The 115343-nt window shown below is 34.7% G+C and carries 95 protein-coding genes and 1 pseudogene (2 of these 96 running past the window's edge); 22 read left to right on the top strand and 74 right to left on the bottom strand.

Annotation, left to right across the window (positions count from 1 at the left end; translation table 11 throughout):
- A protein-coding gene (locus MHI00_RS02610) for a PTS sugar transporter subunit IIC (protein ID WP_201730721.1) crosses the window boundary here: on the bottom strand, window positions 1-375 show its beginning. The gene continues 921 nt to the left of window position 1, outside the view; the window shows 375 of its 1296 coding nt (coding positions 1-375); its start codon is at window positions 373-375; its stop codon lies beyond the left edge, outside the window.
- Between the two features lie 170 nt (window positions 376-545).
- On the opposite strand from MHI00_RS02610, the gene MHI00_RS02605 reads away from it, so the two are divergent.
- Window positions 546-1670: an NAD(P)/FAD-dependent oxidoreductase gene (locus MHI00_RS02605; protein WP_015077458.1), complete on the top strand. Its 1125-nt coding sequence runs from the start codon at window positions 546-548 to the stop codon at window positions 1668-1670.
- Between the two features lie 42 nt (window positions 1671-1712).
- Here the strand turns inward: MHI00_RS02605 and MHI00_RS02600 are convergent, their stop codons facing one another.
- The 9 genes from MHI00_RS02600 to isdC all read right to left on the bottom strand — a co-directional run bounded on the left by MHI00_RS02600 (window position 1713) and on the right by isdC (window position 11167).
- A complete protein-coding gene (locus MHI00_RS02600; RefSeq protein WP_057000029.1) occupies window positions 1713-2483 on the bottom strand; it encodes a sulfite exporter TauE/SafE family protein in 771 nt (256 codons plus the stop codon).
- A gap of 125 nt (window positions 2484-2608) precedes the next feature.
- The gene (locus MHI00_RS02595; protein ID WP_057000030.1) at window positions 2609-3670 is read right to left on the bottom strand and encodes an ABC transporter permease; all 1062 of its coding nucleotides are present in this window, start codon (window positions 3668-3670) and stop codon (window positions 2609-2611) included.
- Window positions 3667-4593 (bottom strand): ABC transporter ATP-binding protein, encoded by a 927-nt coding sequence (locus tag MHI00_RS02590; RefSeq protein ID WP_087115560.1) that lies wholly within the window; start codon window positions 4591-4593, stop codon window positions 3667-3669. Before MHI00_RS02590 ends, MHI00_RS02595 begins: the two co-directional genes overlap by 4 nt.
- A 613-nt stretch (window positions 4594-5206) precedes the next feature.
- Window positions 5207-5335 carry a type I toxin-antitoxin system Fst family toxin gene (locus tag MHI00_RS02585; protein ID WP_409196934.1) on the bottom strand — a complete coding sequence of 43 codons (129 nt, stop codon included), beginning with the start codon at window positions 5333-5335 and terminating at the stop codon, window positions 5207-5209.
- Between the two features lie 99 nt (window positions 5336-5434).
- The gene (gene srtB, locus MHI00_RS02580; RefSeq protein WP_341110839.1) at window positions 5435-6163 is read right to left on the bottom strand and encodes a class B sortase; all 729 of its coding nucleotides are present in this window, start codon (window positions 6161-6163) and stop codon (window positions 5435-5437) included.
- Entirely contained in the window at window positions 6153-7160 is a 1008-nt protein-coding gene (locus tag MHI00_RS02575; RefSeq protein ID WP_341110837.1) for a FecCD family ABC transporter permease, read from the bottom strand. The genes srtB and MHI00_RS02575 overlap by 11 nt, the downstream gene beginning before the upstream one ends.
- The gene (gene isdE, locus MHI00_RS02570; RefSeq protein ID WP_187958044.1) at window positions 7150-8052 is read right to left on the bottom strand and encodes a heme ABC transporter substrate-binding protein IsdE; all 903 of its coding nucleotides are present in this window, start codon (window positions 8050-8052) and stop codon (window positions 7150-7152) included. Before isdE ends, MHI00_RS02575 begins: the two co-directional genes overlap by 11 nt.
- Window positions 8053-8120: 68 nt before the next feature.
- Window positions 8121-10262, bottom strand: coding sequence for an NEAT domain-containing protein (locus MHI00_RS02565; protein WP_341110834.1), 2142 nt, complete (start codon window positions 10260-10262; stop codon window positions 8121-8123).
- A gap of 254 nt (window positions 10263-10516) precedes the next feature.
- Window positions 10517-11167, bottom strand: a complete 651-nt coding sequence (isdC, locus tag MHI00_RS02560) for a heme uptake protein IsdC (protein WP_010054622.1) — start codon at window positions 11165-11167, stop codon at window positions 10517-10519.
- A 363-nt stretch (window positions 11168-11530) separates the two neighbouring features.
- On the opposite strand from isdC, the gene MHI00_RS02555 reads away from it, so the two are divergent.
- Together MHI00_RS02555 and MHI00_RS02550 are read left to right on the top strand one after the other, a co-directional pair.
- Window positions 11531-11758 carry a helix-turn-helix transcriptional regulator gene (locus MHI00_RS02555; RefSeq protein ID WP_010054621.1) on the top strand — a complete coding sequence of 76 codons (228 nt, stop codon included), beginning with the start codon at window positions 11531-11533 and terminating at the stop codon, window positions 11756-11758.
- Window positions 11758-12078, top strand: coding sequence for a hypothetical protein (locus MHI00_RS02550; protein ID WP_010054620.1), 321 nt, complete (start codon window positions 11758-11760; stop codon window positions 12076-12078). The genes MHI00_RS02555 and MHI00_RS02550 overlap by 1 nt, the downstream gene beginning before the upstream one ends.
- A gap of 438 nt (window positions 12079-12516) precedes the next feature.
- Here MHI00_RS02550 and MHI00_RS02545 read toward each other — a convergent pair whose 3' ends face one another.
- From MHI00_RS02545 to MHI00_RS02475, 15 genes are all read right to left on the bottom strand, one after another.
- Window positions 12517-16434, bottom strand: coding sequence for an Ig-like domain-containing protein (locus MHI00_RS02545; protein ID WP_341110826.1), 3918 nt, complete (start codon window positions 16432-16434; stop codon window positions 12517-12519).
- Window positions 16435-16585: 151 nt separating this feature from the next.
- Window positions 16586-17539: an NAD-dependent epimerase/dehydratase family protein gene (locus tag MHI00_RS02540; RefSeq protein ID WP_187957909.1), complete on the bottom strand. Its 954-nt coding sequence runs from the start codon at window positions 17537-17539 to the stop codon at window positions 16586-16588.
- 19 nt (window positions 17540-17558) lie between these two features.
- Window positions 17559-18878, bottom strand: coding sequence for a nucleotide sugar dehydrogenase (locus MHI00_RS02535; RefSeq protein WP_341110822.1), 1320 nt, complete (start codon window positions 18876-18878; stop codon window positions 17559-17561).
- The gene (locus MHI00_RS02530) at window positions 18878-20305 is read right to left on the bottom strand and encodes a lipopolysaccharide biosynthesis protein (RefSeq protein ID WP_187957911.1); all 1428 of its coding nucleotides are present in this window, start codon (window positions 20303-20305) and stop codon (window positions 18878-18880) included. Before MHI00_RS02530 ends, MHI00_RS02535 begins: the two co-directional genes overlap by 1 nt.
- A complete protein-coding gene (locus MHI00_RS02525; RefSeq protein WP_187957912.1) occupies window positions 20295-21458 on the bottom strand; it encodes a glycosyltransferase family 4 protein in 1164 nt (387 codons plus the stop codon). Before MHI00_RS02525 ends, MHI00_RS02530 begins: the two co-directional genes overlap by 11 nt.
- Before the next feature lies 1 nt (window position 21459).
- Entirely contained in the window at window positions 21460-22095 is a 636-nt protein-coding gene (locus tag MHI00_RS02520; protein ID WP_010052794.1) for a sugar transferase, read from the bottom strand.
- Window positions 22096-22115: 20 nt separating this feature from the next.
- Entirely contained in the window at window positions 22116-22862 is a 747-nt protein-coding gene (locus tag MHI00_RS02515; RefSeq protein WP_010052793.1) for a glycosyltransferase family 2 protein, read from the bottom strand.
- Complete coding sequence (locus tag MHI00_RS02510; protein WP_317914411.1) at window positions 22849-23739, bottom strand: hypothetical protein; 891 nt, start codon at window positions 23737-23739, stop codon at window positions 22849-22851. Before MHI00_RS02510 ends, MHI00_RS02515 begins: the two co-directional genes overlap by 14 nt.
- Entirely contained in the window at window positions 23699-24826 is a 1128-nt protein-coding gene (locus MHI00_RS02505; protein WP_341110810.1) for an O-antigen ligase family protein, read from the bottom strand. Before MHI00_RS02505 ends, MHI00_RS02510 begins: the two co-directional genes overlap by 41 nt.
- A gap of 295 nt (window positions 24827-25121) precedes the next feature.
- On the bottom strand, window positions 25122-25859 hold the full coding sequence (locus MHI00_RS02500; protein ID WP_187957915.1) for a CpsD/CapB family tyrosine-protein kinase: 738 nt from the start codon (window positions 25857-25859) through the stop codon (window positions 25122-25124).
- Window positions 25860-25898: 39 nt separating this feature from the next.
- A complete protein-coding gene (locus tag MHI00_RS02495; RefSeq protein WP_187957916.1) occupies window positions 25899-26549 on the bottom strand; it encodes a YveK family protein in 651 nt (216 codons plus the stop codon).
- Window positions 26542-27708 carry a glycosyltransferase family 4 protein gene (locus MHI00_RS02490; RefSeq protein WP_229251656.1) on the bottom strand — a complete coding sequence of 389 codons (1167 nt, stop codon included), beginning with the start codon at window positions 27706-27708 and terminating at the stop codon, window positions 26542-26544. The genes MHI00_RS02495 and MHI00_RS02490 overlap by 8 nt, the downstream gene beginning before the upstream one ends.
- A complete protein-coding gene (locus MHI00_RS02485) occupies window positions 27705-28208 on the bottom strand; it encodes a hypothetical protein (protein WP_010052784.1) in 504 nt (167 codons plus the stop codon). The genes MHI00_RS02490 and MHI00_RS02485 overlap by 4 nt, the downstream gene beginning before the upstream one ends.
- A gap of 1048 nt (window positions 28209-29256) precedes the next feature.
- Complete coding sequence (locus tag MHI00_RS02480; protein WP_016356634.1) at window positions 29257-29673, bottom strand: hypothetical protein; 417 nt, start codon at window positions 29671-29673, stop codon at window positions 29257-29259.
- 80 nt (window positions 29674-29753) lie between these two features.
- A complete protein-coding gene (locus MHI00_RS02475; RefSeq protein WP_341110804.1) occupies window positions 29754-30821 on the bottom strand; it encodes a hypothetical protein in 1068 nt (355 codons plus the stop codon).
- A gap of 321 nt (window positions 30822-31142) precedes the next feature.
- Here MHI00_RS02475 and mscL point away from each other — a divergent pair, with 321 nt between their 5' ends.
- From mscL to MHI00_RS02455, 4 genes are all read left to right on the top strand, one after another.
- Window positions 31143-31538, top strand: a complete 396-nt coding sequence (mscL, locus tag MHI00_RS02470) for a large conductance mechanosensitive channel protein MscL (RefSeq protein WP_179206388.1) — start codon at window positions 31143-31145, stop codon at window positions 31536-31538.
- Window positions 31539-31673: 135 nt separating this feature from the next.
- Window positions 31674-34376 carry a YhgE/Pip domain-containing protein gene (locus tag MHI00_RS02465; RefSeq protein ID WP_341110802.1) on the top strand — a complete coding sequence of 901 codons (2703 nt, stop codon included), beginning with the start codon at window positions 31674-31676 and terminating at the stop codon, window positions 34374-34376.
- Between the two features lie 187 nt (window positions 34377-34563).
- Window positions 34564-35319, top strand: a complete 756-nt coding sequence (locus MHI00_RS02460) for an isocitrate lyase/PEP mutase family protein (protein WP_010052776.1) — start codon at window positions 34564-34566, stop codon at window positions 35317-35319.
- 27 nt (window positions 35320-35346) lie between these two features.
- Window positions 35347-36393: a bifunctional transcriptional activator/DNA repair enzyme AdaA gene (locus MHI00_RS02455; RefSeq protein ID WP_341110798.1), complete on the top strand. Its 1047-nt coding sequence runs from the start codon at window positions 35347-35349 to the stop codon at window positions 36391-36393.
- A gap of 111 nt (window positions 36394-36504) precedes the next feature.
- Here the strand turns inward: MHI00_RS02455 and MHI00_RS02450 are convergent, their stop codons facing one another.
- The 4 genes and pseudogenes from MHI00_RS02450 to nifJ all read right to left on the bottom strand — a co-directional run.
- The gene (locus MHI00_RS02450) at window positions 36505-41691 is read right to left on the bottom strand and encodes a S8 family serine peptidase (RefSeq protein WP_341110796.1); all 5187 of its coding nucleotides are present in this window, start codon (window positions 41689-41691) and stop codon (window positions 36505-36507) included.
- A 186-nt stretch (window positions 41692-41877) separates the two neighbouring features.
- Window positions 41878-43125: an MFS transporter gene (locus tag MHI00_RS02445; protein WP_010052773.1), complete on the bottom strand. Its 1248-nt coding sequence runs from the start codon at window positions 43123-43125 to the stop codon at window positions 41878-41880.
- 104 nt (window positions 43126-43229) lie between these two features.
- Window positions 43230-44198, bottom strand: coding sequence for a competence protein ComK (locus MHI00_RS02440; protein WP_341110793.1), 969 nt, complete (start codon window positions 44196-44198; stop codon window positions 43230-43232).
- 182 nt (window positions 44199-44380) lie between these two features.
- Window positions 44381-47935: pseudogene (nifJ, locus tag MHI00_RS02435) on the bottom strand (pyruvate:ferredoxin (flavodoxin) oxidoreductase); the annotation flags it as partial.
- Window positions 47936-48240: 305 nt separating this feature from the next.
- On the opposite strand from nifJ, the gene MHI00_RS02430 reads away from it, so the two are divergent.
- The 5 genes from MHI00_RS02430 (at window position 48241) to MHI00_RS02410 (ending at window position 54177) form a co-directional block, all read left to right on the top strand.
- Complete coding sequence (locus MHI00_RS02430) at window positions 48241-48810, top strand: YdcF family protein (protein WP_010052768.1); 570 nt, start codon at window positions 48241-48243, stop codon at window positions 48808-48810.
- A 416-nt stretch (window positions 48811-49226) separates the two neighbouring features.
- Complete coding sequence (locus tag MHI00_RS02425) at window positions 49227-51803, top strand: Ig-like domain-containing protein (RefSeq protein ID WP_341110788.1); 2577 nt, start codon at window positions 49227-49229, stop codon at window positions 51801-51803.
- A 10-nt stretch (window positions 51804-51813) separates the two neighbouring features.
- Complete coding sequence (locus MHI00_RS02420) at window positions 51814-52590, top strand: WxL domain-containing protein (protein ID WP_341110785.1); 777 nt, start codon at window positions 51814-51816, stop codon at window positions 52588-52590.
- A gap of 17 nt (window positions 52591-52607) precedes the next feature.
- A complete protein-coding gene (locus MHI00_RS02415; RefSeq protein ID WP_341110783.1) occupies window positions 52608-53384 on the top strand; it encodes a WxL domain-containing protein in 777 nt (258 codons plus the stop codon).
- 16 nt (window positions 53385-53400) lie between these two features.
- On the top strand, window positions 53401-54177 hold the full coding sequence (locus MHI00_RS02410; protein WP_341110780.1) for a WxL domain-containing protein: 777 nt from the start codon (window positions 53401-53403) through the stop codon (window positions 54175-54177).
- 293 nt (window positions 54178-54470) lie between these two features.
- On the opposite strand, the gene MHI00_RS02405 is transcribed toward MHI00_RS02410, so the two are convergent.
- Genes MHI00_RS02405 through MHI00_RS02395 form a run of 3 tightly spaced genes read right to left on the bottom strand, consistent with a single transcriptional unit; the run spans window position 54471 to window position 58849 of the window.
- On the bottom strand, window positions 54471-56567 hold the full coding sequence (locus MHI00_RS02405) for an MSCRAMM family protein (RefSeq protein ID WP_341110778.1): 2097 nt from the start codon (window positions 56565-56567) through the stop codon (window positions 54471-54473).
- 45 nt (window positions 56568-56612) lie between these two features.
- Complete coding sequence (locus tag MHI00_RS02400; RefSeq protein ID WP_341110775.1) at window positions 56613-58544, bottom strand: MucBP domain-containing protein; 1932 nt, start codon at window positions 58542-58544, stop codon at window positions 56613-56615.
- Window positions 58545-58585: 41 nt separating this feature from the next.
- A complete protein-coding gene (locus MHI00_RS02395) occupies window positions 58586-58849 on the bottom strand; it encodes a hypothetical protein (protein WP_015077518.1) in 264 nt (87 codons plus the stop codon).
- A gap of 447 nt (window positions 58850-59296) precedes the next feature.
- On the opposite strand from MHI00_RS02395, the gene MHI00_RS02390 reads away from it, so the two are divergent.
- A complete protein-coding gene (locus MHI00_RS02390) occupies window positions 59297-60814 on the top strand; it encodes a helix-turn-helix domain-containing protein (RefSeq protein ID WP_057000059.1) in 1518 nt (505 codons plus the stop codon).
- Window positions 60815-60914: 100 nt separating this feature from the next.
- On the opposite strand, the gene MHI00_RS02385 is transcribed toward MHI00_RS02390, so the two are convergent.
- The 4 genes from MHI00_RS02385 to MHI00_RS02370 all read right to left on the bottom strand — a co-directional run bounded on the left by MHI00_RS02385 (window position 60915) and on the right by MHI00_RS02370 (window position 64801).
- The gene (locus tag MHI00_RS02385; RefSeq protein WP_010052759.1) at window positions 60915-61871 is read right to left on the bottom strand and encodes an ABC transporter substrate-binding protein; all 957 of its coding nucleotides are present in this window, start codon (window positions 61869-61871) and stop codon (window positions 60915-60917) included.
- A gap of 27 nt (window positions 61872-61898) precedes the next feature.
- Window positions 61899-62903 carry a FecCD family ABC transporter permease gene (locus tag MHI00_RS02380; RefSeq protein ID WP_341110767.1) on the bottom strand — a complete coding sequence of 335 codons (1005 nt, stop codon included), beginning with the start codon at window positions 62901-62903 and terminating at the stop codon, window positions 61899-61901.
- 2 nt (window positions 62904-62905) lie between these two features.
- Entirely contained in the window at window positions 62906-63934 is a 1029-nt protein-coding gene (locus MHI00_RS02375) for a FecCD family ABC transporter permease (protein ID WP_057000061.1), read from the bottom strand.
- Between the two features lie 84 nt (window positions 63935-64018).
- Window positions 64019-64801, bottom strand: coding sequence for an ABC transporter ATP-binding protein (locus MHI00_RS02370; RefSeq protein WP_010052756.1), 783 nt, complete (start codon window positions 64799-64801; stop codon window positions 64019-64021).
- A gap of 219 nt (window positions 64802-65020) precedes the next feature.
- Between MHI00_RS02370 and MHI00_RS02365 the strand changes: the two genes are divergently transcribed.
- Entirely contained in the window at window positions 65021-65398 is a 378-nt protein-coding gene (locus MHI00_RS02365; protein WP_010052755.1) for a PH domain-containing protein, read from the top strand.
- Between the two features lie 347 nt (window positions 65399-65745).
- On the top strand, window positions 65746-66036 hold the full coding sequence (locus tag MHI00_RS02360; protein ID WP_010052753.1) for a hypothetical protein: 291 nt from the start codon (window positions 65746-65748) through the stop codon (window positions 66034-66036).
- A gap of 83 nt (window positions 66037-66119) precedes the next feature.
- Here the strand turns inward: MHI00_RS02360 and MHI00_RS02355 are convergent, their stop codons facing one another.
- The 7 genes from MHI00_RS02355 to MHI00_RS02325 all read right to left on the bottom strand — a co-directional run bounded on the left by MHI00_RS02355 (window position 66120) and on the right by MHI00_RS02325 (window position 74492).
- Window positions 66120-66452, bottom strand: coding sequence for a winged helix-turn-helix transcriptional regulator (locus MHI00_RS02355; protein ID WP_015077524.1), 333 nt, complete (start codon window positions 66450-66452; stop codon window positions 66120-66122).
- Between the two features lie 120 nt (window positions 66453-66572).
- Window positions 66573-67667 carry a DNA alkylation repair protein gene (locus tag MHI00_RS02350; RefSeq protein WP_229251645.1) on the bottom strand — a complete coding sequence of 365 codons (1095 nt, stop codon included), beginning with the start codon at window positions 67665-67667 and terminating at the stop codon, window positions 66573-66575.
- Window positions 67668-67797: 130 nt separating this feature from the next.
- Entirely contained in the window at window positions 67798-69129 is a 1332-nt protein-coding gene (nox, locus tag MHI00_RS02345; protein WP_057000063.1) for a H2O-forming NADH oxidase, read from the bottom strand.
- Window positions 69130-69419: 290 nt separating this feature from the next.
- Window positions 69420-70535, bottom strand: coding sequence for an o-succinylbenzoate synthase (gene menC, locus MHI00_RS02340; protein ID WP_341110751.1), 1116 nt, complete (start codon window positions 70533-70535; stop codon window positions 69420-69422).
- 18 nt (window positions 70536-70553) lie between these two features.
- Window positions 70554-71375, bottom strand: a complete 822-nt coding sequence (gene menH / locus MHI00_RS02335) for a 2-succinyl-6-hydroxy-2,4-cyclohexadiene-1-carboxylate synthase (protein WP_341110748.1) — start codon at window positions 71373-71375, stop codon at window positions 70554-70556.
- The gene (gene menD / locus MHI00_RS02330) at window positions 71372-73111 is read right to left on the bottom strand and encodes a 2-succinyl-5-enolpyruvyl-6-hydroxy-3-cyclohexene-1-carboxylic-acid synthase (RefSeq protein ID WP_010052744.1); all 1740 of its coding nucleotides are present in this window, start codon (window positions 73109-73111) and stop codon (window positions 71372-71374) included. The genes menH and menD overlap by 4 nt, the downstream gene beginning before the upstream one ends.
- On the bottom strand, window positions 73104-74492 hold the full coding sequence (locus MHI00_RS02325) for an isochorismate synthase (RefSeq protein ID WP_341110744.1): 1389 nt from the start codon (window positions 74490-74492) through the stop codon (window positions 73104-73106). The genes menD and MHI00_RS02325 overlap by 8 nt, the downstream gene beginning before the upstream one ends.
- Before the next feature lie 380 nt (window positions 74493-74872).
- Between MHI00_RS02325 and MHI00_RS02320 the strand changes: the two genes are divergently transcribed.
- On the top strand, window positions 74873-75439 hold the full coding sequence (locus MHI00_RS02320; RefSeq protein ID WP_445662558.1) for a YitT family protein: 567 nt from the start codon (window positions 74873-74875) through the stop codon (window positions 75437-75439).
- A gap of 170 nt (window positions 75440-75609) precedes the next feature.
- Here the strand turns inward: MHI00_RS02320 and mngB are convergent, their stop codons facing one another.
- The 4 genes from mngB to MHI00_RS02300 form a co-directional block, all read right to left on the bottom strand.
- A complete protein-coding gene (mngB, locus tag MHI00_RS02315) occupies window positions 75610-78285 on the bottom strand; it encodes a mannosylglycerate hydrolase (protein WP_341110742.1) in 2676 nt (891 codons plus the stop codon).
- Window positions 78286-78370: 85 nt separating this feature from the next.
- Entirely contained in the window at window positions 78371-79474 is a 1104-nt protein-coding gene (locus MHI00_RS02310) for a PTS fructose transporter subunit IIC (RefSeq protein WP_015077533.1), read from the bottom strand.
- 20 nt (window positions 79475-79494) lie between these two features.
- On the bottom strand, window positions 79495-79821 hold the full coding sequence (locus MHI00_RS02305) for a PTS fructose transporter subunit IIB (RefSeq protein WP_015077534.1): 327 nt from the start codon (window positions 79819-79821) through the stop codon (window positions 79495-79497).
- Window positions 79818-80279 (bottom strand): PTS sugar transporter subunit IIA, encoded by a 462-nt coding sequence (locus tag MHI00_RS02300; RefSeq protein WP_010052735.1) that lies wholly within the window; start codon window positions 80277-80279, stop codon window positions 79818-79820. Before MHI00_RS02300 ends, MHI00_RS02305 begins: the two co-directional genes overlap by 4 nt.
- 224 nt (window positions 80280-80503) lie before the next feature.
- On the opposite strand from MHI00_RS02300, the gene MHI00_RS02295 reads away from it, so the two are divergent.
- The gene (locus MHI00_RS02295; RefSeq protein ID WP_341110734.1) at window positions 80504-82441 is read left to right on the top strand and encodes a BglG family transcription antiterminator; all 1938 of its coding nucleotides are present in this window, start codon (window positions 80504-80506) and stop codon (window positions 82439-82441) included.
- A 228-nt stretch (window positions 82442-82669) separates the two neighbouring features.
- Here the strand turns inward: MHI00_RS02295 and celB (MHI00_RS02290) are convergent, their stop codons facing one another.
- Window positions 82670-83941, bottom strand: coding sequence for a PTS cellobiose transporter subunit IIC (celB, locus tag MHI00_RS02290; RefSeq protein ID WP_010052733.1), 1272 nt, complete (start codon window positions 83939-83941; stop codon window positions 82670-82672).
- Window positions 83942-84332: 391 nt separating this feature from the next.
- Between celB (MHI00_RS02290) and MHI00_RS02285 the strand changes: the two genes are divergently transcribed.
- Both MHI00_RS02285 and MHI00_RS02280 read left to right on the top strand, forming a co-directional pair.
- Window positions 84333-85067 carry a YveK family protein gene (locus tag MHI00_RS02285; RefSeq protein WP_016356642.1) on the top strand — a complete coding sequence of 245 codons (735 nt, stop codon included), beginning with the start codon at window positions 84333-84335 and terminating at the stop codon, window positions 85065-85067.
- A gap of 11 nt (window positions 85068-85078) precedes the next feature.
- The gene (locus MHI00_RS02280; protein ID WP_015077538.1) at window positions 85079-85786 is read left to right on the top strand and encodes a CpsD/CapB family tyrosine-protein kinase; all 708 of its coding nucleotides are present in this window, start codon (window positions 85079-85081) and stop codon (window positions 85784-85786) included.
- A gap of 51 nt (window positions 85787-85837) precedes the next feature.
- Here the strand turns inward: MHI00_RS02280 and celB (MHI00_RS02275) are convergent, their stop codons facing one another.
- Genes celB (MHI00_RS02275) through MHI00_RS02265 form a run of 3 tightly spaced genes read right to left on the bottom strand, consistent with a single transcriptional unit; the run spans window position 85838 to window position 87817 of the window.
- The gene (celB, locus tag MHI00_RS02275; protein WP_057000073.1) at window positions 85838-87151 is read right to left on the bottom strand and encodes a PTS cellobiose transporter subunit IIC; all 1314 of its coding nucleotides are present in this window, start codon (window positions 87149-87151) and stop codon (window positions 85838-85840) included.
- Window positions 87152-87179: 28 nt separating this feature from the next.
- Window positions 87180-87479 (bottom strand): PTS sugar transporter subunit IIB, encoded by a 300-nt coding sequence (locus MHI00_RS02270; RefSeq protein ID WP_010052726.1) that lies wholly within the window; start codon window positions 87477-87479, stop codon window positions 87180-87182.
- Entirely contained in the window at window positions 87476-87817 is a 342-nt protein-coding gene (locus tag MHI00_RS02265) for a PTS lactose/cellobiose transporter subunit IIA (RefSeq protein WP_010052725.1), read from the bottom strand. The genes MHI00_RS02270 and MHI00_RS02265 overlap by 4 nt, the downstream gene beginning before the upstream one ends.
- Window positions 87818-88217: 400 nt before the next feature.
- On the opposite strand from MHI00_RS02265, the gene MHI00_RS02260 reads away from it, so the two are divergent.
- The gene (locus MHI00_RS02260; protein ID WP_010052724.1) at window positions 88218-90881 is read left to right on the top strand and encodes a sigma 54-interacting transcriptional regulator; all 2664 of its coding nucleotides are present in this window, start codon (window positions 88218-88220) and stop codon (window positions 90879-90881) included.
- Window positions 90882-90926: 45 nt separating this feature from the next.
- On the opposite strand, the gene MHI00_RS02255 is transcribed toward MHI00_RS02260, so the two are convergent.
- From MHI00_RS02255 to MHI00_RS02185, 15 genes are all read right to left on the bottom strand, one after another.
- Window positions 90927-91709 carry a glycerophosphodiester phosphodiesterase gene (locus MHI00_RS02255; protein WP_341110719.1) on the bottom strand — a complete coding sequence of 261 codons (783 nt, stop codon included), beginning with the start codon at window positions 91707-91709 and terminating at the stop codon, window positions 90927-90929.
- 43 nt (window positions 91710-91752) lie between these two features.
- Window positions 91753-92511 carry a glycerophosphodiester phosphodiesterase gene (locus MHI00_RS02250; RefSeq protein ID WP_229251636.1) on the bottom strand — a complete coding sequence of 253 codons (759 nt, stop codon included), beginning with the start codon at window positions 92509-92511 and terminating at the stop codon, window positions 91753-91755.
- Window positions 92512-92947: 436 nt separating this feature from the next.
- Window positions 92948-94312, bottom strand: a complete 1365-nt coding sequence (locus tag MHI00_RS02245; RefSeq protein WP_341110716.1) for an ABC transporter substrate-binding protein — start codon at window positions 94310-94312, stop codon at window positions 92948-92950.
- 17 nt (window positions 94313-94329) lie between these two features.
- Window positions 94330-95148 carry a carbohydrate ABC transporter permease gene (locus tag MHI00_RS02240; protein ID WP_341110711.1) on the bottom strand — a complete coding sequence of 273 codons (819 nt, stop codon included), beginning with the start codon at window positions 95146-95148 and terminating at the stop codon, window positions 94330-94332.
- Entirely contained in the window at window positions 95145-96086 is a 942-nt protein-coding gene (locus MHI00_RS02235; RefSeq protein WP_015077546.1) for a carbohydrate ABC transporter permease, read from the bottom strand. The genes MHI00_RS02240 and MHI00_RS02235 overlap by 4 nt, the downstream gene beginning before the upstream one ends.
- A 2-nt stretch (window positions 96087-96088) precedes the next feature.
- Window positions 96089-97204 (bottom strand): ABC transporter ATP-binding protein, encoded by a 1116-nt coding sequence (locus tag MHI00_RS02230; RefSeq protein WP_341110708.1) that lies wholly within the window; start codon window positions 97202-97204, stop codon window positions 96089-96091.
- Window positions 97205-97494: 290 nt separating this feature from the next.
- On the bottom strand, window positions 97495-98736 hold the full coding sequence (locus MHI00_RS02225) for an RbtT/DalT/CsbX family MFS transporter (protein ID WP_015077547.1): 1242 nt from the start codon (window positions 98734-98736) through the stop codon (window positions 97495-97497).
- A 64-nt stretch (window positions 98737-98800) separates the two neighbouring features.
- Window positions 98801-101401: an alpha-mannosidase gene (locus MHI00_RS02220; protein ID WP_341110703.1), complete on the bottom strand. Its 2601-nt coding sequence runs from the start codon at window positions 101399-101401 to the stop codon at window positions 98801-98803.
- Window positions 101401-102516 carry a PTS fructose transporter subunit IIC gene (locus tag MHI00_RS02215; protein ID WP_010052711.1) on the bottom strand — a complete coding sequence of 372 codons (1116 nt, stop codon included), beginning with the start codon at window positions 102514-102516 and terminating at the stop codon, window positions 101401-101403. The genes MHI00_RS02220 and MHI00_RS02215 overlap by 1 nt, the downstream gene beginning before the upstream one ends.
- Before the next feature lie 15 nt (window positions 102517-102531).
- Window positions 102532-102855 (bottom strand): PTS fructose transporter subunit IIB, encoded by a 324-nt coding sequence (locus MHI00_RS02210; protein ID WP_010052709.1) that lies wholly within the window; start codon window positions 102853-102855, stop codon window positions 102532-102534.
- Window positions 102856-102870: 15 nt separating this feature from the next.
- Window positions 102871-103317, bottom strand: coding sequence for a PTS sugar transporter subunit IIA (locus tag MHI00_RS02205; RefSeq protein ID WP_201734073.1), 447 nt, complete (start codon window positions 103315-103317; stop codon window positions 102871-102873).
- Complete coding sequence (locus tag MHI00_RS02200; protein ID WP_332630279.1) at window positions 103318-105225, bottom strand: BglG family transcription antiterminator; 1908 nt, start codon at window positions 105223-105225, stop codon at window positions 103318-103320. It lies immediately after the preceding gene.
- A gap of 219 nt (window positions 105226-105444) precedes the next feature.
- Window positions 105445-106839, bottom strand: a complete 1395-nt coding sequence (locus MHI00_RS02195; RefSeq protein ID WP_010052705.1) for a 6-phospho-beta-glucosidase — start codon at window positions 106837-106839, stop codon at window positions 105445-105447.
- Window positions 106840-107031: 192 nt separating this feature from the next.
- Window positions 107032-107703: an NAD(P)H-dependent oxidoreductase gene (locus tag MHI00_RS02190; protein ID WP_010052703.1), complete on the bottom strand. Its 672-nt coding sequence runs from the start codon at window positions 107701-107703 to the stop codon at window positions 107032-107034.
- A gap of 117 nt (window positions 107704-107820) precedes the next feature.
- Complete coding sequence (locus tag MHI00_RS02185; protein WP_010052702.1) at window positions 107821-108165, bottom strand: winged helix-turn-helix transcriptional regulator; 345 nt, start codon at window positions 108163-108165, stop codon at window positions 107821-107823.
- Window positions 108166-108325: 160 nt separating this feature from the next.
- Between MHI00_RS02185 and MHI00_RS02180 the strand changes: the two genes are divergently transcribed.
- Together MHI00_RS02180 and MHI00_RS02175 are read left to right on the top strand one after the other, a co-directional pair.
- A complete protein-coding gene (locus tag MHI00_RS02180) occupies window positions 108326-108859 on the top strand; it encodes a 3'-5' exonuclease (RefSeq protein WP_157456032.1) in 534 nt (177 codons plus the stop codon).
- A gap of 86 nt (window positions 108860-108945) precedes the next feature.
- Window positions 108946-110307 (top strand): TrkH family potassium uptake protein, encoded by a 1362-nt coding sequence (locus MHI00_RS02175; protein ID WP_029451573.1) that lies wholly within the window; start codon window positions 108946-108948, stop codon window positions 110305-110307.
- 46 nt (window positions 110308-110353) lie between these two features.
- On the opposite strand, the gene MHI00_RS02170 is transcribed toward MHI00_RS02175, so the two are convergent.
- The 8 genes from MHI00_RS02170 to MHI00_RS02135 all read right to left on the bottom strand — a co-directional run.
- Window positions 110354-110887, bottom strand: a complete 534-nt coding sequence (locus tag MHI00_RS02170) for a GNAT family N-acetyltransferase (protein ID WP_057001232.1) — start codon at window positions 110885-110887, stop codon at window positions 110354-110356.
- 15 nt (window positions 110888-110902) lie between these two features.
- The gene (gene tsaE, locus MHI00_RS02165; RefSeq protein WP_010052696.1) at window positions 110903-111367 is read right to left on the bottom strand and encodes a tRNA (adenosine(37)-N6)-threonylcarbamoyltransferase complex ATPase subunit type 1 TsaE; all 465 of its coding nucleotides are present in this window, start codon (window positions 111365-111367) and stop codon (window positions 110903-110905) included.
- Between the two features lie 22 nt (window positions 111368-111389).
- On the bottom strand, window positions 111390-111884 hold the full coding sequence (locus MHI00_RS02160) for an NUDIX hydrolase (protein WP_341110674.1): 495 nt from the start codon (window positions 111882-111884) through the stop codon (window positions 111390-111392).
- Between the two features lie 16 nt (window positions 111885-111900).
- The gene (locus MHI00_RS02155; RefSeq protein ID WP_010052693.1) at window positions 111901-112584 is read right to left on the bottom strand and encodes a Dph6-related ATP pyrophosphatase; all 684 of its coding nucleotides are present in this window, start codon (window positions 112582-112584) and stop codon (window positions 111901-111903) included.
- A complete protein-coding gene (rsmI, locus tag MHI00_RS02150; RefSeq protein WP_057000086.1) occupies window positions 112574-113452 on the bottom strand; it encodes a 16S rRNA (cytidine(1402)-2'-O)-methyltransferase in 879 nt (292 codons plus the stop codon). Before rsmI ends, MHI00_RS02155 begins: the two co-directional genes overlap by 11 nt.
- Window positions 113424-113783 carry a GIY-YIG nuclease family protein gene (locus MHI00_RS02145; protein WP_010052691.1) on the bottom strand — a complete coding sequence of 120 codons (360 nt, stop codon included), beginning with the start codon at window positions 113781-113783 and terminating at the stop codon, window positions 113424-113426. Before MHI00_RS02145 ends, rsmI begins: the two co-directional genes overlap by 29 nt.
- The gene (locus tag MHI00_RS02140) at window positions 113767-114522 is read right to left on the bottom strand and encodes a tRNA1(Val) (adenine(37)-N6)-methyltransferase (RefSeq protein WP_135057045.1); all 756 of its coding nucleotides are present in this window, start codon (window positions 114520-114522) and stop codon (window positions 113767-113769) included. Before MHI00_RS02140 ends, MHI00_RS02145 begins: the two co-directional genes overlap by 17 nt.
- A gap of 133 nt (window positions 114523-114655) precedes the next feature.
- Window positions 114656-115343, bottom strand: the 3' portion of a protein-coding gene (locus MHI00_RS02135; protein WP_057000087.1) for an NAD(P)H-quinone oxidoreductase. Its footprint extends 293 nt past the window's final position; 688 of the gene's 981 nt are visible here — the last part of the coding sequence; its start codon lies off the right edge, out of view; the stop codon is at window positions 114656-114658.

The following is a 115343-nucleotide window of genomic DNA, read 5'->3' as shown; positions in this document are numbered from 1 at the left end:
AATTTCATTAGACTCAGTAATAGTCGAAGAAGCCGAAACAATTAAAAAGGAAACAAAAGAAAGAATCCCACATGAAATCCCATCAACTTTTTCGTTAGTAGCATAAGCATAACCGATACCAATAGCAATAACCATCGCTAAAATATCAAAAGTATTCGCTGAAACTTGGTTTAACCCAATATTCCAATTTTCTCCAAAAGTTTTTGCCATAAACGCACCATAATTTTGAAACGGTAAATTAGCAATCAGTAAAAATAGTGAGCCAACTAATGTAATCGGCATCGTTAAAACAAACCCATCTTTCAATGCTGTTATGGTTTTTGTATTAGCAAATTTTAAAAATTTATTTAATAGATTATCTAGCATTCCACTCATAAAACTCCTCCTAAAATATACGCATAAATATAATTCATTCGAATGACTATACAAAATAGAATACTACATTTTTTTTAACTTGTAAACCGTTTTCAGATTTTATCCCCATTTTTCTACTCCTATGAGTATGATACAATAAAAAGAGAATCGTTATTAGAAAGGACACTATAATGAAAAATAAACGAATTGGAATTGTTGGAGCCGGTATTGTTGGAGCAACAACAGCCTTTTACTTAGCAAAAGCAGGCTATTCAGTGACACTGTATGATGATGGAAATGGGCAAGCTACAGCGGCAGCCGCCGGAATTATTTGTCCCTGGCTTTCACAACGACGCAATAAAGAATGGTATCAACTGGCAGCATCTGGAGCAGCTTTTTATCCACAATTGATGCATGATTTAGGGGAAGATTACTCTGACTCTGAGATCTATCAACAAGTTGGCGCGTTAATTTTCAAAAAAAATCCAGCAACGCTACTTAAATTAGAAAAATTAGCACTAAAAAGACGTGAAACCGCACCTGAAATAGGCGAGTTACAAATTCTATCACCAAGTGAAATTGAAGCTAAAATACCGCTTTTAAAAACAACTGAATCAGCTCTGTTTGCTAGTGGTGGTGCTCGTGTGGATGGTCATTTATTAACAAAAAAATTAATTGAGATGCTACTAGATAATGGTGGGACATTTATAGCTGGTAAAATAATGCTACAACAAGCAGAAGACCACTCATTTAAGATTCATGCTCCGACTGGCGTCGAAAATTATCAACAAATTATCCTAGCTGTAGGCGCTTGGTTGCCCGAATTACTCACACCCTTGGGTTATTCTGTGGATATTCGTCCACAAAAGGGTCAATTGGCTCATTTACACTTATCCACAGTGGATAACTCACAGCAATGGCCAGTGGTAATTCCACATGGCGAAAAAGATATCATTCCGTTCAGTCATGGACATATTTTAGTTGGAGCCACTCATGAGAACGATTTAGGCTATGATTTATCTCCAACTTCACCAGAAATTAAAGCCATGATCACGGAAGCTAGCGACTTGGCTCCAGAATTATCCACAGCTGATTTAATTGAAACAAAAGTCGGAACACGAGCTTATACATCTGACTTCGCACCTTTCTTTGGTCCAATACCCGATAATCCCCAGCTCTATGTTGCTAGTGGATTAGGATCTTCTGGTTTAACAACCGGACCTTTAATTGGAAAAATGCTAGCTCAACTTGTGCTGGAACAAGAAACAGCTCTTGCTGTAGAAGATTACCCTGTAAAAAATTATGTAAAAAGATAAAAAGCCTGAGAACAAGGTAATTCCTATCCCTTGTTCTTAGGCTTAAAATAAATTCCAAAGGTTCAATCCAATCACAGCTACCACTACGAATTGATAGACTTGTAAGACTCTTTTATCTGATAGGATGCCACTTAATTGTGCTCCTAAAAATCCGCCAAAAATCGCAGCTGGAATAATAAAAGAAAGTAAGCTTAAATCAAAAATTTGATAGCCTGTGGATAAACCTGTTGCAATCAATTTGGAAAATTGAGAAAACAAGATTGTGACAATAGAATAAACGGTTGCTTCTTTGATTGGAAACCCAAAACAGAGCATTAGTAATGCCACATTAATCGGTCCACCACCAATTCCCAATAACGTTGCTAAAAAACCTAAAAATAGTCCCGCACTAAAATACCAATGAACTTTTATAAGTTGCCATGAAGACCATTTATAGTGGGTATATAAGATGGCAAACAGCAAAGAAACAATTGTTAAACTAATTTGAATTTTTTGAACGACCTGTTCATCAGAATAGAGCCTTAATAAGCCCTCAAAAGTCACATTCCCAATAATACCACCTAATACAGAACCTAGCGAAAGGAATAGGACCGTTTTTGGTTTGACTGTCACGCCGTTCTTCACCTGCTTAATAGTGGAGACAATGGCCATTGTGAACACAGCTATACTAGAATAAAAAGAAATTGTCCCGACAGAGTGGGCTCCAATTGCATCTAATACTGGTTTAATTATCACTCCACCACCCATACCAGATAATGAACCCACAGTATTTGCTAAAATAATCACGATAAAATAAAGCCAGCCAATCGACATTCTTCAATCACTTCACTTTCATCTTTGCCTATTACTTAACTGTCTCTAAAGTATAGCACAATCTATTGAATTTAAAAAAAGTAGAAATACCCAAGATAGGATATTTCTACTTTTTGCACAACTATTTAAGTTAAAGCAACGTCGCGTTTTTTAAATAGATAAACAGTTAACATATAAATCAAGATGCTGTATAGAAGTAATCCAATCCCTGCAGCTACTAAACTAATATCTCCAGGGATAGAATTGCCACGTCCCAATTCATTAATATTTAACAAATTAAAAACAATCCATTTTAGTGGTTCCCATTTTGGTATTAGTAGGGATAAGAATGTATTGATAATCGAACTTGAAAAGACCATTAACATCGCAATTCCCACGGCAAGAGCTTGTGAACGAAAAACTGCCGAAATCATTAACGCAACACTGATGTAAAGAACCATTAATAGATAGTTGGTTCCGGCTAAAACAAATCCAGCCTTTAAGGCGGACATTGTCCCCAACATTGTCGAGGCAGGGAGCATAAAGGACTGAACAGGAAACAGGATTGCCCCAACAATTCCAGCAGCTACCATCGTAAATAGCGTCACAAAAGCAGCAAATAATAAACAAACGATTAGTTTAGACAAAAGAATTTGACTACGTTTATGAGGTCTAGTCAGCAATAATTTAATGGTTCCATCGCTAAACTCAGAAGCAACCATCATACTTGCAACAACTACAACTAACATATTTACAATACTTAAGATCCCACCTAAACTAGAAAAGAAACTTCCAGCTGATTCACCACCATTATTGGTCGTAATTGGAGTCACACCTTTTTTCAAATAGGCTTCATAATAATCCAATTCCTTTTGTGCATAAGCAATTTCATTTGGATAATCTTCTTTCTCTTTGGCTTGTGCTGCCAGTAGATTACTTCGACTAATTTTAACGGCTTCTTCAAGATTTGTGACAGGTTTCCCATCCTCAGAATAAGTAAAAACAGGAATCCCTTTTTTAATAGTTTTCTTAACAGGCTCGCTTTCATCTCCTGCTTTTTGCTCGAAATATTCATTAGAGTTCAGGCTGTAGGCGTATTTATTTATTCCCCCGACTAATGCAACTAAACCAAAAATAATAATCAAATACACAATAAATGAGCGTCTAAAAATTAATTTGCGACTTTCATTAATAACCAAATTTATCATCGTAAACTTCCTCCTTTAGTCAATTCCAGGAAGCGTTCTTCCAACGTTGAAACATGTGGTGTAATTCCATAAAAAGGAATCCCTTTTTGAACGCCATGCTCAATAAATGCTGGAATTTGATTTTTCTCAATTTCAATCGTTAATGAATTCGCACTATGAGCAATGACTGTTAACCCCATTAAAGCAACTTCCTTTTGTAGTAGACTTTGTTCAGGAGTTTCAATCGTGATGTGTAACAGACTATTTTCTGGTTTTTCATCTGCCTTTGTTAAATCTTCAATGTGAGTTAATTTACCTTCTTCAATAATAATGATTTTATCTGCTAATAACTCCATTTCTGAAAGTAAATGGCTAGAAATTAAAATACTGGTTCCATCTTGCACAATTTCACGCATTAATTGTCTAAAATCGTGCATTCCTTTAGGATCAACCCCATTTAAGGGTTCATCTAAAATCAGTAAAGAAGGATGGTGAATAATGGCTTGAGCAATTCCTAATCGTTGGCGCATACCTAATGAGTAGGTTTTAACTTTGTTTTGAATGCTTTCAGTTAAACGAACACGTTCCACCACTTTTTTTATTTCTTCATCTGTAATTGTTTTGCGACTCATACGAGCAAACTGTTTTAAATTCTCCCAGCCGCTAAGATACTTGTAAAATTCAGGGTTTTCAATAATCGCCCCGACATCTTCCATACATCCTTCAAAATTTCCATCTAAATCATTGGAATTAATTTTAACAGTCCCAGCATTTCTAGAAATCAGACCAGTTAGCATGCGAATAATTGTCGTTTTACCGGCACCATTAGGACCTAATAAACCGACAATTTCCCCTTTACCAATCGATATATCGACTTCTTTTACCAGTATTTTACGACCAACTTGTTTCGTTAGTCCCTTTGCGAGTAACACTTCTTCCTCCATTTAGTACATTCCTCCTTTTGTAATAAAAAGCTTGTTGAGTTCGTTCAGGCTCGAATGAAGAATTGTGAAATTTGATGTGGCGTTTTTTTGCCACCTCGAAATTTCACCTTTCTTCCGAGAGCCTAACTCATAAGAGCTGGCCTTAATAAAAAGCTCGTTGAGTTGAGTAGCTCTCTCACTACTCTTATTTTAATTTTTTAAATTACTTACTTTAGCTTACTACAAAAACGTTAAGAAATCGTGTTAATACTACTATTTTTTTGTTAACAGTTAAATTGCACATGCTTTAGCTTAACTAGTTCAAACCATTTTGTATATTACTCTATGCAGTATATTTGTTACAGATAAGAGTATAAGTCATTTAAAATTCATTGTCATCTTAACTACTAAATATGATTAAAAACGACTATTTAACCTAGTTAACTCTCTGCCCGTCTAGTGTATTTTAGCATTCGTTACATTGACAACTACCTTAATTTCATGTTACTATGAACTTGCGAAACAATACTAATTTCTTATACATTTCAACACGAAAGCCCAACCTATGTCCGTAGGTTGGGCTTTTTTTATATGCATATAAGTTAGGCACACGTGGGTTAGTAGAGCAACTGCTTCAATCATCGTCTCGCTTATCTAACCAATGAGCAAATAGCTGAATCACTATCCCTGCAATTACAGGGGCGACAACTAACAATACTAAATCTTTTAACATTTCAACACCCCCATTCGGGGCAGTTGCCATACCGTTAGTATAACACAGTATATAATAGTAAATTAGCTATTTCTGCTCTAATAAAATAGTTAATTTCTATAGTTTTTAAAGATGATACAAAAACCTACTTCACAGTATTTTTTCTACTAATTTACCTTGTACAACAAAGCGCCCTTTCCCGTAATCCAATCCGGAATCACAAGTAGATAAAGTCAGAATTTGATCGTTTTCAGAAACTTCTATATTTGTTGTAATAGTCGACTTTAACTTAACTGAATCTAAATAAGTAGTAAATGAACCGGGTTCTTGAAAATTAGTCTCAATATAATAGAAATCTGTAGTTGTTTCATAGGCTGCAAAAACTTCTACCGTATAACTTTTCGTTTCAGTTTCATACTCAAAAGTTGGATGCTCTTTATAAAAATCAGGATTCAGATAATTATTTATACTCGCAAACATCGAGCCGTCCTTCATATTATGTCCATAGATAATTGTATTCTTTTCATCTTCTGATTGATTTCGATAATCTTTAAAGATGCTCCCAGCACGTGCAACTTCCCTTTGATAATTGTGTTTCAAATAGTACTCATTATCTAAACTTTGTAAAATTGGGTAATCAACTTCCGTACCTTCAATCGAAATCCAACCAATCATGTCTGGATTTTTTTTTTGCAATTCAACAAATGCAGGGCGAAGTTGGTTAGCATCATGTGGCTCATTCTTTCTCTGCTGATAAACTGTTTGAACGTCTGATAGAATCGTTTTATTATGATTATTTTCTACCCAATAATTGACGATTTGATAGCCCGAGAAAAGCAAAATAGCAAGCATTACTAAGTTAAATACTTTACGCATCATACTTTTCCCCTCCATTTTTACCAGCGATACTTGTACTCCGCCACATTAAAAATAATAAGAAGGGGCCACCTATAATCAACATAATAATCGCAGCAGGGATTTCCATTTGTGCCATTAAATTTCGTCCTAAAGTATCTGCAAATAAGACTAATAAACCACCTAGTAAGCTAGAATAAGGAATTAAAATTCGGTAATCATTCGTTTTTAGTAAACGTCTAGCTAAATGAGGAACTAGTAATCCCACAAAAGAAATCACACCGACAATCGCCGTTGTAACTGAAGCCAAAAGTACCGCTAGTAAGGCAATAAAAAAGCGCATTTTGAGCACTGGAACACCTAAACTATATAGTGTTGTATCTTCAAGAGCTAGTAAATTGCACCACTTTGCAATAAAAAAAGTAACAAGTAAACCAATAGCAACATAACTAACTAATAATTGAACATCTCCCCAAGTTTTCATGCCAAAATTAATCGCATTACCAGCTGTTTGGCTTGATATTTGCACCATCGAACTGGTTAGAATATCATTTAATCCAGTAAAAATAGCATTAACAGCAACCCCTACAACAATTAAGTGCAACGGTTTTAGTCCAACTTTAAAACTAAAACCAAATACTAAACAACAAGCTACCACGCCTCCTAAAAAGGCAAAAAATGGCGTCCAAAAATAGAATTGTGGAGCAATCGCTAAAATAAGTAATGTGAAAAATTTAGCCCCTGCTGAAATTCCAATAATACCTGCATCGGCTAATGGGTTTCGTAAAATAGCTTGCAACAATAAACCTGAAACGGATAAAGCTGCTCCCGCAAAAAAAGCTAAAATAATTCTTGGAAAACGTAAATCTTTAATAATCAGCACTTTTTCATTTTCACCAGTAATCAGCCCTTGAATTAATTCGCTTATTGGTACGTGCAAACTTCCTGATAATAATGCCCAAATAAGCGTTCCAACTAAAGCTATGACTACAAATAAAAAACCATAAACTTTATTGTTCATAAAATAGCTCCACTAATTTTGTTAATGCTGTAGGAGCATTTAACGAACCAGTCATGCCAAATAAGTTTTCATCTAAATCATAGACTCGATTATTCTTAACTGCATTAAAGTGTTTCCAATTATCGTTGGTTTTAAATTCTTCATCAAACATTTCTACTACTTCTTTAGGCATACCGTGAGCCGCCCGCAAAATAATATCCGGGTTCGCTTGCTGCAAAAATTCAGTATTAGAAGCTAAGTATTCTTGTTCTTGCCCAGTAATAACGTTTTCGCCTCCTGCTAAGCGTACTAAATCGCCAATATAAGCCTTTTCCGTCACTACTAAGTAACTACCAGGAATACCCATTAAAATTAACACCTTTGGTTTCTTATCTTGCTTAACTTTTGTTTGAGCTTTAGCAACTTTTTGATCAATAGATTGCGTTAATTGTTCTGCTTCTGATTGACGATTCAATTGCTCACCTAATGTTTTAATTTCTTTTTCCATAGAAGCGATACTACGGAAATCTAAAAAGTTCGTTTTTAATTTTGCAGCTGTTAATCCATCTTCCAAATCGGTTTGGAGTGTGCTTGTTGACAAGACTAAATCTGGTTTTAGTGTGCGCATAATTTCTAAATCTGGTCCCATTGGTGAACCAACTTCCACAACATCTTTGTATTGTTTGGGCAATTCTTTTGATGTTGTAGGAATACCAACTAAAGGATAATCCAATTTAGCCATAATTTCTGCACTTGCTACTGTTGTTGCAATCAATCGTTGTTCTTTTTTTTCTTGAGTTACTGTATCATCTACTCTTGCTGAATTTTCTTTTTCATTAGGATTTTTTTCATTCCCACATGCTGCTAATAAAAGAACTAGCAAAGTTAAGACTAGCATTAGTTGTTTTTTCATTGCCTACTCCTTTGATGACAGATTAGCAAAAGTGAGTCTTAGCAAATGCTAAGACTCATTTTTATTTATTATTTTTTTAGTTGATAGCGTCGCATAAAATAACCACTTGCTAGGATAAAAATAAAACTATAGATGGCTATATTAGCCGAGTCACTCGTTTGAACATTTTTAGTCTTAGTAACGGGTTTACTTTCTTGAGCGGATGCTACATTGGCACTTAAAAAGTTAGGTTTCGCTAATTTTTCTGGCGTACCTTCATTTGCTGGTTCAAATTTTCCATTTGTCGTAGGTGACGTTGGCAACTGGACAGGTGGTGTTTGACCCGTAATGTCTTTTAGTGATGTAGCATCTAAATTAATTGAGACAGTATATTCTTCATCATAATTAAGCCCTGGCATGTCTGTAATTGTCACTCTTGTTTGAGCTTTTGTTTTTGCAAAACCATTAGCAATTGGGTATTTGACAACGCGATAGTCTTTTTCAGTATCGTTGCTAACTACAGCGGCATCTGACCAAAGTCCATTTTGTTCAGTTTTAAATGTCTTAATCCAATGACTACTCTTTAAAGTCAGATAAAGATAAGGTTGTCCTTTTTCAACTTTGATAATACCTGGTTTTAATGTGTATTGATCCATCATTGACTTTTCAGATTCATCAGCCTTCATAACACTAAAGTTTACACTATATTGGTGATTATTTTCTAGATTCGTTGGATCAGCTGGTTTTACTGGGTTAATTGGTTTTTCTGGATCTGTTGGTTTCTCTGGGTCTACAGGAGTTACAGGTTTTTCTGGTTCTGGAGCACTTGGAAACTCATTACTCGGAATAGCTACTGCTTGAGTTGGGTCAAATAATAAACGGAAATTGGCTTGGCCATTATACAGTTTCCCACCACCCATATCCACTTGATATGCGACATGTGCATTTAAATCTGTTGTTAAATCTGGAACATCAAATGTGACAATACGACTATTTTGCGCTTCATCTTTTGATACTATCCCTGTTTCAACTAAGCTTCCTCCAACTTCCGTTTGGAAACTAGTTACTGTTTTAGAATCATTTAAATTCATTGCGATGGTTTTTTTACCATTTTCAACTTTCAACCAAACTGGATTATCAAAGTATTTTTGCATACTGCTAGCTTTTTCTTCCGTTGCATGTTTTGCAGTAAATGGTACTTTGTAAGTTCCATCTGCTAATTCAGTTGGTTCCGTTGGTTTTTCTGGTTCTGGAGCACTTGGAAACTCATTACTCGGAATAGCTACTGCTTGAGTTGGGTTAAATAATAAACGGAAATTGGCTTGGCCATTATACAGTTTTCCACCACCCATATCCACTTGATATGCAACATGTGCATTTAAATCTGTTGTTAAATTTGGAACATCAAATGTAACAATACGACTATTCTGCGCTTCATCTTTTGATACTATCCCTGTTTCAACTAAGCTTCCTCCAACTTCTGTTTGGAAACTAGTTACTGTTTTAGAATCATTTAAATTCATTGCGATCGTTTTTTTGCCATTTTCAACTTTCAACCAAACTGGATTATCAAAGTATTTTTGCATACTGCTAGCTTTTTCTTCCGTTGCATGTTTCGCAGTAAATGGTACTTTGTACGTTCCATCTGCTAATTCAGTTGGTACAACTGGTATAGAAGGTTCTTCAATAACTGGTTCAGAAACAACAACTAGAGAAGAAGGATCAATTGTTAAGTCAACTTGATACCAGTTATCATAATTAAAACCTGGTACTGTATCTACATTAATATGCATATATGAAAAAATAATTTTATCCAATGATTCCATTTTAATTCTGACTTTACGGGTATTGTCAGCTGGATTTTCAGAAATAACTTCAACATCTTGGTACGTTCCTTGATAATTTTCTGCCGGTACTGGAGTTGCCGGGCGTTCGCCTGACTTGCTAGTAGCAAAATTTTTCCACCAACCACTATTTTTTACAGTTACATATAAATACGGTTGATTATTTTCTACTTTAATCGTTCCAGTATGATCAAGATAAGCATTAGCAGCAGAACTTTCCTTTGTTGATCCACCCGTCTGATCTTTATAAAAATTCAACTGAACTTGATATTCACCACCATCTTTTAATAGTGATTCCTCAGCGATAGCTGTGTATGAAGGTACTAAACTAAAAAATAATAACGTGATAACCAAACAACTATTTAATTTTTTAAACATTTTTTTCATTTATAGACCTCCTATATAAAAATTTTGTTGAGCCGAGTAGCTCTGGCAGAAAAATAGGAAAATTGGATGTGACGGTTTTTGTCACCTCAAAATTTTATCTTTTTTCCTAAGAGTTGGCTCATAAAAACTAGCCTGATAGACTAGTTAATTCTCCGTATCCCTATCGATTTTAAAATAGGAAATACAAAAAAAGTTTTTTACTTTTGGTTGTATTTATCTGTTTTATCAAGAGAATTGCCAATAAAATTTGATTTTTATTTTACTTTAGCCGTTTTTCTAAACACGAATAAACTACCTAATGCACCTATAAATAAAAGGCTATATAAATAAATGGGCGTTTGATCACCAGATTTTGGGTTAGGTACTTTTTCAGTCGTACTTGCTCCTGCCACCTCCGGAGCTTTAACGTCACCTTGTGTTTCTGTTGTTTTTTCAACTGCAGATCCAGCAATTAAAGACGCTGATTGTAAATCAAAGCTTAAATTTATTTTATATTCATGATGATAGCTTAAATCTGAATTTTCAATATCTACTTTAATTTTTGCTGCAATCGGAGCACTCAAATCACCTGTTTGAAAACTAACTTTTCGGGTATCAAGTGAGTCGTCTGTGCTAATTATTTGTTCAGATTGTAGCCCATTGCCTGCATCAACCCATAAACCTGTAATCCATTTACTATGATTAAGCTGTAACTGAATGCTTGATTGCCCATTCGCCACAACTAACGTAGCAGGTTTATCAAAATAGTCGTTGGCCATAGAAGCTGAACCTCCATCTCCTTGAACAACTGTATAATTTATTGAATAAGTTCCATCGTCTAATGCCGCAAAAGCAACTTTTGGACTTATAAAAAATGAACCTAGTAATGCAAAAACAGCTAACCAAGCTAAATTTACTTTATTCATTGTACTCCTCCTTTAATAGAATGCTCATAAGAGCTGATTCATCTATATTGAGAATCATTCTCAATAGATATCAAAAAAAATTCTCTACCTTTTTTCACTGCTTCAAAGCAGCAATTTCATTATATTGAGAATGATTCTCATTGTCAATTGTTTTCGAAATATTTACTGTTTCTTATTTTGCTAAAAGAGCCTGTGCTAGATTCCAAGTGGTTCTTATGTATTTGATAGTTATTCTTAAATACGAATATATTATCAACTGTACTATTTATTAAATAAGCACGAACAAAGAAAACTCCTTTTTCGTATAAGTTTACTTTACTTTTTACCTAGTTTAGTTTACAATTCACTTAGGAGGTAATTTACATGAAAAAAGATTATGGTGATTTTATAGCTAATAAAGTTTATGAGTTTCGCGTTTTAAAAAAAATGTCTCAAAAAGATCTAGCTGATAAAATCGGGGTTTCAAAACAAACTATTTTTGTCATGGAAAAGGGGAACTATGTCCCATCCCTACTTTTAGCATTCAGAATTGCAGAATATTTTAATGTAGAAATTACAGATATCTTTATTTATAAGAAGGAGGAAAAATAATGTATTTTATCGAAATAATCGACAACCAGTTAGGAGAAATTAACAATTTCAATATTTTTATAGGGATCACATTACTTCTTATCATCACAAGCGTTGGGGTTGTCTATTTTATTGGTAAGAAAATGGGAAGTGACGAGCGAAGTGAATCTATTTTAACAAAAATGGGGTCAATAGGTTTTATTGTCTACATATTATTGAATTCACTCATTATCAATACGAACGTTCTGCATTATAAACAATTTCTAACTATGAACTTGTCGCTTTCATTAATTGTTGCGACTGCTTATTTAATTATTCGATATCGAAAAGACTTAAAATAGGTCATAACAAAAAAGGTTTCCCTAACAAACATTTTTAATCCAGCATTTTTTATAAATATCAATCTAAAATTGTGTCTTATTTTATAGTTAGGATTGGAGAAATATACTTTAAATTATCAAGCTATCTTTATCACCAAAAATTTAAAAGATAGTAATCAAATCATAAGTTATTGTCTACCTTTTAAATTCAATTTTTGTTCTTTTTAAGTCTACATTTACTCCCAATTTTTACTATTTCCACTAACATATTAAATAAATATTGTTATAAATTAACATCTTTTAAAAAAATTCTGATTTTCCGATTAATCATTCAGTCTATTAAAGACTTTTTTGTTAGTGATATTTCGAATAAAAAACAGGCTATCAAAAAGTTACAATACTTCAACTTTTTGATAGCCTGATATTTTCAAAAATAAATAAAATTTATTTTAACTAGTATTAAAGTTTTTCTAGAACTGTCATTTTTGCCTTCATACCAACTATAGAATCTTTTATTCCAGCTATTTCGAATGTTTTACCCACAGTTGTTAAACCTAAGTCACCGCTATAAATTGTATACTTGCCACCCAATACTGTAGTTGTACGCTTCTGAATACCGTCAACAAAAATCGCTACTCTTTCTGCTTCACCAGTAACTGTTCCACTAACAAATGTGTCTGTTGTATAATATGAATTAATTTGAGGTGGTGCTAATTGTGATTTTTGTTGTACCACCATCTTTGTTTTAGGACCAATTGTTAATCCTAATACCCCTGCTATTTCGAAAACTTTACCCGTAGTCGTTAAACCTAAGTCACCGCTATAAATTGTATACTTACCATCCACTACTGTAGTTTTACGTTTTTCAACTCCATCTACAAAAATCGCTACTTTTTCTACATCGCCACTGATTGTTCCACTCGCAGTTGTGTCTGTTGTATAGTATGGGTTAATTTGTGGAGCAGCTAATTGGACTTTTTGTTTCACTGTCATTTCTGCTTTAGGTCCCACTGTTAAACCGCTAATTCCGGCTATTTGAAACTTTTTACCTGCCGTTGTTAATCCTAAATCACCTGTATAAATCACATACTTACCACCATTAACTGCGGCTGTTCGTTTTTGAACTCCATCTACAAAAATCGCTACTTTTTCTACCGAACCAGTAATCGTTCCACTCGCATTCACATCAGTTGTGTAGTAGTCATTAATTTTAGGAACTACTAATTGGACTTTTTGTTTCACAATCATTTTAGTTTTAGGTCCAATTGCTGAACCAGCAATCCCAGCTATTTCAAATGTTTTACCTGCGGTTGTTAATCCTAAATCACCTGTATAAATTACATACTTACCACCATTAACTGCGGCTGTTCGTTTTTGAACTCCATCTACAAAAATCGCTACTTTTTTTACCGAGCCAGTGATCGTTCCACTCGCATTCACATCAGTTGTGTAGTAGTCATTAATTTTAGGAACTACTAATTGTTCTTTTTGTTTCACAATCATTTTAGTTTTAGGCCCAATTGCTGAACCGTCAATCCCAGCTATTTCAAATGTTTTGCCTGCTGTTGTTAAACCTAAATCACCTGTATAAATTATATATTTACCGTTTTTAACTGCAGCTGTTCGTTTTTGAACCCCATCAATAAAAATAGCTACTTGTTTTGCTGCTCCTCCAATAGTACCTGATGCATTTACATTTGTTGTATAATACTCATTAATTGTTGGTGCAACAAGCTGCTGTTTACTTTTTACTGTCGCTTCTGTTTTTGGTCCGACCATGATTCCATCAATTCCAGCTACTTGAAATTTTTTCCCAAGAGTAGTCAATCCTAGATCGCCTGTATAAATTACATACTTGCCATTATTAACAGCTGCTGTACGTTTTTGTACCCCATCGATAAAAATCGCAACTTGTTTCGCTGAACCAGTAATTGTTCCTGATACATTTGCATCTGTTGTATAGTAATCATTAATTGTTGGTGCAATCAATTGATTCCTTGCTTCAACAATTTTTGTTGTTTTGGGCCCTTCAACACCATCAAATAAGCCAGCTATTTGAAAACTTTGACCTGCAACAGTTAAACCTAAATCACCTGTATAGATAGTAAAGCTTCCATTAGTAACTGCAGCTGTTCTTTTCTTTACCCCATTTACATAAATAGCTACTTGTTTTGCTGAACCTCCAATAGTTCCTTTTGCATTTATATCTGTTATATAGTAGTCATGAATAACTGGAGCCACTACTTTTTCTGATGCTTTCGTAACAATAGTTGAAGCTTCTGATTCTTTACCATTTAAAGTGACTTTTGCTAGAACTGTTACACCTACCGCTTGTTTAGCAATTGTAAAACTATATTTCCCAGCACTATCAACTTTACCTGATGCTAGTATAGTTCCATTTGCAGACAATGTAATTGCTCCATTTGGCTCACCTGTTCCCGAAACAAAAGTTGTAGCATTATCAATATTAGAAATAGTTGTTTTGGCTATCTCACCATTTTTTACGATTGTCGATGCTTCAGATGTTTGGTTATTTGCTTTCACGATTGTTGTTACCTTTACACCGGTACTTTGTTTAGGCATTTGGATTGTATATTTCCCATCACTTCCAACAGTTCCTGTCGCAATTACTTGTTGATTTGCTTTAACTTCAATCAAACCATTTGGTTCACCTAATCCACTTACAGTCGTTGAGGTTGTGTCTAGATCAGAAATAGTTGTTTGAACTATCTTCTTTTCCTCTACAATCAATTCTGTAACAGCTTGAGCTTCATTACCATTTGAATTTTTCACTGTATACTGAATCGTGTAATTACCAGGTTTCGATGTATCAATATTCTTTCCATCTTCAACTGTAAACACAATCTTATCAGTTAAGTCCCCATCAATTTTGTCAGTTGCTGTAATACCATTTAATGGATTAAATTCTGTCCCTACTTGAACAACTATTTTATTTTGTATGCCGGCAAAAGTTGGTTTGCCCGTTACTGCACCATTGGAAATCCGTTTATAGTCTCTTAATTGGCTAAACTCTTTTTCAACAACTGGATTGTTGCAATAGATTAACCTGTAACCATCTCTAAAGTTAGATATTTCAAAACGATCTTTAATATCCCAAGTGCTATTTGGCTTTCCATTTGTGGCAGAATCTTTGATTGACCATACATTTAATTCAGAATCCTTGATAGTAATATTTCCAATACTTCCTGCTCCAAAGATAGGTTGAGCGACACTCCCCCCCATATTTAGATGCTGTAAATGATCAAAAGTAAAATTATAATTACCTTTTGAAAAGACAGCAGCTTTGGCATCTTTAGAATTGCTATTCACATTAAATATAGAACCCTTTTTTGCATTAATATTTAAAGGGATAATTGCACCATTTGGGGGAACTGCTGAATTGAATATTATATACTTTCCACTCGCTGTAAAACTTGCATTCTCTCCGATATCAATATTTCTTGCCCATGAAACAGGAATATAAGCTGGATTAGTACTAGGAATTTCAGTACTTATATCAACAATAGCATTATCTTCTAGTATCAAATCACCGGATTCAGTAGTATTAGGGAACTTAATACCTCCACCAACAACAGTTAAAGTCGCATTTTTTTTGACTAAAACATTCTTCATTACATTAACCTGCGAACGAATTTCATTTTTACCTTCAAATATATAGTCATAACTATTAGTTACATAATTTGTTATATTAGTACCAGAAAATAAGATATTATTAAATATTATTTCCTGATTTTTTTTAGTAACGCCACTAGAAATCGTACCCGCGCCAGCTTTAGTTCCGTTTATACGCCCATTCTCAAAGCGGACACTTTCTGCTCTCACATAAAGATATTGCGATCCTACATTTAAGAGGTTATCATTCAAATCAATAGTAATATTTTTATCAATATATATAACTTTAGTCACCGATATAGATTTCAATAATTTTATTTTTGATACATTGCCAAGCAAGGCATCTGTTAATTCTGTCTCTGTTGAAACTTCTTCAATCCTTTCATTCGCTAACACACTAGGAGTATTCGCTCGTGTATTTGAAGTTTCCTCACTGGTTGCCTTACTTTCCGTTTCTGGAGCCACTTGACTTTCTTCTTTTGTTGCAGTTTCTGCTTCCTTTTCAGGTATTTCAGACTCTACTTCTTCTGTAGAAATAACTGGTATTCCCTCTGTCAAAGTAGGTGCCTGTTCTCCTTCAAGTTCAGCAGAAACAGAACTATCAACTGTTTCTTCTGTTTCAACTGCATAAGCAATACTAGGTATACTTGAACTTGCTAACATCAAAGTTAACGTACTAACCACCATCACTTTTTTTAAGCTTTTGGCATTCATTTTTAACTGTGCCAGTTCTTTATTTTTCATTATTTAATTTCCTCCGAATTTATTAATCTTTTTTATAGTTTGTTGTTTTTCTGATTCCTTATACTAATTTCCACACTACTTATCATGCCTTTAGATGTTCTAAGTGTTCCCTCCTATGCCTCCCTTTTTTCCATATCTACTTTCCCTCTCCTCACCTCCTCTCAATCGTTCTCTTCCAATAAGAAACAATTCCCTTATCAATTGAATAGAGCGGTTGATACCCTAGTTCTTTTATTTTAGTAATATTAGCTAGGGAATTCATGATATCTCCTTTTCGAGCTAATTTAGTCTGGATACACAATTTTTTTTGACTTAGTGATTGAGAAAGAACTAGTAGTTGATTTAAAGAGGTCTTTGCTCCAGTTCCAATGTTATACACCTCACCAATCGCTTTTTCTTTTTCTGACACAAGTAATAGCGCCTGAATTACATCCTGCACATAGACAAAATCTCGGGTTTGCTCTCCATCTCCATATTTAGTAAATTCAAAATATTCTGAATTTTTATTTGTTTTCAATCCTTGATTAAGAAGTGATAATACCCCTGAATAAGGAGAATTAGGATTTTGGTTCTCGCCATATACATTAAAGAAACGCACTGCTGTTGTTTTCACACCATAAAGTCGGTGATACATTAAGGTAAATTGTTCCGATGCATACTTGTCCAAGGCATAAGGACTTAGTGGTTGAACAGTATCTCCTTCTGTTTGAACAGCATGCGGGCTATCTCCATAAACTGACGCAGAAGAGGCAAAAACAAAACGCTTAAGTAATTGTTTTTGTTTTTTGACTTGTTCCAATAAAAGCAAGGTTGCATCTTGATTAATAAGATGAGTGGACCACGGAAATTCAATCGACTCTGCGACATTAGCCACCGCTGCTAAATGAAAGACATAATCAAATGTAAATTCCTTAAATAGTTGATTTAATAGCTTTTTATTTCCAATATCTTCTTTGATAAAGACGACATTTTCTGAAGGAAGTATATTTTCTCTGTGTCCCATTGAAAGATTGTCGACTACGACAACTTTTGCATAGGTACCATAATGATTCACCAAGTGTGAACCGATAAATCCGGCCCCTCCGGTAATTAAAATTGTCTCCATTTTCTTTGCTCCTATTCTTTTATTTCGCTTTATCCCCAAGTCGAATAGTTTTTTCCGGGTACTGATTGTTCAAACTATTTTTAGTATCTAATATAAGCTGGCTTTTATTTGCAATTTTATTTCTATCAAAGCAATCATGATTGACTAAGAGAATAACCAAGTCATAGGTTTCCATTAATGTGTAGTCTAACTCGATTGATTCTTGTTTATAACCATGTTTATCTATAAAATATGTTGTTAATGGATCACAAAATTCTACCATGCTTCCCGCTTTTTGAAGATCATCAAAAATTTGTAAGCTAGGTGATTCACGTAAATCATTACTATTTTCTTTATAGGCCATTCCCATAAGCAGGATCTTTGAACCTTTTAAGACTTTGTTATGCTGCAGTAGAGCTTCTTTTGCTTTTGATGCCACATGTTTAGGCATTTCTCGATTAATTTCTTGAGCCAATTCAATCAAACGACTGGAATGATTGGATTTCTTCGCTTTCCAATTCAAATACATTGGATCTAATGGAATACAATGTCCACCAATCCCTGGACCTGGTAAAAACTTCATATAGCCAAAAGGCTTAGTCTCAGATGCTTGAATCGTTTCCCAAATATCAATTCCCATTTGTTCACACAAAATCGCCATTTCATTGATAAAAGCAATATTGATACTTCTAAAGGTATTTTCTAGTAATTTACTCATTTCAGCTACTTCTGTGGAAGTTACTGGAACAACTTGTTCTACAATGCTTTGATACAATAAAGTACTGATTTCTAAAGAATTTTCAGTTGTCCCTCCGACAACTTTAGGAGTATTTTTAATTTTAAATTTTTTATTTCCTGGGTCCACTCTTTCAGGAGAATAGGCAACCATAAAATCTTGATCTGCTAAGTAGCCCTGTTGAATCAACGGTTCATGAATTAATTCTTTGGAGGTTCCAGGATAAGTAGTACTCTCTAGAATAACTAACATTTGACTTTCCCATTCTGAATGAATCGTATCGAGTGCCTCTTGAATGTAAGAAATATCAGGTTCATAAGAATCTGTCAATGGGGTTGGTACACAAATAATGAAGCAATCAAGCCCTTTTAAAGACTCTTTTTGATTAGATACTTGAAAATGTCCAGTAGAGAAAGCCATTTGTACCGTCTCTGAAGAAATATCCAGAATATCTGATTTTCCTTGTTTTAAAAGTGCTATTTTCACTTCACTTTTATCAAATCCTGTCACATAAAAACCTGCTTCTGCGAATGATAGGGCTAAGGGCAACCCAACATAACCTAATCCGATTACACCAATCGTGGCGGTTCTATTATTTATTTTCGTTATAAATTGATCTCTCACTAGATTTCACGCTTCTTTCTTTTGATTAACTGAATTAGAGGGTCTTTACTGAGAATGAAACAAATACTGTAACTAATTACCCCAACACCTACTTGAGTCACTAGGTAAAGGCTAGTACGCTCTATTTCTATAGATCTGGATGCTCCCCACATACAGCCTCCCATTATTAAACTAAATACTGCATATTTGATTAAATACTTGCCTACAAACATAAATGAAACAACTTTTCTTACTTGATATAGTTCAATTAATAACGTTACCGCAGTTCCCAAGAACAAAGCTAGTGCTGGTGCTTGCGCTTTAAAATTCAACTGTAAAAAGAGAAAACAACAACTACTTGTCACGACTGCTCCAACAATTACAGCCAATGCATACTCTTTATTTTTATTGCTTACTACTAAATATTGGATTCCGATAACGTCTGAAAGCCCTTTGAACACAAAAGAAAATGAAATAATCACCAAAGGATTCATTACTTCTGAAAATTCTTCTCCCAAAAACCAAGAAACAAATTGAGGTGCCATCACTAAAACCCCAATAGTCATAGGCAATGCTAGACCACTGATAAAACGAAGTGAAAAATTTAAATATTTTTTTAAACGTTCTGTATCTCCCGTTGTATAATATTTAGACATCTTCGGCATTAAAACAGAAGTTAAGGCCGAGATAAAACTAATCGCAATTGCATACAATTTATAGGCTTGATTAAAGACACCAACTTCAACAGCACCGTTAAAATTTTCCAATAAAAGTTTATTTATGGATAAAGTCAGAGTCAACATACTCGGAACAACAAATAATAATACAATTGGGGAGATGTGTTGACCTATGGTTCTTACAACAAAAGTAAATCCACCCACCTCACTTAAAGCAATACTCCCTGTTAAAAATTGTCCTAAAAAAAGAGTAAGTCCGTTAATCAAAATGTATTTCCATAAATCATTACTTGTTTGTATAAAAAGAAAAATAGCTCCTATATTGCAGACTCTCACTGCGATATTTCGCCACATAATCGCAGAAATTTTTTCTTTCCCGACAAAATACCAGGAAGTGTCCAATCCCGTACTGATTAATGTAAAAAGATAAAGAACAAGTAGAAATTGATGCTGATTAAAATAAAAAATAAAGAGTCCGTATAAAGATGTTGTTGCTCCAGTCATTATAATCTGAAAACTAAAAAGTTCAGAAAACAGCTGGTTCATATTTCGTTCGTCTGTTTCAGCTATTTTTTTGCTAGCATACATCGGTAGTCCCAGTAAAATCAACAATGAAAAAAGTTGAATAAAAGAATAGAGATATGCTTCTAATCCAATGCCTTTCGGACCAAAAATTCTTGAAATATAGGGGGTCGTTACAAGTGGTGTTAGAATGGTCACGAATTGATAGACTAAAATCGAGCCATAATTCCGAAGCAATTTATGACTCATTCGCACTTACTTCCAAGGCAGCATCATAAATTTGCTCCACTTTTTTTGCTAGATGTCCCCAATTCAATTCATGTTCTATCTTAGATTTCGCCCTTATCCCCATCTCTCTTGCCTCAGCTGGATGACAGACTAAATAATTAACAGCTTCGTAAATAGCACTACTAGATTGATCTGGTATTAGCAAACCGGTTTTTTTATGCTCCAAAATATCAGTATTTCCTCCAACAGCACACGCAACAACTGGATTTCCACATGCCATTGCTTCTAGTATTCCAATACTACACCCTTCCATTAGTGAAGGTTGAACATAAATATCCGCTAAATCCAAATACTGTTTAATTTGATGATGCGCTTGTCTCCCAATAAATTTCACTTTTTCTAAGTTTATTTTTTGTTCTTCTAGCCAGTTCTTCAATTGTTGTTCCTGACTCCCATCTCCAACTAAACAAATAAACAGATTCGGATGTTCTTCTAACAATCTTGGAATCACCTGGATAAAATAAGTCATGCCTTTCACCGGCTCCATACGATTGGTGGTGACTATCACTTTATCCCCTTCTTCAATTCCTAATTCTTTTCTCAATAAGCTGAGATGTGATATCGCTTTTTGATATTCTTCAAAATTAACTCCATTAGGAATGAAAACACAGCGTTCTGAACCAAACAATTCTGCAGACATTTTTTCTACTTCGAAACTAGGACAAATAATTTTATCTGGTTGACCAATCATTTTAGTGATTTTTTTGAATTTTTTTTGCTTATACAACGTTCTAAACAATGAAAGATGGTTGGTATAGACTTCAACGCCTGTTGTTTTTACATACTGCATCATTTTTGCGTCTTTATTTAGCGTTTGCCAATGAATAATATCAATCTTTTTTTCTGCTTGTAAATCATTTATAAAGGTACTCATTCGTCTTCGATAAGTGAAATCACCAATTTTTTTTATTTTAGGAATCGGAATCCGAAAAATTTTCACTTGCTCATCCCATTCAATTTCCACTTTGTTGCTCGTTGAAAAATAGCATGTAAGTATTGTAATCTGATGGCCTCTTTTAGCCAGAGCTTGACTCAATTCATGAGTATAAACGGCTACTCCACCAATATTAGGAAAATAATCATAGGAAACGAATAGAATTTCTTTCTTCTTCATTTTAGATTGCTCCTTTAGTCGTCAAAATAGTCCTAATTGTTTTCCACAGTATTTCCAATTCAAGTTTGATGGATTGATTTTTAACATAATACAGGTCATATTTCATTTTATCGCCATTTTTCAAATCGCTGCGACCATTTACTTGAGCCAAACCTGTAATACCAGCTTTTTTTTCTAAACGCATTTTCTGCTCTTTATTATATCCACAAGTAATCTCAGGTATTTCTGGTCTAGGGCCAACAATACTCATGTCCCCTTTTAATACATTGAAGAATTGCGGAAGTTCATCAATGCTTGTTTTTCGAATAAAGGCACCAATTTTTGTAATATGTTCTTTTTCATCGTTCTCTGACTTAAATATGAAATCAGAGGGTACTCCGTAAATGGGGTTAAACATGTACGTTTTTTCTGGAATTTCTTCTTTCATTGAACGAAACTTAAAAATTTTAAATCTAACTCCATTTAGTCCCGTTCGTTCTTGAATAAATAAAATAGAGCCACGATCCTCTTTCCAAATCAAAAGAGACACAACAAGCATTATAGGAAACAAGATTAAAATACAGATACAACTAAACACAATATCAAATCCTCTTTTTAGGCAATTAAATATAATTTGTTGCCGCTTATTTTTATCCATCACACTACTTCCCCCTTCCGTTATATCCTTTTTTTTATGGCATTAACTACATAATGACAAAAATAATAACTTGTTTGAACAAGTGATAATTGTTGCGTTTTCCGATACATACGCCATGTTCTGATAAGCATTTTCCATTTATTTTTTGAAAATGAATTCTCTTTTATTCGGTAGTAAACTAGTGCTTGCTGAGTACCTTCCGCTTCATATCCTTTTCTTAACAAGTTTAGCCACGTAGCAGTGTCTTCTCCACCTTGAATCAGGGGCATGAGAAAAGGGCCTGTTTTTTTTCGATCCACTACCACCGTTGAACAACCTATGATAGTGTTTTTAAGTAGTTTTTTATAAGTCAGACTTACAGGAACTTGAACATGTTTTTTCACACCCGTTGATTTAACCATATAATATTCACTGAAAGATAATGCCGTTTGCTTTTTTTCAAAACAACTTAGTTGAATCGCTAGTTTTTCTTGTTTCCAAATATCATCGCAATCAATAAAGGCCACATATCGACCTGTGCTTTTTTCCAACCCTAAATTTCGCGCATATGCAGGTCCTGCATTTTTATTAAGTCGGGTAAAATATACATTGTCTAATTTTAAAAAATTTTCAATATAATGAATATACTCTATAGTAGATCCATCATCGATTAAATGAAGTTCAATATTTGAAACTGACTGTTCTAACACACTTTTAATTGAATCTACAATCGTACAGTCTGGATTAAATATTGGCATAATGACACTGACTCTTTCACTCAGAAACATACAATTTCTCCTTTTCACGTAAATAATTGATTAATCTACTTGTTCGGAAATTTTGCCCTACTTCATTGATATGATAAACTGAATTAAAGATGTGATTCAATGGAACAAAATAGTCCTCTGGTTTACCTATAACTTGATAGTTTTCAGTTAAGTAACTAGTTAATCGCTCTAGATAATGTGAGTTTCGATAAGATTCAAAACCTAATGTAGATGGATAAGTAATATACAACTCAATCCCATGAGACAAACAATAAGATTTGAACTCCTCAAGCTGACGAATGGAATTTGTGACATTAAAATTTTCTGGAAAATAAAGAGCCTTCTCTTTTTCTTTAGCCAATTGTGAACCCGTCACATCCAAATAACAGCCACTTTCACCAATAACAAATTCACGTTGCACATAACTAAAGTTATACCTTAGATTTGCGATAGCATAATATATGAACGCAGGTACAGAAAAACGAGTCAACTTCTTTTTATCAAACATCCGATAATACTCAAAAGAAAAGATATGATAAGGTGGATTATAGTACAAAGAATAGGCTAAACATGCAATAATTTTATCCCCAGGCTTGGCTAATTTCTTACCATAATCTACTAAATAACCCAAACCTAAACCAACATTCGTACCCAAATTAACTGTTGGAATCGTTAATTCTTGATTCATTTTTTCTGTATTAAAACTATACAAAACATCACTACCACCTATAATGAATCTTTTTGCGCCTTTTTGATTATCACTAAATGTTTGTTTTATCTGTTCTAATTCTTTAATTCTAAGAATTCCTTTCGACGGATAGAAAAAGAAATACAGACAAGCAATCACTATGAAAACACTACCTAAGCTCACGATTGCCCCTATTAAAATTTTGATCATCTTCTTTACTCTCCTCTTCTACGAATGATATTGCCAATGCCATTCCTAAGCCTAGCCATAAAAAACGCTGTTCTACTATTGTACTTAAAGCTACAGAACTGATTAAAAAGATACCCCACATTAGAAACGGACTATATTCAAGAATAGTTTTATTTGTTTTTTTGATTAGTAACATAAAGAACTTGTAGCCTAACATACCTACGGCTAGTACTAAAAAAATTGTAAATAAACCTATTTCTCCCAATGACTCTAAGAAAAAATTATGAGCTGAATTAAAGTTTAAGCTCGAACTTTCATAACCTTGACGAAATGTTGCAATTTCAATTGGTATTCCTCCTGTACCTACTCCTAAAAAATGACGTTTTTTTACAATAGCCCAAATCGTATTATACAAATTTAAACGGTCCGTATTAGACGCACCTTTTTGCGTAAAGCTGACTTGAATCGTATGAAATGTAGTAGTTAAAAATGTCAAAGAGAAAAGTTCTTTTATTAATAAACTAAGAACTCCGAAAAAAAGAATAAGAAAGGTAATTCGTTTGAAATAAACCCAATAAATAACAAGGCTAACGATTATTATTGACACAATACCTAGTCGAGAGTATGTCATAATTACTAGATAGATGCTTGAAAACCAAATCAAAATCCCACTAAAGCGCATAAATTTATGAGTCGCTATAGAATAAAACCGATAAAAGACAAGCGGTAAAAACATTGCCAAAAATAGAGCGTAATCATTAGTATTGAATAAAAATCCAGTTGGTTGAAAATGACTAGTAGTTGTTTCATAAACAAGAGAACCTGATAACTTCAGATGCCAGCCCATCAATACCTCAAAAAAACCAATAGCTAGTGAAACAATATAAATTGTCGAAATAATATCTAAAATTGCATCTACAGCTTTTCTTGTTTGAATGAAATAAGAAGGCACATAAAGTAAACAACTCGCTTCAAATATATAATAGATATGTCGCAATGCAGGAATTTTATGTTGTGCCCAAAATAACGTGATAAAGCAGCCTATATTCCAAATTAATAAGAGTAACCCTATGTAGCCTTGAAATTTCAGTCCTTTATTTAACGGCATTAGGGAATCTTTATACAAAACCAATATAAATAATTGTGCAAGCAATAAAATTCTAAAAAGAAAAATACTTTCATATCCTGGAAAGCTTAAGTAGGCTCCTAAAAAGGCAGAAACCGTAAAAAAAACAAAACTAATCTTTAATACAAATTGTTCTGAACCATACGTCATCGAAAGAAGCAAAAGGCTTCCAATTATTAGAATCCCGACATATAAGGGATATAATACAAATAAACTAGCGCTGATAATCATCATGAAAAAAGCAATAACAATAAAACACCTCGTTTGAAAAAAATAATTAATAGTACGTATAGTCTCTCAACTCTTTTCTGCTGTACTTCTTTTTATTCAAGATAACTCCAAGAATTGTGTTATTTGCTAACTCAAGTATATTCACAACTTCTTTTAATTTCGTAACTTTAGTTTTACCAACAGACGTCACAATGATCATGCCATCGCATATACGTCCAATCAACCTCGGATAATTCAATATTAAAGCTGGAGGCGTATCAACAATCACAATATCAAAAATCTTATTAGCTTTTTTAATTAGTTTCTCCATTTTATTTGTTTGATAGAGCTCGTTAATATTAGGATGCATTGGACCAGATGGTAGGACAAATAAATTTGTATATATTGTCGATTTAATATATTTTTCAAATTGTTCATCTGAAGCTAGATAGTTAGATAGTCCACGTTTTTTAGCAACTAAGAGCTGTCTAGACAATCTTGGATTATACATATCAGAATCAATCAATAAGACACTTTTTCCTCCTTCCGCAAATGTTCGAGCAAGACGAAGAGCGCAAAAACTTTTCCCATCGCCTTTTTCTGCGGAAGTAAGCCCAATCACATTAATATTTTCTTTATGAATAGAGTTTGTGAAGGTGAGTGTTGTTTGAATCGTTCTAAATTGTTCATTCAAAAACTCTTTATTTCTTATTTTTGCATTTTCTTTATTTTTTTTTGATTTTTTTTTTCGTTTTTTAAGGTTGTTTTCTTTCACATGTTTATTTTTTTTTATTTTACTACTCATACAGAACTGGCTCCTTGCATATGCGTGAACTCAACGACTTTATTTTTTTATCAATGTAACATCACCCAAATAGATTAATCCTAACTCTTTTATTTGTTCCTCATTGGATATAACTAAGTTAGATATACTTAAAAAGAATAAAAATGCCAAAGCACTAAATACTCCTGTAATCATTGCTAAAATTAACTGGAATAGAATAGATGGTTGGTTGGCAGTATTCGCTTTTTCTAAGATAGTGACATCGGCTCCTTTAAAAAGGTTGGAAAAATCTTTTGCAACTAAATCAGCTATAGTGTTCACAACCAGAACCGCCGATTTTTTATTTTCCCCTCTTGCTTTTAACGTGACAATTAAAGAGTTTTCATCAATTGAAACAGATAATTTTTCATGAATTACTTGTTGATTCAATTGCATAGCGGCTTGATTCATAATTCTTTGACTTTGAGTAATAGATGAAAAAGTACCTAGTAATTGGATACTTGAGCGTAGCTCATCTAATCTTTGCTCATTATTTTCATTTTGGATGGAAACCAATAATTGAGTCTTAGCTTCATAATTTTCTGGTATCACATATACTGTCAATAAATAGACGATACTTGTCACTAAACAAGGGACAAGTAAGACAATAAAGTAATATTTTTTGCATACCCTAAAAAAATCATGGAAAATTCTTGTTTTTATTTTACTCACCTATCCTAACCTTCTCAAGAAATCTGTAAAATACAGCTAATTTTTCCTCTTCACTTTTCCAGCTGAATTGAGTTTCAAATGCTTCACGACCGTTAGTACCTAACTTCTGAGCTAATACTTTGTCATGTTCTAAATGCTCAATTAATTGGGCTATCTCGTTACTATCTAGCGGATTAGCAAATAAACCGCAATTGTTTTCGATTAACAAAGACTTCCAATCAGGAAAATCAGATGCAATAATAGGCAGTCCAGCTGCCATATATTCAAAGAGTTTTGTAGCCAAGGAATTTTTATAATTTGGAATTGGTTTTAACAAACATAATCCGACATCGGCTGAAAAATAATGATTCCATATATCTTCATATGGAATTCTTCCGTACCAAAAGATATAGCCTTCCAAACCATATTCGATTATTTTTCGATTGACTTTATCTTTTAAGGACTGCGCTATCGGTCCAATAAGCTTCAATTGAAATTGAAATCTTCCTCTTTCCATTACTATTTTTGCTACCTCAATCATTCCCATAATATTACGATCTTCTGTTATATCTCCTACATAAATGAGTGTAAATACTTCTTCCTTTTGCATTTTATTTTGCTCAATTGGCAAAGGATAATTTAAAATGTCCTTTGTTAATCCCTTATACTCAGTAAAATACTGTTTATAGGATGTTTCTGCAAAAATAACCCCATCACAATAGCGCATCAATTTTTTTTCTAACACGCAAACTAATTTAGATATGGGTCTACGGACTGGGGCTGGCAACCAATCTTTCGTACTAATTTGAGCCGCAAAATATTCATGCATATCATAAATGATAACAGCATTAGGTTTTTGTTTTCGAATCAAGGGCGCCAAACAAAGCAGCTCTGCATCATGAAAATGATAATATTTAGCACCCGATCTGAGTGCCTTTTTCATTAAAAAAAACCATTTAAAAGGCCTCGACCATTTTTTTCCTTTTTTCATCAAATGAAACTGAATACCTTCAATAAATGGAGCTTCTTCTTGATTGCCAATTGCATAGAATTCTATATTTTTCCCACTTTTTATTAAGCTAAAAGCTTCCTTTTTTAATATTCTTGTATCCATCCAATTATGAACTGAACTAAACATAAAAACGTTATTTTTATCCAAAGGTGCTTTTACTTTCTTCATTTTATAGTAAAAGACCATTCTAATTTTTCCATATTTGGCCAATTAGGATTAACTGGTTGGTATCGAATAATGCCTTTAGAAATATTCGCTGGAATCAAATACGCACCTGTTCCTTTTGCAGATCCTTTTGATTTAATTACTTCACCAAAATTATCTTTCTCACCATACATTTGATATGTTTTCCCATCACTAAATATCTGGAAATCCCCCGCTCCAACTCCTACTTCTTCTAAATAATTTTCATTATCAATTTCAAATGATAACACAACCAAACCTTGATCATCAGCTATACCACTATCAGTTGCGTACTCTCCTTTGACGAGGTTTATCTTTATATGATTCGTTACTTTTTCTTTACCTAAATCATCTATAAGTACTTTTTTTTCTTTCGTTAACGTTGGCTCAGATTTTTCCTTACTTCCTTTAGTTGAACACCCAGTTGTTGCTGTAATGATTAAAGATAATGTAAAAAGTACGAATAAAGCTTTCTTTAAATTCATATTCTATTCACTCCTATATATTCTTCATAATTATTGTTTTCCATACATAACGCATTTCTTTTAATCAAGTAGTTACACTATTTACTCTACACATATAAACATCCTCTCCTAGTTATTAAAATTACTAATTCAGAAGTTCTTAAATAAATCTCTAAACTCAAATAATTTTCTACTTAACATATCATAACGTATCATATCTCATTCGCTACATATCTTATATACCAAAAAATGATGATTAAATAATCATTTTTCGGGATATTAATGTCTATATTTGAAAAATTTTTTTAACACTTCATAATTTATTGTTATTTATGATTCGTTTTTAGATTACCTAAGTTTTTTTTCACATAAAAAAAAACAAAAAACACTTGGTATATATAACTTCCCAAAAAATGTTTCTTTTTTATTCATTTTTCGGTACAGAAAAATAAATAAAAAAGTGATTGATAATTTTTATATTTTATAAAATCGGGGTTTAAATACATTAATAAATCGTTGCAAATAAAGAAAAAACGCGTAAATAACACCAATAATCAAGTGTGTGATTATTTAAACTAAAAAAAATTCAAACTAACATGTATCAAAAAACGAAGATATTTTATACATTTTTTGGATTTAATATTTTTAATAATTCGAGTTAAGTATGTTAAGTAAAATATAATTTTTTATAGCGAACTTGTTATTTTAATAAATCAATTTAATTTTAACTATTAGATTATATATGGGAGGTGTATTCATGAGAATAGACATTTTATGGGAAAATGTGCATGCTTATTATGTAACTTTTTTGACTACTAACGACATATAAATAACGAGATTAATTTTATTTCCTGAGAACTACTTAGACAATGATGATATTTGAGAAATTATTAAAAATAACTTTAATACCGTGACACACTTTTTATTAATTGATGATTTAAATGCAGGATTGGTTTTGAAATAACTTATATTAGCTAAAAACAAAAAAAGGACTGATGGAATCATTTGATGATTCATCAGTCCTTTAAATTATAGAGATTATTTTTCGTACTGCTACTAGTTTTATGCATTAAGTTGTTTTTTCAAACTTATGATGACAGTTAGGACAGGTAATAACTATCTTCCCACGATTTTTAGGTACCCTTGTAGTTTTATGGCATTCTGGACATTTTACATAACGATATTCTTTTCGTTCCTTTATTTTTTTCATTTGTAAATGATAGAAGCGTTGCACTGGGCGAATAAAGTCCAAGTAGCGCTGATTTTCTTTATAACGACGTGAAATTTTTTTAGAAAAGATACGATAATAGCTAACGGCCAGTATTAGCAATGCAATTGTTGTTAAAAATCGTTGTGGGAAAATGATTGATAAAAAAATTAACCCAACACTGATAAGTAGCAAACCTCGATTTAGCTGGTCCATAACACCATAACGTCCTACTAAAAATTTCCTCATATTTCGATCTAGTTTTTCTTTCCAATTCACTTTAAATTAGCCCTCTTTCTTGTCCAATAGCTAGAAAAGGCTAAGACATACGTCTCAACCTTTTCTTTGATCAAACTAAACTATTTTTTATATGGTGCATAAGCTCCCGTAATTGGATCCATTTTTGTTAATCCTTTAGTTGAAGGAGTGTATTGGAACATGCCAACCATATTTGAAATTTCTGTTCCATCAACTGTGTGTGCATGACGAATTTCAACTTGGAATAAATCAGCACTTTCTTTTGTTATATAATACTGATTGTCTTGGCTGCTAAGACCAGTCAATTGTTCCACCGCAGTTAAAACATTATTTTTTTCTGTATCTAGGGAAACTTCTGGTTGACTAGAATCTGTTGAGCTACTTTCAGCATTAGCTGAGCTATCCGTTGCAGTCGTTCCACTTGATTGTGTTGCATTCTTAGTAGCCAACCAAGCAGCAATTTCTTCATCTGTAGCTGTTTTAATATCTTTTCCTGTTGCAGCAGTGAATTCTTTACCTGCTAATTCAGAATTACGTTCTGTTTTATATTTAGAATCAGGTACAATGGCTTCCTCTTCCTTAACTTTTGCAGCTTGAGCTTGATTGATTTTAGTTTTTAATTCTGTTGCTTGTTGTTTTAAGTCTGCAAATAGGCTGTTGCTTAAGTCTTTTGCTAACAACTCTTCAATTGTTCCAGCCGCATCATCTAACTTTCCAGCATCAAATTGTTTTTGACTACTGTCATAAAGTGCTTGATACTCTTTTTGTTGTGTTTCAAATTTGTTGATTTTAGTTTCTAGCTCTTTACCGACTTTAACTAAGTCTTTAGAACCATTTTTTTCTGTAACGACTTTTTCAACGGCTACTTTCGCTTCTTCTAATTTACCATTCGTATATTTATTCTCTGCAGCAATGTAGTCTTTCGTTTGATTTAAAAAGGTTGTTGCAACAGCATCTTTTTCTTTAAAACCCAAAGCTTCATTGAAAGCCTCTTCTGCGCCTGCATAATCTTTTTCAGCAATTGATTGCTTACCCTCGCGCATCGCTGTATCATATTCATTACCTTTAGAGGAAGATGCACCATTGCTTTCATTTCCACAGGCACTGATAACAAAAATACTCATAACTAACACTAACATTAGACTGAATCTACTTTTTTTAGTTTTCATTTTCCATTCTCCTCTCACTGGATAGGTTTCTTTCACCTTTACATTTCTATTATAACGGAAATAGGTATAAAACCAAATTGATTTGATACATTTTAACATAAATTTTCTTTTTCGTTCGCTATCTCGTTCTTTTATATTCTAATTAATCTCCTTTAATTAAAGTCGTTCACTACAGCCCGGACAAATAACTATTTTTCAATTAGAATTCACTATATATATTTTAATAAATAGGTCTTATTTCTTTAATTCCATTCCATTTTTAGCTATACTTAAAACGTATCTGAAATTATTATAAGGAGGTTATTTTATATGTTTAAAAATATGTTAGCTGAGTTCAAAGAATTTGCATTACGTGGCAGTGTATTAGATTTAGCTGTTGGGGTTGTTATTGGTGGAGCCTTTAGTGCTATTGTTACGTCATTAGTTACAAATATCATCACGCCAATTATTGTCGCTCTTACTGGTGGTAGCAATATTAGTGATTTATCGATTAAAATTTTAAATGCAAAACTTATGTATGGAGCTTTCTTGCAATCTATTATTGATTTCTTAATTATTGCTTTTTCTATTTTCATGTTTATCAAAGTCATTAACACATTTGTTGCTAAAATGAAAAAACCTGTTGAAGAAGTTGAAGAAGAAGTTGAAATTAATGCAACCGAGGAATACTTAAAAGAAATTCGCGACTTACTTGCACAACAAAACAAAGAAATATAGTTTTACAAAAAGGCTAAGATTTTTTTATCCTAGCCTTTTTTATTTTAATACACTTATTAATCTTGTTCTACATAACAAATTTAAAGTGTTTATCTAGCCTCAATTTATTTTACACAAAAAGGAGACTTATACACTATGCGACATTTCAAAAATGTTTTTGAACTCTATCGACTCGACTGGCGAAGAATCTTTAAAAACCCTTTTGCAACAGCGTTAATTATTGCTTTACTGATTATCCCTTCTCTTTATGCTTGGTTTAATATTGCTGCTTTGTGGGATCCATATAGCAACACAAGTGAATTGAAAATAGCTGTCTACAGTGCTGATCAAACAGCTGATTTTGAAGATACTAGTATTAATATCGGGGATAAATTGATTGATTCCTTACATGATAATCATAGCTTAGGTTGGGTCTTTGTTAAATCCAAAACAGAGCTTGATAAAGGCGTTAAAGACGGAACCTATTATGCCGGAATTTATGTTCCTAAAAGTTTTTCAAGCGATTTATTGAGCTTTGTTAAAGGAGATTTAAAAAAGCCCAAAATTGAATACAGCGTCAATGAAAAAATCAATGCGATTGCACCTAAAATTACAGACAAAGGCGCTACAACCTTACAAGAAACTATTTCGAAAGAGTTTGTAGCTACGGTCAGTCAAACTGTTGTCAGTGCATTTAATACAATCGGAGTTGATTTAGAAACAAATTTACCTTCTATCAGAAAAGTTTCAAGTTTAGTGCTAGATTTAGAGAATAATCTGCCACAAATCGACACCTATACACAAGAAATTCTTGATTTACAAACAAAAATGCCTGATATTAAGGCTAAATTAACGAAAGCAAATGAATTTGTTGAGTATTTACCACAAGTGAACCAGATGACAGCTAAGATTAGTGAGGTCAATAGTTTGATGCCTCAACTTGATCAAACTGGTTCATTGATTCTTGATTTGCAAAAAAATATTCCTCAAATTCAAAATGCTGGACGCCAAATTGCTCAAATAGATCAGGATTTTGATGGAATTGCTGCAACTTTAAATCAAGGCATCGATGAAGCAAATCAAGCTTTGACAGTTATTCAGGAAGTACAAACTATTGTGCCTGACGTTATTGAACTAGGACAAGACGCTTCCCAAACTGTCGAATCGACTAAAGAAGTTATTGCAAAAATCCAATCTGCTTTAGAACCCGTCAAACAAGCGATTGACACTGGTTTAACTATTTTAAAATCCGTTGCTTCGTCCATTGGAAAACTGGCGGATAATTTAAGTTCAACAGTCGTAACGGAAGATAATAAGGCAGCAATTATCGCAAGTTTAACTTCTTTGAGCACACATTTAGACACAGCCAATACGATGTTAAGTGGCTTAATTGATAACTTAGAAAAATTGCAGGAAGCTAGTGGGAGCACTGAATTGACAACTACTATCAATCAATTAAAAGACTTGCAAACACGAAATAATGAGCTTAACCAAAAAGTGACAGCCTTGCTTAATGAACTTCCAAATTTATCCGTAGCTGAAATTCAAACGCGTTTAAATGAAATTAGCGCCACTGCAAAAGGCTTTGTAAATGACCTGAATGCAATTGATAATGCTGCAATTAGTCAAGGTATCCAAAACGTATTAACTAAATTAAACGAGGCTTTAAGTCACGCTGATACGATTTTGAATTCAGCAAACACAACCATTCTCCCTAACGTGGAAAGTCTTTTAGCTAGTACCACGGGAACAATTAAAAATGCTGTTACCTATTTAGAAAAGTATCAAAAAGAACTGCCTGCATTAAAAAATGAAATCCATACAGCTAATACGTTATTGAATGGCAACATGGATTTAATCGTTGGTGGCATTAACAAAGCGGCTGACTTTTATCAAAATGATTTTCCCACACTGAAACAAAAATTAGCCACGGCAGATGACTTTGTTAAAAATGACTTACCAGGTATTGAAGATGATATTACCAAAACTTTAGCAATGGTTAATGAAAAAATGCCTGATGTTGAGAATGCATTGAATTCAGCTAGTAGTCTAATTAAAAATGATTGGCCCATGATTCGTTCGGGTATCGAGAAGGCTGGCAACTTCATTCGTGATCAACAAGAGAATATTGATTTAAACGAATTGATTAAACTATTAAAAGCTGATGCACAATCAGAAAGTGATTTTCTTTCTAATCCAGTGACCATGAAACAAAAAGCTTGGTATCCTGTGCCAAACTATGGCTCTGCAAGTGCACCTTTCTACACAGCCTTGTGTCTTTGGGTTGGTGGTTTGCTATTTTCTAATATTGCGAGTACAGACTTCGTTCTTTCCGATAAAGATAAGAAACGCTTCTCTAAACGTGAACAATACTCAGCACGGATGCTCAGTTTCTTATCCGTCGGATTTTTCCAAGCATTAATTGTGTCATTAGGAAATCTTTATCTGCTTCATACCTATGCTTTTGAAAAAACTTGGTTTGTAGCAATGACCATTTTTGTTGGTTTAGTCTTCATGTCAATTTTGTATATTTTAGCAGCCGTCTTTGGCAATCTTGGAAAAGGCATAGGGATTATCTTACTTGTGCTTTCGATTTCAGCTGGTGGAGGTAATTTTCCAATTCAACTTTCTGGAAAATTTTTCCAATTTATCAATCCTTTATTGCCTTTCACTTATGCTGTTAATTTATTACGTGAACCTGTCGGCGGTATTTATTGGCCGAATGCTTGGTTTTATGCGCTTGTTCTATTGCTTTTCGGTCTAGTCTTTGGTATTTTTGGAATTATTTTCCAACCTTATATTTCAGTCTACATCAAAAAACTACAAGCAAAAATCAATGAAAGTCATTTTTTCCATTAATACTTTCAATTTAACTATAAAATAAATAGCGGTGTATCCATCTCAACTGAGTAAATCATTCAGGTATTGAGAGATACACTGCTATTTTTATTAAAATCTTGCTAAAAATGGTCGTGTTAATTTTTCTGGTATTTTACTTTAGCTATTGGCGTATAGTGAAGGTAATCGAACCAAGGAGATGATTACTATGCTAAAAACTAAGTATGACCAATTTAAACAGCTACACAACGAGAAAGAGGCTTTAATTTTGTATAACTGTTGGGATGTCGCAACCGCACTGGCGCTAGAAGAAAGTGGTGCTTCAGCAATTGCCACCAGTAGCTATGCTTTAGCACAAGCTTGGGGATTTCCTGATGGCCAAAAGATGACTTTTACTGAATTTTATTGGTTTATCTCACGAATTGCTTCCCACATAACAAAGCCCTTTACTGTAGATATAGAGGCTGGCTATGCTGTCGAGTTAAAACAATTAGAAGCAAATATGATGCAACTGCTTACCTTAGATATTGTAGGTGTCAATTTTGAGGACCAAGATTTAAGTACTGAAGTTCCTCAATTATGGACGATAACTGAACAAAGTGCTAGAATTCAAACTATTAAGGATGCCGCAAAAAAACAAAACAAAACTATTTTTTTGAATGCTCGGACTGATATCTTTTTTCAGAATCGTGTAGTCAATCAAGAATTAATGATTGAGGCCCTTAATCGGACGACAGCTTATGCTAATGCTGGAGCAGATTGTATTTTCATCCCTGGATTGGTGGATAAAAAGTGGTTAGCTTATTTTATCCACCATTCCCCACTTCCTGTAAATGTTATGATCCTTCCAGGATTGCCTTCATCGTCTGAACTACAAAATATGGGAGCTAAACGAATTAGTTATGGACCAGCTAGCTATTTTTCAACAATGAACTATTTTCAACAAAACGCTAGAAAATCCTGAAATAAATACGATTGGAGTTGAAACCAAATGATTACGAACCAAAAAGAAATTGATACTTACTATGAAATGTTAGTCGAAAAAAATTCAAATTATGAAGGTATTTTCTTTGTTGGGGTAAAAACGACAGGGATTTTGTGTCGTCCTACTTGTCCTGCAAAAAAACCACTGAAAGAAAATTGTGAATTTTTCGAAACTGCTAAAGAAGCACTTTTAGCTTCTTATCGACCTTGTAAAAGGTGTCATCCCCTCACACATCCCTCTAATCTTTCGGATGATGTCAAATTACTTGTAACAGCTATTGAAAAGGATCCTACAAAAAAATGGACAGATAAGGATTTTGATAACTTAGCCATTAGCGCGAATACTGCACGCCGACAATTAAAAAAAGAATTTGGCATGACGTTTATTGAATACGCTCGTTCAAGAAGAATGGGTTTAGCTTTTAAACATATTCGTAATGGTGAATCTTTAATTGATACACAATTAGCTAGTGGCTTTGAATCTAGTAATGGGTTTCGTGATGCTTTTTCTAAAACTATGGGAGATGTACCCCAACGTTCCAAAAAAATCCAGGTACTTTCTAGCGCATGGATTGAAACAAAATTAGGCTCTATGTTGGCTATTTCAGATGAGCACCATTTATTCTTACTGGAATTTGTTGACAGAGTGGGACTAGAAACTGAAGTAAAAAAATTAAGGGTTCGTCTCAATGCTGCAATTCTGCCTGGGAAAACAGCGATTTTAGAAATGATTGAAAAGGAGTTAACACTTTACTTTGATGGTGAGTTAACTGATTTTAAAACGCCTATTCGCTATCTAGGCTCACCATTTCAAACGGAAGTCTGGGATGCGTTACAAAGAATTCCCGCTGGCACAACAACCACCTATAAAAAAATCGCTGAAAATCTAAATAATCCACTGGCTTATCGGGCAGTAGCCCGAGCCAATGGCGCTAATCAACTTTCCATTATTGTCCCTTGTCATAGAGTTATAAATACAAATGGAGCTTTAGGAGGATACGGTGGAGGTACCGCACGTAAAGAATGGTTATTAAAACATGAAACGAACGAGTAGTATATTATCTGACTTCAAATAGCCCATGAAACGACTATCATCAAAATAGTCTTCATGGGCTTCTTTAGTTTATTTATACTCTCCAACTAGAATCAATCTTAGATAGTTATTCTATAAGTTAGAGGATTTTTTTTTATTTTTTAGCAACAGATAGATACTATAAAAACTTATCCACAGTCCCAAAATAGAATAACTTTGCTTAACATCAATTCCGGTTTTAGGTAATTGGTCTTTATCATTTAATTCGTTCGCCATAGTTGGTTGAACTAGATTAGTAGCAGACTCTTTTACCTTAGTGGACTCTATGATTGAATTTACTTCTTCTTGCCCCGGTTTTAAGATTGGAATCGTTGGGTTAGTCGTTTCCGTTTCTGGTTTCTCTTTTTCTTCTACAATTTCTTCGAAAAGCACTGTTTCTTTGATAATCTCACTTTGATTGCCGGCATCATCATAGCTTTGAGCATAAATATCTGCCGATTTTTCTAGTTTGAAAGGTGCTTGATACTCACTATATGTGAGTCCATTATCCAAGCTATAGCGCAAATGAGTAAAAGTCTGTTCTCGCTCAGTCAACTCTTTTTGGTAACCTAAACTAATTTGAACAGATTCTGTGAACTTTTCACGTGGGCTAACGTCAATTTTAGGTTGCGAAGCAATTACTTGTTGACTATTTTTCACTTCATAAATGGTTGGCTCTGAGTAGTTTCCATATTTATCCAGCGTTTTAAAAGAAACTTTTTGGTTTGAAGTAACCGCAATTTGATCGGTATATAGCTGATACTCTTCACCAGATAGACAGTAATAAATCAACGTTTCAGCTTCCGAGGTTGCTGTTAGATTTACGGCTTTATTTGTTAAACTTGTTGTATCGGCTGTTACAATCGGTGCTAATGGTGACGTTTGACGATAATAAATCGAAATTTCTTTTTTAGTCAGATTATTAAGTGTATCAAGTAATCCTATTTGAACACTATTTTCACCTTCTGTGACATTCACTGGATACTCAAATGGTGCTGCCAAACGATTTGCAAAGAATTTTTCATCAAAAATAAAATAATTCGCATCCGTCAGGACATTTTCATTATTAATATACAAACGATAACCTGAAAAATTATCTGAAATCAACCCCTTTAAAAGGAATGGATTTTGATTTGTATAAATTTGATAATTGCCCTGACTGTCCGTTTGTAAGTTTTCAACATCTAAAGTTGGCAACACCGTATCAAGCAATAACGTATACCCTTCGTCTACCAAAGGTTTTTCAGCATTGATCGCTGAATCTTGTAGATAGAAAGCGACTGTATTTTTCCCTTGTTTTAACGGAACTGGATAAGAAAACGTTAATTCAATGGGATCATAGGCAACGTCTTTCCCATCAATTGTAAATTGTTCAACGGGTTCTTTTAAGCGACCCTTAATCGTATATTCTTTTGAAATCTCATCGTAATTAGGATTTCCAACGCCAACTTGCGTGAAGCCAACCACATTCAGATTGCTTAAAGCTAAGATAGTTGGTTGATTGTACCCAGTTGTACGCAGACTAATTATTTTAATCGTCTTGTTTCCAAATTCATCTAAAGCAGTGACCATAAGGCTATTTTGTCCATTTACTAGCGGAATTTCAGTTGAAAATTGACCGTCTGCTTGAATAGCATCTGTACTATTTATCTTGACTCCATTTGACTGGTTAACTACTTCTAAGACCTTCGTCGAACTTCCTGTTTTCCCCGTAACTAGGTAATGATTTTCATCAATAACCACAGATTCAGTTGGGCTATCAATCGTTAATTCTGGGGGCGTTACTTTCGCTCTAATAGCGACTCTTTTTATTATCGTTTGCTGATTTGCTTCCTGACTAAAAATCAATTCGGTCGAATTTTCAGTCAGTGGAACCTCCATGTCAAAATAACCTGCTTGATTGTCAATTAAAGAACCATTGACATAGATACTCTTTCCAGCTGGATAATAGCCTTTCACAGTATAACTTTTTTTCTCAGTTGAATAGCTATTGCTAGCTGTAGTAATCAAGGCATTGTCTGATAAGTTAAATAAAACGAACTCTTCTTTTGTACCAAATGAAATGAACTCATTAAAATGACCGATATTGCCTGCATAATCGGAAACGACCACTTCAACTTGATTTTTGCCGTTGGCTGCCTGTTGTGTATTTTTTAAAGGAACAGTTAGTTCTTCATTTTCTGTTGCACTTAAATCATAGGTTTCAATTTGACCATTAACTGCAATAGCGACCGAACGCAAATCAGCTCCACTTAATTGATCTTCGATTTTAAGGCTTAGGCTATCTGGGGTAATAAACTTAGCCTGACTGATAACAGGATTTTTTGTATCAACTTTAATTGGCAAGAATGTTTCTTGTGTGCCGGCTTTTTCTGACATACCTTGAACGGTAATTTTCATTTGATAGTGACCGTCTGGTACAACATCATTCCCACCGGTTTTTGGATTATAGATCATTCCATTCCAAGTGGCTGCAGTAACTGTATGAGATGAGAAGGCACTACTAACTGGATTAAAGTAATCTTTAATCACGTTATGGTCTTCATTTAAACGTCGAATCACTTTTTTATTTGAATCAACGATTTCATAGGTTGCTGTTTTGGCGTGTCTTAAAAAATAAAGGGTTGGTTTGGCTTCATCTTTGCGTCCGTCTTTGTTTGGTGAGATAGCGACTAGATTGGGATTAATTGTCCCTTTTTCCAAACCTAAAAAGGTGTTACTTTTATCTGTAAAAAAGCCTTTGCCTTGAATGGAATTACCTGAGTAAACGGGTGTATCAAGAATAGCGGCTTCACTATAATCTCCATAAAATCCCATGTAAGGTATGACGAGGTCTGGTTGAGTTTCACTGGCTAATCCAATGTATCCTTCAACGAATTGATTTTTGGAAAATGTATCTGGCAAGTCTAAGGTAAGTTGAATTGTTTTGGTTTCCCCAGCTTTTAACTTGATTTCGGATGACGCTATTTTGATGTCAGCTCCATCAATTTTCTTTTCATATACTTCTGCTGTAGCAGTTCGATCTTCGGTATAAACGCCACCGAAATCATGAAAGTTATAGCTTGCGTCTTGCTTTCCTGCATTTTTCAACTGCAAGCTTATTTTGGTGCTTTGATTGATTTGTTTCAAAGCTACGCTGGCTTTACCTGTTTTAGCATCTGTTAGATAGACTTTATTTTTAATAGCTTGATCTGCTTGTAAGAGTCCAGCTCCCTGTCTTCTAGGGGAAATAATCACGTCTGAATGTTTTTGGTCCATGACTGGTATTGCCGTATTTAAAAGGGATGCCTTAGCAAATTCAATCAAATTCAAACCTGTTAAAGGACTCTGTTCCGCCTTTAACGCTTGATAGATTAAAGCTTCTGTTCCCGCTACAAAGGGTGCTGCCATTGATGTACCACTATTTGTTTGGTAACTATTTTGATTCGCAGTTGAATAAATTTGTCCTCCTGGAGCGGTTATTTCTGGTTTGAATTCTAAACTAGGTGTCGGTCCCCATGAAGAAAAATCGGATATTTTGCCAGCTTTAGGATTTTCCGTGAGAAACTTATCTGCTTCAAAACTATAATTTATTGCGGGATTTTCCGAGATTAATTCCGCGAATTTATCGCCATCTTCTTTTGTTAATCCCAAAGTTATGAAATTTGGATCAGCAATAGGCATTTCTAAGGCAGCCAAATTAGGGAGATTATTATAGATAAAAACTGCTGCTGCTCCATATTTTTTAGCTAGCACTTGCTTATCTAAAAAGGGAATCGAACCACGTCTTACTAAAACAATTTTTCCGGCGACATCTTTGTTTTGGTAATCTGCTTCTGTCCCTGTTCCTAGGTCAATCATCGCATGTGGTGTGCTTAAACCACTGATATTAGCTGTTACTCCTTTAAAATAAGGGATTTTCCCTTCTGATGAAGCAGGTGTTTCCATTAGATAAGGAACCTTCGCGCCGGCTTCATTTACTGTATAAATTGCCAAGCGTCCACTAATTTGGACGGATGATTCCAATGAAGCAACGGTTAGTCCTTCATCTGTTACGCCTGGTGAGCCTAATGTTCCAGTATCGATCGTTCCAAATTTATTTTGTGGGGCTACATTTGTATCATTACTTGTACTTAAACCACTATTTCCTGCTGCAATCACAGATAGGACGCCAACTTCTGCTGCTTCACGAATTGAAATTTGAACAGGATCATTACTGTCACGGTTTCCTGCAACTGAGCCCAAACTCATATTTAAGATATCAGCTCCTAATTTTACAGAATCCTCGATGGCTGCAATTACATCGTCATTTAAGGCGACTGCCCCACTAGAATTTGAAAAAACTTTCATTGCTAGTAACTGTGCTTCTGGAGCTACACCTAAAACTGCTGTTGTACTATCAGCTCCAATGCCATTGGCTGCAGCAATCCCTGCTACATGCATGCCATGCATATTTGTTGTAGGATTTTCATCAATGATGGTTGTATTATTATCAGCATAATTATACCCATAAGGTATTTTACGAGTAAAAGCTTTACCATGCCCCATTTCAGCTATGTTTATTTGACTTTCTTCAAGGCTAATTTTTTCTTTTGTTGTGTCAGATAAACGTAAATCTTTATGACTGGGATCAATCCCTGTATCAATAATCGAAACAACCATACCTTCACCTTTTAATTGGTACTCTTCCCAAACTTGATTAATATTAGCTAACTGATTGGCCTCAACGGAAGTTGGATAGTAGACTGTCGCAACGGTAACATCTGCTACTCCAGGCAGATCACGAATCGTATCAATGTCTTTGTATTTAACATCGATTGAAAAACCATTTAATAAATACCCAAAGCTTCGTTGTGCTTTATTTCCAGTTATTTTCTCAACTTTCGTCTTAATTATTTGCTGATTTTGAATGACATCATCTGTCGCCTGCTCTATTTTTTCAATCGATTTTTTTGTTCCAGTTGGAGGCTGACTAGTATCACTGGCACTCTCGTTAAGTAACTGGATAACTACACGAATTTCCTGCTCATTTTTTTCTGTGTTTGAAAAATCTTCAAATTTCAGTCCTTTGATTTCCAATTGCGCTGCCATGTTCTCATCAAAGGCTTTTTCATTTAAAGCGTTTACACTTTGTTCGTTTGATTCTAGTGCTTTAACAAGTTTCGTGTAATTATCTGAACTTAAATTTTCTGATTCTATTGCGGAACTAATTATTGGCGAAAATTGTGAGCCAACTCCACCAATTATTGTATAGATTAAAATCCATTTGATTAAATTTTGGAACTTTTTTTTCTTCATCATCTTTATTTTCTCCTCCAATTTTCTCAAAATAATAAAAAAACTATCGTATCAATTCTAATTGATTTATAATTTTTTTACAATGATAATTTTAAATATAAGTACCTTATTAAATTATTTGTATAAAAAAAACCATGTAACCCAGCTTTAAGTAGCTGACTTACACGGATTTTTTTCATTCTATTTAATTTATTCTCCAGTAAAATCTGGATTAAAATAATTTTCACGTTTTAGACCTTTGACACTTAACATAATGCAAAAACTTATCAAGTATAATGTCGCTAAAAAGAGCATAACCGCCATTAAATTGTACTTATCAAGTAGAAAACCAATCACGACTGATGAAAATCCACCGATTGCTCGACCAGTATTAATAATCAGATTATTTGCTGTTGAACGAATATGAGTTGGATACAATCGACTGACAATCGCACCGTAACCAGCAAACATTCCATTGGCAAAAAATCCAACTACAGCTCCACCTAATAGCATTGTCCATTGATTCGTAGCAAAAACAAAAAGAAATACGGAGACAGCAGAAACTAGTAAAAATACTGAGTAAGCTAAACGTGCTCCTAATGTATCTAAAATCCGACCAAATAGAAGCATTCCTAAACTCATACCAATAATTGTGGCAATCATCCATAAGGACGAACCTGAAACGGATAAACCTAATTGTTTTTGGACAATTGAAGGCAACCAGTTCATTAAACCAAAGTAGCCCGCAATTTGAATGACAGCCATCACCATCAACGAAATTGTTTGACGGGCCAAGTTAGGTGTTTTAAATAATTCTTTTAAAGAAGCAGATGGTTGACTACTTTCCTTAATTTGGCTCGCTTTCCATTCCTCACTTTCGTCTAAGTGACTGCGGATGAAGAAGGTTAAAACAACTGGCAATAAACCAAATAAAAACAACGCGTTCCAACCAAATCGTGGGATAATAATTGCAGCAATGATTGCGGCAATTATCGAACCAACTTGCCCAGTGATTGCGACAATTGAAGTCATTTTCCCTAATTTTTCTTTTGGAAAGGCCTCAGCAACAATTGCCATACCAATCCCATATTCCCCTCCTGCACCAATACCTGAAAGGAATCTAAATAAGTAGACTAAGTAAATATTTGAAGCAAAATACATAGCTCCAGTAGCAAAAGCAAAAATTAAAATGGTGTAAGTAAAAATTTTGATCCGGCCAAAACGATCTGCCAAGATACCAAAAGTAACGCCACCTAGTAGCATCCCCACATTGGTAATGGAGGAAATCAATCCTGCTGCAGCCCCACTTACATTCAAATCAGCAATGATTGACGTCAGAGCAAAAGTTAAGAACATAATATCCATACTTTCTAATCCTAGTCCTGCTGATGATGATGCAAGTACCTTTTTCTGGTAAGAGCTCATTGATTGTTGACTATGTGTCGCTTGTTTATTCATAATTGCTTTTCCTCCTAAAACGAACGATCTCTGTCGTTCATTATTTTATTAGTTCTGCATTATTATACGTTGAACACTATTAAAATACAACAATTTTTTAAGGATTACATTTTAAACTCTTCTTTTTCTTCTAGATAATTCGTCCTTTGGCTTTCTTTCTCCTTCCTCCCCAACCTTAAAGGAATATCTAGAAACGCTCTGACTTGATGTAAATAAGGATCTTCTACACCAAAATTTTTCTTTAAAGAATCACTAATCCAACTATACTTTAAATATTCAATTAGCTCTGGTAAGCTATAATTCGGCAACTTATACTGTATTTTTAAAAGAGACTGGTGAATGATATTTAAAGGCTGCTCTTTCTTCATAAGCCATTCAATTTCAAAAAATTGGCTAAACAAGTTAAAAGCTGACTTCTGAACATGATACAGCAAGGTAGCATTCTCAACTCTTTTTTTAAAGCTTTTATAACTAATCGGAATAATGATTCGATAATTATTTCGACAAAATAAGTAAGTTTGATTGGTTACAGAATGACTTTGGCCTGTGATTACATGGTGTAATGCTAGCCAACTAGTTCCCGCCTGTTTTCGACCAAAATCAGGTAAAAAACAAATATCTCCAAGTAAGTAGGGACAATATTTAGTAATCTCTAATAGCTTTCCAATACTTTGAATGGTTTCATAGTTGATTCCTTGTTGATTAAAATAACGGGTCATAATATCTGCCGTTTTTTCTCGGGTTTTAACCGGTTTTTGACCGATTCGGTGAATTATGGTTTGATACGTACCTTCCAAGTAACTAATATTTTGAATATATAGCGTGTTTTTTCCAATTAAAACAAATTCCTCTTCTTCAGATTCTGAAATAAAAGTAGCATGATTTTTTAATTCAATGGTTAAACTGCTAAGTTGATACTCAGCAAATTTAAAATTAGCTTCCTCTGCATAATCTGTTTCCTTAAAAACACCCTTTTTAGTATTTTCTACTGTTTTTCTAAAAGAATTAAATCCCTTAAAATAGTATCCTTGGATATCTTCACGGACACTTTTTTGATAGTTTTTCTGACTCACGCTCACTTCTCCTTTGATTTTTATTTGCTCTTGTTTTACTTCTATTCTCCTTTCTTTTCTTTAACTATATACTACGTTCTTCTTTCATTTTAAATTTGTATTCTAATAAAAATAATGAATGTCTATAATAAAAAAGCATAAAAACGGTGACCTTCTCAATAGAAAGCCACCGTTTGAATTTATTCTTTTTCTAATTTAGCTCTGATTTTTTCTTCTTGTCCTGACAGTCGCGCATAATTATAAAATCTAATTTTTGCATCATTGACCGTTTTATCAAATAAATGATCAGCTACTGTTGGATTGGCTTTAAATAAAGAAGTAAAGCGTGTTTGAGTCAGCATAAAGTCTTTCATATCAGCAAAAGCTGGTTTTTTATAATCTAAACTCATTGGATTCTTCCCTTTTTCAGCCAAACTTGGATTGAAACGATAAAGCGACCAATAGCCAGATTCTACCGCTTCTTTTGTTTCTTTTAGAGCATTCCCCATACCACCAATTAAGCCATGGACAATACATGGAGTATAGGCAATAATCAATGAAGGTCCAGGGAATTTTTCAGCTTCCTCGATAGCTTTAATCGTTTGCGCTTGATTTGCTCCTAAAGCAATTTGAGCGACATAAACATTGCCATAGCTCATCGCCATCATCCCTAAATCTTTTTTAGATACGTACTTGCCACTAGCTGCAAATTTGGCAATTGCCGATGTTGGTGTCGCTTTAGATGTTTGTCCACCAGTATTTGAATAAACTTCATTATCCATTACAAGCATATTTACATCTTCGCCGCTAGCTAAAACATGGTCAATTCCACCGAAACCAATATCATAAGCCCAACCATCTCCCCCAATCATCCATTGACTAGGTTTAACAAAGAGATCCTTTTCTTCATAGATTGCTTCTAATATTGGATTTCCTGTTTTTTCTTGGATTAATGAGAATTTTAAGTTAGCTGCCCTTTCTTGGGTGCCATCACTTTCATTGATTCCCGTCAACCATTCAGTAAAGGCTTCTTCAAGTTCACTACTAATCGTTCCCGTTTCAATAGCTTGCCCCATTTTTAACGCAATCCCTTCACGTCGTGTTTGATGAGCTAAATGCATACCAAAACCAAATTCGGCATTGTCTTCTAATAATGAATTTGACCAAGCTGGACCGCAGCCTGCACTATTCGTTGTATAAGGAGTTGCTGGACTTGAACCGCCCCAGATAGAAGAGCATCCTGTAGCATTCGCCACCATCATTCGATCGCCAAATAGCTGAGTTAAAAGTTTAACATATGGTGTTTCCCCACAACCAGAGCATGCTCCAGAAAATTCAACTAAAGGTTGTTCAAACTGTGAGCCACGAACTGTATTTTTCTTAAATGGATTTTTCTTAGCTTTTAAAGTCATTGAGAAAGCCCAATTAACAGCTTGTTCTTTTTGTTCTTCATAAGGACGCATTTTTATCGCTTTTTCCTTAGCTGGACAAGCTGCTACACATAAACCGCAACCCGTACAATCATCAACTGCAACTTGAATACGATATTGTAATCCGTCAGCTCCACGAATATCTCGAACAATATAACCAGCTGGTGCCTCTTCCATTTCATCTTCATCCGCTAAGAATGGGCGAATTGCCGCATGGGGACAAACAAACGCACACTCATTACACATCGTACAGTTTTCAGGAATCCATTCCGGTACTTCTAAAGCAACACCACGTTTTTCATAAGCTGCCATTCCAACTGGAATTTCTCCACTAGTCATGCCATGTTCTATTAGGGTTCCAACGCTTAACGAATCGCCTTCTTGACGATTCATCGGTTCTAAAATATTAAAAACAAATTTTGGTAAGTGGCTGGTATCTCGTTCTTCACTTATTTCAGGCTCTGTTAACCATGTATTTGGCACTTCAACTTGATGGACCATTTCTGCAGCCATTTCAATGGCTTGGCAATTTTTTTCAGCGATCTCTTGCGATTTACGTCCATAGGTTTTCATTGCGTCCGCTTTTAACAAATCTACAACTTCCGCAATCGGCATAATAGAGGTAACCTTAAAAAAGGCTGTTTGCATAATGGTATTAATCCGTCGTCCCAAACCAATTTGATTGGCTAACTGTACCGCATTAATCGTATAAAATTTAATCTCATTTTCAGCTAGATATTTCTTTAATTTGTATGGGAGCATTTGTGCTAATTTTTCATCATCCCAGACTGTATTCAAGAGGAATGTTCCACCTTTTTTTAAACCTTTAACTAAATCATATTTAGATAAATAAGCCGCCGTGTGGCAAGCAATAAAATCAGCTTGCTCAATTAAAAAGGTTGATTTTATTGGATTATCACCAAAACGTAAATGAGATACCGTCAAGCCGCCCGATTTTTTCGAATCATAGGAAAAATAACCTTGTACATATTTATCTGTATGATCCCCAATTAATTTAATCGCTGATTTATTAGCTCCAACGGTTCCATCACTCCCAAAACCCCAGAATTTTGCTTGATACGTACCAGCAGATGTTAAATCAACTTCTTCCCCTTTTGGCAGAGATAAATAAGTCACATCATCTTCAATTCCAATTGTAAATCGACTTTTTAACTCTGTTTCAGTAGCTAAATGATCAAAAATCCCTAAAATATCAGCAGGTGTCACATCTTTAGACCCTAATCCATAACGTCCTCCAATAATAGTTGGTCGGAATTTTGAATCATAGAAAGCACTTTGCACATCTAAGAGTAATGGCTCTCCACCTGCACCAGGCTCTTTTGTTCGATCTAAAACAGCAACTCGTTCAACTGTTTCCGGTACAGCCTTTAGAAAATGCTTAACTGGGAAAGGTCGATATAAGCGAATATTTAATAAACCGACTTTTTTTCCACTTTGTCTTAAATAATCAATGGTTTGCTCAATGACTGGTGTGACAGAGCCCATAGCAATTAAAATATCTGTCGCATCAGCTGCTCCATAATAATTAACTAACTCATAATCAGTTCCACGTAGTTGGTTGATTGCATGCATATATTTTTCAACAATTTCAGGTAAGCGGTCATAATGACTATTAATCGTTTCTCTTTGTTGGAAATGAATATCAGGATTTTGATTGGTCCCAGAGACCGTTGGATGATTTGGGTTCATCCCATTATGTCTAAAAGCGGTCAGAGCGTCTTTATCCATAAGACCTTTTAATTCATCGTATTCTAATACGTCAATTTTTTGAATTTCATGACTTGTCCTAAACCCATCGAAAAAGTTCATAAAAGGCAAAGAACTTGTTAAAGTTGATAAATGAGCGACTGCTGATAAGTCCATAACTTCTTGAACACTACCTTCAGCTAACATGGCAAAGCCCGTTTGACGAGCCGCCATGACATCTCCATGGTCACCAAAAATGTTCAATGCATTAGTCGTCACTGCACGACTTGCTACATGAAATACCGTTGGCAATAACTCTCCTGCAATCTTATACATATTTGGAATCATTAATAATAATCCTTGTGAAGCAGTGTATGTGGTTGTCATGGTTCCCGTTTTTAGCGAGCCATGAACAACGCCTGCAGCTCCCGCCTCTGATTGCATTTCAACAATTTTTACTTCTTGTCCAAATAAATTTTTCTTGCCATCCGATGCCCATTGATCAACTAATTCAGCCATTGTTGAACTGGGGGTAATGGGGTAAATTGCAGCTACTTCAGTAAAAGCATAGGAAATATAGGCAGCTGCTGTATTGCCATCCATTGTTTTCTGTCTTCTCATCGTTGCTCCTCTTTTCTTATACTACTTGAATTTTTAATTTTACGTGAAGAAATCATTTTATGTGCAAAATAGCTTTTGCATGAACCTACTTATTTTAACCCTTTCAGTAGAAAAATTCAACAATTTGAGCATTTTTTCACAAATTTTAATGGACTATTCATTTGATTCTTTAGGCATACTTTCCACTGCCCACTTTAGTTCGTGAAATTTTCGACTTTAGACAAAAAAATCAGACTTTCTTATACTTTTCTTATATATCTAAGGTTATAATAAAGGAAACTATCTTATAGAAATGACGGATGATAATGAAACTACTAAAACGTTTACTGATTACTTTGCTTGGGTTAGGTTTAATTTTCTTGCTTATAATAGGCGGGCTGATTTACTCGGGTACCCAGCAAACTCCAAAAAAAAATGCAGATACCATGATTATTTTAGGGGCTCAAGTCCGTGGGAATCCAGCAGTTCCTAGTGCTATTTTAAAGGAAAGATTGGATGCAGCAGTTCCCTATCTACTTGAAAACCCACAAACAAAAGTAGTTGTTACAGGCGGACAAGGCCCTGATGAAACGGATACGGAAGCAAATGTAATGGCTCGTTACCTCATGGAGCAAGGAATTGACTCTCAACGAATTATCAAAGAAAGTCAATCTAGCCGAACGGAAGAAAATATTAGCAATGCAAAAAAATTAACTGATTTAGGAAAAACCGTAATCGTCACAAGTGATTTTCATATGTATCGTGGCTTGATGTTAGCTAGACGTGAAAATGTCGATGCCAGTGGATTGCCTGCTGTTTCAAAAAGCTCAGCGACTTTTAAAAGCTATGCTCGCGAAATGCTAGCTTTGCCTTATGGATTACTTTTTGATTGGTAACTAAAAGAGCAACAAAATCAAGGATTACCTCTTGATTTTGTTGCTCTTTTATTATTTCAATTAATAATATTCCCATTAATTTACTGTTTGGACTATTACTCTAAGAATTTACTTCTTTTAAATTAAATAAAAAAACATTTTATTTTTTAAGTGTTATTCTATAAAAAACAAACATTACTTTATCGTTTAGATTTAGTTCATTTGACTTACTTAAATGCTAGTTATACCTCTGTCATACTCGCTATAAAATTATTTATACTTACTATTTCTAAAAAAATAGTAACCCCTTACAACAAGGTGTTGTTATTTAAAATAGATTTAAAAATAATACGCATATACAACATATTTATAACATAGTATGATAGAACTAACATTTAATTAAATGTTGAAAAATAATTTTTGGAGGAGATTAAAAAATGAAAAAAATAATGGTTGGTTTACTACTTAGCACGTACTTTTTATGTGGAACAAGTTTACACGTTTTTGCAGAATCCGAAACTCCACCTGAACCAATTCTCATTGCCCCAATAGACTCCCTAGATACAAAAGGTTCACTGAATAGCAATGAACCTAATGTTCCACAATCTAAATTGGGACCTAAAAAACGATTAAGTTTGCCTGATAAACTTGATCCAAGAGGTACGAATCAAGAAATCCCTGTCCGAAAGCAAGTTGGAGGCTTGTGCTGGGCCTATTCAAGTACAGATATTATTACGGCTAATTACAAAAAACAAACTGGAACGGAACAAATTTTATCACCCAATTTTTATAATTTTTATTCTGCTGAAAATGCCTTTACAGATGGATTCAATCCAAATACAATCATCTTGCAAAAAACACAAGATAAAATAATACACAGAACCTTAAACAGTGGAGGATTTCATTATTATCCTCTTTTCCAAAATATATTAGGCAACCGTGGTACAGCAGAGATTGATTTTGCAATGCCTAGTGTGGTTAGCCAAAACCAACCACTATTAAAAGAAAAATTTGATGGACTTGAAGCGAATAAAACGGATGTGGCTATCAATGAAATCAAACAAATTCCTTTTAATTCTTACGAAATAACGGATTCCGAAAGAAAATTAAAGATTGAAAAAATCAAACAATTTATTCAAGAAAGTGGAGCCGTTACGTATAATTACAATTCTGAAACCATATCCCACTCAAGCTTTAAGAAATATTATAATAACACAACAAAGGCAAGTTATGTTCCTAATGCTGATTTTAATAAAATTCCAAATTATCTAGATTTTGGACGACCAACGATTGATCATACCGTAACGATAGTTGGCTGGGATAATGACTTTAGTAAAACAAATTTTGCTATTCAACCTGAGCAAAATGGTGCCTTTATTGTGAAAAATTCATGGGGAATATCTTCTGGAGACCAAGGCTATTTCTACGTAAGCTATGATGATATTTTTGTGACTACAGGTGCATTTTATAGTGTTACTACTGCAGAACCAACTGATCACATCCAAGGTTATGTTAACTCAACTAGTGATGCTTGGGGAGAAGTAGCACAAACAACCAACTCTGATAATAAAATTTATTTAGCTGCCAATTTTCAAACAAAAAATACAGAAGAACTGCTAAAAACAGTTGCTTTTCTAACCGTTCAAAATAATATTGACTATAAAATTTATTATTTAGATCGAAAACTTGAATCAGAAAATTTTAATTCTGCTATTCTCACTGATTTAATTGCTGAGGGTAAACAAGAAGAAGCTGGGATGAGAAATATTCCTACAAAAGAAAGAACACTTCCTGCTAATGAAAGCTATAGTATTATTATTGAACTCACCTATCCTGATGATTTAGATTTACAGAATTTTACTGCTCAAGCAGTCAAAAAAGAAGACCAAAAAGATCACGCTCCTGTTCTTCAACCTGGCGATACCTTAGTTAGTCTGAATAATAACCGTTGGAGAAATACATCTAAAGGCGAGTATTGGCGTAACAATTTTAATTTGTATATTACGGTTGGGACTAATGACAGTCCTAATGAAGAAAGTACAGTTTCATCTATCATCATTAACGATAAAATAGAGCCTAAGCTTGTTTATCAAAATAAGCCTTTACAATTAGACACGACAAGTATGCCCGAGTCTGTGAAAAAGAAAGAGTTAGTTTGGAGTAGTAATAACCCTGATATTGCTGAAGTCGATCAATTGGGCATAGTCACAGCAAAAGCTCATGGTAGAACAACAATTCGAGTTAGCTCTAAACAAAACCCTGATATTTTTGATGAACTTTCTATTATTACAGATGATCACGGTTGTACCACAGAAACAAGTACCCGCTTAACTATAGGAGAGCCGATGGTCGGCATGATTGACATTGATCGAGATGAATATGTTCCTGAAAATGCTTGGTATAATCGAGGAGATGTCTTTACTTATCTTATTCCAGAAGATGGCTCCTATACGGTTCATGGCTATGGAATGAAACCCGATCAAACGCAGGACTTGATTGGAACTGATTTTATGACAAATGGCAAATCACGTTATATAGCTGTTGCTAATCAATTCTTTACGCAACAATTGAAAAAAGGCGACCTCGTTGAAATAAGTGTTTTCCCAAGTATGTTGGGCATGAATAATCCACTTGGTGATTGGGGCAAAACAACCGTAGGAACGAGCTATTCGATTTTATTTGATAAAACTAGCAATTTTGACTACGGAAAATTAACTTGGGCTAACTCAGGTGGTGAAACCAAAGAATCATTAAAAACCACCTTCAAAATAGGCGAAAAAGACCAATTTAAAGGCTCTGTGATTGATAGCAACATACAAGATCCTTTCTACACTAGCAATAATTCCTTCTATTTTGCTAGCACATGGAAAAGCAGTAAACCAAAAGTAGCAACTATCAATGAGAAAACAGGCAAATTGGAAGCCTTATCTTCTGGTGAAACTGTACTTTACAACACATACAATCTCCATTGGTGGAGCAAAATAGAGGATAGTATAACAATCACTGTAGAATAGGAGAACAATTATGATAGCAATACAAAAATTCATTTTAATAATGGGAGTTGGACTTTTAGTTCTTCCGCCACTTTCTGTACAAGCAGATAACACTACTTCAAGTGAAGCTTTGCCACCACAAACCAATACGTCTAAATCTTCAGTAGGTTTGACACCAGGAGATCCGACTGAGCCACATGAACTCTTACGAAATATATGGCATCCTACTAAACACGTAGGCGCCTTAACATTAGATGCTGTGACAGGTTTCTATTTTTCTGATATTAAACTCTCCTCGTATGGAGAAGAAGCCTACGCTATTGTTGCACGCGATGAAATTAATGGAGAGAAACCTCCGATAGACACTGGTTTAGCAGACAGAGGATATACTTTAGGTGCACAAGTAACGGATGTTCGAGGAACAGGTGCTGGGTGGACATTAACGGTCTCTATTTCTAAATTTATTTCTGGAAAAAAGGAGCTGAAAGGTAGCATTTTTTCTTTTCCAATTAGTGATGTTTATACAGAAGTTTATTCTAGAAAAAATGATTCACCACCTACTTCTAAAAAAGCAATCTTTGATACACCTAACGTTGAATTGCCTATTTTAGTTGCAGAAAACGATACAGGCCTAGGTTCTTGGGGAATTAACTTTGGGACAGATGATCGAGGAATCGGTTACCCCTGGCTTATGGATAAAAATGGGAATTTCCATCGCTACGGCGGGCCTAGTCTCTACGTACCTCAAGGTAACCTCGCTGGAAATTATGTTGCTGCTATTACTTGGTCTCTTCGAGATACACCTTAAAATTTAGGAGGACAATTATGATACCAATACAAAAATTCATTTTAATAATGGGAGTTGGACTTTTAGTTCTTCCGCCACTTTCTGTACAAGCAGATGACACTACTTCAAGTGAAACTTTGCCACCACAAACCAATACGTCTAAATCTTCAGTAGGTTTGACACCTGGAGAACCTACTGAGCCGCATGAATTATTGCTGAACATATGGCACCCTACAAAACACGTCGGATCTCTAACACTAGATGCTGTGACAGGTTTTAAATTTCCCGATATAACTCTTTCTTCTTATGGAGAAGAAGCCTACGCTATTGTTGCACGTGATGAAATTAATGGGGAGAAACCTCCGATAGATACTGGTCTAGGCGACAGAGGATACACTTTAGGCGCACAAGTAACAGATGTTCGAGGAACAGGCGCGGGCTGGACATTAACAGCCTCTGTTTCTGAATTTAGTGCTGGTGAAAAAAAATTAAAAGGTGCTATTTTTTCTTTTCCAGTTAGTACTGTCTATTCTGATAAATTCTCTGACAAAGAGGAATCTGCTCCGGTTTCAAAAGAAGCTGTTTTTGATATACCTAATGTTGAATTACCCCTTTTAGTCGCTGAAGCAGATACGGGACTAGGATCATGGTTAATTAGTTTTGCTACTGATGATCGAGGAGTAAACTATCCTTGGGTTATGGATAAAAATGGGAATTTTTATCGCTATGGTGGACCTAATCTCTATATTCCTCAAGGTAATCTCACTGGAAATTATGTTGCTGCTATTACTTGGTCTCTTCGGGATGCACCTTAAAATTTAGGAGGACGTTATGATGCCAATAAAAAAATTCATTTTAATAATAGGAGTTGGAATTTTAGCACTTCCGACACTTTCTGTACAGGCAGATGACACTACTTCAAGTGAAACTTTGCCACCACAAACCAATACGTCTAAATCTTCGGTAGGTTTGACACCTGGAGAACCTACTGAGCCACATGAACTAATATTGGATATCTGGCACCCTACAAAACACGTCGGCGCCCTAACAATTGACGCCGTGACAGGTTTCTATTTTTCTGATATTACCCTTTCTTCTTATGGAGAAGAAGCATATGCTATTGTTGCACGCGATGAAATTAATGGGGAGAAACCTCCGATAGATACTGGTCTACTAGATAGAGGTTACACGTTAGGTGCTCAGGTAACAGATGTTCGAGGAACAGGCGTGGGCTGGACATTAACAGCCTCTGTTTCTGAATTTACTGCTGGTGAAAAAAAATTAAAAGGTGCTATTTTTTCTTTTCCAGTTAGTGCCGTCCACTCCGATAAATATATTGAAGAAGAAGAGTCTCCACCTATTTCTAAAGAAGCTATTTTTGATACACCTAACGTTGAATTGCCTATTTTAGTTGCGGAACCGGATACAGGTTTAGGATCTTGGATAATTAGCTTTGATACTGATGATCGCGGAATCGGTTACCCCTGGCTTATGGATAAAAATGGGAATTTCCATCGCTATGGTGGACCTAGTCTTTATGTTCCTCAAGGTAATCTCGCTGGAAATTATGTTGCTGCTATTACTTGGTCTCTTCGGGATGCACCTTAAAATGCAGGAAGACGTTATGCTCTCCCTACTAGGTTTATAATCTAGCAAACTAAAAAATATTTCTAAATAAAGCTGTCATATCTCTTTAATATTAGAGGTTATGACAGCTTTTATATTCAAACTAATTTTCATCATTAAAAAGTTGACTGCATCAGAATCAATCATTGGCTTATCCACCTTGCATTAAAAACCTGTGGGCTTCCTTATCCTAGAAAAATCATAATCAGGGCTTATTACATAAATAAAAAAGCCTCTGAATTTAACAGAGGGCTCTCTTACATATAAAACTATTTTTAGTATTTTAAATTAACTCTCTTTTTCAATCTGCTTACATATAGATAGATTGAAATAAAAACTAGTAGCAAACCTACAATTTTTATACGTTGTCCAACTTTGTTATTTTCTCCCGATTGAGGTAAATTCATTTGTAAATTAGTTGTCTTGGTGTTTTTTATTGTTAATCCATCTAGACTTTTTGTTTCACTATCTACTTTTATAAATTCAATAGAGCCTGTTGGTTCTGGAAGCATTATTTTTTGATTCGTTACTTCACCTAAATTAATGGCTTTTTCAGAATCATTAATTTCAAACGGATAGGGTGTTTTATCTAGCGTATAGCCTATTGGCGCTTTGGTTTCTTCTAATGTATAACTTCCATACAATAAATCTAGAGCTGTTCCTTTGCCGTCTTCATTAGTGAGGATAGTTTGAACAAGATTGCCTTCTCCATCTTTAATAACAAATTCCGCATTAGCTAATGGTGCTTTTGTTTCACTATCTACTTTTATAAATTCAATGGAACCTGTTGGTGCTGGAAGCAATATTTTTTGATTCGTTACTTCACCTAAATTAATGGATTTTTCAGAATCATTAATTTCAAACGGATAGGGTGTTTCATCTAGCGTATAGCCTATTGGCGCTTTGGTTTCTTCTAATGTATAACTTCCATGCAATAAATCTAGAGCTGTTCCTTTGCCGTCTTCATTAGTTAGGATAGTTTGAACAATGTTGCCTTCTCCATCTTTAATAACAAATTCCGCATTAGCTAATGGCGCTTTTGTTTCACTATCTACTTTTATAAATTCAATGGAGCCTGTTGGTGCTGGAAGCATTATTTTTTGATTCGTTACTTCACCTAAATTAATGACTTTTTCAGAATCATTAATTTCAAATGGATAGGGTGTTTCATCTAGCGTATAACCTATTGGCGCTTTGGTTTCTTCTAATGTATAGCTTCCATACAATAAATCAAGAGCTGTTCCTTTGCCGTCTTCATTAGTGAGGATAGTTTGAACAAAATTGCCTTCTCCATCTTTAATAACAAATTCCGCATTGGCTAATGGTGCTTTTGTTTCACTATCTACTTTTATAAATTCAATGGAACCTACTTCAGTTCCACCTCCGCCTGAAGATATAGTTGATATACTGACACTGGAGTTTTCAGTAAACGGAAGTGGATCCCCACCATTTCCTGGTTCAGCTATAATTCCTTCTAAATACACATCATTTTTCAACCACTCTTGATCAGAGTCTACCACTTTTGTTTCATATATAATATAGTAAGCTTTGGTGTTCTTTTCTTTTAATCCATCTAATTTTGGAAATCCATTAAAATCATCATCTGTGTATGTGAATCCATTTGCAGTTATTGTTGATTTTTGTTGTAATAATGCAGATATATCATAATTGTAACCATCATTATTTAAATTTCGACTGCCATCTTCATTGATTGGTTTGTTCACATTGTACACAGCAATTGTATTGGCTATTAATTCATGACCTTCACCAACTATATCACCTAGCACAAAAGGAATATCTTTAGTTCCAGTTAATGGCTTTTCATTATAGTTTAAAAAGACTCCCCAAACAGCATTTCCATTTGCATTTATGCCATATGCTACTTTTTTTATTAACTCTGATTCATCAACAAAAGATTTATATTTATTCACCATAATATCAACTGAGATACTACTGCCATCTATACTGAAATCAATTTTTTGGTTTTGGTCATATTCCACATTAGTGCTATATCTCATCGGTATCGTAATTTTACTTGTATTAGCAGGAACATCTTTTAATGCAATTATTTCTATACCCAATTCATTAGGCACGACTTTATAATTTCCAGAAATTTCAAAGCTCTCTAATGAATAGTTAAAAGCTTTATTAGAGAATTCAATCAGTGTCGTTTCCCCTTTTTTCATTCCCTTCAATTCCAAATTCATTACTACATCAACGGTGTCTGCTGTTGCTACTATAAAATCTTGATTATCTGGGTACTTTAATTCAATTCCTACTAGTTTAGATGTTGTTTCTGCAATTACTAATTTTAAATTTATAAGTGGAAGTACACATACTATTATTAATAAAATTGATATTTTCTTGCGCATTGTTTAATCTCCATTTCTATATGAAACTAACTAGTTACTTGGCTTTTATTTCATTTTTGTGTATTTTTTTCGGTAATAAATTAGGATAGTTCCAGCTAACATAATGAATCCAATCATGAAGGAACTATTTTTTTTCGTCCCTGTGGCAGGAAATGTTGTTTTATTATTCATTCCTTTATCTAAGCTAGGAACAAGACTATTTTTAGTTACTAATTTAGCAGGATACGTTGGCGTGAGAGCTAAATTGGCATTATCCTTTACATAAATAAAAGTGACTTCTTGTTTATCCTTTGAGAACAGTCCAGAAATATCCCCTTTTGCTTCTTTAAATGTATAGCCATCAATTGCCTTCGATTCGATAGTATAGGCTTCTCCAATAAGTCCTTCTACTATCGTATCCTCTTCAATTTTATTTCCCCGATTATCTTGATATCGGACAACTATATTTGCAGATTGTTCTTGGATTTTTTTATAAATAAATAGAATTTCTTGTTCTTCTTCACTAAAGACTCCGACTGGATTACCTATCACTTCTTTAATGGAATATCCTTCAATTTCTTTCTTTTCTACTGTGTAAGGCTCTCCAATATCTCCAGCTAATTTAATTGTTGGCACAACTATATTCCCATCAACATCTTGATACTTCACTGTAATTGGTGCAGCTTTCTTTCGTTCATAAAGGTAGGCTACTTCTTGTGCTTCTTCTGTATAAACCCCTTTTGATTCTCCATGTATTTCCTTGATTACCCAACCATTAATTATTTTTTCAGTTGCTTCATAAGCTTCTCCAACTTTACCAGTCAATAGTTCAGACAAAGCAAGCTCAGTGCCTTTTTCATCCAGGTACTTCACTGTAACTGGAGCAGCTTTAATCTCATTGGAAAATGGCTGAACAACAACACCAGAATAATAAACTTTATTGTTTTTTCTTGAATCTGTCGAAAAAGAATATTGTCGGTCAAACTCATACTGGATGCTGCTTACTGATAGATCTAGGTTCTCCCATGTAATAGAGCCGAAATAGGGGCTAGCATTTGGTATGAACAGACCGTTATTGCTTATATTAGAGAAATTTTTAGTAGAAAAATCGTAGTTTAAAACATGTTTCACACTATCAATCTTGATATTTTCATTTCTAGGAATTTCTGCGTTAACGATTTTTTGATTCCGAGCTAAAACCATCCCTACGTAATTAGGCACCATCGATAAGTCTGAAATATGGTTATCGTCTACAGCCAAAATTTTCATATTACTAAAATTTAGTTGACTTAAATCTGAAATATTATTATTTTCCGCACTAAGAAGTCCTAAACTTTGCCCTTTTAAAGGAGACAGATCACTGACATCGTTATTTGTAATAATTAATTGCAAAAGTCTGACATTTTCGATAGGTGAAAGATCATTAATTGTTCCGTTTGTTGTCTGTAGAACAATTCCTGTTCCTCCTGTTGTATATTCCATCCCTTGCAAGCTTGCAACATTTTTTGCGGTAATTTGGCCAGTTGAAGCTTCTGATCCTAACCTTTGCATTTGCTCTTTGGTTATCTCTGAGACAGTTATTTTTAAGGTTTTAGCGACAGCAGTCTGTAAGTTTTTATCTGGCATCCAAGAGTCTACTGATTCAACTGAGCTTTTTTGTTCTTTCTCAATTTCTACTTGCTGAATCTCTAATTGCTTTAACTCACTTGCATCAGGAGTTTGAACTGCTTGCTCTTCACTATTTTCTTGGTCATTTGGCACATTTAGTAAATCTATGCTCGCATCCATTGTTGCTTTTTTTTGTAATAATTCTATTTGTTCTGCTGAATTTACAGCTAGTTCCTTCGCTTCATTTTGTGTAACGTCCTCTACTGAAGGTACGTCCAATTCTTCCTCATTAGAATTGGCGAATACTTTAAAAGGTTCGTTAACACTTGGTACTATCATAAATAAGACAACTATGAATAATAAAAATTTATGTTTTCTATTTTGTTTCACTATTTACTCCTCCACGTCTACATTATTTAAACTAGTCACATTTATAAATTCCATTTTAATTCATCGCATTCACTAGGTTGTCTCATAAAAGGGGAATGGGCATGCTTAGATAACCACACATCATTTATTTCAGAAATATCAATAATTTTAATATCATGTCCTTCAAAATGGTTCTTAAAAAAAGTACTGATTTTATCTTCAGGAAAGTTATTCGGCAACGCAATTGAGCGACAAAAACTAGAGCCACTATTATTCGTAAAATGAATACTGTAACAAATTAAATCAATCCAATGTTCTTCAATCATTCTGTTTTCCCTCCACAATCTTTTAAATAGCTTTTTTAGTTATTTTTTCAAAAAATCAAACCAACTAACTTTAGTCGTTTTTAGTTCCTAGCAAAAATAGAACAGTTGATTTATACCCTTATTTCTAAAAATAATTAAGAAGGTTTTTCCTATCCGATAAGATTCCTTTTTTATAATACAGTAACTAACTTTTGTTTTTTTATCCTAACATGGTTCCAGTTGCTCCACTTTAGTAAAAAAACGATTATTTAATTTAATTTTTATGTACAATACTCTTTCTACCACTCAATTATAACAACATTTCTGATTCTTATAATCGTTCTTTCTTTACTATTAGAATTAAAATTAAGTATAGACTTTTGATAATTCTATGTTAAAATCAACCATTATATACAGCATTAAAAAAAAACAAGCTTATTAAATAATCTTATAAAAGGACTGATTCGGATGCTTTATGCTCTTTTAAAAAAACAAGACTTCAATAAATTACAGTTATTCAATCATATTTCAAGACACGAACAAGTTGAAATTAATTATCTAGCAGATACTTTTAAGCTCTCTAAAACGACGATTAGAAGACATATTGCTGATTTGAACAGTCTCTTAAAAGAGAATGGAAAAACGAGCTATTTTCAAATTAATCAAACCGATTCGTCCCATTATTATCTGACTCCCTTAACGCAAGAAAAATTTGCCCACCTTTCATTTAAATTACAGTCGCACTACTTAAATATTTCACCACAATTTCAATTGTTGGCGCTTTTTTTTTCGTCTCATTCCCTGACAATTTATCAGATTTGCGAAGCTCTTATTATCTCTGAAAACTACTGCTATAAATTAATTAAACAATTAAAAGCCATCTTAAAAACCGTTTCAATATCCATTAATAAATCTGTTGAAAATCAATCTTTCTCGCTGCACGGATCTGAATCAACTATTCGTTTTATGTATATTTGGCTTTTCTTACCCTCCTACCAAAACATCAGCTGGCCCTTTAGTCATCTCACACAAGATTCTGTCAGGTTGGCTTATTCTAAAGCTGATACCGGTCCATTAGAGCACAGTACACGATCTGCAAAAACACGTATTGAATTTATTTTAGCAATCATTGATAAACGTGTCAGGCATAATCAATTGAACAAACCCTTTGATGAACCTCTATATTCAATTGTCCAGATATTTATGAAACAACATGATATATCTAAAAATATTCCTCACTTTCCAGCGACTTTTCCACTTGCCGTTGGTTCTGAAAAAGAAGTAAATGAGCGCGAACACTTTAACTTGATTATTCGAACAATCAATAGCTCAATTGATACACAACAAGACAAGCTAAACATCGGGGAGCAATTTACATTACTCAATAATCCAATTACAAACTTTTATTCAGGCTTTATCCCCGCTTTTTTTAAAAAATATAACATAAAAAAAAGCAATGACAGCTTATTTGAATTTATGTACTATACTGTATTTACTCATTCTTATTCGATTTATTCTCACTTTAATCCCACGATGATGACTCAACTCAATCATTTGGATAGCGAAATTCAAATTATCACAGACAATAGTCAAACATTTAAGAATGATTTAGATGATGCTTTTTCTACTTACTCAATGCCTCCTGATTTAATAACTGATCTCACAACAGAACTTGTTAGTTCGGTTCTAGTCACATTGTCTCAAATACATAAAGAAAAAGTTCTTTATCTGTACGTGCAATACTCCAGAGATATAGTCGGAGGATCCTTTATTCAAAGTGAAATCCATCATTTTTTTAGTGCCAAATCAATTAAATTCGTTTCAAGTAGTCATGAAGCGGATATTATCATCTCTGATTCCAACGAACTCAGTGCAACGTCCGAATTTCATTTCTTTGAAGATACTACTCGGAATAGTTCTTGGATTAATCTCTTTTCATTTCTTCAAAGAAAGCTATATGAACTTTATTTTTTAACTAATTTGTAGGACTATAAATAAAAAAAGAAATTTGATAGGGGATTTTTCCCGTCTCAAATTTCCTTTTTTCTAGAAGAATGAACTCATAAAGTTGAGTCTGTTTTTACCTTTATTTTTGCGTTTCAATCAATTTATCCGTAATTAACTTTAACTGAGCTTGAATCGCAATTGGATCATAATAATACATTTTTTCAAAAGGCAGCTCAATCACTTGGTTTTTCTCTACGGCGGGAATTGTTTTCCAGATTGGATTAGCCTTTAAAGCAGTTAATTCAGCACTTTCAGTTCCATTAGCTGTGTAGCTAGTAAAAAACATAAAGTCCGCAGCATAATCTGGCAAAGCTTCTAATGAAAGCTCCTTCCAGCCATCACCATCACTCACTTTTTGAATATTGTCTTGTTGTTTCAAGCCTAAACCAGTTGTTAAAACTTGGCCACCACGACCAAAATTTGAGCCAAAAACAAATAATTTACTATCTTGTAATTCATATAATCCTACAGTTGCATCCATTGGAAAATTAACTTCCGCTAAACGAGCTCGCTCTTTATCTGCATTTTCTTTAAATGACTTTTTCCAAGCTTCAGCTTCAGTTTTACGATTTAATAACTCGCCAAAAAGATCCACAGATTCATTGATATTTCGGACGGTGTCATAAGGTAATAGAACCGTGGGCGCAATTTTTTCTAAGCTAGCGACCTCATCTTCTGTATCTGTAATAATTAAGTCAGGCTCTAAAGCTAAAACTTCTTCCGCATTCATAGGAACTCCAACATCTTTAATTTTATCTAGTACTTTTTTATCAATAAAAGGTGAAGCTAAATCCCATTCTGTCGCTCCAACAACTGGTACATCTAGTGCTAAAACATGCCCCATATAAGTTCGGACAACTACTCTTTTAGGATTATTTGGTACTTCTATCTCGCCATTAGCAGCTTTGAAAAGATGCGTTCCAGTTGCCTCTTTTTCCTGTGCTTTTTCTGTATCCGAAGTATTTGAACCACAACCCGTTAATACGAATAGTACCCCTAAAATAAACACGAGACCTTTAATCTTTTGGTTTTTCATCTCTTTATCGACTCCATTCTTCTATTTTTAAACTGTCCGCATCATTAACCAGATAAAATACGGTGTTGCGATAATCGCTACAACTAATCCTACAGCGACTTCATTTGGTGCAAATAGATTTTTCCCAACAATATCTGCTCCTAATACTAAAATCATTCCGACTACTGCTGAAACAGGTAAATAGGACTGACTGCGCCCGCCAACAAGTCTTTTGGCAATATGTGGTGCTAACAATCCGACAAACGCAATACCACCTCCACCTGCAACAGAAATCCCAGCCAATGCTACAGCTAAAAATAACAAAATAGATTTTGTCTTTTCCACTTCCAAACCTAAGCTTTGGCCAATTTGGTCACCTAAACGTAAAATATCTAAACGCATCGTAAACCAGTAAACTAATGGAAGTAATATAGCTAACCAACAAGCAATAATGAGAATAAAAGACCAATTGACATTCCATAAATTTCCACTTAACCACACCATTGCTTTTTCAAAATTAAATTCATCCATTTGCAATTGAAAAATTAAAATAAACGCATTTAATAACGCTGTTACAGCGATCCCAACTAATAACAAACGCAGTTGATGAATGCCCTTTTTCCATGCTCCTAAATAAATTAAACTTGCAGCAAAAAATGCACCAGCTAAAGCGACTAGTGGGATAATCAAAAATTGCGGTACGCCTAGTTTGGCCGTACTTCCCGTACTGAAAAATAAATATAAAACTACTCCTAGTCCTGCTCCTGCATTAATGCCTAAAATACTGGAATCTGCCAAGTCATTTTGAGTAATACCCTGTAGAATTGCGCCACTAATCGCTAATCCCATACCAACTAGCAAAGCCATCACAATTCGTGGCAAACGGAATTCAAAAAGAATTAATTGATTACGAGCAGAACCATTTCCCATTAGCGTTTGAATAGTCTCCAATGGGCTAATTCGAATCGCTCCTAAATTCAATTGAATTAAAATCAAGCCAATTAAAAGCAGACCACCGACAAATAAACTTGTTTTAACTTTGTGTTTATTCATTTTTAGCGCCCTCCTTTATAATTGCGAGCTAATAAGATAAAGAAAGGTGCGCCAATGATTGCTGTAATGGCACCAATTGGAATTTCAAAAGGTGGGTTAATTGTTCGCGCCACTAAATCTGCTAGACTCAATAATAATCCACCTGTTAAACATGTCACAAAAAAGGTTCCTTGAAAACGATCACCTAAAATTAAACGCACAATGTGTGGGATACATAATCCAATAAAGCCAATATTCCCTGCAATGGCTACACTAGCTCCAGTTGCAACCACCATAATTAAAAGACCTAGATAACGGGCTTTCAATAATGATCCACCGAGACTTGAAGCAACTTCATCGCCTAAAGATAGTAAGTTGATTTCGACACTAATCCACCAAGTAATTAGCAAACAGACTAACAAAATAGTCAATAATATCCGAACATCAAGAAAGGTTGTTCCAGAAAAACCACCTGCTAACCAAAAACTTAAGTTGCGACTTGTTTTCGTTTGAAGACCAATTGCAATAGACAGGCTTGAAAAAAAGCCTGACATCGCCGTTCCAGCCAAAGCCATTTTAATTGGATTTATGCCCTTGTTACGGCTTCCAGTCATACTAACAATCAATCCAATGGCCAACAGACTTCCTAGCATTGCAACAACCGAACGTAATGGACTACCCAAATTAAAACCTAGACCATATGTGATTGCAACTGCCAAACTAGCTCCACCAGTCACGCCTAAAATTGAAGGGTCTGCTAAAGGATTACGCGTAACGGCTTGCATCAACTGACCAGATAAAGCCAGTAAAGCACCGACTAAAAGGGTTCCCAATAAACGAGGCAACCGTAAGTAACGAACGGTTTGGTGGAGTTTATCTTGCACATCATAGTGAGTAAAACTTTCGCCAATCGTTTTTAAAGAAATTGTTTCTGTGCCGTATTTCAAACTTAAAAGCGAAACAAGTATTAATCCAGCAAATAAAACAATCAAAACCATAATTAAACTCAATTGCCTAGCACTTCTTGTTTCTTTTACATGTAGTTGCTTCAAAGATGCCTCACCCACTTTTCAATTAAGAGGGTTCTATGAACCAAGCCTTTTACATTCAGTCTCACATTCTTCTCCCTCTCCACTTTACATCGTATCGTAAGATAACATCATTGGTTTTCCAGTTCGTTTGTCTGTTGTAATTTCTGCATCGATTTGAAAGACATCTACTAGCATTTCATGAGTGAATACATCCGCAGTTTCACCTTGATATAACAACTTTCCATCGCTTAGACAAACCATGTAATCAGCAAATCTAGCAGCCATATTTAAATCATGAATAACCATGATAATTGTTTTTCCCATTTCTTTATTTAAGCGTGTTAATAATTTTAGGATATCTAATTGATGAGCCAAATCTAAAAAAGTTGTTGGCTCGTCTAATAATAAAATATCACTATTTTGTGCTAACGTCATTGCAATCCAGACTCTTTGCCGCTGCCCACCAGATAAAGATTCAACAGGTTCATTTTTCAATTCTTCTAACTCTGTTTCCTTTAAAGCCCAATCAACTTGCATCTGATCTTCTTTAGTGAAGCGACCAAATGTGTTTTGATGAGGGAAACGACCATATTTAACTAAGTCTAAGACTGTAATATCACTTGGAGCTAATGGATTTTGAGGCAACATTGCGACTAATTTTGCCATCTCTTTTGGATCATATTCCTGAACCAATTTTTCTTTTACAAAAAATTCACCAGCTACTGGTTTTAAGTAACGTGTGACACCCTTTAATAGTGTTGACTTACAGCTGCCATTCGGTCCAATCAAGGCTGTAATTTTACCTAAGGGCAAAACAATATCTAAATCTTCAATCACTCGCTTTTTTTCATACTGCATTGTAATCCCAGTTGCTTTTACAGCTTCCAAAGTACCACCTGCTTTTCTTTCCTAAATTAGATTTATTATCATCTGTTTGAGAATCATTCTCAATAACTATTCATTGATTATAACAGAAATAAATGCGATAGTAATCAATTAAATGACAAATTGTTTTCTAACTCAATAAAAGATAACTACTCTTGTACTTTTGATTAGAATTCATTAAAATAGAGAATAGAAACTACAAAAAGAAAAGGACGTGCCAATATGGGATTATTTAGCGGTTTAATCAACAATGCTAGTGATGCAAATATCAATGATGTACGAAAAAAATTAGCGGATGTTTTATTGCCTACCGAAGATATCGAACTTGCTTATAAATTAGTTAGAGACATGGTTATTTTCACTGAAAAACGCTTAATTATTATTGATAAACAAGGTGTGACAGGAAAGAAAACATCTTATAAAAGTTACCCTTATCGTAGCATCAGTCGCTTTACTGTTGAAACAACTGGTCACTTTGATTTAGATGCAGAATTACACATTTTTATTTCCTCTGCATTAGAACCTGCTGCTACGTTAACCTTTTCTAAAGATCGTCATATTGTCGAAATTCAACAAGCGTTAGCTAAAGCTGTCTTGTAATATTTTCTTCACAAATTGTTTTTCAACTAATTAATGACTTTGAAGCCATCAAAAAAATTTATTTTTGATGGCTTCTTCTATTATTATATAACAATGAGATATCTTTTAAAAAATAAGAATAATCGATTTTGAACCTTTAAACAACTAAAAACAGTAAATTTTTTTCTAAAAAAAAACAAAAAAAGCTAGCTTTTTTTTGTTTTTTGTGTAGAATATAGGATAGTAATACTTTAATGACTTTTATCTTATACTTACTTTATAGTTAGAAATACTTTTTTTTATCTACTTTTGTGAATAAAAATACAAATAAATCCTATTAACAATTAACGAAATGGAGCGAACTCATCATGGATGAACAAATCAGAAAAGAAATTTTAGACTTTATATGGAGTGAACGTTTACTTGATGAAGCCGAACTACAAAGCACCCCCGATGCTGAAGATTGTTCCATCCGAATTGTCAATAAAAAAGGTGATATCATGGATGTAAAACTAGCTTTAGAAGCTGGAGAAATGCATCTATTAGCACCAAAAAAATCACTGTTTGCCTTTGTAAAAGACGAAGCTGGTAAATGGAAACCTAAATATTTCGAAAAATTAAATGCTTTAGGCTGTTCAGAAGAACGTTTTATGTTTTAAGCTAATTCTAACGAACCATCAAAAAACCATGACATTTCTGTCATGGTTTTTATTTATACCATTTAAACAACCTTGACTCCCCATTAATCCATCCATTTATCTGCCCAAATATGAACTTCACTCATTACATTTTTTAAGCTATAGCCCTTCTCCGTTAAACTATACTCAACCCGTACCTGTGAATCTGGATAAACATCCCGAACTAGAATATCATTATCTGCTAACTCTTTTAATCGTTCAACAAGGATTCGATCACTAATAGTTGGGATTTTTGCAGCTATATCTTTATAGCGCTGCGGACCTTCTAACAATACCTCCACAATTAACCCCATCCACTTCTTATCTAAAATCGAAAAAACATGTTCTACCTGCGTACATTTTTGGCTCGTTGCTTTATCCATCAACTCCTCATTCATTTCCTTCACCTCTTTTTATTGATTATACCACTTTTGTTTACAAATAGTAAGTAACTTCTCTTATCCTTGATTAATTTAGCAAAAAAAGTTACTAAGCCTGGAACTTAGCAACTTTTCTTTCTAACCTTTCAAAAACAGACTTGTTTCAGCAAACTCAACTCCATTTAATAGTAAAACAACCCTATGCTCCCCAGCATAATGCTTTCTAGTCGTTAAATCTTTCCATTTATGCGTGCGTCTGCCTGAAATTGTCTGACCCCCACTAACATTTTTCTCCGATAAGAAAAATAGTTTTCGCGTTGCCTTACCGTTAGCCTTAATAAAATAGATGCCATACTCGATACGGACATGTAAATCTGAATCACCCTTTGTTGTAAATTGGTAGCTAAATTCAGATTCTTCCCCCATTTCTAATTCACTTAGCTGACTATTAATTTCTGCCATGTTAATTTGATTTTCTACCTTAGGATATCCAAATAAGCGCATAATTTCAGGATCAGCTTGTTTTATTAACGTTCGACAGCCTTTACGTAAAATCCAATCTGTCTGTTGGCTCTGACCTTGCCACGCTTTCACAAGCTCAATTATTTTTTGAGGATTGTCTTTTGCAATATCATTTAAATTATTGGCAACACTTTTCCGCACATATAAAGAGTCATCATTTTTTAATAATTCTAAAATATCCAATACTGGACCGGGATTGACTTTAAAAAGGCCTAAAGCTTGGCCCCACGGCAACCTCGGGCGACAGCCTTCACTAGCTAAACGTCGAATATGCTCATTTTCATCTGTTGCCCATTCTTTCATCAAGCTCATGACTTTGATTGGATTTTTCAATATAAACGTTCGAATAGCAAATTCAGAAGAAGAGCCTTTGGTAAAACGTTTAATCGCCTCCATTGATAACTCCCAATCCGATTCATTTTGCCCGTATACTTCAACAAAATCAGGGAAAAACAAATAAGGAAAGCCTTGGCACTCTTGTTCCAATTGAAATAATAGAGCAATTTGATCAGAGTAACTACCTTTTAAGCATCGTCCTAAAACAGTAGAAATACGACGCATTCTTTCTTTTAACTTTAAATCCTCCCAGTCCTCATTCAACACCTCTTGTTTAAATTTTGTTGCATTAAAACTAGCTGATTTCTCTTGAACTAAAGCTGAGAAATGATTAATAAACTCATTATTGTATACCTCTTTTAATGCCGTTGCCATATCCTATCTCTCCTGTTCTGATTCCTTTTTCATTTTTATTATAACAGAGTAAACTAGACAACAGTCTGTCAATGATCCCAGCAAAAAAAGACTGGCATAGGTCATTCCAGTCTTCCTGTCAATTTTAATTCTATTTAGCAGATAAAGCTGCCATTGTAATGTAATTATAAGGTTGATTGAAGTGTGGTAAGAAGAAAATATCCAATAGTTTTAATTTATCAATGGTTACTTTTTCTTCAATCGCTAGCGAGAACATATGGATTCCCATTGAAATATCTTCTTTGGAAGCCAACTGTGCACCTAAAATGCGACGAGTGGTTTTGTCATAAACAATTCTAATTTTAACCTCATTATTTTTCTTGATAAAAGCAGGTTTTTGCAAGTCTTCAAATTCAGTATAAGCCACATCAAATCCAGCTTGTTTCGCTGCTTTCAAATTTAAACCTGTTGAAACCATGTTATAGCCAAAAATAGAAATTCCATTTGAACCTTGAACTCCGATTGATTCTAAAGGCGTTCCACATACATTATGTCCAGCAACAATTCCGCTACGAACCGCATTTGTCGCCAACGCAATATAAGTAGTTGCCTCTAAAGCATTGCTATAAATAGTGGCACAATCTCCTACAGCATAAACATCTGGTAAACTGGTTTCTTGCTTCAAGTTCACTTCATAAGCGCCATTCGAGAAAAGTTTAAGCGCATCTTTTCCTAGTTCTGTATTTGGATTAAACCCAATCGCTAATAAAACTAAATCAGCTGCATAAGAACCTTTATCCGTAACAACTTCTTGGACTTTATCCGTCCCTTTTAGCTCTAACACCTTTTGGCCAAATTCTAATTCAATCCCATTGTCCATTAAGTTTTTATCCATGTCTTCTGTAAACCAAGGATCATAGTAACCCGCTAAGCTCGTTGTATCAATATCAAATAAACGCACATTTTTTCCACGGCGCTTCGCAGCTTCTGCCATTTCAACACCTATATAACCCGCTCCAATAACGGCTACATTTTCAATAGCTGGATCATTCAATGCCAAATCTGCCGCTTGTCCGTCTTGGAATAATTTAACAAATTGAACATTTTCTAGTTCTATTCCTGGTATTGCTGGTTTGATGGGTACAGAACCAGTCGCTAAAATTAGTTTGTCGTATGATTCACAAATTTCATTATTCGCCGTATCTACCGCATAAACTTTTTTATCACTAAAATCTACTTTTGTAATAGTAGTTTCCATATGAACTTTGGCTTTCTTCTCAACAAAAGCATCTTTCGATGTATAAAATAATTGATCCGGTGTTTCAATTTGTCTACCTACCCATAAGGCTGTTCCACAACCAAGATAACTTAAATTCGTATTTCGATCAAAGATAACGAGTTCATTTTCTGGATAATTATCTAGAATCGTATTTGAAGCTGCAATCCCCGCATGGTTTGCTCCTATTAACACAATCTTACTCATTTTAAAACGCCCCCTATATTTTTTTAGTCCATTCTCATCTTGCATCGTCATTATAGCAATTACAAAACCGCAAAGCAACAACAATAAAAACGGTTACAACTTATTCTTATTGTTGTTAGTTATTTAATTATTTCATCAAAACTCTTTTGCTCGATGATGAACAATGATTCATCTCGACTTTTTATTTTCACAAGCTTGTGCTTCTCTGTTACTTAAAAAATTAAATAAAAATAGCATACAGAGAATAAACAGAAGTTTTCACACTTTATTATCCCCTCTATGCTTAAAAATTAATCTATTAGTACGTAATCTGTTTGTTTTAGGCAATAGTTCTTCACTACTTGCCAATCGACTTCAACTCCAATTCCATCGCCAGAAGGAACAGTTATTTCTCCTTCGACTAAATCAAAAGTTGTCTTGATAATATCTTCAGCGAAATAGCGATTTGAGGCAGAAATATCTCCCGGAAAAGAAAATTCTTCCCGAGAAGCTAAGGCTAAATTAAATGCTCTTCCAATTCCTGCTTCTAACATCCCTCCACACCACACGAGTATATCATGAGACTGACAATAATCCACAATTTCTAAAGCTTCCTGTAACCCACCAACACGGGATATTTTTAAATTTATACTCTGGCAACTGCCTAATTGGTGAGCTAATTGAACATCGCCTAAACAGCGAATATTCTCATCTAAACATACTCTCGTTTTCAGTTGACTTTGTGCCCATGCATGATCAACAAAATCCCGAAAGCCAAAAGGTTGTTCAATCATAGCTAAATCATACTTATCTAAAGCTTTAAGCAAAGATAAATCTTCCTTTGTATATGCTGAATTCGCATCTGCCATTAAAGTTAACTCTGGAAATGCTTTTCGAACTGCGGCAATAGGTTCTTGATCAAACCCCGGTTTAATTTTCAACTTAACTCGTTGATAGCCGGTTGCAACATACCCCTCGACTAATTGAAGTAAAACCTCAATAGACGGTTGAATACCGATACTAACTCCAACTGGAATACGCAAGCGATTCGCTCCGATTAAGTGCTGAATAGACTGATTTTGCTCTTTTCCATATAAATCCCAGATAGCCGTTTCAAGTGCTGCTTTTGCCATTTCATTGCCTCGAATGGGTGCCAACAATGCTCTTACCTCTTGTGGATGTTCGATGATGACACCCTTTATAAGAGGCAATAAGTGATTTACAAGGATTAAGCCAGCCGTTTCCCGCGTTTCTTCTGTATAATCAGGAATCTCAAAAGCTTCAAGTTCTCCATAGCCTTTATTGCCTAATTTGTTTTCGACCTCAATTAAATAAAAAGCTTTTGTTTTAATTGCCCCATAACTTGTGATAAATGGTGTTAATAGTGGCAATTCAATATGATAAAGCGTCACTTTAACTATTTCCATGTCAAACTCACACCTTCCTTACAACTGATTATCCGCAATTTCTTGTAAGCATTTAGCAAAGAGCATCGGCTGTTCTATGTGCGGAGCATGTCCTGCTCCAGCAAATTCAACTAGTTTAGAATGCGGAAAAAGTGTCCCCATTTCTTCAGCTAGTTGTTTAAATTTTAGATCTGCTTCCCCAATCAATAAATAGACTGGGAACTGGATCTGTTTTAATTCTTGCCAATAACTAGGTTGGCTTCCAGTGCCTAATTGTTCGAGACTGATAGCTAATCCAATCGGATTCTGACTTAAACGTTCATCTCTAATTCGACTTTTAATTTCGGTAGATAATTTTTTTTGAGTTGCAAATAGTGGCAGGTTCTCCCAACTTTCAACAAATTTAGTTAAACCATCTTTTATGATGCTCTTGGCTAATTTAGCATCATGCTCTCGACGCATCTCTTGTTCCCGATTAGTTGTAAGACCTGGTGAACTACTTTCTAGAATGAGTTTATTCACTTTATCTGGATAATTAGCTGCAAAGCCGAGCGCAACTCGTCCCCCCATTGAATAGCCTAAAAGCAAAACTTTAGGAAGCTTTAATTCTTCTAAAAAAAGAGCAATATCTAAGATTTGCTCTTCCATAGAATAACGTTTTTCAGCGACATGGTAAGCTGTCTCACCATGTCCAACTAAATCTAAGCTAATGATCGTCTCAGTGACTAAAGCCTCTGTAACCTCTGAAAAGGTTGCTTTGGTACCAGTAAAGCCATGAAGCATTAGCCATGGAATCCGTTTTGGATCAGTACCTTCTTTAACCGTATAGCTATATTCAACTCCACGAATTTGTATTTTCATCGCTTTGATGCCTTTAATTCTTCTGTAACCTTAGCAAAAAGTTCTTGGTGAACAGCTACATTTTCGTAGCGATTGGTTTTAATTTCAATAATATCTAAGCCTTTATGAAAATGAGCATGATCTAAAGCTTCATGTAATTGTTCGCCATCAGAAACTTGTTGATAGCCCCCGCTGTATAGATCTGCCACTTTTGCAAAATCTAAATTTAGCTCTGTGCCAAATAACGTTTCAAAGTATTTTGGTAAATCTGCTTGTGGCAAGAAAGAAAAAATACCGCCACCATTATTATTTACAACTAGAATCGTTAAGTTAATTCCATATTTTTGAGCCATTAGCAGCCCATTCATATCATGGTAAAAAGATAAATCACCAATAACTAAATACATCGGTTGAATGAACGTTCCGCAACCTAACGCCGTCGAGATGACGCCGTCAATTCCGTTAGCACCACGGTTGGCTAGTAAAGTTAACTCTTTTTCTGTTTTAGCAAAAAAAGTATCTACGTCACGAATCGGCATGCTATTGCCAATAAATAAACCCGATTTGTTAGGTAAATGCTTACGTAATAAATGAATCAGTTCCCCTTCATCAATTGACTCAGCAACATCAATGCTCTGTTGTACGATTTCCGCTGTCAATTGATTGACCGTTTGCCAACTAGTCAACCAGCTTGAGTCTGTTACCTGTGTAAATCGCTCAGTAAATTCATCTACTAAAAAATGTTCCTCGCAATGGATTAAATCAGTCGCTGCCTTCATTGGATCTTTCCATTCCTCACCTGGATCAACTAAGTAGTAAGGAATTCCAGCAAAAGATTCTACCCATTTCATTAAAGATTTCGAAACAGGCATAGCGCCAAAACGAATGATGACTTCTGGGACCAAGTCGGTGACTTCAAGTGGATTTCTTAAAAAAGCATCATACTGATCAATAACCGTATTGTCTATGCCACCATAGGTACGTAGTCCTGACAAAGGATCAGCTACAATCGGCCAACCAATTTGTTTAGCAAATGCAGCTAACTTCGCTGGAAACTCTTTTTTTGCTAATGGCCCGGCAATAATTAACCCTTTTTTGCCTGCACAAGCTTCAATAATTTTATCGATTGTTCCAGTCGGAATCACTTTATGAGAATAATAAATATGCACATGCTCATTTATATTTTGACGAGTAAAAGGCGATGGATCTAAGATTGGTACTAAAGGTTCACGTAAAGGAAAATTCAAATGCACAGGTCCACGAGGGACTGTCATGGCAATATCGACTGTTTTACTTCCATGCCATTTTGCATAGCGCAACATTTCTAGCGAGTTTTCTGGCAAGGCCATATCAACAAAACTTTTCACGTGTTCTCCATACAAACGGACTTGTTCCATTGCTTGTGGAGCTCCTACACCTCGAAGTTCAGGTGGACGATCGGCAGTTAAAACAATTAATGGAATACTAGATAAATTGGCTTCAGCAACAGCTGGAAAATAGTTCGCAGCTGCTGTTCCAGACGTACACAATAAAACAACAGGATTTTTAGAGGCTTTGGCAATCCCTAACGCAAAAAAACCAGCAGAACGTTCATCAATATCAACATAAACTTTCAATGTTGGATGTTCTGCCATCAATAGTGCCAAAGGTGTTGAACGTGAACCTGGGCTAATTACTGCCTCTTTAACACCGGCTTGAACTAATTCTTCAACAAATGTAACTAAATAATCTGTTAGTGCTTGATTTTTTTCATTCATTTTCCATTCCTCCTAAAGCTCGTAACATTGGTTGAAATTTAATTGCCGTTTCATTTAACTCTTCAGTTGGGTCAGAACCGGCTACAATTCCGCAACCTGCAAACAACAAACTTTGCTGTCCCATAATTAATGCTGAACGAATTCCGACTGCAAATTCTCCTTGATCAGAACTATCAACCCAACCAATTGGTGCACCATAAAAACCTCGATTGTAAGGTTCCTTTTGACGAATAACTTCTAACGCTAAATCTGTTGGTACTCCACCTAGTGCCGGTGTAGGATGCATCCCTTTCACTGCCTCTAAAAATGAAAAATGTTCTTTTTTTGTTCCAGCCAATGTTAAAAATAAGTGTTGAATATCTCGGTTTTTTAATAAGGTTGGTCCGCCTGAAATAGCTAAATCTGTTGTAAATCCTTCCATAGTATGACGAATCATTTCGACAACTAATTGATGTTCATGAACGTTTTTATGGTCGGCCAATAAACGATCGCCAATCGCTTGGTCTTCCGCAAAAGTTGCGCCACGTTTTGCAGAACCAGCTACACAAGCAGAATAAAATTTATTTCCTTCAGCAGATAATAATCGCTCAGGAGTTGCACCTAAAAATGTTTTTTCTCCATTTTCCACTACGAAGAAATAACTATTTTGTTGTGTTTTTCTTAACTTTTCTAAAACAGCCTCAATGGCCACATCTGTTTCATGAGTTAACAACATCTGCCTTGATAAAACAACCTTATTCAACTCTTTTGATGCCTTGATTGCATCAACCGTTTCAGAAACAGCCGCTAACCATGAATCCGTTGCTAGTTCTTCTTTTTTCGTAATTGCCGCTATTTCAGTCTCTGTCACAAATGGTGTCGCTAAAAGTTCTTCCCATTGCTTCATTATTCTAAGTGGCTTTTCTATCAAATCTGCTTGTGTTACATAAAAATTAAAGGTTATATAACTTTTTCCCGCTGTAGTTGTAAGTAAATACGTTGGTAATGAAAAATAAGCATCTTGAAATTCTTCCCAATTTGCATCTGCTTTCGCCAGGCTATCAAAGCTAAATCCACCAATCAATAATGCCCCAGTCCCTAAAATTATTTCATTACTAACTGTTTGCTTTTTCAATTTATCTTTAAACTGATTTAATTCAGTATAACTTTCATTTCCAGCTTTTGAGCTATAACGCTCTGTACAACCGATACCTGCTAGTGTCACTGTTTTAGATGGATTTTGCCAAAAAACACGTTGACCAGTATACTTCTTAGCCCCCTTTTTAAACAGTGTGAGTGCATCAAGTTCATTTAACTCTCTCACATAGCTAACTAAAACAGATGAATGCTCCTCTAATTTTAATTTAGCTGCCTCACTGATATCTGATGGTAATGTCCACATAATCATTTCGCTCCTTCTACTTATAAAGCTCTTTTTCTAGTATAACAAAATCAGGTTAAAATTGCTTTAAACCCGCACAAAAAAGATAAGATAAATTAGAACAAAAAAACTAGAAATCAAAAATAAGATTATGTATTAAGAATACATTCCCCATAAGTTAACTAAAAAATAAAGCTCACATCTATCCTAACTATTGTTTCATGTACTTTTCGCTAGAATAATTTAACATAATCCTTGGCATTCCACTCTCCTTGGCTCAGTGTGGATTCGAATAAAATTATCATTAACATAAGTTGTAACTATGTTTAACATGTGATATACTTAACAAAATTATTTTGGCAGGTGAACGTATTGTGATTAAAGAAATAAAGAAAACGCCTATGATTCTGTTAGGACTCATTTTTATTAGTATCGGACTAAACTGGTTCTTATTGCCCCACGACATTGCAGCTGCAGGAGTAGGCTCGATTGGACACTTAGTAGAAATTAATTTTTCAATCAATCGTTCGTTAACAGTCTGGTCCATTAACTTAACTATGCTAGTAATGGCGGCATTATTTTTGGGTAAGCTAGTTTTCATCAAATCTGTCATAGGAAGTTTATTGTTTCCAATTATATTGGGGTTCGTGCCTATGTTTGCCTTACTATCGTCTCATTTTATTTCCTTAATTATTGGGAGCTTATTATTCAGCTTAGGAGTATACTCACTTTATTCTGTTGGAGCATCTAATGGAGGAATCACGATTCCACCTATTATTTTCAATAAATATTTTCGTTTATCAATTTCAAAAGGACTACTTTTAACAAATTTAATCATTATTTTTTTCAACTATATTACTTTTGGTTTGCTAGAAACAGCTTTCGTTATTCTATCTATTGGTATTAGTACTCTATTCATTACTATTTTGACTAATTTTAAACCTGTTGTACACGACTTAGCAAAATAACAAAATGTGGCTAACAAATTTTCAATTCCATTTGATTGTCCTATTTTCATTAAAAAATTGGCTGATAAGTTTTAGGAACCCGTCCCTAGACTTACCAGCCAATTTATTTTTATTTATCTCATCTACCTGTCGTTTCAACATAATTCAGTATAAAAAATACTTCTGACTAATTATTCTACATATAACGTAATAAATTTAGCATGAGAAATATCCTCTAGTAGTACTTTTTGGTCTGAAATAGACAACTCTCGTTTCCGCTTTTCTTTTAAATTCACTTGTTCTACTAATTGAACAGGATGGTTGAATACAACTTCTGTGTTTAAAGTTTCGCTAACATGGCCGTTATACAAGCGAATAATATAACCCGGTCGGTTCTCTGCCTTTTTCACAATACTTAACGTCAGATCCCCCTTAATTTCAAATAAACTATAATGGGTCGGCAACTCTTTTGGTTCATCGCCTAATGTAAAAATGAGTCTAGAGTTTAAAAACTCTGCATATTGATACACTTGTAAGGGGCTCGTTGCTTTTTTGGCTTTATTTGCAACGGCCGCTTGATTGAATGAATCCGAAAAATAATACGCAGAGAACTCAAAAGTCATCACTTTATGGCATTGCGCATCTGGAGTTTCAATGACCGTTTCCCCTGATGCTCTACCTGGACGATACAATAAATCTTCTTTCCCCATAAAGCCATAGGTTCTAAAAAGCGTTAAACGAATCGTATCAAAGTCTTCTCCAATGATTTCGTATTCTCTTACGCCTTTTGGTATGACTGCAAGCCCATGCTCTTCATTAAATAGACTGACAAAGCTTTGACAAGTTTCGATAGCAATTGGCATCTCGTTCCATTTTTCTTTATGTGCATTCCATAAAGCCATTTCTTTTTCAAAAACAACTGGTCTTTTAATTGTCCCAAATTGCTGGTCTGCAGTTGAGAATTTCGACTGAATACCCGTATCAAATAGCACACAAACACGGTGACTGTCTACTAAACGATTATCTACTTGGAAAGTAAAATCGATAATTTCTGAATTTTTCTTTAATGCTATCCTTAAACTCAATGGAAGTTCTTTACTTCTTATACCTTTTTCACGTTCGATTAAATCTGCTGGAACCATCATTGTAAAATGAACAGCAATTGATTTAAAGATATCAGATTCTTTTACGTTAATTGTCGGAGAGAATTCTGTAGATTGAATGACCAAATCTTTTTCTGGTGGCGAATAGTTAAATGAATCTCCATTGTCTCCGTTTTCTTCAATAATTCCTTGTTTTTTATACACTGTATCAGTAGTTTTCTCCAAAATATCAAATGATCCATCTTCATTTACAGTGATTTGATAGAATTCATTCTCAATTTGCTTCGTCTCTTTTGTAGCAAACTTAGTGTAACTATCGCCGGCTAAATCAATCGTCAGTTGAGTATAGCCCATACTTAGTATCACTGAACTTTGAAAGGCAATTTTAGCTTTATAGACTTTTTTAGGCAGGTAACTCTCTTTCGTTGGGTTTAAAATATTCCCTTGATTCAACACATAGGCTGTCTGATCTTCCATAGCTAAAATCGTGTATTCAAGTGGCGCGCCATTTGCATCTAAAATAGAAAAAGTTTCTTGAGGAAGATACACTTCCGCTTCAATAACTTCATTTCGTTTTTTAGCGTAAGGATTGAAAATCGTCAAACTTATTTCTCTTTCCTCAGGTTGATGTATCTGCGTGGCTATTTCTCGCATCGTTAACTCAGCTAAATTCATAGCAATATCACGCGCTTGTTTATAACGCATATAGACGTCTTCATTCGTTGTATCCGATACACAAGAACCAATTGAATCATGCGCTGCATTCTCGAACATTAGTTTCCAAACTTCTTTGATTGTTTCAACAGGGTAATCAAATCCCAGTTTCATTGAAATTGTTAAAATAGGTTCCAATACATTTACTAAATAATTTTGAACTTGCGTATTTAACGCTTTTAAATCTGGACGAGAAGAGAAAATTGTTTTATGAATACGCATTAACTTTCCATTAATTAACTCACCAGCAATTTCTTCAAGTTCAGGATGTTGATTCTTCACAGCTTGAATGTAGCGCTCAATTGTAGAAAAATGTAGTTCGTACTCTCCTTTGTATAATTCATTCATTTCTTTGACTAACTGAGGTAAATTTTCACGAACGGGAGCTTGGTCAAATCCATTAGGAAAATAAACTTGATTTGTTGAACTTCTTTTCCAGGTTGTTTTAAAAGGCTCTTCGTGTAAAAATTTAGCTAATGCTTCTTTTTCTTCTGGAATCGCTCCGCCAATATAATACCCACTAGGAATTTGAAATGCCGTTACTACAGATCCATCTTCGCCACGCCATTTAAATTCTGTTTGTTCCACATCGTCATCACTTACCCCGCGCCAAAACATCGTATCTTCAATTTCAAATTCTTGATAAATTTGAGGCATACTAGCAGCTTGTCCAAATGAATCTGGCACATAGCCGACATTCATATACGGTCCAAATTCTTCAGAGACCTGCATCCCATACTGCATATTCCGAACAATACTTTCTCCTGAAATAACTAATTGATCCGTTTGTGTGTACCAAGGGCCAATAATCAAGTTCCCGCTTTTCACTAACGCTTCAATCCTATTTTTATCTTGTGGTCGCCATTTTAAATAATCATCTAACAAAGACGCCTGCCCATCTAAAACAAATGTATCGTATCCATTTTCTCCTTCTAGCTGTTCCAACACTTTTTTCAAATCGTGCATTAAATAAATCTTTGATCTACTCGTTGTAAAATACCATTCTCGATCCCAATGACTATGTGGGACAACATGTACTATTTTTTTCATTTATACGCTCCTAACTTATTTAAAATTCGATAGAAAAAGGCATGAGCCAACGGATGAAAACCATCGCTAATGCCCTCTTATTTAATTAATTTTCAAAACTAATCTCTACATCAATTGAATCCGTATCTTGTGCTTCTAATTCTTCATCTTTATTGAAATTCACGAATAGCGGCGCCACAAATCCAATAAATGCTGCACCAGCAAAGAGGCCAATTAAATAAGCCCAGCCATTTCCAACAGTAAAGAAGCCGTAGATTCCACCGACTGGCGGCATTTTATCGTACATGCCTAACAAAATTCCAAGTCCAGAAGCAAGAGCACCACCAATCATATTAATCGGCACTAATTTTAAAGGACTAACCAAAGTAAATGGAATAGCACCTTCTGTAATCCCAATAAATCCCATAATAAAGTTATTTCTACCAGCATCTAAAAGCTCAGCATTAAAACGTTTCTTATGGAAAACAGTTGCTAGCGCATAACCTAGAGGAACTGCACAAATGGCTACGTTTACAATAATTGCTGGCAAGTATAAACCTTCAGTTAATAAAACATTTCCTGCCATCCAAGCAGCTTTATTCACTGGACCACCTAGATCTGAGCCAATCATCGCACCCATAATTAAAGCTAAAAGAACCTTATTTACATCGTTAGCAATCATGTTACGAATCCATTCTACAAGACTTGTATTAATCCAAGCTAAAGGTTCCGATAACAAAGCTCCCATTACAATAGCTACTGAGAGAGTTGCTATTAAAGGCAAAATCACTAATGGCATTACGCCAGAAAAGGATTCTGGTAATTTAATATGATTTTTAGACCATTTGACTAAATAACCTGCTAAAAAACCTGCGATTACGGCGCCAAGAAAACCTGCATTGGTATTTGTTGCCACTGCCCCACCAATAAATCCTGCACCTAATGCTGCTTTGTCTCCAATTGAATAAGCAATAAACCCTGCTAATACTGTATTAATAAGTCCGATTCCGACCCAACCAACTTGCTCAATCGCGTAAAGGATATGTTTAAAACCTTCTGCATCGGCATAAGGATCTAGGCTTGTAATTCCCATACCTAAAGCAATCATTTTAGGAATAGCGACAACTAATGATGCACCAATAATCAATGGAAGAACAAAACTAATCCCACTCATTAAGTGGCCTTTAATTTCCTGTAACTTCTTTTTCATTATTTATTTTCCCCTTTTCATTAATTTGCTGTTTGTCTTTCTTTAACGGCTTCAATACATTTTTTAAGAACAGCTTCTGGAGCCTTAATGCACGTATTAATACTCACACGCAATTGCGGTTTCCCATCAAATCGTTCAAGTCCAATTACTTTTTGATCTGTTGCTAATAAAACAAAATCGGCTTCATTTGCTTCCTGTTGACTAATCTTGTTGACTTGTCCCAATGATCCTTGTTGTTCTATTTTTACATCATAACCTAATTTTTTTCCTGCTTTTTCTAGTGCTTTAGCAGCCATTGGCGTATGAGCTAATCCCGCTGGACATGCTGAAATTCCGACTATTTTCATAACGTAGACTCTCCAATCATTTCATTTTTAATTACTGTAACTAATTGATCTTTATTCGTATTTTTTTGAACCTGACTGATAAATTCATCTTCCATTAAAGCAGTTGCTAATCGACTCAGCATTTCTAAATGAAGAGTCCCTTCATCTTCTTTTGGGACAAGCAAAGCAAAAATATTTTTCACTCTAGATTCATCAAAGGTCTCCCATTCAAGTTCATTTTCTAAACGAATGAACAAGACAGTTGGCGCTAATACATAGGGAGATTTCGCATGAGGAATAGCAAATCCATCCTGTAAACCAGTAGAATACTCACTTTCTCTTTCTACAAATGCTTCATATACTTTTTCCACATCTTTTACAAATCCTAATTTTTCTGCATATCTTGCAACTGATTTGAATAACTCGCTTTGCGAGGCAACAACAACATCCAAAAGAATGTTTTCTTCTGTGAAGTCCATTCCTATGACCTCCTTTCTTTGTTTCAATACATTAAATTTAATGGATTTACCAAACAATGTAAACACTTCCATTTTCCATTTCAAATGGAAATCGATTGAAAGTTAACTTTCCAAAAACACTTCCAGATTTACTGGAAAAAGTTCGGAAATAGCTTCATTCCAATATTTATAAAAATCATGTATGATAGACTTGAACTTACATACGACGGAAAGGAGAAATTATTATGTCCAAATTATCTTATCAAAGGCTCGATGATATTTTAGAAATGCTACTCAAGCATTCTGACTCTATTTCTATGAAAGAACTTACTTCTACTTTTTCCGTATCCGATCGCACAATTCGAACAGATATAAATAATTTAAACGATACGTTAAAAAATGTAGGCGCTACCGTTTCCTTATTACGGGGAAAAGGATATTCTCTTGATATTCAAAATCAAAAGGCTTTTACGACTTGGAGAAATGACAGTTTAACTTCAAATGATTTTAACCTAACCTCACTTGAAGAACGGCAATCATTTTTATTGTTTACTTTATTTAAAGCAGCCAAACCAGTCTCTTTAGATCGGTTTTTAGAACAACTATTTGTAAGCAAAAATACATTTTATTCCTATTTAAAATCTATTCGAGATGCTCTCATCCCCTATGGACTCAAAATCGTCAACAGACCGAATATAGGATTTGAAATTATTGGCCATGAATTTTCTAAAAGAAAAGCGATCAATGAGTTACTGATTGTGAAAGATTTACAAGAATATTTAGTCGGCTTTACAGAAATGGAACTTTCATTATTTGATACAATTGATTTGGAGTTATTGCAGGCCCTAGAGCTTGAATCTCTTGCAGCATTAGAACTTTTAGATTCTGATTACTATCATAAAACCATTCTGTCCAATTTTGCATTGGCTCTAAGTAGAATAGTAGACAATAAAACGTTAACTACTTTCCCAGTTCGTATCCCAGTTTTAAAAAAAAATGCACAAGTTATAATGAATCAATTCTTAACCAAAATTGAACATTCTTTTGAGTTAAAACTAACGAAAGAAGAGCGTAATTATTTTAATTATTGCTTATCCATAAATGCGCCAAGATTAGTGGAAACTGAGAAAGAAGTCGAACAATCCAGTACGATTGCCCATGAAATCGTTGCAGAACTTTTAGAAATCATTCAAAAAACAGCGAATTATGATTGGCGGGAAGATGTTACTTTGATAAAAGATTTAACTTCTCATGTAGAAGGCTTTATTAATATGAATCTAATTGAAACTGGTCGTAGCAATCCATTACTGGACACCATCAAAAACTCCTTTCCGTTGGCTTTTGATTTATGTTTGACGCACCTAGAAACAATTGGAATGCACTATGGATTATATTTTTCAGAAGATGAAATTGGCTACATTGCTTTGCATATTGCAGGTGCCATTGAACGCAGTGCTACTATCAATCATAGAAAACATCGCGTTATTCTTATTTGTGGCACAGGCCGCACCATGAGTAGAATTATTGAAGCAAAAATCAACAAACGTTATCAAGACAAAATCGACATTGTAGACCGCCTTTCCTATATTGAATTGCAACAGTACAATTTAACTGAAATTGATTTCGTCATTACCACCGTTCCTTTAGAAAAAATGGAGACTCCTTCTGTCTATATTCATATGGGGCAATTGGATAAAGAGATTGAAAAAGTAGAGCCTTTTATGGAGAAAATAAAGACCCAAACGTCTACTATTTTCGACTTATTTTCTAAGGATTTTTTCCTTTACAACCCTTCAGTCCAATCAAAAAAAGAACTCCTTCAGAAAATGATTGAGCCACTGGAATTGCAAGGTATTGTTCCTGATGACTTTTATGAAAGTGTTTGGATTAGAGAAAAAATTAGTCAAACAAATATTAATCGTGTTCTTGCTATTCCTCATCCGATGTCACTAACTTCTATTAAATCAAAAGTCGCTGTAGCAATAATGCCAAATGGTATTGATTGGGGAAACGGTGAAAAGGTTCATTTCATTTTTTTATTTGCTATAAAGAAAGAGGACTACGAAGATACCGGCGATATTTATGACTTGCTATTAGAGTTTATTGATCGAGAAGATAGTCAAAAAATCATTCTAAATACACCTACATTTGATTCATTTATAGAGATATTAAAAGAAATTTAACAGATCCTAGTCTAAAAGCAGTTAGTGCTGTCACTTTAATGACTTTAAACTTCTATTTATATGTCCTTTAATTTAATTTGTTTCTAAAAAAGATGAATTTTATCAGCTTGTATACAACTTAAAAAGCAGCTTGAGAGTTCTTCTCAAGCTGCTTAAATAAACTGACTTTTATTCTCTTTACAAAGTTCCATCAACACCAGTTGACATACAACCATAAATTTCCTTCTTTTAAAGCGTTTGATTTAGATTGCTACGATCAATTAATTTCAGGAATGGGAACCATAGAACCCCAACAATAGCGATATCAACCAATTGTAAGACCCCACCTAAAATTGAGTTCGTTGCCAGTATCCCATTGATGAAAATTGGAACTGTCCACGGCACAGAAACACCTGTTGGAGCTGGCACAATACCAGCTGCCATCACAAGGTAATTGAAGGTTGTTACAATTAACGGTGTAATAATCCAAGGAATAAAAATCGCTGCATTTAGCACCATTGGCATCCCAAAAATAACTGGTTCGTTAACGTTAAAAATACCCGGTCCTAAGGCTAACCGCCCAACATCTTTTAACTGGCGGCTCTTCATAAAGAAGGCCATTAAAATTACCACCATTAATGTCATCCCCGAACCACCCATACCAACTGTAAAAATTTCCATAAAAGGTTTTGTAATAATGTGTGGCAATGGTTGCCCAGCTTTATAGGCTTCTAAGTTATCCAACATCAATGTGTTCCAGATTGGATCCATTACGGAATTGACTAAAATCTGACCGTGTAGTCCAAAGAACCATAGAAATTGTACAAAAAATAGCGCAATCAACGTTGCTGGTAATCCGCTTCCTAATCCAACTAATGGTTTTTGGATAACTTCATAAACAACATCATGTAAATTCGTATTAAAAACACCAATAACAAAAGCATTTAATAAGGCAAAAATTGTTAAGGTTAAAATTGCAGGAATCATTGCTGCAAATGAACGAGCCACTGCAGGAGGAACACCGTCAGGCATTTTGATAACAAGTCCTTTTTTGACAAAACGCACATATATTTCAGTTGCGATAAAGGCAGCTAACATACCAATAAACATCCCTTTGGCACCTAAGCGGTCTAAAGCCAACACGCCACTAACTTCTTCGCCATTTTCTAAGATCATAAAAAAGGGTGTGAGTATTAAAAATGAAGATAACGCAACTGCACCACCAAAAATAGCTTCTACTTCATAGCTTTTACTTAAATAATATCCTATCCCAAATGTTACAAAAATAGACATAATTCCCATTGTTGCACTTTGCCCATTACTAAATAAGTGATTTAATGTTCCTTTCGTTGCATCATTAAAAAAAGGTAAATTATTTAGAACCACAACAATTGACCCAAACATTGTTATTGGAAATGACAACATAAATGCATCACGTAAAACAGTCAAATATTTATTCTGCCCAAGCTTACTAGCAACAGGCATAATTTTTTCTCCTAATTTATCAATAAAACCATTCATTTTACAACCTCCCAATTGTTTTTTCATTTTATAAAAGGCCTTTTATAAAATAGCATGAAATCGATTACAACAAATTTTAACACTAACTAAGTTAATTGTCTAGTCTTTTAATTATTAAAACTGTACATTATTAATTAAATACCTCGATTTTATGTAAACGCCGTCATTCGTCAAGTTTTATTTTTTCTATTAAAAGTACTTATTCTTAAAAAATATCTTTTTTGCATATGATTTCATTACCATACCTACCTTTCTAAACAACTAGATAAGCATTATTTTTTTTTACTAGATAAACGGACTTTTTATAAATGTATTTTCTAACTAAAGCATGGTATCTTTTGGATTAATCGTTTTCGAAAAGTTTAAAACGATGTTTAAATAGGGGGATTCTATGGAAGAAACAATTAGTTTGATTGAAATAATTAACCTGTTAAGAAAAAGGTTTTTTTTAATTTTGGGAACAACTTTACTAGGTGCGCTCTGTGCTTTTATTTTTAGTTTTTATTTTATTACACCAACCTATACCGCTAGCAATCAACTACTAGTCAATCCAATAAAAAGTGACGAACAAACTGCTAATCAATTCAACGACTTACAAACAGATATTCAAATGATTAGTACCTATAAAGATATTTTAAAAGGACCTATTATTCTAAATGAAGTCCAAAAAAGACTCGAGACACCTCTGTCTACTCAAGCAATTGCCAGCAAGATTACGATTGAAACACAGCCTAATTCTAAAGTTTTCGCCATAAAAATTATTGATTCCGATGCAAAACGAGCAGCTACATTAGCTAACTTGATTTCAGACGTCTTTCAGGAAAAAATCGGTGAGCTTATGCGGATTGATAATGTTCATTCTATCTCATCTGCCGAAGTTAATTTACAGCCAGTTGGACCAAATAAAACACTAAATATTTTGATTGGGACAATTATTGGATTAATGATGGGGATTGGATTTTCGTTCTTATTAGAATTCTTAAATTTAAAAGTACGAGATGAAACATATTTAATCAATCATCTTGATTTAACTCATTTAGGTACACTTAGCGTTATTGTCGAAGATGGAGCAGGTCAACAATCCTCTAATCTAGCCCTAACCCGTTCAACAAGATTTAAGAAATAGGAGAATATATTATGCTAAATTTTCGTTCAAAAAAACAGACTCGAGTTGTTAAAGCACCTAAGTTAATAACATCTTTGTATCCAAATTCAATTATCTCTGAACAGTTTAGAACGATTCGATCCAACCTACAATTTTCTGAAAATGGAATGAATTTAAAAACTATTGGGGTAACTTCTTCAGGTCCAGGAGAAGGAAAATCAACTGTTTCAGCAAATTTAGCAACAGTATTTGCGGATCAAAAACACCGGGTTTTGCTAATAGATGCTGATTTACGGAGACCGAGTATCCATCGTGTGTTCAAAAAACCAAACACAAAAGGCTTAACTAGTTTGCTTAACAATCCAAATTTATCTGTTGAAGAAGTGATTCATCGTAGCAAAATAGAGAATTTATTTTTAATTACTAGTGGACCGACACCAACAAATCCTTCTGAACTTTTAAGCTCCAATGGGATGGACCGCTTAATCAAATTGTTTCAGAAAAACTTTGATCTGATCATTTTCGATTTACCGCCTACTGTAGCCGTAACGGATGCGCAAATTATGGCAACTAAGGTGGATGGTACTATACTAGTTGTTCGTAATGATGTCGCCTATAAAGATGCTGTGGATAAAGCCGTTGATCTGTTAAGGACAGTTGGTGCCAATCTTGTTGGCTTTATTTTCAATGGAGCAGAGCGAAAAACAACCGATCCTTATTCTTATTATGGAAAAGACTAAATAAAAAAGCATGAAACAAGAATTCAACTTGTTTTCATGCTTTTTCTTTATTTAAGCGAGTGCTTCTTCGGGCGTTTGATTCTCATGAGCACCCTCTAATTCTAACTGGTAAGCTTTATTATCTTCTAGCTTAAAGAACGGGAAGTAGATAGCCATACTTAAAGCAATTTGAACAACTTGTAACAGAGCCCCTCGCCAACCATTTAATAAGAAACCAGAGACGATTGGTGGCGTTGTCCAAGGTAAATTGGTTCCGTTGGTAAAATCAACCAATCCTGTTGCCATGGCAAAATAGGCAACAATTGCTAAGACGACCGGTGTAATAATAAATGGAATCATCATTACAGGATTTAATACAATTGGAATCCCAAAAATAAGTGGTTCGTTAATATTAAAAATTCCAGGGGCAATAGCTAGTTTTCCAAGTGTTTTGAATTGAGCTGATTTGGCCACAAAGACACATAGAATAGCTAAACCTAATGTACCACCTGCACCACCTACTTTAATAAAGTTAGAATAAAATTGATAGTTGACAATATGTGGTAAGGCTTCATGAGCACTAAAAGCAGCTGCGTTGTCTGCAGTTAAAGATAACCAAATTGGTTGCATTACTGCACCAACAATATTTGATCCATGAATACCAAATGACCAAAGTAAACCTTCAAAAAGCAAGACCACAATGGTTGCTGGTAATGAACTACCTAATGCTGTTAGCGGTGTTTGAAGAATCTGAAAGATAAATGCTTGGGCAGTATCATAGGCTGTGAAACTAAATCCAATTCGAATTAAATCAAAAATAACTATCACGAAAAATGCAGGAATAAGTGCAGTAAAAGAACGGGCTACATTTGAAGGAACTGAATCTGGCATTTTAATTGTCCACCCACGTTGCTCCACCCATCTTGAAATTTCAACGGCTAAAATAGCTGTAATCATCCCAACAAATAGACCACTAGCACCTAAATTAGATGTAGGTATTCCATTTGCACCACCTGTATCAGCAATCGTTGGTGTAAGAATAAAGAAGGCAACAACTGCAATTACGACAGCTGCTAAATCATCCACTTTATAGTGATGAGCTAGATCTTTTGCAATTCCAAATACAACAAAAATTGTCATAATATTCATGGTCATATCATACGGAACCATAAAGTAAGTCGTCCAGTTTTCGCCCATTATTGAGGCCATGAAATCAGCGTAACCAGGAATTGGCAAGTTAGCAAATAGTAGAAATACTGATCCAATAATTAAAATCGGCATAGCACCAAAAAAACCAGTTTTAATAGCTGATAAATAACGATTTGAATCTAATTTATACGCAATTGGTCCCATTTTTTCTTGTAGTACATCTAAAAATTTATCCATTATTTTCCCTCCGATTCATAAAATCAAGTTACAACGACAAGGCTAATTTCAGAACTTTTTCACCGTTCATACGACCATAATCAACAACTGGAATCGCGGCTACTTTTATCCCTTTAGGTTCATAGGCTGCCTTGCATTTCTTTAATAAAAACGAAACTTGTGGTCCAAGCAATAAAATATCGGTAGAATCCGCATATTTTTCAAATTGTTTTTCGGGTACAGCAATAATTTCCACGTCAATTTCATTCGCTAAAGCATATTTTTCCATCTTACTGACTAATAAACTCGTGGACATTCCTGCAGCACATGCGAGCGTAATTTTTATCATTTTGTCACCAATTCCTTTAACTTTGCATTTTCTTCATACAAGCGAATAAATTGTTCTGCCATATCCATGACTGTCATAGCATTCATCATGTGATCTTGAGCATGTACCATTAATAACGAGATTTTTGTCCCATTCCCCCTGATTTCTTCTTGGATTAGCTCAGTTTGAGTTTGATGTGCTTGGCTGATTGCTGCACCTCCTTCCTTTAAATCATTTTTGGCTTTTTCAAAATCACCCGCACTAGCAGACTCGATTGCTGACATCGCTAAACTTCTTGCATTTCCACCATTCATAATTAAAGACATAATAATCTCTTCATTTTCTAAATGCTCTTCCATAGTAATTCAGTCCTCCTTTATTTCGTATAAAAGCTCGTTGAGACGGGTAGCTCTGGCAAGAAAATAGGAAAAATTGATATGGCGTTTTTTGCCATCTCGAATTTTTATCTTTTTCTCGAAGAGTTGGCTCATAAGAGCTAGCCTTGTATAAAAGCTCGTTGAGACGGGTAGCTCAAAAGAGCTAACTTTTCGGTTATACTTTATTTAAAAGCAATTCTCATGCCAATACACATAAACATTGGTATAGTAGCTTTTAACCAGACAAAAAATAATACTGTTTCACAAGTTAGTCACATTGTTCTTTGCAATAAAACACATAGAAACAGATTCACTTTGCTTATCTGATTTTATTTCGGTATACTTTATTTAAAGCGTTTTCAATCAATAGGGGGAGATAGTGATGAGACGAATTGAACTTATTTTACAAGAATTAGAAAAAAGTGCAGGAAATACTGGACTAAGCACACAAGAAATTGCTGAAAGCTTAGGTCTGACTAGAGCAAATGTTAGTTCTGATTTAAATCAATTGGTGGCAGAAGGACGTGCAACAAAAGAAATTGGCAAACCGGTCCTTTACTTTCCATTAGTTAAAGTTGCTCAACTAGAAAAATTTTCTTTTGATAATCCATCTTTACAAATGATGATTGAACAAGCTAGAGCGGCTATTTTATATCCACCTAAAGGATTAAATATGCTTTTTTATGGTGAAACTGGTGTTGGAAAATCAATGTTTGCCAATTTAATTTATGAATATGCGTGCTCCGTAAAAAAAACAACTAAACATTATCCCTTCATTCACTTTAACTGTTCTGATTATGCCAACAACCCACAACTACTTATGGGGCAGCTTTTTGGTGTTGCTAAAAATGCCTATACTGGAGCAACCGAGGAAAAAAAAGGGTTAATTGAAGAAGCCAATGGTGGTATGCTTTTTTTAGATGAAATCCACCGACTTCCACCAGAAGGCCAGGAAATGTTTTTTACTTTTATTGATCGAGGGCTTTATAGACGTTTAGGTGAATCGAATTCTGAACGCTCAGCTGAAGTTCAGATTCTTGCAGCTACAACTGAAGCACCTGAATCAGCCTTATTAAAAACTTTTCAGCGCCGGATTCCAATGGTCATCAAAATTCCAAATCTCCTAGAACGAACCATTGAAGAACGAGCAAGCTTAATCACTTTATTTTTTAATCAGGAAGCCGATCGTCTAGGCATTCCAATTAAAGTTTCACAAAATTCAATGCGTGCTTTATTGTCCTATAATTGCCCGAATAATATTGGACAACTAAAAAATGATATTCAACTCGCTTGTGCTAAAGTTTATGCAGATTTCATTGTTGCCCACAAAAAAGAGCTAATTATTCATAGCCCAGAACTCCCAACCCATGTCTTAAATGGACTTTACTTACAAGTTGAGACTCGAGATATTTGGACAAAACTAAGTCAACTTCATGGTAAATACTTAACTTTTAATGGTACAAATAAAGTTAAATTGCTACAAGAAAATAAACCGGTCCAATCCGTCTATCAGCTGATTGACTCAACTTCTCAAGAAATGCAACACTTAGAAATAAATCAAGAGGCACTAGCCAAAATTATTGATACCAATATTGAAGAATACTTTCAACAATTTTCAACGGTGATTGATAAGCCCGTTGATTTCCAGCAACTTAAAAATATTGTTCCAGTCAGTGTTTTAGAAGCCAGTCAATTAATGCTAGAATTAAGTGAAAAATTATTAAAAACTAAAATTTCAACAAAGGTCAAGCATGCATTGGTGGTTCATATTTATACAACCTATACTCGCGTGCGAAGTGGTGAACATCTAGAAAATACAAAACTAGCTGAAATCAAAAAAAAACACCCCGAGGCCTTTAAAGTTGCCTTAGAATGTGTTGTATTATTAAATGCTAGTTTAGATATTGACATTCCTATGGATGAAGCTGGCTTTATTGCCATGTTTTTCGTATATAACGAGGAAGAGCCTAGTGCCAAACAAAAATTTGTGCGCGTTATTATTATGACCCATGGAGCTTCCACTGCAACTTCAATGTCAACATTGGTAAATTCATTACTAGGTGTCCAACATGCCATTGGAATCAACATGCAGATTGATGAAAGCCCAGCAACTGTTATGGCTCGTTTAAAAACCTTTTTAATTGAAAGTAACACAAAAGAAGATTGTTTATTTTTAGTTGATATGGGATCTCTAAATAATATCAGCAACGAGATTCAAAAAGAGTTGGCCATTCGTTGCCGAACACTCCCATTAGTTAGTACCTTACATGTTCTGGAAGCCACGCGAAAAGCAGTTATGGGTCATTCTCTTGATGAAATTTATCGAGATACAAAACAAGTTAGTCTCTATTTACAACCCTACGCCGAAAAGGAACCGAGCTTTATTAGACACTCTGAACAAAAAACGGTTATTCTAACCATTTGCTTAACTGGCGAAGGCACTGCAAAACTCATGAAAAATATTCTGGAAAAGAAAATCCAATTCCAAGAAGACTACATTCAAATTTTACCGATTACACTTCTCCATGCGGAAAGTATTGAGGAGCATATCAAAAAATTGCAGCAACAATATACGATTCTTTGTGTAGTCACTTCATTAACAGTAGAAACGGATCTGCCACAATTTCATCTTTATGATTTATTTCAAACAAATACAATTGCTCGTATTCAAGAAATTGTTGATATCGAGCTTTCCTATGCCACTATTGGTGAGACCTTAAAAGAAGATTTAAAATATGTCGATAGTGACACTATTGTCCAAGATACTAAATTGTTTATCCAAACTGTTGCAGATACAATGGAAATTAATTTAAATGTTAAAGTTGTTTTTGGGTCTATTTTTCATATTTCTTGCTTGATTGATCGGTTAATATCGGGGGCTGCCTTAGAGCCTTTTCCAGAGAAAACAAGTTTTCAAACCCTTTATCAGCAAGAATATCAAACATTGCAACAATTAGTTAAACCACTTGAAGAAAAATACTCAATCTTAATTCCAGAAGATGAGATTTGTTACCTGCTTTCACTTTTTATTCACCATAACGGCTAAAAAAGACACTGAAATCTGAGTTCTAAACTCGGTTTCAGTGTCTCTTTATTCACGATTGATTAATTTTTTCGTGAATAGGTTAAAATCAGTAAAGTAGCCATCGACTTGACTATTTAAAAGTCTTTTTTGCTCAGCTTTTTCACTTTTTTTATTTATAAAGTAGACATGTACTTGTTTTCCCGCTTGATGTATTTGTCGAACTACATTATCAGTCACCTCACGAGATTCAATGCCAATCGTAGCAAAATCAGACTTCACAGCTGAGTTCAAATCAAAGTCTCCAGCTTTCATTAACCAAGTTAAAGATAGATTAGGTGCTAACTGCCTAGCACGTATCAGACTTTCTGAAGAAAAGGATTGTAAGAGCACAAAATTTTCATCATCCAAATCATTTTTTTCTAATAATTGAATCAGGGGTTCCACCATATCTAGGCCTTTTGTCGATTCACGTAGCTCAATGTAATAGCAAGTACTTTTACCAAATTTTTCTAAAATCTCTACTAGTGTAGGGATTTTTTCTTGTTCTTTTTGAGTGCTAACCAAAGTCAATTTTTCCAATTCAGCTAACGTAAAATTTTCAACTTTACCTGTACCATTAGTCGTTCGATTGACAGTCTCATCATGGAGAGCTACCAATTGACGATCCTTGGTCATACGCAGATCAATTTCAATATAGTCTGCTTGATCCTGAATAGCTTGTTGATAAGCCGATATTGAATGCTCTGGTTGTCGATCATTTGCCCCACGGTGAGAGATGATGCTAAGCGCAGTCTTGGGTTCTCTCGATTCTGGTTGCTCTTTTGTCCAGCCAATAGCTACACACAACATTATGAAGAAAAGTAGTGGATATAGTAACCGTTGCTTCCTCATCTTAACTAAACAGTGCTCGAATTTCCAACGCCTTACGAGGAAAATCAGTCATCAGTGCCGTACTATCTTGGCCAATACTAGCCTTCATATCTTGGCTACTATTAATAGTCCATAAACGAATAGGAAGATTTTGGCACGCCCCTTTCAACTGAGCATAGTCAGAACCTAAACCAATTTCTTTACTTAAGTGTAAACCATCTAATGATAACACAGGAATATATTCCCAAATCCGAGGAACTGGATGCGCTATAAGCCAAGCTATTTTAGCACTAGTATCAACTTCTTTGATTGCTGCTAAACTAGGATAATGAAAAGAAGAATACACAACTTGTTCTTCATACTGATACTTTTTAACTAGCTTGACTGCCTTTTCAGCTAAACCAAAATAGGGAAACATCGTCGTTTTCAATTCAATATTCAACTCAATTTCAGTTCCTTGCAGCAATTTTAAGACCTCTTCTAGTGTTGGAATTTTTTCTAGTTCCCAACTCCGATCGTATAACGGAAACTGTTGATAGCGCTCTGCTAAAGTAAGTGCTCGTAACTCATCTAGTGTATAGTCGTTAACAAACCCTTCTCCTTTAAACGTTCGTTTCACCTCTTCATCATGAATTACAACCAGTTCTTCATCTTTGGTTAAGTGAATGTCACATTCAATTCCATCAACACCGGTCTCAATTGCCTTTCTAAAACTCAAAAGCGTATTCTCAGGATACTCACCTGAGGCACCACGATGAGCGTAAATCTTTGTTTTAGACATATCTATATCTCCTTAATAAAAAGTTTGTTGAGTTGGCTCAGGCTCGAATGAAAAATAGGGGAATTTGATGTGACGCTTTTTGTCACCTCGAAATTTCATCTTTTTTCCGAGAGGCTAACTCATAAAAACTAGCCGTGATAAAAAGTTTGTTGAGCCGTTTAGACCTGCAGAAAAATAGGGAATTCCAAGAAAAGTATCTCTTTACTTTTTTGCGAATTTATCTTTTTTCCGAAGGGCTGGGTCATAAAAACTAGCCTAAATAAAAAGTTTGTTGAGTTGGCTCAGGCTCGAATGAAAAATAGGGGAATTTGATGTGACGCTTTTTTGTCACCTCGAAATTTCATCTTTTTTCCGAGAGGCTAACTCATAAAAACTAGCCGTGATAAAAGATACCCCTACTACAAACACTGATTCAGATTGCAGCAGGGATGTTTAATTATTTTTTATTTGCTCGATTAGCTTGTTCAATGGCTTGATTGACTTGTTCTACTGCTGCTTTAAATGTTGGTTCAATTTCAGCTCCATTGTAAACTTGCTCTAAAGCCGTTTCCATAATTTTTCGTTCTTCCGGTAACATATTCATCAATGCACCTTGACCTTGTGTTGCCGCAGATGTTTTTGTCGCTTGTAATTGTTCAACCGCCACTTTTAACTGTGGTTTCTTTTTATAGGCTTCTGCTACAATTGCTTCATCGTATGCTTTTGAATTGATGGCAAAATATCCTGTTGCAACATGCCATTCTGCTTGCACTTCTGGAGTAGCTAAATACTTCAAGAAATCCCATGCAGCTTCTTGTTCAGCCGTTTCTTTCCCTTTAGACATCCATAAACTCGCTCCACCAATTACAACGCCCTCACGCTCAGCTTTTTCGGGATAAGGAAGATACGCTTCGCCGACTTCAAACTTCGCTCCATCAATCACTTGACCAGCAGAAGCTGACGATTGTAGAAACATGGCAACATCGCCGTTAATAAATCCTGCCACCATATTATCTGCATTTGTTCCGTAATTAGCAAAAGTTTCATCTTTAATCATTTGCTCAGCCCACTCGAAAATCGAGCGTCCCGCAGCATTATCATACGCTACTTTTGTCGGAGTCTTACTGCGACCATTATCATTATTCATTAATAAACTGCCTTGATTTGCCAACAACTCCTCATATAACCAACCATAAGCTTGTAAAGCAAAACCTTTCATAGCAGGATTACTTTTTTTAATTGCTAAACCAGCTTTTTCTATTTCTTCAAAGGTTTGCGGAGGATTCTCAGGATCTAGACCCGCCTTTTTAAATGCTTCTTTATTGTAGTACATCACTGGAGTAGAAGAATTAAATGGCATCGAATAAAATTTTCCATCGACCTTATAATAATTGGCAATGTTCTCTTCCAAATCGCTAGTATCATAATTATCAGCATCAATAAATTTTTGCATTGGTTCAATGAAGCCACTATCAATCATCATTTTTGTACCAATTTCTTGGACTTGAACAATTGTTGGTGCATCCTTTGTTCCGCCAACACTTTGGAATTTTGGCAATGATTCTTCATATGTTCCTTGGAACTCCGCTTTAACTTCAACTTTAGATTGTGAATTATTGTAACCTGTCACGATTTTATTTAGCGCTTCTTGATTCACTCCAGACATTGAATGCCAAAAGTTGACTGTCGTTTTCTCAGTTGTTTTTCCGCTAGATTCCTTCTCAGAAGCTGTTGTCGTATCTTTTCCACTACCACATGCTACCAACACACTCGCTGTTCCTAAACCAATTAATGCAACTGCCATCATCTTTTTGAATTTCATAATTTCCTCCAATAGATTTATTTAACTGCGCCTTCAGCTAATCCTTGTTGTATCCGTTTTTGACTAATAAAAAGTAAAATTAAAGTTGGAATGGCAACAATCATTGCTCCTGCCATAATAACGCCCCATTCATTTAATGTTTCTTGCGACTGTAATTGTTTCAAGCCAATCTGAATTGTTCGAACAGAGTCATTTGTTGAAGCTAACAATGGCCATAAATACATATTCCAAGAGGTTAGAAAACCATAAATTGCTAGCGTAACTAAACTCGTTTTTGCTACTGGTAAAACAACTTTCCAATAAAAACGAAATGGACCGATACCGACAATTTCACTAGCTTCCCGTAATTCTTTTGGAATTTGTTTAAACGTTTGACGTAATAAAAAAGTCCCAAATGCAGTTGCTAAAAAAGGCAATGCTAGTCCTGAATAACTATCGATTAATCCCCATGCTTTAATCGTTTGAAAGTTAGGAATAATTGACGCTTCAAAAGGAATCATCATCGTTGCAATAAATAAATAAAAAATAGCATCGCGCCCTTTAAATTCGATAAAAACAAACGCATAAGCTGCTAAACTGCTAAAAAGTAATTGTCCAATCACAATTAAAGTGGAAACAATCAGGCTATTCAGCAAATAACCTACTAAGGGCAACCGTTGAAAAGCGGTACTATAATTATCAAAAGTCCATTCTGTTGGTATTATTTTTCCTGCCATATAATCTTGGCTTGTCATAAAACTTAAAAAAAAGGCTAAAATAATCGGTGTAAAAACAACCAGACTCCCTATAATTAGAAATAGGTATACTACCGCTTTGGTACTAAAGGTTTTATTCACTGGTAATGAACCTTCCTTTCATTAAACTTAAACTGACAAGCTGTAATCACCAAAATCAGAATAAACAAAATAACTGCTTGAGCACTTCCTGATCCATATTGATAATTAACAAAAGCTTCTCGATAAATTGAATAGACTAATAGATTCGTTTCATTACTAGGCCCACCTTTTGTCAGCATATCAATTTGTCCAAACGTTTGAAACGCATTAATAATTGACACTGTAAAGATAAAGAATAAAGTTGGAGAAAGCATCGGAACTGTAATGCGTCTTAGTTGATAGAAATAGCCAGCACCTTCAACATTGGCACTCTCATACAACTGAGTATCAATCGATTGTAACCCACCTAAAATAATTAAAAATGTAAAACCAGAATTCATCCAAATCGTCGAAACCGCCACAGAAATCAAGGCCCATTTAGGATCTGTTAGCCAGCCGATATCTGTTCCGCCAAATAAATGTACGATTTTATTCAAATACCCATTTGTTGGATTGAATAAAAAAATCCAAAAGACAGACGATGCAGCTACCGAGATTCCCATCGTTGATGAAAATAAAGTCCGGAAAATCCCAATCCCTTTCAATTTCTCATTGGCTAAAATAGCTAAAATAAAACCAAATAAAATGGTTCCTGGGACTGTATAAAGGACAAACAAACCAGTTGATTTCAAACTTTGTAAAAATAGTGGCGATTGAAATAAGCGCGTATAATTTTCGATACCGACAAAAAGTGTTGTTTCTCCTGCTGGATTCGTTAAATAAAAACTCAAGTAAATGGTCTTTATTAAGGGATAAAAAATAAATATTCCAAACAGTAAAATGGAGGGCAATAAAAAACTAAAACCAATCAAACTATTTTTTATTCGTTTTATTTTTTTATAGCGCTGAAAGTTTTCCACTTGTTCAAAATAAAGTGGAGCTATTTCTTGGCTTTCCATAACTATCGAACTCCTTTCCCATTTGCTTCTATCATTGAATTCGTAGTTAGTAACTCACCCGTTACAGAGTCGAAAAATTTCAATGCCGCTAGATTAAGCTTAATAGGAAGACTTTCTCCAACTTGAATCATATGTTGACCCGCCCATTTTGCGGTCCATAAAGACTCATTCACTTCAAAAATGACCTGGGTTTCATCCCCTAAATGTTCCACATTTAAAACTTTAACCAAGCCCATTGCCTGATCCAACGTTGCGAGTTGTACTCCTTCTGGTCTAATGCCTACCTTAACTTCTTTAAAAGAGTCAACGAGTTCAAGCTGTTCTTTTTGTAAAGGAATTGATAATCCTTCAGTTACATACAATTGATTTTCTTCTGTTACATGAGCGACTGAAAAATTCATCTTTGGTGTTCCAATAAAGGAAGCCACAAACTCATTAACTGGCGCATTATATAAAGTCAAAGGGTCACCGATTTGTTGGACCTTCCCAGCATTTAAAACCATAATTCGATCACCCATTGTCATCGCTTCTACTTGGTCATGTGTCACATAAATCATGGTCATACCTAATTTCCGTTGCAATTGCTTAATCTCAATCCGCATTTGACCACGTAGTTTTGCATCTAAATTCGATAAGGGTTCATCCATCAAACAAAGCTTAGCTTGACTCACGATAGCTCTAGCTAACGCAACTCTCTGCCTTTGACCGCCAGATAATTCTTTGGGTTTTCTTTTCAAAAACAAACCTAAACCAGTCATTTCAACTGCTTCTGCTAAACGCTTTTGTTGTTCTTCTTTTTTTACTTTTTTAGCCGCTAGCCCAAAAAGTATATTTTGTTCCACAGTTAAATGTGGATAAAGGGCATAATTTTGGAAAACCATGGCTAAATCCCGCTCTTTGGGTGGCAAATGATTGACTACCTCACCATCTATTTTTAATGTTCCATCAGATATATCTTCCAAACCAGCAATCATTCTTAACATCGTGCTTTTCCCACAACCAGATGGTCCTACTAATACAAAAAATTCACCTGCTTGAATCGTAACATCAATTTCGTCTAAAACTTTCGCTTGTGAATGATAGGTTTTGGAAATATTTTGTAATTCAACTTGTTTCATTTTTCCCCTCCATTGAATCAGTTTTCTTACACCCTTAGTAAACCATATTTTTTAGTTTATTTTTTAAAATTTACAGAAAAAACATTGGATTTACAGCTTTTTAACAGGTCGATTTCATTTTGAATCCTAAACAAAAAAGAATGGATTTAAAATGGATTTTGAGTTAAATTTATGTAAATACTAGAAAATAAAAAACCAAAGAGTCCACTCCTTGGTTTTTTTACTGCTACAAATTCATTTAACAAGTCGTTCCTTTAAATCAAGATTTCAATAAAGTGAAGACCATTATACTAACCTTCTTTTAAAGAATAGACTTTCTTTAATTCTTCTGGTGTTTTTAAAAATATGGCCAAAATACTCGCTAATAAATATAAAACGGCAAAAACCGCTAAGACGAAAAATCCATCAAACTTTTGAAAGAGGACTGTCACCAAAACGGGGCCTAAAAAGTTACTGAGTCCCGAACCTAAATTTAAAACCGATAGCGCAGTTGTCTTTTTTTCCAAGGCCATTGCTGGAATTAAAGCCGACAATGGACCAAATGCAGCAATCCCAAATGAGAATACAATAAAAGCCAACATCAACAAGAAAAAATTACCAGGAAAATAAAAAACAACACTCCCAATTAAAAAACAAGACAAGGCTGTCAATGTTCCTGAAAAATAACACACAATTTTCCGCCACCCATAATAATCTCCTAAATTTCCAAAAAGGATTCCGGCAAATGAATTTACTACGTACGTGGTCGCCCAAATAATCCCCCATTGAGACAAGGAATAACCATGGTTTACTAAAAAAATAGGCATCATAATCACAAAACCAAACTGACCAATATTATTAATGGCTTTTACAACTAAGCCAATTGCCAGTCTTGGATACTCAAAAAGAATCATTATCCCCTCCTGCATTTCATATAATATACTTTTATTATTGTTAAATGTTGGTAAATGGTCTCGGTTCACTTTTAATGATAAAAAACTACCAAGCAAAGCCATAACCATTCCAACGGCTAAAATATTTATTGAATTAGAAAATTTTAGTAATAATGAAGCCAACAATGGACTAATGATTGTCAGACCTAAATTAAAGCTAAACCAAAACCAAGAAGTCGCTTTCCCTAAATTTTTAAATTCTGATCTGAGAGTAATCCAAATCAAAAAAGCATAAGCAAATAATGGATAGGATGCCCCTCTTAAAGTATAAGCTACAGCAATCACCGGAAGCAGTTCAAAATAAATTCCTGCAATTAGAATGACAGCACTAACCAGATAAATGATCAATCCTGCAATCATCACTTTTCTAACAGAAAAAATATTCACAAAAAAACTAGTTAACCAAGAAAATATAGCAACAAATAGACCATATAAACTAAAAATCACTGAAACAAGTTGAATCTCATAACCCGAGGATACCAAAAAAGCCGAAAACCAACTTGTTTCAATACCTGCACCAATCATGAAAAAAACCAACCCTATATAACCATAAAATAAACTTGCTGGAATTCCAATTCTATTGGTAATTTTTCCTATCATATACACTTCTCTCCTATACTAGACAAATGAAAGGCTAGATCTAAGTTGATCTAGCCAGTTAAAACTATTTGATTTTGACTAAAAAACTCGCTACGCCATAAGCTGGCACTTTCCCTGAGAAGTCTTGAATCATTTCAACTGCATTGACACGTTCAACTTGCCTATTTGGGAAAAGACTTGCCAAATTTAATTCAATTTCAGTAGCTGTTGGATTTTCAAAACGAATGACAAATCCATTTCCATAATAAGAATTGTGAATTCCACTAACTAAAACACCTGCATGTTCAGAAAATGAAAGTACACTAAATTCTCGCTCTTTCAATCCTAAAGGCTCAATTCGCTTTTGAATTTTATTGTCAATGCGATAGATGAAAAAGTTTAGATTTTGACGTTGATAACTAACTGATGTCTGCTCCAATTGATAGCGCCAATCAGCGATTTCTTTTTCGCTTATCTTTTTTTGATCAAATTTCAAAACAAATGAACTCTTGACTTGCTTATCTTTCAATTGAGCAAGTGGCGTCGCCATCATAGTATGACCTTTTTTTGTTGTATCTCCTGAAGCTCTACCTGGACGATATAACAAATCTGGCTTCCCTAAGGTATCCGTTGTAGCTAATATAGTTAACAACAACTCTGAGTCTTGATATTCATATTCTTTACTATCATGAGTAAAAACTGAACAAGAGTCCTCTTGGGTAAAGACACTAATCGTTTTTTCAAAAGGTTCAATATTGACTGGCATTTCAGAATAATGCTTTTCCCAATCAACGACTGTCTGATTTTCTTTCGTAATAAAACCATATGGAACACCAGAAAGTGCTCGATTAATGGTTTGATTTAAAGCTACTTTTAAGCGAATGCGATGATTTAGAATGGTATTTTCAAATTGAATAGTACCTTTAATTTCACCTGTAGCATTTAATTCTAAGCTTAATTGATACGCAAAATTAGTCGTTTTAGCTTGATTCATTCTTTCCTGTAAATCATAAGGTAAGTTTAATTTTCCCGTTAGTATCATCCGGCTAGACAGTTTAGACTCTTCACATTTACACTCAGAAAAGACTAATTCGATGGCTTTATCATCAAGAAGCGGAGAAAAGTCATACGTGTCTCCAGCATTTCCATCATCAATCAAAGCAATAAAATTTGTAATGCTCCGTTGTGGATCTTGGTACACCAACTGATTGTTCTCAAATGTAAGTTTATAATTTCCTTCAACAATTTCAGTTCCAGAAACAGCCTGAAAAGTATCTGTTTTTTGCTGGCTATTTTCAAAAGCAAAAACTTTATACCCCAGCCCTGGCAAATCACAGGTCACCCGTAAAGTTAAAATATAATAACCAGCCTCAGTGATAAAGCGATTCCCAGCCGGTGTTTCCTCCATAATATTTTCTCGGCTTTCAATATATTCAGCCTCTAAAATAACTACAGCGCAATTAGGAATTTCAATGTCTTTAGTTCTTGAAAGAAGTTTAACTACTTTCTCACCAGAAAAAGCAACAGGTGAAGTATTCAACATTAAAAATTCATTTTCCGAAAGTGCTAATGATTCAGAAATTCTTTTCAAAACAATATTTTCTAAGCTATCACAAATTTCATTGGCTTCCTTTAAGCGATGAGCGATATCCTCAGCAACTGCATCTGATACACAACCTGCTAAACTATCATGAGCCTGACATTCTAACAATTTTTTCCAAGCCTTTAACAACAAACGATTACTTAAATCAATCCCTAGTTGCTGGGCAATGACTAGTAATGGCTCGGTTCTGCGAATTAATTTGTGTTCCAAATGAAAAATTTCTTGCTTCAAATCCATCCGAACAGAACCGATAGTCTTATGCACACGTGCCAAGACAGGTTCTCTAAATTCACCACGATACGTTTCCAAATCCATTTCTTTCATCAAACCTAAAAAGTTCTGATACGTACTGACTTGATAGTCATACTTACCTAACTGATTAATCTCTGCAACTTTATTGTTAAAGTCTGAGATAATACCTAATTGATCATTACCAGAAGGAATCATGATTTCTTTAGAATCTGTAAATTGCTTAATAAAATCAACTGCCTTATCCAATCTACCTTCAACATATTCCAGTGTTGGTTCAAGCAACATTCCTGTTCCATATCCTTGAGGAAAGTTTAAAGCATAGACCTGATTTCCTCCGCCTAAACTCTCCCATTTGAAATAAGGAGAATTGACATGTTTACCTAAACTAACTCCACGCCACAAAATAATATTTTCTAAGCCAGCTTCATTTAAAATAACCGGTATTTGAGCATTGAATCCAAATGTATCCGGTAGATAACCAATTGGCATAAAATCGCCATACTTCTTACTTTCAAAAATTCCAATCATCGCATTCCGTAAAACTGATTCTCCCGAAGTAAAGAAGGCATCAGATTGCGTAAACCATGGACCGATAAATAATTGTTGTGCTTCAATCAAAGCTTTAATTTCAGGTAATTTTTCTGGATACAAGTCCAAATAATCATCTAAAATTGAAAGCTGACCATCTAAAACAAAACTAGCTTCCGGATTGCGGGATAACTCAGTCAATACATCACTGAATAATTGATCACTTAAAACCAAGGCATCCATTGATGTAAAATACCATTCTCGATCCCAATGTGTGTGATTTACAATGTGTACATTTGTCATTAACTTTGCCACTCTTCTTCCCATGCATCTTCATCAAATTCTTCATCTAAACTCATAGATACTTCTTCAATGCCTGCATCTTTACTTCTTAAAAGAACACTAGATATCGCTACAAATAATGAACCTACTGCAATAGACAGAATATAAATCGGCCATTTTTCTACCGTAAACCAACCATAAAAACCACTAATTGGAGCTTGATTAACTGCACCAAGACCAACTGCCATAGCTGAGCCGATTGCTGACCCAATCACAGTTGAAGGAATAACTTTTAAAGGGCTTTCTACTGCGAATGGAATTGCACCTTCACTGATCCCAACTAATCCCATAATAATTGATGACTTTCCAGCTTCTTTTAACTCAGTATTGTATTTATGCTTTCCAATCACAGTTGCTAATCCTAACCCAATTGGTGGAATAATAATTGCAACTTGTGCTGCTGTATTTGGTGCATAGACACCACTGGTTAATAGTGCCATCGCTGTTGTTACAGCAGCTTTATTAACTGGGCCACCTAAATCAAAACCAACCATTGCCCCAACAACTGCTGCCATTAAAATTTGGTTTCCGCCACTTAAACTATTTAACCAATTTTCAAGCCCTATATTTAAAGCCGCAAATGGAACGCCAATCACATAATTAATCATTAGTACAGTCACCAAAGTACCTAAAACAGGAATAAGAAAAACTGGAACTACCGAAGCCATTGACTTTGGTAATTTGACATGATTGCGAATTAAAAGACACACATATCCTGCAATCAGTCCAGCAGCAATTGCTCCAAGAAAACCCGCATTCAATTCTTTAACTAACATTCCACCAACTAAACCAGGTGCAATTCCTAATTTATCTACCACTGAATAAGCAATAAAAGCGGCAATTACTGGGAACATTAAACCTAAAGCAATTCCACCAAAACCATCAAGGCTATGAAATAAACGAACAATACTACTTGAACTTGTTGCATACCCGCTATCCCATATATCTGTAATACCATAAATCGATCCTCCCACACGTGAAATCGCCATAATTACGGCTCCGGCAATTACAAGTGGTATCATATAAGAGATACCTGTTAATACATGATTTTTAATGCTATTCCCAACTTTTCTCATCTTTTTTCCCCCCTATTAACTATCTATATCTACTAAGGCTAATGCTTCTTTAATAATCTTCTCTGCATCCTTAATTGGTGCTGCAACCGGAACTCTTAAAATCTTCTTCCCTGCAAAGCGTTCTTCATTTCGAACTTTGGTGTCGACTGCAAAAATGACAACTTCTCCAATTTGAACATCTTTTTCAGTCAATTCATTCTCAATACCTGTTGCGCCTTGTGTTTCAACTTTAATCATATCTCCTAATCCTTTTGCCCCTTTTTTTAAGGCCTGGGCTGCCATATAAGTATGAGCTACTCCTGTTGCACAAGCTGTTACGGCAATAATTTTTCTTTTCATGTTGATTTCCTCCTCTTATTTTAAGATCTTGATAATGTTTGCTGGATCAGTTTCTTCTTTTAAAGCTACTATAAATTCATCATCCATTAATTTCATTGCAATTTCTGACAATAAACGTAAATGGGTTTCGCCTTTTTCTGAATTAGGGATCGCTAGCATAATCACAATGACTACTGGCTGATCATCTAGTGACTGCCATTCCACTGGTGTATTTAATTTTGCAAAAGCAATTGCTGCCTCAGTTACTGTGTCGCTTTTTCCATGAGGAATTGCAACTCCATTTCCAACTCCAGTAGTCGAATGTTCTTCACGTTCCAAAACCGACTGGATATAAGCCTCTTTATTGCTAAGAACCCCCTTTTTATCTAATTCATTTGCTAATCGTTCAATAACTTCTGCCTGACTTGAAGCCACTAAATCAATCACTACTTGTTTGATATCTAATACATCTTCTACGCTCATTTATTTTCCCTCTTTCAAATAACTTAATAATTGCTCTTGATTGCCTTTAGCTAAAAAACTTTTGTCACCACTATCAATAATCTCTAGTAAATGATCATAAATCGCTTCTAAATCATGAGAACTTTCATCTTTGATACAAATAAAGAAAATATATTTAACTTTCGCATCTCCCCATTTGATTTCTTTTTTTAGTCTTAAAAAGGCTATCGCTGATTTTAAGACTAGTTCAGGTGCTCCGTGAGGGGTTGCAAATTTGCCAAAAGAAGTAAATGACAGACTTTCCCGATCAATGGCCGATTGGATAATTCCCTTTTTAACGTATCCTTTTCTAACTAATTGTTTCCCTATAAAATGAATAACTGCTTCAAAATTAGCTAATGGTTGATCAAGAAAAACTAAATCTTGATGAATCAAACGAGCAAAAGTTTTAGTACCTTTTGCGACTTCCTTTTTTTCATCGATAAATTTATTGATTTTATTCTGATCAATTTGACTTAATACTGGGGAAACATATAAAATCGTATGATTTTCAATTTCTAAATTAACTGTTGATAAAATTAAATCTTCGGTAATTTTGGTTCGAGCTAGTTCCTGAATCGAAAGAATCCTTGAAATCTCTAGCTTAGGGAATTTCCTTCTAATTCTTGCAGCTAACAATTGTGATGTCCCTTTGCCACTACTACAAACTAATAAGACTTTTATTTTATCTATATTTTCTTCTTTCTTACGTTCTTTAAATGCTTGTATATGGACCGCTAAATAGGCTGTTTCATCTTCAGGAATGATCAATTCAAATGTTTTTTCTAGTTTTTGCTTCAACTGAATTGCTTCCTCAAAAGAAATCGGAAAACTCTGCTTAACATCTGCTATAAAAGGATTGGCAATAGGTAAATCTTTACGAATCCGTTCAATGACTGATTTAATATGAGTGACTAATCCCACCAATGAAGCCTCATCATAATTTACGATAGTGTCTTTGATAATCTCTCTGACAAAATTATCGTTAGGGCTTTCATAAATCAATTCAGAAGCAGTCAATTTATTCATATTTAAATGGCTATTAATAAACATAATCTCAGAAACCGGTAACTGAATCTCAAAATGATTTTCTAATACTTTAATAAATTTAGCTAATTCAGAGTTAGAAGGAAATTGATTTTCTAGTGCTTCATCCATTAAAAGCTGACCATTTTTGATACGTTCAATGGCAACTAAGAGATGAAGTAACAAAGAATGGTAGCTCATGTCACTCATTTCTGGTTGAGATTTAGAAAAATAGTCTTGTAACAACTCATCAATTTCTTTCAGCATCTGCAAATTGACAAAACCTTTAGCAAAATCTGGAACACCTTCAATTGTATGAGTAAAAGATTCCTCAGTTTTAACAACTTGCCAATTTTGACTCCAGAAATAATAAATCAAATCGACTGCTAACTTTCTTTTTTCATGCTCCATAAGATTTAGAAAAGAACCTTTACCAGGAATCCATTCAATTGTGACATCAAATAAAGCAAAGATTTCATTCACCTTATTCATATCTTTTTCAAGAGTTGTTTTACCAATAAATAAAGAATCTTGTAATTCCTGTCGAGTAAAGTAACTCGTTTGTTCAATAATTTTAAAACAAAGATATTGAACTCGTTCCTCTTTTGTCGTTGGAATTGCCTGTTGATTAGTCAATTGCATTAATTGATTCAGCTGATCTCGATCTCCAACTAATGAAATCCCAACTTTAGGCTTGCGAATTAAGGACACGCCACTTCCTGCAAAATAGTTATCAATAATCTTTAAAGATTGTGAAATTGTCTTACTCGATAAATGCATGGTTTCAGCAATTTTTGAAATTGTGGTTAACTCGCTAGCTAGCAAGATTGTGACAATCTCTTTTTCACGTCTTTCCAATACCATTTCGATTCACTTTCCTCTCTGTAGCTATATAGTAATATTAAAACGCTTCCAAGAAAACACTTTCTTTTACAGGATATAATCGTGTAAAAAGTGGGCAGGCTGTTTTATTCTTACTATTCTAGCACTATCTCCTTTAGCTTGTATAGAAAAAGAGAATTGATCAAGGACAGGTCCTCAATCAATTCTCTTTAATTATTCAGCATTACTTTAATTTATATATTAATTACTTTTCATCAACTCAGTTACATACGCAACTGTTTCTGGTTGATTTTCTTCAATATCTTTAATCTTATCAGCGAATTGTGGTAAATGCTCTTTATGAGCAACTAATAATTCGTCTAATAAAGTTCTAGCCATTGTTCCACCTGGCACTAATGGATTAATAGTGAAGGCATGTAAAGCAGCACCGTAATCGCCATCAATAGCTGCACGAATAACTGTTTCTTCCATTCCTTTCATTACTTGAATAATTCCACGAGCTGCTGGTGGGAATGAACCCCAATTGTAAGGCTCTGGTCCATGTCCAGTTACCGGTCCAGAAACTTCAACGATACAATCATATGGTAAATCTGTAATTGTTCCATTATTTTCAGTTGAAACAACCATATCTGTGCGTTTATCATTTTGAATTGACGCAATCAGTTCACAAGCAGCATCACTATAGTGAGTTCCACCACGTTGCTCTAATTCTTTTGGTTTATAGTCTAGGTTAGGATCTTTATAAAGTTCAAATAAACGAGCTTCCGTTTCTTTTACAACTTGTGCTCTTGTTTCTCCATTTTTAAATTCTTCAACAGAATGAGCCAACATTTCATCTTCAATATAGTAATAACGATGATATCCACATGGCAATAAGCCTAAATCTTTAATTTGCTCATAAGGGAATGGTACATTATGAATATTTTTCAAGTGACTTTCAGTATTGCTTTCTGGTCCATAAATTAAATCAATCAGCTCAGCCGTACGTTCTTTTCCTTCTTTATCCCAAACACGATGCCAATGGAAATGATTAATCCCAGCAAATTTGAAGAATAACTCTTCTTCTGGTAAGCCTAGTTTTTCAGCAGCTTGTTTACGATGTCCAATTGGAACATTACATAAACCAGCTGTCTTCTTCCAACCACCATGTTTAATCGCTGCCTCTGTCACCATTCCTGCAGGGTTTGTAAAGTTGACTAACCAAGCATCTGGACATAATTCTTTCATGTCGTTAATAATATCTAAAATAACTGGAATCGTACGGAATGCTTTAAACATTCCACCTGCACCATTTGTTTCTTGCCCTAAAATCCCATGTGATAAAGGAATACGTTCATCTTTAATCCGAGCATCTAATAATCCAACACGGAATTGAGTTGATACATAGTCGGCATCTTTCAATGCTGCGCGACGATCTAATGTCAAATGAACTTCCCAAGGTAAACCAGCTGCCTTGACCATCCGTTTTGCCATTTCACCAACAACGGCTAATTTTTCTTTACCTGCTTCAATATCTACTAGCCAAATCTCTTTAATAGGTAGCTCATCTTTACGTTTGATGTAGCCCTCAATTAATTCTGGCGTATAACTTGAACCGCCACCAATAGTTACAATCTTTAATGCATTTCTCGACATATAAAATTTCCTCCTATTAAGCGTTTTCTTTTCTACAAATTAACTATACTTTATGTAATGCATTACATGTCAAGCGTTTTCATTTTTTAAATTTAATTCCTCTGTTTAATCAGGAAAAGAGCCATATAATTGTTGTTTTTTTTATCAGATTCCTTTATGTACACCCACTAACAAAAGTGGGCGCCTTAAAATTTAGTTTATCCATTGAACAATATCAGTTAGTGGTTGCCGAACGGATTTAAACTCCGGATCATTTTCTTTATAACCAAATGCAGCCATTACTGAAACGCCAAATACTTCTGGGTCTATTAACTTATTCTCAACTAAAATCTTTGTCACAGCTTCATAGTTAAAGCCTTCAATCGGACATGAATCAATGCCAATTTGTTGAGCCATAGTCATCATATTTGCTAAAGCTAAATAGGTCTGTTTACTCGCCCAATCAAATAAGTTACGTTCATCATCTAAAATTTTCATATCCACTTCTTGAAAATTCTTATAGGCACCTTTCATTTGCTCTACAATATCTGGTGATATTTTTTTCACATTTTTAAGCAAATGATCAATATAGTCCGAATCATAGCGTGCATCTTTCCTAGCTAAAATAATGACAAAATGACTAGCTGTTGGCAATTGTCCTTTAGCACCAAAGCTAACTTCCCTAATCTGTTCTCTAATCTCCTCATTTTGCAGTACTAGAAAACGCCATGGCTCATATCCAACTGAACTTGGCGAGCGTCTTCCAACCTCTAAAATAAACTCAAAATCTTCATCCGAAATCTTTTTTGTTGGATCAAATGACTTTATTGCCCGGCGCGAATCCATAATAGTCAGTAATTCCTGTTGTTTGTCTGTTGTATTCATTTACTCGTCTCCTTTGTAAGTAGTAGTCGATATTTTCTTTACTCATTTATCTTACTACATCACTTACAAAAAACAAGTAGGCACATTTTTGTTCAATAGGAACATTTTTGTTACCTACTAACAGTAATAATTTTCAGGTTGATTTTCATCGCCCCACTTTTTCAGCGCAAATACAATTGGATTCAGAGTTGTACCAAATTCAGATAATGTGTATTCAACTTTAGGTGGTACTTCTGGATAGACTTTTCGTTTGATGACTCCATCCCTTTCTAGCTCTCTTAATTGTAACGTCAAGATTCTAGTAGTAATTCTAGGAACTAAGCGATGGATTTCATTAAATCGTTTTGTTCCTGAAGTTAAATGGTATAAAATCACACTTTTCCACTTACCACCAATAATTTCTAATGTATAAGTTACAGGACAACCGGCATTCACTGAATAATCAAATTGCGTTTCCTCCATTTTTATCTCCCTCTTTTCACTTACTATTTGTATAGTTTACCATTTTTTAGCACGTTTATCAGTACTACCGATAAATAAAATTAGCCCTCCTATCGTACCTAGCAATTCAACCAAAAAAAGTTTATACTAAACAGATAAACTATTGTTCGAGGTGAAGAAAATGAATTTTGTTGCACTGGATTTTGAAACAGCCAATCATGAACGACATAGCGCGTGTTCTGTTGCTATGACAGTCGTGCGCAACAGTCGAATTGTTGACAATTATTACACACTAATTAAACCTGAAACACCTTTTTTCTGGCGAAATATTCAAATTCATGGCATCCATGAAGCCGATGTACAAGATGCACCTAAATTCCCAGAAATCTGGGCAAATATGCAGCCTTTTTTCATTGAGAATCGCTTAATTGTTGCGCATAATTTACCCTTTGATCACGGTGTTTTAAATGCTTGCTTGGATTACTATGGAATTGAGCGTCCTCATTTCCAAACACTCTGTACCGTTCAATCAAGTAAACGGCTTTTGACGCAATTGCCTAATCATAAACTAAATACGGTATGTGATTACCTAGGAATTAATTTAGAAAATCATCATCATGCTTTAGACGACAGCAATGCATGTGCTAATATTTTACTGCACTTAGAAGATCAATTTGGTACAGATCCTTTAAAAAAATTAGTCAAACATGTTTAATGATGTTAAATTCGACTTCAACATTTAAAGTCAGAAAGGAAAATGTATTAGAACATAATTTATACTTCTAATACAAGGTCAGTCCCATTCATAAAAAACGTCGTTTAAAGAGGCCACGTTGGCAACTGTTACCTTCTCAATTTTTGGCACTAGGGTTCTTAAGTACTATTTTTATTGGCGGTATCCTACTTTCGTTGCCCTTTGCTTCACAATCAAATCAAGCAACGAATCTGTTAGATGCTTTTTTCACAGCCACTTCTGCTGTTTGTGTAACCGGCTTAACCACTTTAAATACAGCGGTACATTGGAGTTTAGCGGGTAAATTAATTATTATGCTCTTAATTGAAATTGGTGGATTAGGGTTTATGTCTTTTACGATTATTATTCTCCTTGCATCACGTAAAAAAATTAATTTCCGTACCCGAATTATTATGAAAGAAGCCTTAAATACGAACCAACTTTCCGGAGGCGTTAATTTTATTATCTATATTCTAAAATTTTCAGTTGGTCTGCAATTATTGGCTGCTTGCCTTTTAAGTATTGATTTTATTCCTCGTTACGGTTTAGCTAAAGGAGCTTTTTTCAGCCTCTTTCATTCCGTTTCCGCTTTTTGTAATGCTGGATTTGATTTATTCGGAAATAGCTTAGAGTCTTTCCAAAAAAATCCTTTGGTACTTGGCGTTTTAAGTTTCTTGATTATTGCTGGCGGACTTGGATTTATTGTCTGGCGTGATTTATTGACGTATCGAAAAAATAAGCGTCTTTCTTTTCACTCTAAGCTAACCTTAAGAGTCACTTTTATTTTATTAGTTGGTGGTTTTTTATTCTTTTTACTAACTGAACAAAACTTATCGCACTTAAAAGATTTAACATTTGGCGAGCGGTTAATGAATACTTTTTTCCTAACCGTTACGCCTCGTACAGCTGGATTTAATAGTGTTTCTTTTTCAGGTTTATCACAAGCGAGTATTTTATTAAGCTGTTTTTTAATGTATATAGGAGGATCATCCGGATCAACAGCTGGCGGAATCAAAACAACGACTCTTGGTATTCTAGTGATGCATGCTTATTCTGTTTTTAAAGGTGAAGAGCGCACTCAATTTTCAGGACGTTCGATTAATCCGACACTAATCAATCGAGCTTTTGTCTTGTTATTCATTACAATGACTGTCATCACTACGGCTATCATTACTCTAAGTATCACAGAAACGATTCCACCTGATTTTGGCATTGAGTATATTGTATTTGAAGTCTTTTCAGCCTTTGGTACAGTTGGAGTCACCTTAGGATTAACACCCCAACTTACAGCAATCGGCAAAATTATCATAATGGCTCTAATGTTTACAGGACGTATAGGCATGTTTACTTTCTTATTATCCATTATAAAACGAACAAATCAAGCAAATACAAAAATAAAGTACCCAGAAGAAAATGTCATTATTGGTTAGCAAAAAAGGAAGAATCAGCAGAAACTTAACTGCTATTCTTCCTTTTTTAATCGATTCCATCAATCATTTTACTCATAAGACAGACATCTAAATATTCACCATCTTCAAAAACACCTCGTGGCATAATAGCTTCTTCATTGAAGCCTAGTTTCTGATAGACGTGAATAGCTCGTTGATTGCGAGCTTGAACCGTTAATTCCAATCGACGAATAATCCCTGTCTCTTGGCTCCAATAAATTAGCTCATCCACTAAATTCGTTCCTAATCCAAATCCCCAGTAGTCTTTAGCAACTGCTACTCCAATTTCACCAATATGGCGTAATTTCGGTTTATTACTTGCTGAAACTGATCCTGTAGCAATCACTTTATCACCTAATAGTGCGACCAATAAAATATTATTTTCAGATTCTAAGATTCGCTCTAAATTAATCGCTTCTTCTGCTGAACTAATATTCAAGCCTTCCGCTCCCATTGATAAAAAGCCTGTTTCTATTGCTGCTGACTCTAGGAAACGAATAATCTCTCCTGCATCTTCAGGTAACGCTTCACGAAGGACAATATCTATTTTTTCTTGCGTCATATCGAATCCCCCTTCTTAAAAAACTTTTTCAAGTTCTGCTAACATCTGGCTATAATGAGTTCCTGTAGCCGTAAAAATTAGTTCCCTTTGCTCTAAATTTGCGCCTGTTGGAATTAAATTAATTTTTAAATAATCTTTGGGTAAATCCTCTGGAATAAAAGTGGCCCATTCGACAATTGAAACCCCATCACCTTGAAAATATTCTTCCAAACCTAACTCAGTACCACCAGTTTCTTCTAAACGATAGACATCCATATGATACAAAGGTAAACGACCTTCTGTATATTCACGAATAATTGTGTATGTGGGACTTTTAATCACTCGTTTAATGCCTAAACCTTCAGCAAGTCCTTTAGTAAATGTTGTTTTCCCTGCACCCAAATTACCTTCCAATAGAATAACATCTCCAGCAGTTAAATACTCAGCTAATTTAGCAGCTATTGCGCGAGTCTCTTGTTCATTATTTGCATTTAATTTCATATCTATTCTCCTTTTCATGGCTCTATTCGTGGTTAATAAGATGAACAGGGCACTCAGGTAAATTTACTAAGTAATTTGTTAAGATTTCTGGTCGAAAATTCAAATTCACTAATTCGGTTAAAGGAACCCAACTATAGTTTAATTTATCACTTTCAGCCCCATGAAACTTCTGGCCCATTTGAAAAGGAATCTTCGAGCTACTTTCCAATTGATAATACATCGAAATTTCATGAAAATGACGTTGACTACCTGTTCTGTGATTGACAAAAAAATTTTCAATTAGTGCAATTAAGCGTGTTCCATTAACTTCCAGCCCTAACTCTTCCAGCCATTCACGTTCTACCCCAATTTTTGAGTCTTCTCCAACTTTAACACGTCCACCAGGTAACACCCAATAGTCTTCTTTTTCATAATATTCCAAAAGAATAGCCGCTTCTTGAATCAAAATTCCGGCAGCACGATGATTAAAGGTAAAATCACCAACTTGTACAGTTAAATCTTCACTCCTTAACTCCATCTTATACCTCCTGGCTTTACTGAATATTTAATGAATAACAATACTCATTTTCATAAATTCCAATCGTTTCAAATTCAACTGGCTTTTTAAATAAAGGTCCATCAACAACAAAAGTATGATATTCACCATTTTCACCGCAGACATCTAACTCATTTTCTCTCAAAAAAGTAACAATTTCAGTATTTAAAGTTTTACCTAGTAACTCTTGAGGAATGGAATAACTTTTACTAATCGTTTTAATCACAGCACTATAGCCCTTATTTAAAAAATCAGCTACACACTTTTCGTGATCTCTCTGCCATAAGGGCAATAACGGAATCAGTCCTGCCTCAGTTGCCGTATCCTCATCCCATTTCCGATTCTCGTCTCCATCAATATCTCCAAATCCACAATACTCAGCCCCTAAAGCCTTCGCTTCTTCCAAACCTTTAATAAATTCAGTTTGATACGATCTTGCATCACTACGAATTTTCAACAAAGGAATCCCTAAACTTTCAGCAACTGCTTCTAATAAAGGTTCACTAATTCCATGAAACCAAGAACGCTCAACATCTAAATTAATCGCCGTTACTAAACAAACTGGTTGATAACCTATTTCAATTAGCTCATGTAAAGCTAGCATGCTGTCTTTTCCACCACTGTAACTAAAACACATTTTCCCTTTAGCTTTTTGCGAAGGATTCAGCTCATTAAATTTCATGATAAGCACCATAGACTTCTTGTTTTTTTAATTCACGAATTTTAGCCACTTCTTTAATTGCCGTTTTACTAGGCACATCTAGTTCAGTCATTAATAGCTCTACATGTTCTTTTAAACTAAGAGCTTCCCAAGAACGATCTGTTTCAGCCAGGAGACTTCCTTGATGATTGCCTTCAATAATTAAACAAAATTCTCCTCGAACTTCATTTTCCGTGGCCCATTCTAAAGCTTCTACTAACGTTCCGCGAATAAATTCTTCAAATTTTTTCGTTAATTCACGACAACAAACTATTTTACGATCTTCACCAAAAACACCAATCATCGCTTTTAATACTTCCTTTAACCGATGAGGAGATTCATATAAAATCAAGGTTTCAGGACGCTGATTTAGCTCTTCTAAGGCGGCCAATTGTTCTTTCTTCTTTCTTGGTAAAAATCCATAAAAATAAAAAGGTTGGGGAGCTAAACCTGAAGCGATTAAAGCCGTTAAACCTGCATTGGCTCCTGGCAGTGGTACAACCGGAATATCGGCTTCAATACATGCCACAACTAATTCATGCCCCGGATCACTAATTGAAGGCATGCCAGCATCGCTAACTTGTGCAATCGATAAACCTGCTTCTAATTTTTCAATTAACTGTCCAATTCGTTCTTGCGTATTATGTTCATGGAAGCTAATTTGACTGGTTGTAATGTCAAAATAATTTAATAATTTTTGCGTATTTCGGGTATCTTCTGAAGCAATTAAATCCACCTCTTTTAAGAGACGAATGCCACGAATTGTCATATCTTCTAAATTGCCAATTGGCGTTGGAATTAAATACAACATTCCTCTACTTTCATCCTGAAAGCTCTTTTGACTTTGCATTACTAGACTCCTCCTCGATTCCATCTAAATTAACTAGACATTTTTGCTTTGGATTAAGTGGAAATTCAACACCTGCCGCTTGTAAAAATTGAACTTTTTTAGCACGACTTTGCTTCTTAAACGCATACTCAGCCTTGGTCGCGGCGCTTCGACTACTAAACCCCTCTGCATAAATCATTTTTAATGGTCTGCGATAACTAGGTTTCGTATACTTTGCTCCAATGCCATCATTATGCTCTTTTTCTCTACGGCTTAAATCTGTTGTATACCCACCATAAAAACTTCCGTCCTTACAGCAAAGTACATAAAAATAACTAATTTTCGTTTCCATACATAATCTCACTTATCTCAGGTAAATACGTATTTTCCTCACTATAAACAACTAGTGGGGGCATCACTCGAAAACCTGTTTCCTTTCCATCTTTAATTCCTTCAATCAACAAAATATTCGCTTCGCGTCCCACTTTTGGATAAACAAGTTGCATACGCTTAGGAGCCAAACGATTTCGCTTCATTGCTTCTAAAATTTCTATTAAACGATCTGGACGATGAACAAAATAAGCTTTGCCATTCATTTTCAATAAGTCGCTTGTAACAGCCATTACTTCATTTAAGTTCGTATGAATTTCATGACGAGCAATAGCTAAATGTGGATTAGGGTTTTTCTTACTTGTCACTGGAGAAGAAAAATAAGGTGGATTACAGGTCACTACATCGACAGAATCCTTGGCAATCCATTTTGTTGCATCTTTCAAATCAGCTTGTATAATTGAGACTTGCTCTTCTAATTGATTTAATTGAATACTACGCTGAGCCATGTCAGCTAAACGCTCTTGAAGTTCGATTCCAATGATTGGGCTTTGCGTTTTTTCACTTAATAATAGACCTACAGCACCATTTCCAGCACATAAATCAACAATTTTCCCACGATTATTGTAAGGTAAGTTAGCAAAATGAGCTAATAATACCGCATCTAATGAGTAAGAAAAAACCGTTGGACTTTGAATAATATCTAAATTAGCCCGAACTAAACGATCAATTCGCTCATCTTCTTTTAACCATTTTTCCAACTCTTTTCACTTCCTTATGCCTTGATTGTCGCCATTTATTATAGCACACTACTCCTTCTTTTGTATCTGCTCTTTCACACAAAAATATCAGTAAACTAAGCCTGTAAGCTTGTGTTTACTGATTGTTTTTTGGTTAATACATTTTTAAAATAAGTTTTCCAATATTTTGGTTGTTTTCCATATATTGATGCGCATGTTGAACATCTGTTAGCGGAAAAACAGTATCAATAATTGGTTTAATCTTTTTATCCATAAAATAAGGAAAAACTTTTTCCATAAATTCATTTGTTAACTTAGCTTTGTAGGCATCGCTACGTGGTGTTAACAAGGTTCCTTTTAGACTGATTCGTTTTTGCATTAAATCTCTTAAATTGATTTGTTCAATCATAGTTCCGCCAAGTGTTCCAATTAAAACCCAGCGACCATCTGTGCCAATGCTAGCTAAATTTTGGTCCCAATAACTAGCTCCAACAAAATCTAAAATGACATCTGCACCCTGTCCATCCGTTTTAGCTAAAACTTCCTTAGCAAAATCTTCTGTACGGTAATTAATGCCATAGTCCGCACCTAAACGTAAACAAAAATCCAACTTTTCTTGAGACCCTGCTGTGACAATCACTTTGGCATTAGTCAATTGTTTAGCCAGTTGAATCGCAGCAGTTCCAACTCCACTAGCGCCAGCATGAATTAAGACAGTTTCGTTTTCTTTCAGTTCGCCTAACCAATACAATGTTTGATAAGCCGTTAAAAAAACTTCTGGTAACCCTGCCGCTTCTTCAAAATCTAAATTTTCAGGAATTAACATCGCTCTTTCACTAGGC

Origin of the sequence: Carnobacterium sp. FSL E2-0243 (assembly GCF_038003605.1) — a bacterium.
Lineage (GTDB): Bacteria > Bacillota > Bacilli > Lactobacillales > Carnobacteriaceae > Carnobacterium > Carnobacterium maltaromaticum.
This window is presented reverse-complemented; position numbering and strand designations above follow the sequence as displayed.

What these genes read in the sequence shown, in the direction of transcription:
- MHI00_RS02605 (WP_015077458.1), top strand. Translation starts at nt 546, where the DNA reads ATGAAAAATAAACGAATTGGAATTGTTGGAGCCGGTATTGTTGGAGCA.
- MHI00_RS02600 (WP_057000029.1), bottom strand. Translation starts at nt 2,483, where the DNA reads ATGTCGATTGGCTGGCTTTATTTTATCGTGATTATTTTAGCAAATACT.
- MHI00_RS02595 (WP_057000030.1), bottom strand. Translation starts at nt 3,670, where the DNA reads ATGATAAATTTGGTTATTAATGAAAGTCGCAAATTAATTTTTAGACGC.
- MHI00_RS02590 (WP_087115560.1), bottom strand. Translation starts at nt 4,593, where the DNA reads ATGGAGGAAGAAGTGTTACTCGCAAAGGGACTAACGAAACAAGTTGGT.
- MHI00_RS02585 (WP_409196934.1), bottom strand. Translation starts at nt 5,335, where the DNA reads ATGGCAACTGCCCCGAATGGGGGTGTTGAAATGTTAAAAGATTTAGTA.
- srtB (WP_341110839.1), bottom strand. Translation starts at nt 6,163, where the DNA reads ATGATGCGTAAAGTATTTAACTTAGTAATGCTTGCTATTTTGCTTTTC.
- MHI00_RS02575 (WP_341110837.1), bottom strand. Translation starts at nt 7,160, where the DNA reads ATGAACAATAAAGTTTATGGTTTTTTATTTGTAGTCATAGCTTTAGTT.
- isdE (WP_187958044.1), bottom strand. Translation starts at nt 8,052, where the DNA reads ATGAAAAAACAACTAATGCTAGTCTTAACTTTGCTAGTTCTTTTATTA.
- MHI00_RS02565 (WP_341110834.1), bottom strand. Translation starts at nt 10,262, where the DNA reads ATGAAAAAAATGTTTAAAAAATTAAATAGTTGTTTGGTTATCACGTTA.
- isdC (WP_010054622.1), bottom strand. Translation starts at nt 11,167, where the DNA reads ATGAATAAAGTAAATTTAGCTTGGTTAGCTGTTTTTGCATTACTAGGT.
- MHI00_RS02555 (WP_010054621.1), top strand. Translation starts at nt 11,531, where the DNA reads ATGAAAAAAGATTATGGTGATTTTATAGCTAATAAAGTTTATGAGTTT.
- MHI00_RS02550 (WP_010054620.1), top strand. Translation starts at nt 11,758, where the DNA reads ATGTATTTTATCGAAATAATCGACAACCAGTTAGGAGAAATTAACAAT.
- MHI00_RS02545 (WP_341110826.1), bottom strand. Translation starts at nt 16,434, where the DNA reads ATGAAAAATAAAGAACTGGCACAGTTAAAAATGAATGCCAAAAGCTTA.
- MHI00_RS02540 (WP_187957909.1), bottom strand. Translation starts at nt 17,539, where the DNA reads ATGGAGACAATTTTAATTACCGGAGGGGCCGGATTTATCGGTTCACAC.
- MHI00_RS02530 (WP_187957911.1), bottom strand. Translation starts at nt 20,305, where the DNA reads ATGAGTCATAAATTGCTTCGGAATTATGGCTCGATTTTAGTCTATCAA.
- MHI00_RS02525 (WP_187957912.1), bottom strand. Translation starts at nt 21,458, where the DNA reads ATGAAGAAGAAAGAAATTCTATTCGTTTCCTATGATTATTTTCCTAAT.
- MHI00_RS02520 (WP_010052794.1), bottom strand. Translation starts at nt 22,095, where the DNA reads ATGGATAAAAATAAGCGGCAACAAATTATATTTAATTGCCTAAAAAGA.
- MHI00_RS02515 (WP_010052793.1), bottom strand. Translation starts at nt 22,862, where the DNA reads ATGTTTCTGAGTGAAAGAGTCAGTGTCATTATGCCAATATTTAATCCA.
- MHI00_RS02510 (WP_317914411.1), bottom strand. Translation starts at nt 23,739, where the DNA reads ATGATCAAAATTTTAATAGGGGCAATCGTGAGCTTAGGTAGTGTTTTC.
- MHI00_RS02505 (WP_341110810.1), bottom strand. Translation starts at nt 24,826, where the DNA reads ATGCCGTTAAATAAAGGACTGAAATTTCAAGGCTACATAGGGTTACTC.
- MHI00_RS02500 (WP_187957915.1), bottom strand. Translation starts at nt 25,859, where the DNA reads ATGAGTAGTAAAATAAAAAAAAATAAACATGTGAAAGAAAACAACCTT.
- MHI00_RS02490 (WP_229251656.1), bottom strand. Translation starts at nt 27,708, where the DNA reads ATGAAGAAAGTAAAAGCACCTTTGGATAAAAATAACGTTTTTATGTTT.
- MHI00_RS02485 (WP_010052784.1), bottom strand. Translation starts at nt 28,208, where the DNA reads ATGAATTTAAAGAAAGCTTTATTCGTACTTTTTACATTATCTTTAATC.
- MHI00_RS02475 (WP_341110804.1), bottom strand. Translation starts at nt 30,821, where the DNA reads ATGAAAACTAAAAAAAGTAGATTCAGTCTAATGTTAGTGTTAGTTATG.
- mscL (WP_179206388.1), top strand. Translation starts at nt 31,143, where the DNA reads ATGTTAGCTGAGTTCAAAGAATTTGCATTACGTGGCAGTGTATTAGAT.
- MHI00_RS02465 (WP_341110802.1), top strand. Translation starts at nt 31,674, where the DNA reads ATGCGACATTTCAAAAATGTTTTTGAACTCTATCGACTCGACTGGCGA.
- MHI00_RS02460 (WP_010052776.1), top strand. Translation starts at nt 34,564, where the DNA reads ATGCTAAAAACTAAGTATGACCAATTTAAACAGCTACACAACGAGAAA.
- MHI00_RS02455 (WP_341110798.1), top strand. Translation starts at nt 35,347, where the DNA reads ATGATTACGAACCAAAAAGAAATTGATACTTACTATGAAATGTTAGTC.
- MHI00_RS02450 (WP_341110796.1), bottom strand. Translation starts at nt 41,691, where the DNA reads ATGATGAAGAAAAAAAAGTTCCAAAATTTAATCAAATGGATTTTAATC.
- MHI00_RS02445 (WP_010052773.1), bottom strand. Translation starts at nt 43,125, where the DNA reads ATGAATAAACAAGCGACACATAGTCAACAATCAATGAGCTCTTACCAG.
- MHI00_RS02430 (WP_010052768.1), top strand. Translation starts at nt 48,241, where the DNA reads ATGAAACTACTAAAACGTTTACTGATTACTTTGCTTGGGTTAGGTTTA.
- MHI00_RS02425 (WP_341110788.1), top strand. Translation starts at nt 49,227, where the DNA reads ATGAAAAAAATAATGGTTGGTTTACTACTTAGCACGTACTTTTTATGT.
- MHI00_RS02420 (WP_341110785.1), top strand. Translation starts at nt 51,814, where the DNA reads ATGATAGCAATACAAAAATTCATTTTAATAATGGGAGTTGGACTTTTA.
- MHI00_RS02415 (WP_341110783.1), top strand. Translation starts at nt 52,608, where the DNA reads ATGATACCAATACAAAAATTCATTTTAATAATGGGAGTTGGACTTTTA.
- MHI00_RS02410 (WP_341110780.1), top strand. Translation starts at nt 53,401, where the DNA reads ATGATGCCAATAAAAAAATTCATTTTAATAATAGGAGTTGGAATTTTA.
- MHI00_RS02405 (WP_341110778.1), bottom strand. Translation starts at nt 56,567, where the DNA reads ATGCGCAAGAAAATATCAATTTTATTAATAATAGTATGTGTACTTCCA.
- MHI00_RS02395 (WP_015077518.1), bottom strand. Translation starts at nt 58,849, where the DNA reads ATGATTGAAGAACATTGGATTGATTTAATTTGTTACAGTATTCATTTT.
- MHI00_RS02390 (WP_057000059.1), top strand. Translation starts at nt 59,297, where the DNA reads ATGCTTTATGCTCTTTTAAAAAAACAAGACTTCAATAAATTACAGTTA.
- MHI00_RS02385 (WP_010052759.1), bottom strand. Translation starts at nt 61,871, where the DNA reads ATGAAAAACCAAAAGATTAAAGGTCTCGTGTTTATTTTAGGGGTACTA.
- MHI00_RS02380 (WP_341110767.1), bottom strand. Translation starts at nt 62,903, where the DNA reads ATGAATAAACACAAAGTTAAAACAAGTTTATTTGTCGGTGGTCTGCTT.
- MHI00_RS02365 (WP_010052755.1), top strand. Translation starts at nt 65,021, where the DNA reads ATGGGATTATTTAGCGGTTTAATCAACAATGCTAGTGATGCAAATATC.
- MHI00_RS02360 (WP_010052753.1), top strand. Translation starts at nt 65,746, where the DNA reads ATGGATGAACAAATCAGAAAAGAAATTTTAGACTTTATATGGAGTGAA.
- MHI00_RS02355 (WP_015077524.1), bottom strand. Translation starts at nt 66,452, where the DNA reads ATGAATGAGGAGTTGATGGATAAAGCAACGAGCCAAAAATGTACGCAG.
- MHI00_RS02350 (WP_229251645.1), bottom strand. Translation starts at nt 67,667, where the DNA reads ATGGCAACGGCATTAAAAGAGGTATACAATAATGAGTTTATTAATCAT.
- nox (WP_057000063.1), bottom strand. Translation starts at nt 69,129, where the DNA reads ATGAGTAAGATTGTGTTAATAGGAGCAAACCATGCGGGGATTGCAGCT.
- menC (WP_341110751.1), bottom strand. Translation starts at nt 70,535, where the DNA reads ATGGAAATAGTTAAAGTGACGCTTTATCATATTGAATTGCCACTATTA.
- menH (WP_341110748.1), bottom strand. Translation starts at nt 71,375, where the DNA reads ATGAAAATACAAATTCGTGGAGTTGAATATAGCTATACGGTTAAAGAA.
- menD (WP_010052744.1), bottom strand. Translation starts at nt 73,111, where the DNA reads ATGAATGAAAAAAATCAAGCACTAACAGATTATTTAGTTACATTTGTT.
- MHI00_RS02325 (WP_341110744.1), bottom strand. Translation starts at nt 74,492, where the DNA reads ATGTGGACATTACCATCAGATATCAGTGAGGCAGCTAAATTAAAATTA.
- MHI00_RS02320 (WP_445662558.1), top strand. Translation starts at nt 74,873, where the DNA reads ATGATTCTGTTAGGACTCATTTTTATTAGTATCGGACTAAACTGGTTC.
- mngB (WP_341110742.1), bottom strand. Translation starts at nt 78,285, where the DNA reads ATGAAAAAAATAGTACATGTTGTCCCACATAGTCATTGGGATCGAGAA.
- MHI00_RS02310 (WP_015077533.1), bottom strand. Translation starts at nt 79,474, where the DNA reads ATGAAAAAGAAGTTACAGGAAATTAAAGGCCACTTAATGAGTGGGATT.
- MHI00_RS02305 (WP_015077534.1), bottom strand. Translation starts at nt 79,821, where the DNA reads ATGAAAATAGTCGGAATTTCAGCATGTCCAGCGGGATTAGCTCATACG.
- MHI00_RS02300 (WP_010052735.1), bottom strand. Translation starts at nt 80,279, where the DNA reads ATGGACTTCACAGAAGAAAACATTCTTTTGGATGTTGTTGTTGCCTCG.
- MHI00_RS02295 (WP_341110734.1), top strand. Translation starts at nt 80,504, where the DNA reads ATGTCCAAATTATCTTATCAAAGGCTCGATGATATTTTAGAAATGCTA.
- celB (WP_010052733.1), bottom strand. Translation starts at nt 83,941, where the DNA reads ATGAATGGTTTTATTGATAAATTAGGAGAAAAAATTATGCCTGTTGCT.
- MHI00_RS02285 (WP_016356642.1), top strand. Translation starts at nt 84,333, where the DNA reads ATGGAAGAAACAATTAGTTTGATTGAAATAATTAACCTGTTAAGAAAA.
- MHI00_RS02280 (WP_015077538.1), top strand. Translation starts at nt 85,079, where the DNA reads ATGCTAAATTTTCGTTCAAAAAAACAGACTCGAGTTGTTAAAGCACCT.
- celB (WP_057000073.1), bottom strand. Translation starts at nt 87,151, where the DNA reads ATGGATAAATTTTTAGATGTACTACAAGAAAAAATGGGACCAATTGCG.
- MHI00_RS02270 (WP_010052726.1), bottom strand. Translation starts at nt 87,479, where the DNA reads ATGATAAAAATTACGCTCGCATGTGCTGCAGGAATGTCCACGAGTTTA.
- MHI00_RS02265 (WP_010052725.1), bottom strand. Translation starts at nt 87,817, where the DNA reads ATGGAAGAGCATTTAGAAAATGAAGAGATTATTATGTCTTTAATTATG.
- MHI00_RS02260 (WP_010052724.1), top strand. Translation starts at nt 88,218, where the DNA reads ATGAGACGAATTGAACTTATTTTACAAGAATTAGAAAAAAGTGCAGGA.
- MHI00_RS02255 (WP_341110719.1), bottom strand. Translation starts at nt 91,709, where the DNA reads ATGTTGTGTGTAGCTATTGGCTGGACAAAAGAGCAACCAGAATCGAGA.
- MHI00_RS02250 (WP_229251636.1), bottom strand. Translation starts at nt 92,511, where the DNA reads ATGTCTAAAACAAAGATTTACGCTCATCGTGGTGCCTCAGGTGAGTAT.
- MHI00_RS02245 (WP_341110716.1), bottom strand. Translation starts at nt 94,312, where the DNA reads ATGAAATTCAAAAAGATGATGGCAGTTGCATTAATTGGTTTAGGAACA.
- MHI00_RS02235 (WP_015077546.1), bottom strand. Translation starts at nt 96,086, where the DNA reads ATGGAAAGCCAAGAAATAGCTCCACTTTATTTTGAACAAGTGGAAAAC.
- MHI00_RS02230 (WP_341110708.1), bottom strand. Translation starts at nt 97,204, where the DNA reads ATGAAACAAGTTGAATTACAAAATATTTCCAAAACCTATCATTCACAA.
- MHI00_RS02225 (WP_015077547.1), bottom strand. Translation starts at nt 98,736, where the DNA reads ATGATAGGAAAAATTACCAATAGAATTGGAATTCCAGCAAGTTTATTT.
- MHI00_RS02220 (WP_341110703.1), bottom strand. Translation starts at nt 101,401, where the DNA reads ATGACAAATGTACACATTGTAAATCACACACATTGGGATCGAGAATGG.
- MHI00_RS02215 (WP_010052711.1), bottom strand. Translation starts at nt 102,516, where the DNA reads ATGAGAAAAGTTGGGAATAGCATTAAAAATCATGTATTAACAGGTATC.
- MHI00_RS02210 (WP_010052709.1), bottom strand. Translation starts at nt 102,855, where the DNA reads ATGAAAAGAAAAATTATTGCCGTAACAGCTTGTGCAACAGGAGTAGCT.
- MHI00_RS02205 (WP_201734073.1), bottom strand. Translation starts at nt 103,317, where the DNA reads ATGAGCGTAGAAGATGTATTAGATATCAAACAAGTAGTGATTGATTTA.
- MHI00_RS02200 (WP_332630279.1), bottom strand. Translation starts at nt 105,225, where the DNA reads ATGGTATTGGAAAGACGTGAAAAAGAGATTGTCACAATCTTGCTAGCT.
- MHI00_RS02195 (WP_010052705.1), bottom strand. Translation starts at nt 106,839, where the DNA reads ATGTCGAGAAATGCATTAAAGATTGTAACTATTGGTGGCGGTTCAAGT.
- MHI00_RS02190 (WP_010052703.1), bottom strand. Translation starts at nt 107,703, where the DNA reads ATGAATACAACAGACAAACAACAGGAATTACTGACTATTATGGATTCG.
- MHI00_RS02185 (WP_010052702.1), bottom strand. Translation starts at nt 108,165, where the DNA reads ATGGAGGAAACGCAATTTGATTATTCAGTGAATGCCGGTTGTCCTGTA.
- MHI00_RS02180 (WP_157456032.1), top strand. Translation starts at nt 108,326, where the DNA reads ATGAATTTTGTTGCACTGGATTTTGAAACAGCCAATCATGAACGACAT.
- MHI00_RS02170 (WP_057001232.1), bottom strand. Translation starts at nt 110,887, where the DNA reads ATGACGCAAGAAAAAATAGATATTGTCCTTCGTGAAGCGTTACCTGAA.
- tsaE (WP_010052696.1), bottom strand. Translation starts at nt 111,367, where the DNA reads ATGAAATTAAATGCAAATAATGAACAAGAGACTCGCGCAATAGCTGCT.
- MHI00_RS02160 (WP_341110674.1), bottom strand. Translation starts at nt 111,884, where the DNA reads ATGGAGTTAAGGAGTGAAGATTTAACTGTACAAGTTGGTGATTTTACC.
- MHI00_RS02155 (WP_010052693.1), bottom strand. Translation starts at nt 112,584, where the DNA reads ATGAAATTTAATGAGCTGAATCCTTCGCAAAAAGCTAAAGGGAAAATG.
- rsmI (WP_057000086.1), bottom strand. Translation starts at nt 113,452, where the DNA reads ATGCAAAGTCAAAAGAGCTTTCAGGATGAAAGTAGAGGAATGTTGTAT.
- MHI00_RS02145 (WP_010052691.1), bottom strand. Translation starts at nt 113,783, where the DNA reads ATGGAAACGAAAATTAGTTATTTTTATGTACTTTGCTGTAAGGACGGA.